Raw genomic sequence first — 113,079 nt, forward strand, 5'->3', positions numbered from 1 at the left:
CTAAAACTCAACCTCAGATGCCCCCAGTCTATCCTGAGCGTCCCCGCCGCCTCAGCAGCGCCCCAGCGCCTCAGCAGCGCCGGTGAAGGGGTATTTACGGATTAGGTCTGGGACCTGCAACCCCCATTTTGCAAAAACTTCAAATTTCTCGGCAGAAAGTTTCCTACCTTAATAAAAGCAACAGGTTAGCTTCATTTTACTGGCGGTTTTTCCGCCTATATCCCCACGGGTAGCTGACAACGAACAGCCAAGCGCCTGAATCGTACCCAATGCTTGGTATGCGTTCAGGGCAGGCTAACAGAAACGCCGCCCGAGTCTTCTCGGACGGCGCTGTTTCGTGAGTGTTGTAGGCCTTTACTTCAGATCAAAGCGATCCGCGTTCATCACCTTGCTCCAGGCCGACACAAAGTCACAGACGAATTTGCCCTCGGCATCTTCCTGACCATAGACCTCGGCCAATGCCCGCAGTTGCGAGTTGGAGCCGAAGACCAGATCGACACGGGTACCCGTCCACTTGACCTCACCGCTGGCGCGGTCGCGGCCTTCATAGACGCCTTTGCCCGAGGGCTTCCATTCCGTGCTCATGTCCAAGACGTTGGTGAAGAAGTCGTTGCTAAGGACACCGGCGCGATCGGTGAACACACCGTGCTTGCTGTCACCGAAATTCGCGCCCAAGACGCGCAGACCGCCCACAAGGGCCGTCATCTCCGGGGCTGATAGCGTCAGCAGCTGCGCCCGGTCGACTAACAGCTCTTCGGGCGAGACGGTATAGTCGGCCTTCTGGTAATTACGGAACCCATCTGCGATTGGCTCCATCACGGCAAAACTGTCGACATCGGTCTGCTCTTGCGACGCATCGGTCCGGCCCGGGGTGAACGGCACCTCAACATCCTGACCGCCTGCTTTGGCCGCCTGTTCGATACCAACAGCACCGGCCAGAACGATCACATCGGCCAAGGACACTTTCTTGCCACCAGATTGAGCCTCGTTAAACGCGGCCTGAACGCCTTCCAACGCGCCCAGCGCCTTGGACAGCTTCATAGGTTCGTTGACGTCCCAGTCTTTCTGTGGCGCAAGACGGATACGGGCACCATTGGCACCGCCCCGCTTGTCCGACCCACGGTAAGTCGAAGCCGAGGCCCAAGCGGTCGAAACCAATTCGGACACAGACAGACCAGTGGCCGCGATCTTGGCTTTCAGGTCGGCCACATCCGCGTCGTCGATCAGACCGTGATCGACAGTAGGGACGTTGTCCTGCCAGATCAGCTCCTCATCGGGGGCTTCTTCGCCAATATAGGCCGAACGCGGACCCATGTCGCGGTGAGTCAGCTTGAACCATGCACGTGCGAAAGCATCAGCGAACTCTTCCGGGTTCTCGTGGAAGCGTTTCGAGATCGGGCCATAGATTGGATCCATGCGCATCGCCATGTCGGCGGTGGTCATCATGGTTTTGACCTTCTTCGACGGATCATGCGCCTGCGGGGCCATATCTTCTTCTTTGACATTCACCGGCTCCCAAATCCACGCGCCCGAGGGGCTTTTGGTCAGGTTCCAGTCATAGCCGAACAACAGGTCGAAATAGCCATTGTCCCACTTTGTTGGGTTGGCCGTCCACGCGCCCTCGATCCCCGAGGTGGTGGTGTCGTCACCTTTGCCCGAGCCAAACTTGTTGATCCAGCCAAACCCCATCTCTTCAATCGGAGCGGCCTCTGGATCGGGACCAACCAGATCGGGATCACCCGCACCATGCGCCTTACCAAAGGTGTGGCCACCTGCGACCAGAGCGACGGTTTCCTCGTCATTCATCGCCATACGACCAAAGGTGTCGCGGATATCACGGCCCGAGGCCAGCGCGTCGGGCTGTCCGTCCGGACCTTCTGGGTTCACGTAGATCAGACCCATCTGCACGGCAGCCAGTGGGTTTTCCAGATCACGCTCGCCCGAGTAACGGCTATGTGGGTTTTCCGTCGGGGCCAGCCATTCGGTTTCCGAACCCCAATAGATGTCTTCCTCTGGGGCCCAGATGTCTTCGCGGCCACCTGCGAAACCAAAGGTCTTGCCGCCCATCGACTCGATGGCGCAGTTGCCCGCCAGAATCATCAGGTCGGCCCAGGAGATCTGGTTGCCGTATTTCCGCTTGATCGGCCACAGCAGGCGACGCGCTTTATCGAGGTTGCCGTTATCCGGCCAGCTGTTCAGCGGCGCAAAACGCTGGTTGCCGGTCGAGGCGCCGCCGCGGCCGTCTGCCGTCCGGTACGTACCAGCACTGTGCCACGCCATCCGAATGAAGAAACCACCATAGTGACCGTAGTCCGCTGGCCACCAGTCCTGCGAATCCGTCATCAGCGCATAGAGGTCTTTTTTCAGCGCTTTGTAATCCAACTTCTTGAACTCTTCTGCATAGTCGAAATCTGCGCCCATCGGGTTCGATGCCGGTGCATGTTGATGCAGGATCGAAAGCTTCAGCTGGTTGGGCCACCAGTCGCGGTTCGACCGCGTGCCAGCGCCATGCATCACAGGGCAACCGCCTGCTTTGGGGTTATCACTTCCGTCCATATCGATCTCCAATCCTGGCTCAGGTCTTGCGGCTCAGCGCGGTATTAACTGTAACGAACAAGATTACAGAAAGATGTAGCCCTGATGGATTTCAAGGGTCGCTCGCCGAAATTGGCGCAGTCCCTATTCATCAGGGCGACTCTGCGCCCTTGTGTCGGGGGAAATCTAGCAAATCAAATACATAGAGATAAGTTTTGTTTTCTCATAATAACCATAACCAAATCCTATGGTGCGCAGATCTTCCGACTCGTAACCTTGGGTCACACCCCCCACAGGCAGATTGTCTTCTTCCCTGTTCGCTTTCAGTCTGGCCCGAACACGCGGCACAAGGCCCCGAGCAGGACATAAGGACAGCAGGATGGAGTTTGACTATGTGATCGTCGGCGGAGGCTCGGCAGGATCGGTTCTGGCCGGTCGCCTGAGCGAGGACCCGAACATCAGCGTCTGCCTGCTTGAGGCCGGTGGCCCCGGCAAACATATCGGCATCCGCATGCCCGCCGCCGTGGTGTCGACCCTTCCCGGACGCCCCAGGATCAGCAATTGGGCGTTTGAGACGGTCCCGCAACCGGGCCTGAACGGGCGGAAAGGATATCAGCCGCGCGGCAAAGCCTTGGGAGGCTCCAGCGCGATCAATGCCATGCTCTATATACGCGGGCAGCGGCAGGACTATGACGGTTGGGCCGATCTGGGCTGCGACGGTTGGGATTGGGACAGCGTTCTGCCTTACTTCAAACGCTCGGAAAACAACGAGCAGGGCGCAGATGACTTGCACGGCGATAGCGGCCCCTTGCAGGTGTCGGATCAGAAAGAGCCGCGCCCGATCACCAATGCCTTCATTAATGCTGCCAGCCAGATGCAGCACCGGCGCGTCGAGGATTTCAATCGCGGCGATAACGAGGGGGTCGGCCTCTATCAGGTGACGCAATTCCATGACGCCGCCCGCAACGGGGAAAGATGTTCAGCCGCCGCAGCCTATCTGCATCCGGTCATGGATCGCCCGAACCTGACCGTCATCACTCATGCCCATGCCAAAGAGCTGACCTTCGACGGCAAACGCACGACCGGAGTGATCTACAAGCGAAGAGCAAAAGGCGCGGATATCTCGGTCACGGCCAGACGAGAGGTGCTGATCTGTGCGGGTGCGCTGCAATCACCACAGCTGTTGCAGCTGTCCGGTATCGGCGACAGAGAGGAGTTGCGCCAACACGGAATCGCAGTCCGTCATGACCTGCCCGGCGTTGGCAAGAACCTGCAAGATCATCTGGATTTCATCTTGTCCTACAAAACCAAGGATACCGACAATTTCGGCATCGGCCCAACGGCAGGCCTGCGCCTGATGGGGCATCTGTTGCGCTGGCGTAAAACCGGGTCTTCGATGGCCTCGACCCCGTTTGCCGAAGGGGCTGCGTTCCTGAAGACCTCCGCTGAGCTTGATCGTCCCGACATTCAGCTCCATTTCGCCATTGCGCTGGTCGATGATCACGCCCGCAAGCTGCACTATGGCCATGGCTATAGTTGCCACATCTGCCAGCTAAGGCCCGAAAGCCGGGGCACAGTTGGCCTGCACAGCGCCGATCCCTTCGCCGCACCCGCCATTGATCCCAAGTTTCTGTCCGATGACCGCGATCTTCAAACCATGATTAAAGGCGCGCGGATGATGCGAGACATCATGCAGGCCCCCGCCCTTGCCCCTTACCGTCATAAAGAGATGTTCGGGACGGAAAGTGCCGAAACCGACGCGGATTGGGAACGCCATATCCGCGCCCGCGCCGATACGATCTATCACCCGGTCGGCACCTGCAAGATGGGGCTGGATGAGATGGCTGTGGTCGACCCGGAACTAAAGGTTCACGGGATCGAAGGGTTGCGGGTCGTGGATGCCTCGGTCATGCCAACGCTGATCTCGGGCAACACCAATGCGCCCACAATCATGATTGCCGAGAAAGCGGCTGACATGATCAAGGCTGCCCCGTGACCTTCATCAGGGCCTCAAGCCCAACCCGGTAATTGGGATAGAGCAGTTTGACCCCAAGCTCATCCTTGATCCGGTTGTTTCGAACCCGCTTGTTCTCACTGTAAAAACTGCGCGCCATCGGCGTCATTTCGGCCTCTTCAAACGGCACGGCGGGCGGTAGCGGCAGGCCCTGCAACTCGGCCGCGTAGCCGATTACATCCTGTGGCGGCACCGGCTCATCATCGCAGACGTTATAGACAGCGCCGGGATTGGGGGCCGCCATCGAGGCCGCCAGAACCTGCGCGATATCCTCCACATGGATGCGCGAGAACACCTGGCCCGGTTTGATAATCCGCCGGGTCCCACCGCCCTTGAGCTTGGAGAACGGCCCGCGACCGGGGCCGTAGATGCCCGCCAGTCGGAAGATATGGATCGGCAGGCCGGGAATGGCCGACCATTGCTCCTCGGCCAGCAATCGCCAGCGCCCCCGTTTGGCTGTTGGCGCGGGCGGCGTGGTCTCATCCACCCAATTGCCCTGATGATCGCCATAGATCGCTGTGGTCGACAGATATCCAACCCATTTGAACTGCTCCGCGCGCGCGGCAATCTCGGCACCCAGCGCCGCCAGAACCGGATCGCCATCCTCCTTCGGTGCGGTCGAGATCAGCAAATGCGAGACTCCGTCCAGATCCGGTACGTCCCCGGGCCAGATCAACGGCTCGGCGCCCGAGGCGCGAATAGCGTCAGTCCCCTCGGCATCCCGCGTGGTGCCGACAACGCGCCAGCCCTCGGGCGTCAGGCGGCGCGACAGGGCCTGGGCAGAATAACCGTGGCCAAAGGAAAACAATGTGTTCGTCATGCCCTCTAGATGATCCGAGCAGACCGGGGATGCAAGCGCCACGTCGACACACTTGATTCGAATCTCGCGATGCGCCTTTCTTTTAGGCATGAGCGAGAAAACCCCAGACCTGCACGCGGCCTACGCGCTGACTTCGCCGGACGACAACAAGCGCCTCTATGCCGAATGGGCGGGCGATTATGATGACGGTTTTGCCGCGCGCGAGGATTATCAGCTGCATATCCACACCGCCCGCGCCTTTGTGCGGGCTGGGGGGCAAGGACCGGTGCTGGATGTTGGCGCTGGCACTGGCCTGTGTGGCGCAGTTTTGGCCAGTCTTGGGGTTGGCCCGATCGACGCCACGGATATCAGCGCCGAAATGCTGGATCAGGCCATGCGCAAGGACACATATCGCGACGCGATCGAGGCCGACCTGACCCAAGGTATCCCGGTACCGAGCCACAGCTATTCGGGTATCGTGTCATCTGGCACGTTCACCCATGGCCATCTGGGCCCAGAGGTCCTGCCCGCCATGCTGCGCGTCGCGCGCCCCGGTGCGCAATTTGCCGTTTCAATCAACGCCAAACACTATGAAAAACTGGGCTTTGCCGACGCCTTCAGGCAGCTAGAGCAGGGCCAGATCATCAACCTGTCCCTGCCCGAGGTCCGCATCTACGGAGATCTCGCCGCCGGTCCGAACAAGGACGACACGGCCTATGTCGCCCTGTTCGAGAGGACCTGATCAGGTCTTTGACCTCGAGTGCTAAGTATACATCTGCTTCTTGAAAGCCCGCGTGCGCGTCGTCGCCTCGGCCGAACCGTCGTGATAGGTGCCGAACCACTTGTCGAACGGGATTTCCGAGGTTCCGTAGTTACACTCGAAATAGCGATGATGCAGCTGATGGAAGAAATCGCCAGCACGTGCGGCGTCCGTTTCTTTCGCCCTCAGCTTTTCGAAACCGGAATGGGACAGAACCGGGCTGATCTGCTGGAAGTAGGTATGGAACAGAAGGTGTAGAGGGTGCGATGGGATGATCAGGTGAATGAAATAGGTCGTGAAGTAGAGGATGTTCTCATACCAATGGTTTGAGATTCCCGACCAGGGCCCGATATTGACATTGCGGTGGTGCACCGCGTGGACATGTTTGTAGAGCTTCGGGTGATGCTCCAATCGATGCACCCAATAGAAATGCAGGCCGGACCACATGGGGATCAGCAACATCCACAGGACAAACCAAACCGGCGCGCTGGACCATGTCACGGTCGGCACATAACCATTGGCCATCGCCCAAAAGATCACCCACTGATAAACGGTCGCCACTGTCATCGCACTGCCCAAGGTCCACCAAATATTGTCGAGGACCTGATTGCGAAAGGTGAAGTTGCCGTTGTCCCGGGTCAGATCACGGCGATCGAACTTTTTGTACATGCCCTGCCCTTTGCGCATGTAAAGCCACCAGTGCAAACCACCCGCGACCAGAATTTGAGGCACCATGTTCAGCAGCCAAATCCGGAACATCCATCCCGCCGAGAAACTCTTCATTGCGTCCAATCCGGGGAAGAACAGGACATAGGCGATCACGGCCAGTGTCATGCACAGGGTCAGCGAGGTGATCTGCAGCCACGCCCCGCCATACCATTTTACAACCGCCGCCGGGCGGAGCGGCCAAGTGAATAGAGGGTTCAAACCCACCGGTCCTTCGGGGTGATAGTTCCAACGAGCGGCTTCCGGGTCCTGAGCAGTGTCGGTCATAGCAGTCACTTCTGTCTGATGGGTCACGTTGCGTAGTCCGAGCCTTCGGCGTCGAGCAGGGCTTTGATCTCACGAAGATGCGCCTCGGCTTGATCGGGGTAGTCATCCAACTCTTGCGCAGTCTTCTCGGCGATCTCATCGGATAGCACGCGCAACGGCTGGCCCGTTTGCAGCGCACGGATGTAGGTTTCGGCGGCGCGCTCGAAATAATAGAGTCTATTAAAGGCATCTGCCGGGTCGCTGCCGATGATCAGAACACCATGGTTGCCCATGATCATGACCTTCTTTTTCGGGTCCGACAGCATTGAGGCGCAGCGTTCCCCCTCGCTCTCAAACGCCAGACCACCGAATTCCTCATCAATCACATAGCGGTTGTAGAAAGTGGCCGTGTTCTGGTCGATGGGGGGCATGTTGCTGTCCGCCAGCGATGCCAGCACGGTGGCAAAGATCGAATGCACATGCATGACGCACCGTGCATGCGGGCAATGGCGGTGAATCGAGCCGTGCAACCCCCAGGCGGTGGGGTCCGGCGCGCCGGGCTGACTCATGACATCAGGATCATTGGCATCCAACAGCAAAAGGTCCGAGGCCCGGATACGCCCGAAATACATCTGATTAGGGTTCATAAGGAACTGCGTGCCGTCCTCGTTCACCGCAAGGCTGAAATGGTTGGCGACGGCCTCGTGCAGGTTTAGACGCTCGGTCCAGCGGAACGTCGCGGCCATGTCCACACGCTCGGACCAATGGTCGATATTGGGGCGAAGATTGGCGACACTCATGGGAACGCTCCTTAGGGCAATTGGTTTGAACAAAGCCTGCCTTGGGTCCTTGAGTTTGACCAACGAAAAAAACGCAACTATCTCATTAGTAGAACTTATGGTGAGGTTATGCCGATGCAGAATTCCCTACCTCCTCTGGGCTGGCTGCGCACCTTCGAGGCCGCGGCACGCCATCTGTCATTCACCGGCGCTGCCCGCGATCTGAACATGACGCAAAGCGCGGTTAGCCAGCAGATCAAGTCGCTCGAGGGGCATCTGGGTCAGCCCTTGTTCCTGCGACGCCCCAAGGCGCTGGAACTGACCGAGGCCGGAATCACCTATCTGCCCGTCGTGCGAGAGGCATTTCGCACGCTGGTGCGTGGCACACAGGCCGTAACGGGCGCTCAGCAAAACGCGGTTCAGGTTCAGTGCAACATTACCTTTGCCGTGAACTGGCTGGCCCCACGCCTGCCGGCCTTTCGGGCTGAGCACCCGGATGTCCAACTAAACATCTTCACAGAGCTCTGGGAGCCACAGGAAATGGCCGAAGGCGCTGCGGTCGAGATTCGCTTTTCCCTGAGGCCCGCCGATACGGTCCGAACCGAGCTGCTGCGGCGTGAACACTACTATCCCGTCTGTGCGCCTGGTTTCAGTGTCGACCTGGAAACGCTGCAGGAAAAGCCTTTGTATGATTGCTCCAACCTGCTTTCAAATTGGGCCAGTTGGGCGGATGATCAGGTTCTAACATGGGGAAAACCGAACATCACTTACGCCACGACCTATCTGGTTTGTTTGTCAGCGGCGATGGCCGGGGGCGGCTTGTGCCTTGCGCATGATACGATCGCAGACCGGTTGATTGAGCAGGGCTTGCTGGTCGCCCCTTTTGAACATCGCGCGGAGATGCCAGAGGCGTACTATCTGCTGCTCTCCCCTCAGGCCGAGGAAACGCCTGGCGCTGTGGCCTTTGCCAGTTGGATACGTCGCGAGATTGGGTGAGTGGGCTTCTCCCGCCCATCGTCGCGGCCCCTTTCGGGGCAGCTTCTCTGGTTGGGCCGGGCAGCACTGGCGCGCTGCGGACGAGATTTGTAATGATTTCATGATACGGGATTACCGGGGTTGCACCTTACAACACATTCGGGAAAGTTGAGCCATGGAATACACACCCTTCCCAAGTTGGCCCGATGTCGCCCCCCGTCTAATCGCCGTTGCCGCAGGTCGCGAATCCGCAGATATGGTGATCCGCGGTGGTATCTGGGTCAATGTTCACAGCCGAGAGCTGCTGCCCAATCACTCCGTCGCCATCGCTGAGGGGCGGATTGCTTTTGTCGGTCTAGATGCTAGTCACTGCATCGGCCCCGACACACAGATCATCGACGCCAACGGGCGCTACATTCTGCCCGGCCTGTGCGACGCGCACATGCACATCGAATCGGGCATGCTGACACCGGCCGAATTCGCTCGGGCCGTGATCCCACATGGCACGACCTCGATGTTCACTGACCCGCATGAGATCGCAAATGTGCTGGGCCTCGACGGTGTGCGCATGATGCATGATGAGGCGATGATGCAGCCGGTGAGTATCTTCACTCAGATGCCCTCCTGCGCGCCATCGGCCCCAGGATTGGAGACCACCGGCTATGAAATCTCGCCCGAGGATGTGGCGCAGGCGATGAGCTGGCCGGGTATCATCGGGCTGGGTGAGATGATGAATTTCCCCGGTGTGATCAACGGCGATCCGAAGATGTTGGCTGAGATCGCAGCCACTCAACGGGCCGGGAAAACAGTCGGCGGACACTATGCTTCGCCTGATTTAGGGTCTAATTTTTCCGCTTATGTGGCTGGCGGCCCGGCGGATGATCACGAAGGCACTTGCGAGGCCGACGCCATTGCACGGGTACGGCAGGGGATGCGCTCGATGATGCGGCTGGGGTCTGCTTGGTACGATGTGGAGACCCAGATCACGGCTGTCACTGAGAAAGGTCTGGACCCGCGTAACTTCATTCTGTGTACCGACGATTGCCACTCGGGCACCTTGGTCAATGAGGGCCATATGAATCGGGTGGTGCGCCATGCCATCGCCTGTGGGTGCGAACCTTTGGTCGCTTTGCAAATGGCCACGATCAACACCGCCACGCATTTCGGGCTGGAGCGCGAGATCGGCTCGGTTACGCCGGGGCGACGCGCGGATATCATTCTCAGCTCGGACTTGACCGATTTGCCGATCGAGACGGTCATTGCGCGTGGGCAAGTGGTCGCTGAGAACGGTACCATCACTGTAGAATGCCCGCATCTGAACTGGCCGGAAAACGCGCGCAATACGGTACATCTGGGGCATGTGCTGACGGAAGGCGACTTTGAAATTCAGGCCACCGCAGGCGCGAACCGGGTTCAGGCCAATGTCATCGGTGTTGTCGAGAACCAGGCCCCGACCAAGGCGCTCAAGGCCGAATTGCCGATCATCGGTGGTCTGGTCGAGGGGGAGGGCGAGGTCTGTCAGATCGCGCTGGTCGAACGCCATCGCGCCACCGGAGGGGTCACGAACGCGTTCGTCTCAGGCTTTGGCTATCAGGGCAACATGGCGATGGCCTCAACCGTGGCCCATGACAGCCACCACATGATCGTCGTCGGCACCGACCGCGCGCAAATGGCGCTGGCCGCCAACCGTCTGGCCGAGGTCGGCGGTGGTATCACCCTGTTCCGGGACGGTCAGGAACTGGCGCTGGTGGAACTGCCCATCGCTGGCCTGATGTCCGACAGCCCTGCCGCTGAGGTCGCAGCAAAAGCCGAAAAGATGGTTGAGGCGATGGAGGCCTGCGGCTGTCAGTTGAACAACGCCTACATGCAACACTCTCTGCTGGCCCTCGTTGTGATCCCCGAATTGCGGATCTCGGATCTTGGATTGGTGGATGTCCGTACGTTTGAAAAAATAGACCTTCTGGAACCCCTGGCATGACAATAATAAAAACACCTGAAACACCTGCTGCGGAAGACTTCACCGACCCCAAGGCCGCCGTCGCGCGGCTTGAACTTCTCTACAATCAAGCCACCGATTTCCTGTGCGAGGGCTTTTCGGCGGCGATGCAAGATGGGGCCCCTTCGGCCCGTATTAGAGCCTATTACCCGGAAATTCGCATCAAGACCTCAAGCTACGCGCAGGTCGATAGCCGCCTGAGCTTTGGGCATGTCTCGGAACCTGGCATCCATGCAACCACCGTGACGCGGCCTGACCTGTTCCGCGCGTACCTGACGCAGCAGATCGCGTTGCTGATCAAGAATCACGACCAACCGGTGACCATAGGTGCATCAGACACGCCGATTCCGGTTCATTTTGCCGTCGCCAACAACCCAGATCTGGTAGTGCCTCATCAAGGCGCCGCAGGATTTACCCTGCGCGATGTGTTCGACGTACCCGATCTGACAACAACCAATGACGATATCGTCAATGGCGTACATGATCATACCGAGGTCGGGCCGCTCGCTTTGTTCACCGCCCAGCGCGTCGATTATTCTCTGGCGCGGCTGGCACACTATACCGCGACGGATGCGGGGCATTTCCAGAACCACGTTCTGTTCACCAACTACCAGTTCTACGTGTCCGAGTTCGAAAACTACGCGCGTGAAAAACTGGCCGATCCCGATAGCGGCTACACCAGCTTTGTTTCGACCGGGAATGTCGAGATAACCGACGCGAATGCGCCGCTTGAACAGCCGATGAAGCTGCCGCAGATGCCGACCTATCACCTAAAACGGGCGGATGGATCCGGCATCACTCTTGTCAATATCGGCGTCGGACCGTCGAACGCCAAAACCGCCACCGACCATATCGCGGTACTACGCCCGCATGCCTGGTTGATGGTCGGGCACTGCGCCGGTCTGCGGAATACGCAAGCCTTGGGCGACTTTGTACTGGCACACGCCTATCTGCGCGAAGACAAGGTTCTGGACGATGACCTGCCGGTCTGGGTCCCGATCCCACCGCTCGCCGAGATTCAAGTGGCGCTGGAACGCGCCGTGGCCCAGGTCACCGAACTTGAAGGGTATGAGCTGAAGCGGATCATGAGAACGGGCACTGTCGCATCGGTCGATAACCGCAATTGGGAGCTGCGCGATCAATCCGGCCCGGTGCAACGGCTCAGCCAATCCCGTGCGATTGCGCTGGATATGGAAAGCGCAACGATCGCTGCAAATGGCTACAGATTCAGGGTTCCCTACGGAACTTTGCTCTGCGTGTCCGACAAACCGCTGCATGGTGAATTGAAGCTTCCCGGCATGGCGTCTTCCTTTTATACAACTCAGGTCAGCCGTCATCTGGCGATCGGAATAAAGGCGATGGAGCATCTGCGCGGCATGCCGTTAGAACGCTTGCACAGCCGGAAATTGCGTTCATTTGACGAAACGGCCTTCCTCTGACGTAAAAAAGCAACGTTTTCCCCATATTTTTAGGGTTTTCCGCGCTACTATTCGTTGTGTTCGTCCACAATATCCCGTTACAGTTACGCGGTGAGGCCCTATAGATCGGGCACGTTAAGGAGACCAAGAAATGGCAAAGCCTATGACAAAGACTCAGCTGGTGGCTGCTCTCGCTGAGGAAATGGGAACCGACAAGAAATCCGCGAACGCGGCGCTGGAGGCTGTGACCGGCCTGATCACCCGCGAAGTTTCGGCAGGTGGCGCAGTAACCCTTCCCGGCGTCGGCAAAATCTACTGCCGCGAACGCCCCGAGCGTCAGGTTCGCAACCCGGCCACTGGTGAGACCTTCACCAAAGAAGCCGACAAGGTTGTGAAGATGACCATCGCAAAAGCTCTGAAAGACAGCGTGAACGGCTAAGCCGCGACGTCATGTTGACAGAATGTGGGGCTGCCGGAAGGCGGCCCCTTTTTCTTGCCGGGCGACCCGTTTAAGAAAAGCACACCGCCCACCCAAGGAGATGGAAATGGATCTGCGCGCCATCGCAATGGGGCTGACCTTTGCCCTGATCTGGTCGTCGGCTTTTACGTCGGCGCGGATCATCGTTGCGGATGCATCGCCTCTGTTTTCTCTGGCGTTACGCTTTTTGATTTCCGGCATCATCGGCGTTGCGATCGCGCGGGCCATGGGCCAATCCTGGCACCTCACACGGGAGCAGTGGCGCGCGACCATATTGTTCGGAGTATGCCAAAATGCCCTTTATTTGGGTCTGAATTTCTATGCGATGCAAACCGTCGAGGCCTCGGTCGCGGCGATTATCGCATCCACAATGCCGCTGCTTGTCGCACTGGCGGGCTGGGCATTTCTGGGTGAGCGTTTGCGCCCCTTGGGGATTGTCGGGCTACTGGCCGGATTTGTTGGCGTTGCCCTCATCATGGGCAACCGCATCGGCGCAGGTGTCGATCTGTTCGGAGTGGCCCTTTGTGGAATTGCAGCCCTCGCCCTGACCTTCGCGACTCTATCGGTGCGCGGGGCCACGTCGGGCGGCAATTTCATGATGGTGGTCGGTTTGCAGATGTTCGTGGGTGCCGCGATTCTGTTTGTCGCCGCCCCGATTTTCGAAACGATCCGCATTCATCTGACGGTACCGCTGGTTCTGGCGTTCAGCTACACAACACTGTTCCCCGGCCTTCTCGCGACGTTGATCTGGTTCATGCTGCTCAACCGGATCGGGGCGACTCGCGCGGCCACCTTCCACTTCCTCAACCCCGTGTTCGGCGTCGCCATCGCGGCCGTTCTGCTGGGTGAGAAGTTGGGGCCACTGGATGCGCTGGGTGTTGTGATCACGACGCTGGGCATTCTCGCGGTGCAACTGTCGCGTCAGCCTGGTCAGGGTAGCAGTGCCTCGACCTGACGGGTTAGTTTCGGCGATGTCGGCTTGACGCTTGAACCAAAAGTAGCCACGACCTCACCTTCAGAATCCAACAGGATTTTGTTGAAGTTCCACTGCGGCACAAAACCGGTTTGCTCCGCAACGGCCTTGTAGAACGCATGCGCCTTTGGCCCCTTGACCGGAGTGATATCGGCCATCGGCAGTGTCAGGCCGTAGTTCATCTCGCAGAAGGCTTTGACTTCGCTTGCTGTTTCCAATTCCTGATTGAAGGAATCTGATGGGACCGCAAGCACCACCAAACCGCGTTTGCCATAGGTTTCATGCATCTTCTGCAAATCCGCGTATTGACCGGTGAAGCCGCATTGCGATGCGGTATTGACCACCAGAACCGGCTGACCGCGCCACGCCTCAAGGGACAAGACACCCCCGTCGATCGACGCAAACTCGGCCATCAAGGGCGCGGCTTGAACGCCGCGACCGATCAACAAAAGAACGCTTAGCAGCAACACACGAAACATGGCAAAACCTCCTTAGTATTAAGAATACGGTAAAAACCCCCTTCTGGATCAACCGCACATGCGCGCGAGGGGTTTGAAATATGATTTTGATTTCCGAAATTTTATGCCCAAATACTACTCAACCATTCCAATTGAACGGAGGAGCCATGTCCCGCTACACCAAGGACCCTGCGGTCGTTGCCGCTCTGTCCCCCGAGGCGTTTCACGTCACCCAGCGCAGCGGCACCGAACGTCCCGGAACCGGCGCATATCTGGGCAATAAAGAGCCCGGCATCTACGTGGATATCGTATCGGGCGAGCCGCTGTTTGCCTCGACGCACAAATACGAATCCGGCTGCGGCTGGCCCAGTTTCACAAAGCCAATCATCCATGAGCATGTGGAAGAGTTTCGCGACACCACCCATGGTATGATCCGCACCGAGGTCCGCTCAAAACACGGTGACAGCCATCTGGGCCACGTCTTCCCGGACGGCCCGCGCGAACATGGTGGTCTGCGCTATTGCATTAACTCTGCCGCACTGCGGTTCATCCATCGCGACGAGATGGAGGACGAAGGTTACGGTGAATACCTGATCCATGTGGAGGACATCCAATGAGTATCGAACGCGCTGTTCTGGCCGGTGGCTGCTTTTGGGGCATGCAGGATTTGATCCGCAAACTGCCCGGCGTCTCCCGCACGCGTGTCGGATATACCGGCGGCGACGTGCCAAACGCCACTTATCGCAACCACGGAACCCATGCCGAAGGGATCGAGATTTTCTTTGATCCCTCTCATATCACCTATCGCGATCTGCTGGAGTTCTTCTTTCAGATCCACGACCCGACGACACCGAATCGTCAGGGCAATGATCTTGGAATGAGCTACCGTTCAGCGATCTATTATGTGGATGACGCGCAAAAGCAGGTGGCTCTGGACACAATCGCGGATGTGAACGCCAGTGGATTGTGGCCCGGCAAGGTCGTCACCGAACTTGAACCCGTGGGTGACTTCTGGGACGCCGAACCCGAACATCAGGATTATCTGGAACGCATTCCAAACGGCTATACCTGCCACTTCCCGCGCCCCGATTGGGTCCTGCCCAAACGCGACGCGGCTGAATGACGCTTGGTCCCTTTCGGGTTCCGAAGGGGGTTAACCCGTGGCGACACGCGGTCGACCGCTGGCCTCGACGGTCAACATCGCCTCGACAAACACCTCACGCTCTTCCACGCGGGCGGTTCGGATATCGCGGTCGACAACCACTCGGATATCTTCAGCACCCGCCTCGCGCACGGCCCCTTCCGTCTCATCTCGGAGGATCTTTTCCAGCAACGCCAAAGCCTCATCCGAGGCGTTGAAGTCCTTCGGGCCGTCCTCCAGATGAACACGGTACTGCCCTTCGGCAGGCGAGGTAATGGTTCCCGACCGCCGCAGAGTCAGCCGCCCGACCACCGCCCCGATGGCGTTGGCCACGCCTGCATGTTCGGGCAGAACGATTTTGCAACGCAGCCGCTCCCCAACCGCCGGATAGTAGCTTGGGGCCGAGGCACCCAATCCCACCACATCCACATTCAACGCCGCATCCAGCGCCAGCAACCCTCGGTGCTGCGCCAATCCACGTTGGGTCAGGACATGCCGGGCAAGCTCCTTCGGGGGTAGACCGAAATCGTCTGCCTCTTCAGCAAAAGCAGTCTCTAACAAGGTCAAACTGGTCTGTTCTGTCAGTTGGTCGATGATCATCAGCGCCAGGTGTTCCGGTGTCGCCGCCAGCATGTCACCCGACCCAACCCGTTTGCGCGCAACCAGTTCCAGCGCCTTGCGTGCGGCATCTGCGTCCCACGCCTCGACCCGGCCAAGAACATGGCTGGCATCAGATGGCGTGATCCCCGAAACCTGAACGATTCCGCGATCCACCAAACGGTTCAGCGCGCCATTCTCCATCCGCGTCCGCAATAGTCCGCTGAGGGGCAGGACCTGATCGCCCAGCCGGTCCAGTAACGCCTCTTCCCGCGCACCGATCCCATCGGCATGCACCCCCGGAACGCGGCGAGCAAACCGTGTGTCATGCTCGCCCACCGTGGTTGAGCGCAGCTGCTCGTTGAGTATCGCATGCACCACCTCCGGTGCCTCAGACGCGATCAGTGAAACCGGCAGCACCCGCCGTGGCCCAAGGAAAACGCCGCCCTTCAAGCCTTCGGTCATGACATGAACCTGACTGTCGCCGCCCAAACCATGAGTCCGCATCGCGACGGCCTCAACCATTGTGCGGAACCCACCAACCTGCGCGCCCGCCGGATCAATCGCGGGCTTCCCATCGCGGATCAGCGCCACATCCGTCGTCGTACCGCCGATATCAGAGACCAGAGCATTCTCTGCCCCCGTCAACCACCGCGCCCCGACGATCGAGGCGGCAGGACCACTCAGAATCGTTTCAATCGGCCGCTCCCGCGCCTGTTCCGCGCTCATCAAAGCCCCGTCCCCGCGCACGACCATCATCGGAGCGGTAATGTCCAAAGAAAGCAACTGATCCTGAGCGCGCCCGATCAGCCGATTAATCATCCCGATCAACCGCGCATTCAAAACGGCCGTGACGGCACGCTTTGGCCCGTTCAACTTGGCCGACAATTGGTGCGAGCAGGTGACCGGCGCTCCGGTCTTTTCGGCTATGATCCGCGCCGCTTCCAACTCGTGCGCCGGGTTGCGTGTCGCGAACTGGGCTGCCACGGCAAAGCCAGAAACCCCTTTGTGAGAGTCTAAAAACGCCTCCAAGACTTCAACATCCAGCTTTGCGACCTCACCGCCGGCATGGCTGTGCCCACCTGCAACAACAAGCGCCGGATCACCTTTCAAAGCATCCCTCAGACCATGCTTCTCAAGATCGCTTTCCTTGAACCCGATATAGATCAAGGCCACGCGACCGCCCTGCCCCTCGACCAGAGCATTGGTGGCCAGCGTCGTCGACAGAGACGCCATCGAGATCTGATCCGGCGTCACCTGCGCCTCGTCCAAAACGGCCGAGATCGCCTTACCCACCCCAATCGCCAGGTCCGCCCGAGTGGTCAGGGACTTGGCCGAGGCGATCACCTCACGCTCATCCCGGATCAACACCGCATCGGTATAGGTCCCGCCCGTATCTACCCCCAAAGCCAGCGCCATCGGGTCCTCCATCTGTTCGCTGCAGATGGGTGTAGCGGTTTGGACCGACACGTCCAGCCTATTTGCGGCATTTAACCTAGCTGTTCCACCGCCCAGCGCGCGGCATCGGCCACAGTCGGATCGGGATCATCCGCCAAGCCCTGCGCCACAGCCCGCAATTCGGCCCGACCCGAGTTGCCAATGGCATAGAGAACATTGCGTACGAACCGGTCTCGCCCGATCCGCTTGATCGGAGAGCCCGAGAATTTTGCCCGAAACGCGGCATCATCCAACACCGCCAGATGAGCCAGGGCCGGAGCCTTCAGATCCTCCCGCGCCGCATATCGAATGTCGCTGGCCGCCACTGCAAACTTGTTCCAAGGGCACGCAGCCAAACAATCATCGCAGCCGTAAATCCGATTGCCCATCTTGCCACGCAGTTCTTCCTCAACCGGGCCTTTGTGCTCAATCGTCAGGTAGGAGATACACCGGCGCGCATCCAGTTGATACGGGGCGGGAAAGGCATCTGTCGGACAACTGTCCAAACAGGCACGGCACGACCCACAATGGTCAACTTCCGCCATATCCGCCGGGAGGTCCAAAGTTGTAAAAACAGAGCCTATAAAGCACCAATTGCCCCATTCTCGGCTGACCAGATTGGTGTGTTTGCCCTGCCACCCCAACCCGGCTGCATGACCCAAAGCCTTTTCGGGAACCGGGGCGGTGTCCACAAAAACCTTAACCTCACCACCCGCTTCGGCAATCAACCAACGGGCCAATCGTTTCAGCCGCTTCTTGACCAGATCGTGGTAGTCCTTGTTCTGCGCATAGACAGAAATCGCACCGCGCTCCGGATGGGCCAAAACCTCGGTCGGATCATGCTCGGGCGTGTAGCTTTCGGCCAGCATGATCACCGAACGCGCCTCGGGCCAAAGGGCCGCCGGATCCCCACGCCAATGCGTGCGCTCCGCCATCCAGCCCATCTGCCCGTGATACCCGGCCCCCAAAAAGGCCTCCAACTGCGCTGGCACCTGCGGCACGTCCCAAGGGCGACACACCCGGCACGAGACAAACCCCTCGGCCAAAGCCTGCGCCACCAGTTTGTCCTTTAAACCCGATCCGCTCTTCATCTGGCTAAAAATATCCTCGGGGGGAATCGCGCCTCTGGCGCGATGGGGGGCAGACAGCCCCCCTTTGCCACCCTATCAGAAATCCAGATCGGCGTAATGGGGCGGAGGCCGAAATCCCGGCACCTGATCCGCCAGAATCGACCGGAACGCCGGCCGCGATTTGATCTTGGCGTACCAATCCTTCACCGCCGCGCTGCGATTCCAATCCACGTCCGAGATATAGTCCAGCGCCGACAAATGCGCCGCCGCCGCGAAATCCGCCAGCGTCATCTGATCCCCGGCCAACCAGCGACGATGATCCAGCAACCACGCCATGTAGTCCAAGTGATACTTGATCGCCCGCGCGCCTTCTTTGACGTTTTTGCTGTCCGGATAGCCCTGTCCGGTCATCTTCTTGTTGACCCGCTCATACAGAAGTTTCGAAGTCACCTCGTGATGAAACTTGTCATCGAACCAGCCCACCAATCGCCGCACCTCATACCGCGCTTCGGCGGTCTTGGGCATCAAGGGCGGTTCTGGGCGCGTGTCCTCGATATACTCACAAATCGCCGCACTCTCGGACATGATCTGCCCGTCCAACCGCAAAACCGGCACTTTGCCAGCCGGGTTTCGACGCAGGAAATCCGGATCTTGTTCCCAATACCGCTCTTCGACCAGCTCAACTTCGATCTTCTTTTCGGCCAGAGACAGCCGAACCTTACGACAGTAAGGAGAGAGGGGAACGTGAAACAAACGCGCCATGGACATCCAATCAAACCAATGAGTACCCCTCAGCTTTAGCCTCGGCAGGGCGTGGGATTCAATCCTCGAAACAATCCGCGCGACCATCTGCGCGGATGGTAGCCGCCCCTTGCAGGATGGCCGCCGCCCGCCTGCGGGTGAAAACCGACGGGTCCGTCACCGAGCGCTTGCGGGGCGAGGGCAGGATCGCCGCAAGCCGCGCCGCCTGCGTCGGGGTCAGTTGCGCCGCGCTGACACCAAAGTTCCGCTGCGCCGCAGCCTCAACCCCAAACAGGCCCGTCCCGGTTTCCGCGACGTTTAGATAGACCTCAAGAATGCGCTGTTTGCTCCAGAAAATCTCGACCACTGGCGTGATCGTAGTTTCCATCGCCTTTCGCACCCAACTGCGCCCCTGCCACAGAAAGACATTCTTCACCACCTGCTGCGTGATGGTCGAGGCCCCTCGGGTCCCGCCCCCCTCCAAAGCGTCACGAATGGCTTCGACGTCAAAACCCCAATGCAGGCAGAAATTCGCATCCTCAGCCGCCACGACTGAACGCGCCATGATCGGAGCGATCTCATCCATCGTGACCCACTCGCGCTCAACCTTTCCAAGGCGACGCCACTCAGACCAGATCGTATGCGTGATCGGAGGGTTCACGACCGAGTACAGAACCACCAAAGCCACCAGAAACGCCGCAACGCCCAGCGCGGAATAGATCATCCATCGCCGGATACGGGACCAGAGCGACCGTGTCTTTTGCCCCTTGCCTGCCTTACTTTTTCTGCCGCTTTTCTTGCGGGCTGCTTTCTTTGCCATGGTTTTGCTATACGCCGCCGCGCCGGTCTTGGGAACGGCGGAATTCCGGATCGGCGGATTGGACCGCGCGACTGTGTCCGCCGCGAAATACAAAAAAGACCCGCGCTCCACCTCAGAAGCGCGGGTCCTTATTGTTTATGTCTGCGCCCGACCTATTCGGCCGGAACCGCAGCCACTTCGTTTGTCAGAGGATGGCTGAGCTTGTTCAGCATCTCTTTCGGGCAGACCTGCAGGAAGTTCGCCTTTTCCACATCCCAATGCTGAAGGATGTCCGAGGCCTTCCGGCTGAAGGTTTCCGCCGCGTGACGCTCGATCAGGGATTTCAACTGATCTTCCCAATGGTCGACGGTCACCGGGCAGGTCACCAGCGTTTCCATGTTCATCAACGCCTGCGCCTTGCCCTCCGGATCATACAGATAGGCCATGCCGCCGGTCATACCTGCACCAAAGTTGGCCCCAATATCACCCAGGATCACCGCGACACCACCGGTCATGTATTCACACCCGTTCGAGCCACAGCCCTCAATCACCACTTTGGCGCCCGAGTTTCGCACCGCGAACCGCTCACCCGCGCGACCAGCGGCAAACAGCTGCCCATCGGTTGCGCCGTACAGAACAGTGTTGCCGATGATCGTGTTGTCATCTGCCTTCAGCGGGCTGACCTGCGGTGGGCGGACAACGATCATGCCACCTGACAGACCTTTGCCGACATAGTCGTTGGCGTCACCCGACACTTCCAGCTTCAGACCCGGTGCCGCAAAGGCCCCCAGCGACTGACCTGCCGAACCCTGCAGTTTCACATGCAGGTGGTCGTCCTGGAACGTGTTTCTCATACCGAAGTTCTGAACGATATGGCTGGAGACGCGTGTACCCACGGTCCGGTGCGTGTTCTGGATCGCGTAAGACAGCTGCATCTTTTCACCGTCTTTCAGGAACCGCGCAGCGTCGCGAACGATCTCGGCGTCCAAAGTATTTGGCACTGCGTTGCGGTCCTTGTCACGGTTGTAGACGATGTCATGCGCGCCATCGACAGTGATCAGCAGCGGGTTCAGGTCCAGATCGTCCAGATGGGCCGAGCCACGGCTGACCTGATCCAGCAGATCGGCCCGACCGATGATCTCATCAATCGAACGCGCACCGAGGCTGGCCAGCAGCTCGCGTACTTCCTGCGCGTAGAAGGTGATCAGGTTGACGACCTTATCCGCGTTGCCGGTGAACTTGGCGCGCAGGCTTTCGTCCTGCGTACACACTCCGACCGGGCAGGTGTTCGACTGGCACTGACGCACCATGATACAGCCCATCGCGATAAGTGCTGCGGTGCCAATGCCATATTCCTCGGCACCCATCATCGCTGCCATGACGATGTCACGACCGGTCCGCAGGCCACCATCGGTCCGCAGGGTCACGCGGTCGCGCAGGTTGTTCATCGCCAGAACCTGATGCGCCTCGGTCAGACCCATCTCCCACGGAAGACCGGCATATTTGATCGAGGTCGCAGGCGATGCACCGGTGCCGCCATTGTGGCCCGAAATCAGGATGATATCCGCTTTCGCCTTGGCCACACCGGCAGCAATCGTGCCCACGCCCGAGGACGCCACCAGCTTCACCGTTACCTTGCAACGCGGGTTGATCTGCTTGAGATCGTAGATCAACTGCGCCAGATCCTCGATCGAGTAGATGTCGTGGTGCGGCGGCGGCGAGATCAGCGTCACACCTTTGGTCGAGTGCCGCAGACGCGCGATCAGGTCGGTAACCTTCATGCCGGGCAGCTGACCACCCTCACCCGGTTTGGCGCCCTGGGCGACCTTGATCTCAAGCTCTTCACACTGGTTCAGATACTCGGCAGTCACGCCGAACCGGCCCGAAGCCACCTGTTTGATCTTGGCCGACGGGTTGTCGCCATTGGGTTCCGGCACAAAGTGTGCCGGGTCTTCACCACCTTCACCCGAGTCGGATTTCGCACCAATCCGGTTCATCGCCACGTTCAGCGTCTTGTGCGCCTCGGGCGACAGCGCGCCCAGCGACATGCCCGGCGTTACAAAGCGTTTGCGGATCGAGGTGATCGATTCGACCTCTTCGATCGGCACTGGTTTGCCCAGCGGTTTGAAATCCATCAGATCGCGAAGGTGGATCGGCGGGTTCGACTGCATCTTGGCCGAATACTGCTTCCACAGCTCGTAGGAGGCCTTGTTACACGCCATCTGCATCATGTGCATCGAGGTCGCTTCCCACGCGTGGGTCTCGCCCGACTGCCGGGCTTTGTAGAACCCACCGATGGGCAGCACGTCCAAGCCGTTGTCCCATGCCTTGGCATGGATTTCTTCGACCTTGGCCTGAATACCCGTGACACCGATGCCTGAAATCCGGCTGGTCATACCGGGGAAGTATTCGGCAACCATAGCACGGCTAAGGCCAACAGCCTCAAAGTTCAGACCGCCGCGATAGGACGAGATCACCGAGATGCCCATCTTGGCCATGATCTTCAGCAGACCCTGATCGATGGCCTCTCGATAGCGCGCGACGTTCTCGGTCAGCGTGCCTTCCAGCAGACCACGGTCAATCCGGTCGGCCAGCGAATCCTCAGCCAGATATGCGTTCACCACGGTCGCGCCGCAGCCGATCAGAACCGCAAAGTAGTGCGGATCAACACATTCAGCCGAACGCACGTTCAGCGAGCAGAAGGTCCGAAGTCCTTGCCGCGTCAGATGCGAATGCACCGCGCTGGTCGCCAAGATCATCGGCATGGCCACACGGCCCTGCCCCGAGTTCATGTCGGACAGCACCAGATGCCCCGCGCCCGAGCGCACAGCCTCCTCTGCTTCGGCTCTAACACGGGCCAAAGCGGCGCTCAGCGCGCCACGACCAGGCTCAAAGCTACAGTCGATTTCCGCAAGAGGAGAGCCGAAGGTCTCAACCAGTTTGTCCCACTGCGCGTTGCCAACAAAGGGGCTGCCCAGCACCACGATTTCGGTTTGGCTGCTGTCCTCGTCCAGCACGTTTTTCAGGTTACCGAACCGCGTTTTCAGCGACATCACGCGGTATTCCCGCAAGCTGTCGATGGGTGGGTTTGTCACCTGGCTGAAGTTCTGGCGGAAGAAATGGCTCAGCGGGCGGTACTGCTTGGATAGTACAGCCGAGGGCGTGTCATCCCCCATCGAAGCCAGTGACTCCTTACCGTCCTCGGCCATCGGCGCGAGAATCTGCTCCAGCTCTTCGATCGAGTAGCCAGCCGCGATCTGACGCTTGCGCAGCTCTTCTCCACGGAACTTGGCGGTCTCAGTCACGCCGGCCAGGGCGTCATCCAGATCGTTGATCTTGTTGACCCACTCACCAAATGGCAGGGCGCGGGCCAGTTTGTCCTTGATCTGTTTGTCCCGGTAAAGCTTGCCGCGCTTCATGTCCACTGCCAGCATCTGACCCGGACCCAGAGCGCCTTTTTCAGTCACCGAGGCCTCATCAATCGGGACCATCCCGGCCTCGGACCCGGCGATGACCAGACCATCGCCCGTCACCACATAGCGCATCGGGCGTAGGCCGTTCCGGTCCAGACCGGCGCAGACCCAGCGACCATCGGTCATGGCCAAGGCGGCGGGGCCGTCCCATGGCTCCATCACTGAGTTGCAGTAGGAATACATGTCGCGCCACGCCTGCGGCAGCTCAACTGCCTGCTTAGACCAGCTTTCCGGCACCAGCATGGTTTTCGCCATAGGCGCAGAGCGGCCCGCGCGCACCAGAACCTCAAAAACCGAGTCTAATGCGGCCGAGTCGGACGATCCGCCTGCGATAATTGGTTTGATATCCTCGGCATAGTCGCCAAAGGTCGAGGACGCCATGCGGATCTCATGACTCTTCATCCAGTTGATGTTGCCCTTCAGCGTGTTGATCTCACCATTGTGCGCCAGCATGCGGAAGGGTTGGGCCAGCCACCATTGTGGGAAGGTGTTGGTCGAATAGCGCTGATGATAGATCGCAAAGGCCGACTCAAAGCGTTCGTCCATCAGGTCTGGGTAGAAAACCGCGACCTGTTCAGCCAGCATCATGCCCTTGTAGATAATCGAGCGGCAGGACAGCGAAGCCAGATAGAGACCAGAAATCCCAGCAGCCGCAGCCGCTTTTTCGATGCGACGACGGATAACATACAACTCACGCTCGAACGTCTCTTCGTTCACGCCTTTCGAGTTGGAGATCAGGATTTGCTCGATTTCAGGACGGGTCGCGTTGGCCTTGTCGCCCAGACAGGTGACATCAACCGGCACGTGACGCCAGCCATAGATATAGTAGCCCATCCGCAAAACTTCGGTTTCCACGATGGTCCGGCAGCTTTCCTGCGCGCCAAAATCGGTGCGAGGCAGAAAGACCTGACCAACCGCGATCAGCTCATCCAGGTTGGGTTCGTGACCGGTGCGACGAATCTGATCGTAGAAGAATGGAACAGGAATTTGAACGTGGATACCCGCGCCGTCACCTGTCTTGCCATCCGCATCGACAGCGCCCCGGTGCCAGATCGCCTTCAGGGCATCGATCCCCGCATCAACAACCTTACGCGAAGGCTTACCATCGACGGACACCACAAGGCCCACACCGCATGAGGAATGCTCTTCCTCTTCGGAATAAAGACCGTTTTCCGCCATCCACTTGCGCTTGGTTTCCTCGGCGCGCACCCAATCGGCATCAAATTTGGTCATTCGCTGTCTCCTGCTTCCAAGGGGGCACGGATTGCCGGATCCCTGGTTTTGGTCTTTGGCTGGCGTTCTGGATCGAACGCGTATCCCTTTGGGAAAATGTTGAACTTCGACGATGGCAGTTATTCAGCTGCGACCACCGCCTTGGCATTGAACCGCTCAATGATGGCATCAGCGCAATCTCGGCCATCCCGGATCGCCCAGACGACCAGAGAGGCTCCGCGCACGATGTCACCAATGGCATAGACGCCGTCCATCTCGGTTTCACCGGTCTGGAAGGCCGCTTTGATGGTGCCCCAGCGCGTGACCGGCAGATCGGGCTGACCGAACAACGTGGGCAAGTCTTCGGGCTCAAAACCCAGCGCCTTGATCACCAGATCGGCGTCCTCGACATAGTCGGCACCTTCGATCACCTCAGGGGCCTGACGACCCGACGCATCCGGTTGTCCAAGGCGCATCTTCTGCACCATCACGCCGGTAACTTTGTCATCGCCGACGAAACCCTTTGGCGCGCTAAGCCATTCGAATACCACGCCTTCTTCCTCGGCGTTCTGCGTTTCTCGCTGCGAGCCGGGCATGTTGGCACGGTCACGGCGGTACAAGCATTTGACCGAGGTCGCGCCTTGACGGATCGAGGTGCGCACACAGTCCATCGCCGTGTCGCCACCGCCGATAACGACAACTTTCTTGCCGTCGGCGTTCAGTCGGCCATTGTCGAAATTTTCGACCGCGTCACCAAAGCTTTTGCGATTCGAGGCGGTTAAGAAGTCGATCGCCTTCTCGATACCCGTCAATCCGCTGCCCGGCATGGACAGATCACGCGACTTGTAAACGCCGGTTGCGATGATCACGGCGTCATGCTTGGCGCGAATTTCGTCAAATTTGGCGGCGTCCACGTCGCAGTTCAGAACGAACTCCACCCCGCCTTCGGCCAACAGGTCATTGCGGCGCTGGACGATGTCTTTCTCGAGCTTGAAGCCAGGGATACCGTACATCAACAAGCCGCCCGCACGGTCATAGCGGTCATAAACTGTGACTTGGATACCGGCACGGCGCAGCATGTCGGCTGCCGCCAGGCCACCCGGGCCTCCGCCGATGATGCCCACACTTTCGCCGCGTTCAGCGGTCGGAACGACGGGCTTCACCCAGCCTTTGTCCCAAGCGGTGTCGGTGATGTATCTTTCAATTGTCCCGATGGTGACCGTGCCGTGGCCCGACTGTTCAATCACGCAGTTGCCCTCGCACAAGCGATCCTGAGGACAGATACGGCCACAGATCTCGGGGAATGTGTTGGTGGCCTGACTGGTCGCGTAGGCCTCTTCCAGGCGACCTGTCGCTGTCAGGCGCAACCAGTCGGGGATGTTGTTGTGCAACGGGCAATGCGATTGGCAATAGGGCACACCACATTGGCTGCAGCGACTGGCTTGCTCTGCGGCCTTGGCCGATGCGAATTCCGCGTAGATTTCGTCAAAGTCTTCTTTGCGGTCGTCGGCGGCACGCTTTTCAGGCATGACACGGTCAATCTGCACAAATTTCAACATCGGTTGCTTTGCCACGGGTCCGACTCCATGAATTGGCTAGGAAGCATCTCTTTATGAGATCGCCCTGGATATGAAAAGTCATATATACTGACCTAATTAAGAAAAATCTCGGCTGGCGCGTAAAATATTTGCTTTTTTCTTCTATTTTTATGTCCGATACGGACCTATCTATCATCTTTCCTTTTCGACACCACCAGAATACCCATGAACTCAAAGCAATTTGATGGCAGTGCGGCAGGGTAAATGAGTCTCTTTCACTTGATTCTCGTGGCGATCATTCAGGGGCTTACTGAATTTCTGCCTGTCTCCTCGTCCGGCCATCTGATCTTGCTTCCCAACCTGACCGGGATGCAGGATCAGGGCCAAACCATCGACGTGGCAGTTCATGTGGGCACGCTGGGTGCGGTTGTTTTTTACTTCTGGTCCGACGTCAAACAAGCAATCCGCGGGCTGCCTGCCGCGCTATCTGGGCGCACCGACACGGCGCAGGCACGGTTGGCGCTGGGGTTGATCGTGGCAACGATTCCGACAGTCCTCGCTGGGCTGGTCCTTTACCTGACCGGCCTGACCGAGGCGCTGCGATCCATCGCCGTCATCGGCTGGACCATGCTGCTGTTTGGGCTGCTGCTCTATTGGATGGACCAGAAAGGCCCCCAGACCAAGATCGCCGCCGATTGGAGTCTGCGTGACGCGGCCATCATGGGACTTTGGCAGGCAATCGCCCTGATTCCGGGGACATCCCGGTCGGGCATCACCATCACCGGGGCACGGAATCTGGGCTATACACGGGAAGAAGGCGCACGCCTCGCCATGCTTATGTCGATCCCGACCATCATCGCCTCAGGCGTGTTGCTATCCCTTGACGTAGCCCACCAGGCCGACGCGCAGCTGGCCAAAGACGGAGCGATCGCCGCCCTCTTTGCCTTTGTGTCGGCCCTGTTAGCACTCAGCCTGATGATGCGCCTGCTGCGCAGTGTCAGCTTCACGCCCTATGTCATCTATCGCGTCATTCTTGGCGCGATCCTGCTGGTGATCGCCTATAGCTGATCAGGTCCGCAAATTCTTGGCCGAGTTCTGAATGTCGTCATACTGACCTGAGGGGCGGAATTTCCACAGGTATTCGGGCAGAACAGCATCCAACGTAGTGGGCACAATCCTCAGATCCGCAAAGCCCTTGGCGCTGTCACCGACTACATTGTCTTGTCGAAGGTTCTTCAGCTGATCCTGCGTCAGGATCGGATTCGAGAACAGCTGGAAGCTGACGAATTTCAGAATATCCAACACACCGGCCATGATCTTGGCGGCAAAGAACGGCACACCCAGAATCACCCGGCGCCGATGAATCACCTCCAGCATTTGCTGCATCAAAGCCCGGAAGGTTTTCACCTCAGGACCGCCCAGCTCATAAATGCCCGAGGCCGCTTTCCCCAAGACACCCTGCTCGGCCGCCTGCGCCACATCATCCACATAGACCGGTTGAAACCGCGTCTCGGCCCCGACCAGAGGCAAAAACGGCCCGAACCGCGTCATCGCGGCGAACCGGTTGAAGAACTGATCCTCGGTACCAAAAATGATCGAAGGGCGCAGGATTACTGCATCGGGCATATGAGCCAGAACTCCGGCCTCACCCGCAGCTTTGGTGCGGGAATAAGCGCTGGCCGACTCGGCATCTGCACCAATGGCCGAGATATGAACCATCCGCTCCACGCCATTCTCGGACGCAAGACGCGCGATGCGTTCGGCCCCTTCGGCCTGCACTGCATCAAACCCGTTCTTGCCCAGTTCGTTCAGAACACCCACGCAATTCACAACCGCTTCTGCACCCTGCATGGCCAACTGCACCGAAGCGTCATCCCGGATGTTGCAAAAAACCGGTTCAACCTGACCCACAACGCCATAGGGTTTCACGAACATGGCCTCGTTCGGGCGTCGCACGGCGACTCGGACGCGCCACCCTTTGGCCGCCATACGGCGCGCGATGTAGCGCCCGACAAACCCTGACCCTCCGTAGATCGTGACCAGTTTCGACATTCGATGGCTCCTGCTGCGTGGCTTTGACGTAGAAGTAGCGCCCGAACCCCTTTGAAACAAGGCATCAAATCGCCGCGTGTCCTGCGAAGAAACCCACTGTGAAAAGGGGCCGAGCGGCGTGGTTCAAAAAACTTTCAAAAATCTGTCCGAATCTGGTTGACCCTCCCCGCCGCTGGGCTTAAACGCCCCCTCACGACACCTGCCCAGGTGGCGGAATTGGTAGACGCGCTAGCTTCAGGTGCTAGTGTCCGTATGGACGTGGAGGTTCGAGTCCTCTCCTGGGCACCAAATCCCCCTAAATTGTATCGATTACTCGCATTTGCGGCGTGGAAATAGCCCGTGTGTTTGGGGAATTCAGTCTCAGATCCAACCACACGCACAGCATTTCATGCCTTGAGCGTTGACGTCAGGGCCTCGCAAAGCAGTGCTCTGCGCAGGCCCCGGCCTATGTCTCAGATTTACTTGGCTTTCTTTTCTAGGTTTTGCCAGAACTTCAGCTTTTCGTCGAAGGTCTTTTCCATTTGCTTCGGCTTCGCTTTCGGGACGGCCTGTTGCACCACATGCGTTGCCTCGTGACCGATCAATTTCTTGGCCGCCGATGCAGTCTTGGCAGCTTTCGACACCTGAACCAGAAGGTCTTTGTTGGCCTTTTCGTCCATACATTTTTTCTTCTTCGCAGTCGAAATGGCCTTCTGCGCAGCTTTGCCTTGCTTCATCGCCACTGCAATTGCCTTTTTCAACGGTGCCAGTGTTTTCTTCGCGACCGGAGACGCCTTTTCCGCCTGATCAATAATTTTGGACTGCTGCACAATCGCCGCCGCGAGCTTGTCCGCTTCTTTCTCAAATTTATCCAGGCCTTTTTCATCAATTTTCATTTGGTTTCTCCTCAATCTAAGACGCTTGGTCGATTCATCGAGAGAATGCGGCAAATGCTGCCGGAGAGTCAGTGAAACCCGTCACACTGGCGTTAAATACCCCAGAACTGCGCCCTTTTGAGAGGCGCCACAGACTTACACTTTCATCTTTTGCAAAGCTGCTGCGGGCTGGAAAAGATCAGGCCGTTTGGGTCAGGCCTGCTTCTCTGCGGTCTCATCGACCGTATCGGCGTTCAGCTCGATCACCTCAGCAGGGACATCCTCTTCGGTCTCGGGTTCTTCTTCGGCAGAGGCTTTGTCTTCCAGCGCGCCCACAATCAAAGGCAACATATGCACACCTGTGGCTGTGGCGATCTCGGGCGTCTGAGGTGTCTGCCAGCTGAGCGTATCGAAGCTGCCGCAATTCTGGCAGACCGGGCCCCATTCGGGCTGAATGTCGTGACAGTTCTCGCACACCCATTGCGGCCCACGCGGCGCCGTCAAGGCCTTGGCCAGCCAACCCTGAACAACCGCGTCCGAGGCACCTTCGCCGCGCTCGATGGCCGCCATCAACGTGTATCCACGGGCATCAGCCTGTTTCTCCACCACATCCCCCAGCGCGCGACGCGCTTCGGGGAAGTCCTCGGCGACGATGTTCAATTCGGCCAGAATCAGGCGGGTTTCCATGTTCTCAGGGTGGATACGGGTCAGCGCGGTGAACCGCTTGATACGGTCCTGAGCCGACTCCTCCGGTGCAATCTCGGCAAAGGCATGGGCGAGATCGGGGTGGGGCTGAACCTCCCACGCTTTCTTGAGGATCTTGGTCGCCGCGCGCGGTTTGCCTTTTTCGATATAGGCCCGCGCAGCCATGGCGGCGGCGGGCACCAGATCGGGTGACAGGCGGTTGGCCTCGATGGCTTGTTCTTGTTGCTCGACGCTTGCTCCGTCGTCCAGAATGCCCTGGGCCTCGGACAGGGCCAGAACCGCGTCGCGCCGTTTGAACACGTCGCGCGGCAGGTACCCGGCCTTCAGCTTCGACGTCAGAGTCGACCGCGCTCCGGCCCAATCCTGTGCCTTGGTTTGCAGGTTGAGCAAGACATCTTGCGTTTCCTCATGGCGCGGCTTTAGCGCGAGGGCCTTCTCGGCCAGTTTGCGCGCGGTTTCGTCATCGCCCTCGGCCAGCTTCTGTTTCATGATACCGCGCACACCGACAAAGCGCGTTGCGCTATTGGTCACCAGCTTTTTGTAGGTCTCCGAAGCCTTTTTGGTGTCGCCCGTCATCTCGGCCGCTTGCGCGACCAACAAGTTGGTCAGTTCCGGCTTGTTCAGCAGTTTCTCGGCCTTAGAGGCCTTGGCCATCGCCATGCGACCCTCGCCCGATGCTAACGCCATGAGACCGTCGGACAGTGCCTCATATCCGCGCCGTTCGCGGCTGCGGTCGAAATGGCGTGACAAGGCGGTTTCATCGCCATTGAGGAATTTCAGCGTCGCGATCAGCAGGCCCAGCAGTTTGAAGAACAACCAGACGCCAAAAACCAGCACGCCCAGCGCGATCACCGATTGCAGCGGCCCCAGCGTGTATTCCACTCCGGCGACCGTGATCTGAACCCCGCCGCTGGTTTGCATGAGGAAGTGACCACCCAAAGCCAGAAGGCCGATAATCGCAACAAAAACAAGGATCTTAAACAATGACCACAGCATGGCAGGTCCTTCAGTTCGAGTTCAGGTCGGAAGCAAGCATATCGGCAGCTTCAACCGCCGCGACCCGGGTCTGGGCTGCTTGTTCCCAATCGGCCATTGCGGTTTGTGCCGCCTCTGGCAGGGATTTCAATTCAGTCAGTGCGGAGGCGACGTCACCATCAGCCAAAGCCGCCTGAGCACGCGACAGCACGGCATCCGGGCCATCCCCATCCTGAGGGGTCACCGATCGCGCGCCGGTCTGGCGTTGCAAAAAGGCGATCACGCCCGTGCCTTTATCCGCATCACGCGCATCCGCCAAAGCGGTACGCGCCGCCGCCGGGAATGAGGCCCTCAAGGACGACAGCGTCTCAACCCCTTTGTCCGCAGGCGCTGAAAGCGCATCCGGCACCGTCACACCCCCCGCTTGCAATTCACTCACAAGGTCCGAATAAGGCTGACCGGCATCCAACTGTCCATGCAGGCGGGACAGGATAGCGAGGTTGGTCGCGGCGTGCGCTTCGGCCGTTGCTTTAGCCTCGAGCGCCTGCGCATCGGCGACCATTTTTTCGACCTCACCTCGTTGCGCCGCCAGTGAGTCCTGCAGCTTTTTCAGTTCAGCTTCAAAAGCAGCGGTCGCTTCGGTCGAGGTGTTTGCAGCGATGGGCGCCTTCTCAAGCTCGGTCAGCCGGTCGGCCAGGGGCGCGATCTGACCCGTCAGAGATTCGACGCTGGATTTCACGGCGGTCAGATCTGCATCAACCGGGTCCAGCTTTTGCGACAGCGCCTGAACCTGTTCCGTCAGGCCCGACACGTCCGGCGCATCCGAGAGCTTCTTGGTCAGCGCTTCGATCTGGTCTGATTGTTCCGAGAGCTTCGATTCAAGCGCCGCAATCACGTCCGAGTTATCCGACCCACCAGACGAGATCAGCCCCGTTTGGGCCGCCGCAAAACCAAGGCCCGCGGCAATCACACCACCTATCAGGGCCGGAACAAATCCACCGCGTTGTTCCTGGGTCGGTTCAGCGGGTTTCTCAACGGCCTGCATAGGTTCCGACGGCTCAACGGACGCTTCGGCTTCGGCTTCGGCTTCGGCTTCGGCTTCGGCTTCGGCTTCGGCTTCGGCTTCGGCTTCGGCTTCGGCTTCGGCTTCGGCTTCGGCTTCGGAAATCAGGTCCTCATTCGGCGCATCTTCGTCAACAGGCGACCCTTCAGTTTCACCGCTTACATCTTCGACCACATCGTCTGATTTCGGGGTTTCCACCGGTTCCTGATCGGATTTCTTTTTGCCCGCCACCGTCAAATTCCCCTTATCGATTCTAAAATCACCAGAACTACAGACTGTTCCAAGTTAATCTGCACCCGGCTCTCTCTCAACCCGCAACGCGTGTTTCACAAGCTTTTTAACGGCCTTACGCATCTTCTTGGGCGTCGGTTCCTTGGCGATCCTCAGACGTTCATACCCCAAGGATTTAAGGGGTTCCGCCGTTGCCTCGCTGATTGCGGCCAGCCATAGCGGGGCAGTGCCCGCCCAAATGTCGGCGAATTGTCGCGCGGTGCGGGGTGAGAAAATAGGCGCGATCACTGGCCTGTCGCCCTCGGATGCGGCCTTTGCCTCGGGGCTGAGCGGCAGCAGAATTTGCTGGTACACTGCCTGTTCGCGCGTGGTTACGCCCATCTCGGTCAGACGCTCGGCGATGTTGCCCCGGCTGTGTTCGCCGCGCAGATGCAACAGCGGGCTTGTTGGTCTGATCTGCAAAAGACCGGCCACAAGCTCTTCCGCCGTACCACCGACCATACGCGCATCCCAGCCCGCGCCTTCGGCGGTCGCAGTCGTGGTCGGACCCACGCAATAGGCAGGCAAATCCCGGCGCACACCCGCCGAGGCTGCCACATTCACCGCATTGGAGGACGTGAATATCAGCCCCTGCGTCTCAGCCGTACAGATCGGAACCGCCAGCGGTTTGATTTCCAGAATGGGGGAATGGATGACCTCAACACGCGATCTGACGCGGGTCGGAAGCTGCGCAACAAACCTCTCCGAGGCGGCGCGAGGGCGGGTCATCAACAAATACAACTATCGGCGCCTTCGGCCTTGGGATTGTTTGCGTCCGCGCAGGGTGGTACCCCGCTTGGCAATCATGATGCAACGGATCACGCCAATGGTGCAAACACTTACCGTCCTTGGATTGGAAAGCAGCTGTGACGACACAGCCGCCGCCGTCGTGCGCCAAACCGACGGCGAAGAGGCCGAAGTGCTGTCGTCGATTGTCCATGGCCAAACTGAGCTGCACAGCGCTTATGGGGGCGTCGTCCCCGAAATCGCCGCGCGCGCCCATGCCGAGAAACTGGATAGCTGTGTCGTTCAGGCGCTAGAGGATGCGGGTCTAACACTGGCCGATATGGACGCCATCGCCGTGACCGCCGGGCCCGGCCTGATCGGAGGGGTCATGTCCGGCGTCATGTGCGCCAAGGGGATCAGTGCGGCGACCGGCCTGCCTCTGATTGGGGTAAACCATCTGGCAGGCCACGCCCTGACCCCGCGCCTGACGGATGGAGTAGCCTTTCCGTACCTGATGCTGCTGGTCTCGGGCGGGCACTGCCAACACCTGATCGCCCACGGATCCGAGCAATTCACCCGTCTGGGCGGCACCATAGACGATGCCCCCGGCGAAGCCTTTGACAAAACCGCCCGTCTTCTGGGCCTGCCGCAACCCGGTGGACCCTCGGTCGAGGCCGAGGCGCGCCAGGGCGATCCCGAGCGGTTCCGCTTTCCCCGGCCCTTACTGGACCGGCCCGGATGTGACCTGTCTTTCTCAGGGCTGAAAACCGCGCTGATGCGGATGCGAGATCAGATCGTTGCTGAAAAAGGTGGCGTGACCCGTCAGGATCGCGCCGATCTATGCGCCGGGTTTCAGCAGGCAGTCGTGGACACTTTGGCCGAGAAAACAAGGCGCGCCATGGATCTGTATCTGGCCGAGACCCCATCGGACCCGGTCATTGCCGTCGCGGGTGGTGTGGCTGCAAATTCGGCCATTCGTTCTGCATTAGAGTCTGTTTGTGCCGAAAAAGGCGCACGTTTCACCGCCCCGCCGCTTGCACTTTGCACCGATAATGCGGCCATGATCGCCTATGCGGGGATGGAACGGTTTCGCACAGGTGCGCGCGACGGCTTGGATCTTGCAGCGCGACCCCGTTGGCCTTTGGACCAGACCAGCCCCGCCATGCTCGGCAGCGGCAAAAAAGGCGCAAAGGCATGAGCGTTTCGGTTCTGGGATCAGGGGCGTTCGGCACGGCTCTGGCGATCTCACTGGCCGGTAGCGGGCCAGTCACCCTGTGGTCGCGCAGCGCCGAGCAGGCGAAAGCCATGCAGGATAGTCGGATCAACAAGAACCGATTGCCCGATGTCGCCTTGCCCGATGCCATCACCGTCACCTCTGATATCAAAGAAGCGGCGGCAAACGATGTCCTTCTGGTGTCTGTGCCGATGCAACAGTTGCGCCATGCACTGCAGGAACACGCGGCGGTGCTGGCCGGGAAAACCCTGGTTGCGTGCTGCAAGGGGATTGAACTGTCCTCGGGCCTCGGTCCGATTTCCGTGATCCGCGAAACCATTCCGGATGCACGACCAGCGCTCCTGACTGGCCCCAGCTTTGCGGATGACATCGCGCGTGGCCTGCCGACAGCGCTGACCCTGGCCTGTGCAGATGCCGATCTGCTCGGAACACTGCAAGCCGAACTAACCACTGCCAATCTACGCCTCTACCGCACCACCGATGTGATCGGAGCGGAACTCGGCGGCGCATTGAAAAACGTTATAGCCATCGGATGTGGCGCTGCCATCGGGGCCGGTCTAGGCGACAGCGCACGCGCTGCACTGATGACCCGCGGATTTGCGGAAATGCAGCGCTTTGCCCTGATGCGCGGCGCGCAGCCAGAGACGCTGATGGGGCTCTCTGGACTGGGTGATCTGGTGTTGACCTGCTCGTCCGAACTGTCCCGAAACTATCGTTTTGGCCAGTGTTTGGGTCGAATCGAACCTTTTGACACCACAACAACTGTCGAAGGCGTCGCCACCGCCCGCGCCATGGCCGACATCGCCAAGGACGAAGGTCTGGACATGCCCATCAGCGTCACAGTGGCCGACCTGAGCCAAGGCGCTTACAGTGTGGCGCAAGCTATCGAAACCCTGCTCAACCGACCCCTCAAGGAGGAATAACATGCTCATCGCCCTCATCGCCCGTGACAAACCCGGCGCGCTGCAAACTCGGCTGGACAACCGCGCGGCCCATTTGGCCTATATCGAAGAAACCGGCGTTGTATCGCAGGCCGGCCCGCTATTGGACGGAGACGCGATGATCGGCTCACTGGTTATTCTCGAAGTCGAAGATCTGGCCGCTGCACAAAGCTGGGCCGACAATGACCCCTATGCCAAGGCCGGTCTTTTCCAATCCGTTGAACTGATCCCGTGGAAAAAGGTGATCGGCTGATGGCATACTGGCTGTTCAAATCCGAGCCATCGACCTGGAGCTGGGATCAGCAGGTTGCCAAAGGCGATGCCGGAGAAGAATGGGACGGCGTGCGCAACTATCAGGCGCGCAATTTCATGCGGCAAATGGCAATCGGTGATCGCGGGTTCTTTTACCACTCGCAAAAGGACAAGGCGATCGTTGGTATCGTCGAAGTCTGCGCCGAGGCCCATCCCGACAGCACCACCGATGACGAACGCTGGGAATGCGTGGACATCAAAGCGGTAAGGCCGTTTGAAATTCACGTCACGCTGGACCAGATCAAAGCGGATGAACGTCTGGGTGAGATGGTGCTGGTCAAAAACTCTCGTCTATCGGTGCAGCCGGTCACTGAAGCCGAATGGCAGGTGATCTGCGCCCTGGGCTCGACTGAGGCCGACTAAAACAGAGGGAAGGCCCTGCACGGTGCAGAACCTTCCCTACCCCACGTGCTCCCTACTCACCACACGCGTATTGGAATCTGTTGGTTCTGACCGTCCTGGCCACATAAGGACCATAACCTGTTTTCTCAGGCAGCTTCAAACACCAAGTCCTTAAAATATAAATCAAAACAAAAACGCCCGCCGATGGGGAGGCGGGCGTTTGGGTGGAAAACGTAACGTTTAGCCGTAAACCGATTCTTTGCCGAAATGCTTGGTCAGCATGTAGTAGACCACCGCGCGGTACTTGTTGCGCTCGGACATGCCATAGGTTTCCAGAACCGAGTTGATGGCCTCCATCAGCTCGGGCCCGTCGGCCAGACCCAGCTTTTTGATGAGGAAATTATTTTTGACGGTCTCCAGCTCAACGTCCTGGCTGGCTGCCACGGTCGACGCGTCGGCGTCATAGATCGCCGGACCGCACCCGATGGTGACCTTGGTCAGCAGGTCCATATCGGCATCCATGCCGCATTTGTTTTTCAGATCATCGGCGTATTTGGCGATCAGATCGTCGCGTTTTCCCATAAAACAGTCTCCCTATCAGCAGTCCTGGCTGCGGTTACTCAAATCCTAAAAACAGGTGTCGGAAGCCTAGCCATTCCTCCTATTCCCACAAAGGGAAAAATTCCGTGCTTTCCCCCTAAGCGGAGGAGCGCCTTTGCCGCGCGCCTTGAAAGGCTCGATCTGCAAGGTCCGAAAACGCGCGAACCTTGCGCCCCGGCGTGCTGCTGCCCGCGTGAACAAAGGCAATTGGTGCAGATGGGGATTTCAACGCACCTGGCAAAACCTCGACCAGCGTACCCTGCTGCAGCTCTCGCTGAACGGCCAGACGGGATTTGACCGCCAGCCCCAGCCCCTGCACTGCGGCTTCGGTCAACATGTCCGAGTTGGAAACGGCAATACGTCGCGTGACGGACAGTTGCCCCTCATGAGTGTCGAAACGCGTCTGCCAAGGCAAACACGCCCAGCGCATCTTGCGCAGGTCTTCGACGGATTTGGGCATCTCGTATCGTGCAATGAAACCCGGCGCGGCGCAGATGATCCGGTCGTTGTCGCAAAGCTTGCGCGCTTTCAGCGTGCTGTCCGGCAATTGCCCGACACGAATGGCGCAATCAACGCCCTCATCGACCAGAGAGACATAGCGATCGACCGCCAGAAACTCGATCGTCAAGTCCGGATGGTCCTCTTGGAAACTGTCCATCAACGGCATGATGAACCGGGACAGGATCCACGGTGACAGGGTTACACGCAGATGGCCGCGCAGCGCCCCCTTGCCGCTTCCGGCCTCCAACTCGGCCTCACGCAAATCTGACAGCACAGGCTCGATCCGATCCAGAAAGATCAGGCCTTCATTGGTCAGCTGAACCCGGCGGCTGTTGCGGTGAAAGAGCTTGAGGTTCAGCACCTCTTCTAACTTCCCGATCCGATGGCTGACCGTCGCTGCCGAAATGCCCAGCGCCTTTGCAGCCGATCCGACCCCTCCAGTTTTGGCGACAGAGATAAAGGTCAGAAGATCGTTCACATGGTACATTCGAAAATTCCTAACACTGGTTTCGAAATTGAGCCAGTTATCCGCGAAAATTTCAAATGGTATCTGATCGGGCACATCAGAGGAGGACCCGATGAAATCGCTCTATGCAGCTACATGCGCCTTGGCGCTGGCTTTGCCCGCCGCGGCAACCGAATTGGAAACGTATCTTGAGTTCGAGAAGGCCGTGCCTCCGGGCAATCTGGCGATTGGACCCGATGGGCGCATGTTCATGTCGGTGCATGAATTCTACGGGCCCGAGTTGCGCGTGGTCGAAGTGATGCCCGACGGATCAACCAAGCCCTACCCGACCGAGGACTGGGCCCGCGCCCCGCAAGACGATGCGGATGGATTGAACGGCGTTCTGGGCCTGCGGGCAGATCGCGATGGTATCCTGTGGATGCTGGACGGTCAGGGTGAAAACCAGACCGGGCGCATCGTAGGTTGGGACACCAAGATCGAGAAGCTACACGCGATCCACTATATCGGCGCCCCGGTCGCGCGGCCGACCTCGTTCCTGAACGACCTTGCCGTGGACCGTGATCATGGTGCGATTTACATCTCGGATACGGGTGACGGTCAGAACTCGGCCATCATCGTGGTTGATCTTGAGACGGGCCGCGCGCGGCGCGTTCTGGAGGGTTCGCAATACACGATCCCCGAGGATACCCCGATGGTGATCGACGGGCGTGAGATTACGCTGGGCGGCAATCCGGCCAAAATCGGCATCAACCCGATCACCGTCGATCCCACCAATACGTGGGTCTATTTCGCGCCGATGACAGCCAGCGCGATGTACCGCATCCCCACTGCGGCACTGCTGGATGAAAGCCTTTCGGATGCTGATCTTGAGGCGCAGGTAGAACGTTATGGCGACAAACCGATCTCGGACGGCTCGACCGTGGATACAGGCGGCAATGTCTATATCACCGCGATGACGGACAATGCACTGGGGGTGACCAAGCCTGATGGCAGCTATGAGGTTCTGTTCCAGTCGGATGATGAGTTGCCGTGGCCAGACGGGTTCTCGATCGGTGCGGATGGCTATGTCTATGCCACGATTAACGAGTTGCACCGCTCACCCGTTCTGAACAATGGCGAGGATGCCTCGAAGGGGATCTACAAGATTGTCCGGTTCAAATCGCTGGCGGATGCGGTCAGCGGACGCTGATCCTGGTCCGGCCCTGTTCTGCGGGGCCGGTAAACCTACCGGCAATGGCCCCAGCCAGGGCCTTGCAGGTGAAAATGATCCGCGTGCAAACGGTTGAAATTGGGGCCTAAAACCACGCGGAACCAGTTACAGGCGCCCTGCCCGATCTGCTGTAGAAAAGCACTCTCGGGTCCCGGCGTGGACCAATCCTGAAGCAGGCTGAGCGCCCGCCCATCCGCCAGTTCCACCCCGATGATATCAATCGAATCCGCCGTGGCGTGGCTGCTCCAACCGCTGTTTTCACCCTGCGCGGTCCGCATGCGGCGGCAATTATAGCTGCCGAGATGGCGCAAGCTGCGCACTTGAGTACCCAACAAGTCCTGCGCGGCGGGTTGGACGACGTGATGCTCCCACATCGCCAAACGCAGGGCCGTCGTACAGCGGGTTTCGACCCCGCCCACCCGCGCACTGACCAAGCGGGACAGCTCACCCCGACCGGCGATGCCGCAGTTCTGGTCGACGACCAGATCCTCCATCTCCGAGAACGCGACACCGGCATCGGACAGCGTGGCCCGGCACTGCGCCTCATCCGCCAATGCCCGGTTCAACTGATATTTGGTAACGGGCGTGACCGGCGCGGTCAGGGTCAGGTCCCGCAGAGGGTTCCAGTGGTCGGGCAGCGGTGACTTGGGATGCGACAGCAGTACATACCCGGCCGACCCAACAAGAAATAGAAATACGATGATCGAAAAGAAAGACGCCGCCAGATACAAGATCCGGCGGCGTCCTGAACGTTTGGTCATACCCGATCCGCGATCAGTAGCGGTAATGCTCGGGCTTGTAGGGGCCTTCCGGCGCAACGCCGATATAGGCCGCTTGTTCGTTGTCCATCTTGGTCAGTTTCACGCCGATACGATCCAGATGCAGGCGGGCCACTTTCTCATCCAGATGCTTGGGCAGGATGTAGACCTTGTTTTCGTACTGGTCACCCTTAGTGAACAGCTCGATTTGCGCCAGAACCTGGTTGGTGAAGGAGGCCGACATCACGAAGGACGGGTGACCGGTGGCGTTGCCGAGGTTCAGCAGACGGCCTTCGGACAGCAGAATGATACGGTTGCCCGAGGGCATCTCGATCATGTCCACCTGTTCCTTGATGTTGGTCCATTTGTGGTTCTTCAGGCTGGCCACCTGAATTTCGTTGTCGAAGTGACCGATGTTGCCGACGATGGCCATGTCCTTCATCGCACGCATATGCTCGATGCGGATCACGTCCTTGTTGCCGGTGGTGGTGATGAACACATCCGCCGTTGCAACTTCGTCTTCCAGCAGAGTGACTTCGTAGCCGTCCATCGCAGCCTGCAGCGCGCAGATCGGGTCGACCTCGGTCACTTTAACACGCGCGCCAGCGCCGGACAGCGAAGCGGCCGAGCCTTTGCCCACATCGCCATAGCCGCACACAACTGCAACCTTACCAGCCATCATGGTGTCGGTGGCGCGGCGGATACCGTCGACCAGCGATTCCTTGCAGCCGTATTTGTTGTCGAATTTCGACTTGGTGACCGAGTCGTTCACGTTGATCGCCGGGAACGGCAGGTGACCGTCTTTCACCAGTTGATACAGACGGTTCACACCGGTGGTGGTTTCCTCGGACACGCCCTGAATCTGGTCGCGCATCTTGGTGAACCAGCCCGGGCTAGCCGCCATACGCTTGGCGATCTGCTTCTTGATCACCTCTTCCTCTTCCGAGCCGGGCACAGGGATGATGTCCTCACCTGCTTCGGCACGGGCGCCCAACAGGATGTAGAGCGTCGCGTCGCCGCCATCGTCCAGGATCATGTTCGGGCCGTCTTCGAACAAGAAGGATTTGTCCAGATAATCCCAATGCTCTTCCAGCGTCTGGCCCTTGATGGCAAAGACAGGGACACCCGCCTCGGCAATCGCCGCTGCCGCGTGGTCCTGGGTCGAGAAGATGTTGCACGACGCCCAGCGCACATCCGCGCCCAGAGCAACCAGCGTCTCGATCAGAACGGCAGTCTGGATGGTCATGTGCAGCGACCCAACGATCCGCGCACCGCTTAGAGGCTTGCTTTCACCATATTCCGAACGCAGCGCCATCAGGCCCGGCATTTCAGTTTCGGCGATATCCAGTTCCTTGCGGCCGAACCCGGCCAGCGAAATGTCTTTGACGATATAGTCCCCGGCCATAAGGCGCTCCATTTTTGCGGTCAATCACAGTTCCGGCTGCCCCTAGCATCCCTTGGGGCAGGTGGCAATGTGGATGACCGAAAACGGGATTCTACGCCGCAAAAATCAACTGGGCGTGCCGTCAACCTTGACCTTCGGAATCGCTTCAAAAAAATCGGTGCCAACGGCGACAATACAACTTAAGCCGTTCGCATGGGTCACCAAAACGGTGTAGCTACCCGTTTCGCGTGAGGTCCAGACCTCCATGACCGACTGCGCGCCGCGTGTTTTCTGCAAACCCCCGAAAACCAGCTCTTCCGAGTAGCTTTTCTGCAGCTTGTCAACTACATGCTCGCGCTCTGCACAATTCTGGGCAAAGGCGGGCGGGGCCGTGGCGGCCATGCCAAAGGTCAGGGCGACTGCGAATATACGTTTGAACATAGCAAACTCCTTTCGTTTCACTTTGTGAGAGGAGCGCACCGGGAGAAGCCAGTGCCCCCCTCGGTTTAAATGTCGGGATCAGTTGGTGTGGTTTCAAAGCACGAATGCTCAAGAAAACGTTGGCAGCTGGTGATCCTGACAGGTACATCATAGCAGAAACAATTTGGTTTTATTGTGTCCCACTTCACAAGGCATGGCATAATGGCAACACAACCCCGCGCATGGCAGAGGATGCTGTCGGGCCGCAGGCTGGACCTGCTGGACCCGACCCCGGTGGATATCGAGATCGAGGATATCGCCCATGGCCTGGCCTTTGTGGCGCGTTGGAACGGGCAAACGGCGGGCGATTTCGCCTATTCCGTGGCCGAGCATTCCCTTCTGGTCGAAGAGCTTTTTGGCCGTATTGCACCCAAAGCGCCCGTGAAATGGCGGCTGGCAGCTTTGCTGCACGACGCGCCGGAATACGTGATCGGAGACATGATCTCACCCGTCAAATCCGCCGTAGGCCCGGACTATGGCGCGCTGGATGACCGTCTAGCAGCGGCGATTCATATTCGCTTTGGGCTTCCTGCCGAGGTGCCTAAATCGGTAAAACGGCAGATCAAAAAGGCCGACAAGATCAGCGCCTGGATGGAAGCCACCCAGATCGCGGGTTTTTCCGAGGCGGAGGCGACGAAGTTCTTTGGTCGTCCGGATCGGGCGGTGATGGAGGGGCTGGAGATCAGGCTAAGGCCGCCTGTGGACGTGCGAAAAGCCTATACTGAGCGGCACTGCGAATTACTCAATTTGTTTTGCTGATTGAAGGCTAAGTAGAAAGTTGGAGAATGCTGGCTTTAGTTCGACGCCTCTTAGTCTACGGGTCCTTCATAGCGTTGAATTTCTGTTGCTTAATCATTTCAGCTGTTCTGTTTGATGGCTGCACTAAGTGCTATGTGGACTCGAACGCAGAGCGATGGTCGATGGCAGTTACAGCGATCACCATTTGGGTTTGGCCGTATCTGTTCTTGACTATTTGGATCGGAGCCAAAGCTTACTCTGCGCGATGCAAGAACAGACCCCTGCCGCCGCTCTTGGCTGCCTTTTTCTTTGGGTTCGTGGTTTACTCGAGTACTTGGCTAGTTTGGGCCGGAATCGCTTTGCGCTGCGGCAAGGACTGCTTTCCGCCGCATAGGCTGGCATATGTATTTGAAACGGCAGGCCATTGGGGGTTCTTCATAGGTCTGGTGGGGTTGGTTGTCTGTTACTTAAAAGAAAAGGCAATGGAGTAACCAATATGTCGCATTCAAGTAAGCTCGCAGACTGACAGCAAGTCCAAGTTGCAAACACTAGCGCGAGTTGCGCTTCGCCAAAACCCGCCGCAGTGTTCGGCGGTGCATGTTCAGGCAGCGTCCAGTGATCAAAACTTCGGTTGCAGATGCGTCTACAATCTCACCCAATTGTCCTAGCGATGTAGCGGAGAACCGGCGAAATCTTGCCGCACGCTGACAAGCCTCTTTTCACAACACATAAGGTCACCCTAAAACTTGCGTGTCTTCAAAATGGGCAGTGAAGATTCTTGAATACGGGCAAACGCAAAACGGACACAACTTGGCCGCGCTTATCTGGCGGCGCGCGAACCGCAATTGCGGTGGGGCTTTTGAGTCTAGTATCTGCCTGCGCCCATGGTCCAACCGATGTGCAACTTGATCCAGAACGTCAGTCAATGGCGCTGCAAGAGGTGTCACAAAAGCAGGCTCGAGGGCAACGGGTATGGTGCGTGCCCTACGCACGAAGCCTCAGCGGTATCGAAATTCGCGGCAATGCCAAGGACTGGTGGGGTAAAGCGCGCAGTGCGTTTGAGCGAGGCAACGAACCGGCTGTCGGTTCGGTCATGTCGTTTCGGGCAACGCGCGGGATGCCTTTGGGCCATGTGGCTGTCGTGTCCGATGTTGTTAGCGACCGGGTCGTCATCGTGAACCACGCCAATTGGCACCGCAACAAAGTGTCATTGAAAATGGGCGTGAAAGATGTCTCCAAGAACAATGACTGGACAATGGTCCGGGTCGAGAGCGTTCCGGGGCAATATGGCAGTTTGTACCCGGTGAACGGGTTCATCTATCCGAAGTCTGGCGAGTAGCCCGAAAGACTACCCTCTCAACAGACTAGTGAAGGCTCTGATTTTTACCGCGGGCTTCGCTTCGCCAAAATTCGCTGCAACGTCCGACGGTGCATGTTCAGCCGCCGTGCGGTTTCCGAGACGTTGCGATCGCACAGCTCATAGACCCGCTGGATATGTTCCCAGCGCACGCGGTCCGCGCTCATCGGGTTTTCAGGTGGCGGCGGCAGTTCGTCGCCCTTGGCCAGCAGCGCGTTAGTGATGTCTGTGGCATCAGCGGGTTTGGACAGGTAGTCGGTCGCGCCGATTTTGACGGCGGCGACGGCTGTGGCGATGGCCCCGTAGCCGGTCAGCACCACGACCCGGCTGTCAGGGCGCTTTTCGCGCAGCACTTCGACGACGTCCAGACCGTTGCCATCCTCTAGCCGCAAATCCACAACTGCATAAGCCGGTGGACGCGCGGTGGAAATGGCGCGGCCAGCAGCGACAGAACCTGCAGTTTCAACTTCGAAACCGCGTTTTTCCATGGCTTTGGCAAGGCGTCTCAGGAACGGCTCGTCATCATCCACCAGAAGCAGAGATTTATCGGGGCCGATATCAAGCTGGGAACTGTCTGCCATCGTTGAGTCTTTCCGCTATTTCATGCCTTTGGCTTTATCTAGAAGTAATAGCAGCGCGGGGCCAAAGGTCAAACTGGCTTGTCAGGACCCGGCTTGATCCAAAAAGCAGCCGACCTTGTCAGCCATTTGCTGCGCTGTGTCTTCACGTTTGAAGAACTCAAGAAACCCATCTTCGGGTGTGACCAGATAGGTGAAGGTAGAATGATCGACCAGATAGTATTCGTCGCTTTTGTCATGGGCTTTGTAGTAGGTTTTGTAGGCCTGGCTGGCCGCCCTGACCTGCTCGGGTGAACCGGTCAGGGCGATCAGACGCTCATGCAGGTTGAAGGCGTAATCTCCGACCACTTCGGGCGTGTCGCGATCGGGATCGATCGAGATGAACAGTGGCGTCACGGATTGCCCGCGCTCGGCCAGAATGTCCACGGCCTCGGCGTTGCGGGACATGTCAAACGGGCAGACATCGGGGCAGAACGTATAGCCGAAATAGACTAGCGTCGGCTCGGTGATCACATCCTTGTCGGTGACCGTCTCGCCCTTACCATTGACCAGTTCGAACGGACCACCGATCGCCGCCGCTCCACCCGCGATCTGGCTGGAACGGCATTGCGCGTATTTGTCATCCGACCCGGACCCCATTGTCAAAAGCCACATGGCGCCAAGGCCGATAGCAAGAACGACAGCTGCGAGAATAGCATACAGGCGGGTCATGATCGTTTTCCGTGTGCAAGGGGTTGTTGATCGTATCAGCCGGGACACCTATCAAGATGATCAGCCGATGCAACAGGACATAAGTGACCAATGGCAGAATCCAACCAGAGTTTATGGGGCGGTCAGGAACGCAGCAGCTGGATCAGGCTGCGTACCCTTATCCTGCTGCGCTGGGTGGCCATCTTTGGCCAAATCACGGCTATCACGGTGGCTCAGCACAGCTATCATGTGCAGCTTGAGGTCACGCTCTGTTATCTGGCGATCGGCGTTTCGGTGATCGGCAACCTGACGGCCAGCTTCCTGTTCCCGCAGAACAAACGCCTGACCGAGTTTCAGAACTTCCTGATGGTGCTATTCGACCTGTTTCAACTGGCGATCCTGCTGTATCTGACCGGCGGATTGAACAATCCATTTGCCCTGCTGTTGCTGGGTCCGGTCACGATCTCGGCCAATGTCATGAGTACCCGCTCAACGCTCATCGTGGGGGCCGTGGCGATTGCGCTGGCTACCCTTCTGGCTGAGTTTCACCTGCCCCTGCGGACCGAGATTGGCCTGGTCCTGCAAATCCCCGACATTCTTCTGTTCGGCAACTGGGCCGCGATCATCATCGCCATTGTCTTTATCGGGGCCTACTCGCACCGGGTCAGCTCCGAGGCGCGCTCGATGTCCGAGGCGCTGGCGGCCACGCATATGGCGCTGGCGCGCGAACAGAAGCTGACCGATCTGGGAGGAGTTGTCGCCGCCGCCGCGCATGAGCTGGGGACCCCTCTGGCGACGATCAAACTGGCCAGTTCCGAGTTGATTGAGGAACTCGACGACCGCCCCGAACTGAAAGAAGACGCAGCCTTGATCCGTGAGCAGGCGGACAGATGCCGGGACATCCTGCGCGATATGGGACGCGCCGGCAAAGACGATCTTCATCTGCGCCAGGCTCCATTGTCCACGGTGGTCCACGAAGCGGCTGAGCCGCATATAGACAGGGGCAAAACCGTGCATTTTGCCGAAGGTCCGGTTCTGGATGGGGATGTGCAACAACCTTCGATCCTACGCAAACCCGAGATCATTCACGGTTTGCGCAACCTGATCCAGAACGCGGTGGATTTCTCGCGCGAGAATGTCTGGGTCGAGGCGGAGTGGACCTCGGACAAGATCACCGTCTGTATCATGGATGACGGGCGCGGCTACCCCTCGCATCTGATTGGGCGGATTGGTGACCCCTTGATGCGGCGCAGACGGGCCGAAACAGACCAGCGCGCGCGCCCCGAGTATGAGGGTATGGGTCTGGGCCTTTTCATCGCCAAAACCCTATTGGAACGCAGCGGGGCGGATCTGGAATTTGCCAACGGCTCGGACCCGTATCAGCACCTCTCCGACAAGCCTGACCGCCGGGGTGCTATCGTCAAGGTCGAATGGCCGCGCAATCGCATCGACGCGCAACAGGGCGATACCCCGGTACCATCCGGGCGCAACCAGCCTATCCAGGTCTGAGTTAAGACACCGTTAACCATTTTCGCCTTAGGTTGCGTCGGGGTTCCGTAGTCGTAAGGGGAGAAGATGGCAGACTGGATCATTCTGGCCGCGATCAGCTTGGTCTCGTGCTGTTTTGCGGTCATGTGGCTACTGCCGCGTCGTGCCCGGCGAGACAACAGCTATGGCATGTTCACTGCAAGCTCCCTGTTCGACGCCGTTTTTCTGTTCGATGGCGACCGCCTGATCAGCCACTCTGATATAGCGTTGGCCGGTTTCGAACATGTTGCAGATTGGAGCGATCTTCGACGCTTGTTGCAGCGCGACTTTCCGACCTTCCCGGAAACGCCTGACCTCGTGCGCGATCAGGGCAATCTGGTTGTCTCGGCCATCGACTGCACGGTTGAGCGTGAGGTTCTATGCGAATGGATTGACGGGATCGTTCGAATCCAACTGCACGAACCGACGAGAGAAAAGAAAACCAAGCTGCGGGATCCGAATGATCCGATCCGGCTGGCGATGGATCAGGCACCCTATCCGGTCTGGCTGCTGGATCAGAACGCAAGCGTGCGCTGGTGCAACGCGGCCTATGTCGCCCTTGTTCGCAAGGCGCGCGGGCTGGATGCTGACTTGACCCTATCGCTGTTCCCAGATATCGGGGCCGAGCCGCTACGCGGCGGGAAATCCCGCGTCTCGATCGACGTGGCCGGAAGCGACAGCAAATTGTGGTTCGACCTTACTCAGGTGGATCACACGGAAGGCCGCCTGTTCTATGCGGTTGATATCAATGCGATTGTGCAAGCCGAAACCGCCCAGCGCAAATTCGTGCAGACGATGACCAAGACCTTTGCGCAGCTGTCGATCGGCCTGGCTATTTTCGACCGCAACCGTCAACTGGCCCTGTTCAACCCGGCGCTGATCGACCTAACCACCCTGCCGCCGGATTTCCTCAGCTGCCGTCCCAATATTTCCAGCTTTTTTGACCGGCTGCGGGATCAGCACATGATGCCCGAGCCCAAAAACTACCGGTCATGGCGCAACCAGATGAACGATCTGCTCGAGGCGGCTGAAGACGGGAACTATCAGGAAACATGGTCCCTGCCCTCTGGCTCGGTCTATTCCGTCAGTGGCCGCCCGCATCCCGACGGGGCCGTGGCGTTTCTATTCGAAGACATCACCGCGGAGATCACCCTGACTCGGCGCTTTCGGTCCGAGATGGACCTGATGCAATCGATCCTCGACAAGCTGGCCGACGCAATCGCGGTCTTTTCCGAAGACGGCACATTGGCCCTGACCAACTATGCCTATCAGCGGCTCTGGGGAACCCAGGATGAGGCCGGATTTCACAGTGAGACAGTGACCGAAGTCACGCGCATCTGGCAGGATCATTGCGTCGCTACTCCGGTCCTGGGAGAGATCCGCGATTTCGTGGACATGCGCGATGACCGCACCGAATGGAGCGCCGAGATTCAGATGCGCAACGGCACCGCGCTGGACTGTACCGTTGTGCCCATGCAGAACGGTGCCACGATCGTGCGCTTTGAGACAGCAACCAAATCTCTGGCCGCCGAACCCATGGCCCAGATCAGCGCCTGAACCGGGTTGCAGCCGCTTGGGCGCAGGTCCATTGTGGCGCCATGACTTCGGCACCTGTTACCCTCACCCTGCAAAGCCCTCAGGACACCGCAGATTTTGCGGCGCGTCTTGGCGCGACCTTAAGACCTGCGGATGTATTGCTGCTGCAAGGTGAGATCGGCAGCGGCAAGACCCACTTTGCCCGTAGCCTCATCCAATCACTGATGAACCCGCCCGAGGATGTGCCCTCACCGACCTTCACACTGGTGCAGGCCTATGACACGCAGATCGGCGAGATTTGGCATTGTGACCTCTACCGGCTGACCTCGGTGGATGAGGTTGACGAGCTGGGCCTGACCGAAGCCTTCGACACAGCGCTATGTCTTGTGGAATGGCCTGACAAACTGGGGCCGCTGACCCCCGACACCGCATTGACGCTTGCCTTCCAAACCGACCCGATTGAGACCGAGATACGCCACATGACCCTGTCTTGGTCTGATCCGAAATGGCTTGGGAAACTGGAGAATACTCTATGACAGATCGCACTGTGCTGGCCGAGGCCCTGATTGCACAGACGCCATGGGCCAATGCCACGCGCGCACCTTTGGCCGGGGACGCCTCGAACCGCAGGTATGAGCGTCTGACTGATCCGGCGACCGGTCGCACGGCGGTTCTGATGGACGCCCCGCCGGATCGCGGAGAGGATGTCGAACCCTTCGTCCGGATCGCGAACCATCTGCGCGCGGTGGGCCTCAGCGCGCCCGAGATTTACGTCGAAGACAATCAGAATGGCTTCTTGGTGCTGGAGGATCTGGGCGATGATCTATTTTCACGCGTTCTGACCAAGGACCCGAGCCAGGAACGCCACCTCTATGAGGCAGCGACGGACGTTCTTCTGCACCTGCATGAGGCCCCGATCCTGCCCCTGCCCTCATACGATCCCACATTGATGACCGAGCTGGCCGCTCTGGCCTTTACCAAATACGCGCAGGCCATTCTGGGTGACCACGATGCAGATGCGCAAGAGAGGTTCGAGCTGCGCTTTGCCGATATCCTGCTGCAAGAGACTTCGGGCACCAAAGTCGTCGTGCAGCGGGACTACCACGCCGAAAACCTGATCTGGCTGCCAGAACGCGAGGGCGTGCAGCGCGTCGGCCTTCTGGACTTCCAACTGGCGATGCTGGGGCACCCGGCCTATGATCTGGTCTCGCTCTTGCAGGATGTGCGCCGAACCGTGCCGACCGGAATCGAAATGCAGATGGTCAATCGCTATATCGCGGCCTCTGGTATGGATGACCATGACTTCCGCACCGCCTACAGCGTTCTCGGCGCGCAACGAAACCTGCGTATTCTGGGTGTTTTTGCCCGGCTGGCCACGGATTATGGCAAGCCACATTACGTCGATCTGATCCCCGCCACATGGGCGCATCTGATGCGCGATCTGGAGCATCCCGCGCTGATCCCGGTTGCCAACATCCTGCGCGACGCCCTGCCCGAGCCAACTGCGGAAAACCTTGCAAGGCTGAAAGCATCATGAGTCAATCCCCCGATGCCGTGATGCTGTTTGCCGCCGGATTCGGCACCCGGATGGGCGCGTTGACCAAAGACCGGCCAAAACCTTTAATCGAGGTCGCCGGACGCCCGCTGATCGACCACGCGCTAGCATCGGTGGATGCCGTTCACCCGTCCCGTGTGGTTGCAAACCTCCACTATCACGCCGATCAGTTGCAGGCTCACCTAGCGCCCAAAGGCATCCTGCTCTCGCATGAAACACCCGAGATTCTGGAAACCGGCGGCGGTTTGCGGACGGCTTTGCCTCTGCTTGGCACAGGCCCGGTTTTCACCATGAACACCGATGCAATTTGGGCTGGACCCAACCCGCTAAGCCTGCTGCAAGAGGCATGGGACCCGGATCGGATGGATGCGCTTTTGATGTGCGTCCCGATTGGTCAAACCATCGGGCATGCGGGCGAAGGGGATTTTACCGCCGATGCCGAAGGGCGGATCACGCGCGGGCCGGGTCTGGTGTATGGCGGCGTACAGATTCTCAAAACTGACGGGCTGCAGCACATTCCGCAGAAGGCTTTCTCCTTGAACCTGTTGTGGAACCAGATGCACGACCGCAACCGCCTTTTCGCGCTGAAGTATCCCGGCCGTTGGTGTGACGTCGGACGCCCAGAAGGAATCGCTCTGGCTGAGGGGATGCTGGCGGATGTTTGACACCAGCGCTCATCCACGGGTGTTTGCCGTTCCGCCGGGCACGGATTTCCCCAACGCGCTGGTTGCCGGGCTGCGGCAGCGCGCCTCCGGCCCGCCCGAGGCGTTGGCCCGCGCGCAATTGGTGGTCAACACGCGCCGCATGGCCCGACGGGTACGAGACCTGTTTGATAAGGGGCCGCCATGCCTGTTGCCTCGGCTTTCTCTGGTCACCGATCTGGGCGAAAGCGTTGATCTGGCGCAGATTCCACCCGCCATACCCCCGCTGAGGCGGCGGTTGGAGATGACCCAGCTGATCTCAAAACTGCTGGACCAACAGCCTGATCTGGCCGCACGGGCCTCGCTGTTCGACCTGTCCGGCAGTCTCGCCGCCTTGATTGATGAGATGCAGGGCGAGGGCGTGTCCCCCGACGCGATCCGCCAACTGGATGTCAGCGATATGTCCGGCCATTGGGCCCGCGCGCAGGCGTTTATCGGCATCGCGGACCATTTTGTCGATGCGAGCGATCAGGCGATGGATGCACAGGCGCGGCAACGTCGGGTGGTCGAAAATCTGACCGACCGGTGGCAGGAGGCTCCGCCGCAACATCCCGTCATTTTGGCCGGTTCGACCGGTTCGCGCGGCACGACGCTGATGCTGATGCAGGCCGTCGCGCGCCTGCCACAAGGGGCTTTGATCCTGCCGGGCTATGATTTCGACCAGCCGCGTGCCGTTTGGGACCGCCTGGACGAGGCGCTGACCTCTGAGGATCACCCGCAATACCGGTTTCGCAAATTGATGCGAGAGCTTGGGTTGGAGCATGATCAGATCCTGCCCTGGACGGGTGAACAACCGCCCTCAACCGCGCGTAACCAGTTGATTTCGCTGGCTTTACGACCTGCCCCCATCACCGACGCGTGGATGTCCGAAGGTCCACGTCTGACCGAGTTGGACCAGGCCACACGCGACCTGACACTGGTCGAGGCGGACTCGCCCCGGTCCGAAGCCCTCGCCATCGCGCTTCGCCTACGGCAGGCGGCCGAAACGGGCCAGACCGCCGCTTTGATTACACCCGATCGGATGCTGACCCGGCAGGTCAGCGCGGCATTGGATCGCTGGAACATCCTACCCGACGATAGCGCCGGTCTGCCGCTGCAACTGTCCCCACCCGGCCGGTTTTTGCGCCATGTCGCGGGCCTGTTTGCTCGCCGTCTGGAGGGTGAGGCGCTGCTGACGCTGCTGAAACATCCTCTGTGCCATGACGGGGGTGAACGCGGGGCTCATCTGCTGCATACCCGCGATTTGGAACTGGACCTGCGCCGCCACGGCCCCCCGTTCCCGGACCAAGCCAGCCTGATCGCATCCGCGATCCGCACCGAAGCGCCCGAGAGTTGGGTGAACTGGGTCAGCGCACGTTTCTGCGATCAACAAATCACGGGGGAACTTCCCCTAACCGAATGGGTCGACCGATTGCTGTCTCTGTCCGAGGCGATTTCGGCGGGACATGCGGGCGATAAAGGCACTTTGTGGGACAAGAACGCGGGCCAAAAGGCCCTGTCAGTATTGACCAATCTGCGGGATGAGGCCCATCACGGCGGCCCCATGACCGCGCATGACTTCGCCGATCTGCTGGGCGCGCTTCTGGCCGGGGAAGAAGTCCGCGACCGCGACGCCCCGCACCCGCATATCATGATCTGGGGCACGCTTGAGGCCCGTGTACAGGGTGCAGATCTGCTGATCCTCGGCGGTTTGAACGAAGGCAGCTGGCCCGAAGCCCCAGCGCCGGACCCATGGCTGAACCGCCAGATGCGCGACAAGGCGGGGTTGTTGCTGCCCGAACGGCGGATCGGGCTTTCGGCGCATGACTTCCAACAGGCCATCGGTGCGCCCGAAGTCTGGCTGACTCGCGCCACCCGCTCAGACGATGCGGAAACTGTACCCTCGCGCTGGCTGAACCGTTTGACGAACCTGTTGCAGGGCCTGCCCGACCAAGGTGGTAAGACGGCGCTATCGGATATGCGCGTGCGGGGTCGAACCTATCTGAACTGGGCCAAAACGCTTGAGAAAGCCCCTCGGATTGACCCGGCGCATCGCCCCTCGCCCAAACCTCCGGTTGCCGCCCGACCGCGACGCCTGTCAGTGACCGAGATCAAGCGCCTGATCCGCGACCCATATGCGATTTACGCCAAACATGTGCTGCGTCTGAAACCGCTCGATCCGCTGGTGCAGGCCCCCGATGCATTGCTGCGCGGAATCGTTATCCATGAAATCCTTGAGCATTTCGTCAAGGACAGCGTGCTGGATACCGCTTTGCTGACCCGCGAAAACTTCTTGAAACGCGCCCATGACTTGCTTGAGGCTCATGTCGCCTGGCCGACTGCCCGCAAACTGTGGCTGGCACGGTTGGAACGGATCGCCGACGATTTTCTGAGTGCCGAGGTCAATCGCCGGGGCGACGGCGGCCCGGTGGCGTTTGAGGCCGCGATGAAGCTGGTGTTGGAGCCTCTGGATTTCACCATCGTCGGACGTGCCGACCGGATCGATTGCAACAGCCGAGGCGCGTTGCGGATTGTGGATTACAAAACCGGCGCGCCGCCTACAGAAAGCCAGCAGGCGAAGTTCGACAAACAGCTGCTGATCGAAGCCGCCATGGCCGAGCAGGGCGCCGTCGAAGGGATCGACCCCAACGACGTGGCCGAGGCGATCTTCATCGGTATGGGCGGCAGCTACAAAGAGGTCGCAGCACCGTTGACCAAAGAGCCCGCCGACAAGGTGCTGGCTGAGTTAAAAGAGCTGATTTCTGCCTACTTAGACCCTGATCAGGGTTTTTCATCGCGCCGCATGCTGCACAAGGACACCGATATCGGCGACTATGATCATCTGGCCCGGTTCGGCGAATGGGATCGCACGGCCGAAACGCTCCCTGAGGACCTGACATGAGCGCGCGGAACGACGCCACCGAGCGGCAAGTGCAGGCCGCGCGCCCCGATGCCTCGACCTGGTTGGCAGCGAATGCCGGGTCGGGCAAAACCCGCGTGTTAACCGACCGCGTGGCGCGTCTGCTGCTGAGCGGGGTGCAACCGCAGCACATCCTCTGCCTGACCTACACCAAGGCCGCCGCCAGCGAGATGCAGAACCGGCTGTTCAAACGGCTGGGGGAATGGGCGATGTTGGGGGACGCGCCGTTGCTGGCGCAGCTGACGGATCTGGGCGTCGAAGGAGCAATCGACTCGGACCGTCTCGCGCAGGCCCGCACCCTGTTTGCCCGTGCGATTGAGACCCCGGGCGGGTTGAAAATCCAGACCATCCACTCTTTCTGTGCCTCACTGCTGCGTCGCTTCCCGCTTGAGGCCGGTGTCAGCCCTCAATTTGCCGAAATGGAGGACCGCGCCGCCGCATTGCTGCGCGAAGAGATCATCGAGGATTTCGCCGAGGGCCCTCAGGCCGGTTTGATCGACGATATTGCGCGGTTCATCACTGATACCGGGTTCGAAAGGGTGACCGCAGCAGTGACTCAAAAGCGGAGCCTGTTCGCGCAGCCCTTGCAGCGCTCTGACCTGTTGCAGAGATTTGGACTGCCTGAGGGTTTTGACGACGACACCCTGTCGGCAGAGGTGTTTCTGGGCGGTGAGGTTGATCTGATCCAATCCATGTTGCCTGCACTGATCGAAAGCAGCGGCAACAACGCCAAGGCCGCCGCAAAACTCGCAGCGTTCACCGAGGCAAAACTGACCCATCTGCCAACGCTGGAAGGCGTCTTGCTTACGGGCAAAGGAGCGAAGGAGCCGTTTACCGCCAAGATCAACAGTTTCCCGACCAAAGCCCTGCGCGAAGGCGCTCTGGCGGACCGCATGCCACAGCTGGAATCGCTGATGTTGCGGGTTGAGGCCGCGCGCGAACAACGGCTGGCGCTGGTCGCTGCGCAAAAAACCACCGTTTTGCATCGCTTCGCTGCAGCCTTCCTGCCGGAATATGAACGCCGTAAGCAGCTGCGTGGGTGGCTGGACTTTGACGATCTGATCCTCCGCGCGCGGCAGGTGCTGAACGACCCGGCGGTGGCCGAATGGGTTTTGTACCGGTTGGACGGCGGCATCGACCACATTCTGGTGGACGAGGCGCAAGACACCAGTCCGGATCAATGGGACGTGGTCGAGAAGCTGGCACAGGAATTCACCAGCGGGGAAGGGGCCAGATCCGAGGTTGAACGCACGATCTTTGTGGTCGGCGACAAGAAACAGTCGATCTATTCCTTTCAGGGCGCCGACCCTCAGGCCTTTGACCGGATGCAGACCGAGTTTGGGCGAAAGCTGGAAGAATCAGGCTCTAAACTGTGGGATTCGACGCTTGAATATTCGTTCCGATCCTCCAGCGCGATCCTGTCATTGGTTGATCTTCTGTTCGAAAATCAGGCCGAGGCCGGGTTTCACAAAGAAAGCCAGCATCGCGCGTTCAAAGCTGACCTGCCGGGACGCGTTGACCTCTGGCCCGTGGTGGAAAAGGTCGAGGATGACGAGGATGGCGATTGGACTGATCCGGTGGATCGGCCCGGGTCGCGCCACCACACCGTCATTCTGGCCGAGCAGGTGGCGCAGTCGATCAAGCACATGATCGACACTGGGGCCACAATTCCCGAAGATGGCGAAACGCCCGGCACATTCGTGCGCCGCAAAGTTCAGCCGGGGGATTTCCTGATCCTGGTCCAGCGCCGCTCGGACCTGTTTGCTGAGATCATCCGCGCCTGCAAAGCCCTGCATCTGCCCATCGCCGGGGCCGACCGTTTGAAAGTCGGAGCCGAGCTGGCGGTCAAGGATCTCGCGGCATTGCTGAGCTTTCTGGCCACGCCCGAAGACAGCCTGTCGCTGGCGACGGTCCTGAAATCCCCGCTGTTCGGCTGGTCCGAGCAGGCGCTGTTCGATCTGGCCCATCGCCGGCAAGAGAAATTCCTGTGGGCCGCGCTGCGCAATCGCTCGGACGAGTTTCCCGAGACGCTTGCAATCCTTAACGATCTGCGTGGACAGATCGACTTTCTGAGGCCGTTTGACCTGATCGAGCGTATCCTGACCCGTCATGACGGGAGGCGAAAACTGCTAGGTCGGCTGGGGGCCGAGGCCGAGGATGGGATCAACGCGCTGCTCTCGCAGGCTTTGGCTTATGAGCGAACCGATATTCCTAGCCTGACCGGCTTTCTGGTCTGGATGCAGACCGACGATCTGGAGATCAAACGCCAGATGAGCGGCGTGGGCAACATGATCCGCGTGATGACCGTGCATGGCTCAAAAGGGTTGGAAGCGCCGATCGTGATCCTGCCGGATACCGGCAAACGGCAGGCCCCGCGCGATGCCGAGATCATGGTGGCTGATGGAACGCCCCTGTGGAAGGTTCCCGCCGATGTCTCGCCCAAGCTGATCTCCAGCGCCCGCGAGGAGGCCCGAAACCGCGAAGAAAATGAGCGCCTTCGATTGCTGTATGTGGCTCTAACACGGGCGGAAAAGTGGTTGATCGTGGCCGCTGCTGGGGATGTCGGGAAGGATGGAACCAGCTGGTATCGGATGGTCGAGGCCGCAATGGAGCGCGCGGGCGCGACACAGACAGAGGGGTCGCTGACACGGCGACTGGCCCATGGCGATTGGGAGGGATTGCCGCTGGTCGAACGCAGCGAACACGCCGAGCCAAGTCAGGACCTGCCCGCGTACTTCCAGCATCCCCCTGAGGATCCGCCCTCAGAACCAGAAACTCTCAGCCCCTCGGACCTTGGTGGGGTAAAGGCGCTGCCCGGTGATGCGGGACAGGATGAAGAGGCCGCAAAGCTGCGCGGCACCCGATTGCACCTGATGCTGGAACATCTTCCCAGCGCGTCTCGGGATGACTGGTCCATGCTGTGCGCTCGGGTTCTACCCGATATGCAGGATCAGGCGAGAGCCGAGTTGTTGTCTGAGGTCACCAAGGTTTTGACAGCGGATCACCTGAAAGCAGTCTTCGCGCCGGATGCGCTGGCCGAGGTCCCCGTTTCAGCGGAACTGAACGGGCGGCGGATGCATGGCATCATCGACCGGCTGATCATAACGGATACCGAAGTACATGTGATTGATTTCAAAACAAATGCCACGGTGCCCGACCAGCCAGAAGCCTGCCCCGAAGGCCTGTTGCGACAGATGGGGGCCTATGCGCAGGCGATAAGTCAGATTTACCCGGACAAGACCATTCGTACCGCCATCCTGTGGACGCGGACGGCCGCGTTGATGTGGCTGCCACACGATCTTGTGACGCAATCGCTGACCCGCGCCCAGATATCTTGACCTTACCCGACGCGGCACCTACGTTCCTTTCCCGAGCTTACCCCATTCAGGAGACAGAATATGTCGACCGTTGCCGTTACCGACGATACCTTTGATGCCGAAGTCAAGAACTCGACCGTTCCCGTGGTTGTGGACTTCTGGGCGGAATGGTGTGGTCCTTGCAAACAGATCGGCCCCGCACTGGAAGAACTGGCCGCTGAGTATGGCGACAAGGTGAAAATCGCCAAGGTGGACGTGGACAGCAACCCGAACGCAGCCGCTGCGATGGGCGTGCGCGGCATCCCCGCACTGTTCATCTTCAAGGACGGTCAGGTTGTCTCGAACCGCGCGGGCGCGGCACCCAAAGCCGCGCTGCAAAGCTGGATCGACGAATCCATCTGATCCGGATTGGTATGCGAATGACCAAAGGCGCCCCGAACCGGGCGCCTTTTTTATGATCCTTTTTTGACCATGGGGCTTTGATGGCAAAAACACGAGTACTTGTGGAATTTGGTATGGGCACGTCCCTGCGGCGTGAGGACTATACCGAGGCCGCCTTGCGCGCGATCAAGGATGCGCTGTGGCACAATTCGGTCAATATGGCTGAGCTGTTCGATTTTCCCAAAGAGGCGATGATCATTGATGCCGAGATCGGCGTGCAGCAACCCGATAAAGTGGACCGTGAGGCGTTGAAGGCCGTGTTCCCATACGGTCAGCCGAACATCACGGTCACCCGCGGTGGGCTAGACATCGAAAAACCGCACGCCGATAGCCACACAGTGATCGCAAACGCCGCCATCATCGTCTCTTTCGACATGGAGCCCGCGCTATGAGTGAAAAACGTATCATTCTTGAGATGGGCACCGGCAATGACCTCTATGGTCAGGATTACACCAAAGCCGCACGGCGGGCGGTGCAGGACGCGCTGCATCATTCCTCGATCACTCTGTTTTCGCGCTTAGGCGTGGACCACAAAGAGATGCGCGTCGTGGTGACAATTGGGGTGCAACAGCCCGAGGCCGTGGATTGCGATCTGGTCGCGCAGGATTTGCCACGGGGCAGGGCCGAGGTACGGGCTGTGTTGGGCGGGCTGGACGTCGAGGACAGTGATGCAGGCACCCGCCACGTCATCGCAACCGCAGCGGTTGAGGCCTATCTGCCTGATATGTCGGGCAAATACAGGCTGGTTTGAAAAGAAAAAGCCGCTCGGACGAGCGGCTCATCTTTACTACGGCTGATCTGAAACGGATCAGATGGTGATGATGTCTTTACGGGTCAGACCGATATCTTCCAGCTGAGCGTCGCTCAGTTGCGACAACGCTTTGCGTGTCTTGCGAGTTTCGTTCCACTCAACCGCTTTTTCGAAAGCCACAGTGAACGCGTCCACTACGTGCAGGATGGTAGCTGCTCCGAGCGGCGCAGTGTTTTGTGCAGTATTTGCCATTTGCGCAGTCCTTCAAACTGAAACAGCCGACCCAATGTCGGTTGTAAGCCTCATGTAGTGCAGGGGTCTGAGTCTCACAATTGCCAGTCTGGTAGACCCGATCTGCGTTTCTTGCATATCTTTTGGGCAGTTTGTGAACAGTTGCGTTGGCGCTGGCTCCGGCCCATATAGGGTCCCAGTGATGAACGGAGGCCCTGATGGCAGACAGCGATTTTCCCGGTTGGCATGGCACAACGATCATTGGCGTCAAGAAAGACGGCCAGGTGGTGATTGCCGGGGACGGACAGGTCAGCCTGGGTCAGACCGTGATCAAGGGCACCGCCCGCAAGGTCCGCCGCCTGTCACCCGGTGGATTCGAGGTTGTGGCAGGCTTTGCCGGATCGACGGCGGATGCGTTCACTCTGCTCGAGCGGCTGGAGGCCAAGCTTGAGGCCACCCCGGGCCAACTGGCCCGTGCCTCGGTCGAGCTGGCCAAGGATTGGCGCACCGACAAATACCTGCAAAAGCTCGAAGCGATGCTGATCGTCACCGATGGCAAGGACCTGCTGGTGATCACCGGGGCAGGGGACGTGTTGGAGCCGGAACACAACGTGGCCGCCATCGGATCGGGCGGAAACTTTGCCCTCGCCGCTGCGCGCGCGATGATGGACAGCGACAAGCCCGCTGAAACGGTTGCACGTGAAGCCATGGCGATTGCTGCCGACATCTGCGTCTATACCAACGGCAATCTGACGGTCGAGACGATCTAGGGCGTTCTGCGTTTCACCAAAACACTGTATCGAAATGCGCGCTCGACCGAGGGGAAAAGCAGCGTATTTCGACTCAAATCAAACGCAAAGCTGCCTCAAGCTAACAGCGCCTTGATCTCTTTCCCTTTCCAGCGGCGGTGCATTCCGATCAGGCCGAAGATCGCGGCGATGATCACGATGTAGTAGGGCACGCGGATGTCGATGCTCATCAGCCCGCCGCCGATCAGAGACATGACCCCTCCGGCCAGGCAGAAGACTGCGGTGGTCACGCCCATGACCCAACCCTGATCCGCCTCACTGACGCTGGATGAAAACAAACCCAAAAGGGTTGGGTATGAAACACCGAAAAAGAAGTAGAAGAAGAAAACCGGAATGTAACTCAACGCACCGCTGGGGCTGAAGGCGAACGCAAGCCCGCAGATCACCATCGTGATCAGTGAGACATAGATGATCTTGTGCTTGCTGAACCTCTCTTGCGCGGGTTTCACAAGGAAGGTGCTGGAAAAGGCCAGCGCAAAGCCGATGACGACCATGGCCATACTGCCTCCGATCACGCCATAACCGAAACGGCTGGTCAGGAAATTGTCGACGAACACATAAAAGGTGACGTTGGCGATCATGAAGAACGAGTAGACCGGCAGAATTTTCAGGACCATCGGGTGACCGCGCACAGCGATCAGGCTGTCGGTGATATCGCGCGGACGAAAGACAAAGGGCGCGCGTTCGCTGCGGGTGTCCTTGAAGAAGGCCAGCACGAGGAAAATGGCGATCAGCACCAGAACGAAGGCACCGTAGAAGGGTGTTCTCAGCGTGGCAAAGCTGCCCAGTAGGGCAGAGTCCGACAGGACGGCGCCGATGATCGGCCCTCCGACAAGGCCAAAGCTGACGCCGGTCACGATATACCCCATATTGCGGTCACGATCGGCAGCATCGGTGCTACCGTCAATCATCGCCGCTTGAGCGATGGGCTGATTGCCAGCCGTAAAACCAGTGATCGACCGGCCCAGGATCAGCAGCAACAGACTATCGAGGTAGAGCGAGGCGATCGTAATCGTGTAGCCTGCCAACGCTCCGCCCAGACAGACCAGAAGCGCGTTCTTGCGCCCAATGGAATCCGAGACTTTCGAGACGTAAACGACCCCCAGAAACCACGACAGGAAGAAACACCCAATCACCAGCCCATAGTAGAAATGGCGACGGCCGTCGGGTGTGCCTTCAGGCAGAAAACCGGATTTCGTCTCCATGATCAGAGAGTTGATGATCGGAAAGACAAGCCCCTGTCCGATCAGGTCCACAAACACCACAAACAGCAGGGTGATCTTGGCAATCTTGGTCATGAAAAACGCCCCCGGTTCCAATAACTTGGGGCGAGTGTAACAGACAGTTGTGCCGTTACCTAACGATGTGTCAGAGGCCGGAGAACCCGACCTCTGACGGCGCGATTACTTCAGCGATGCTACGCCCAGAGGTACTCCGGCGACCTCGCACCAGATGTATACTTCGTTGTATCCCGACACATCCATGGTCGGCGGGACTGCATAGGATTGCTTACCTGCAAGGTGCAGCAGCGCCCCGAGTTTGCTGTCAGGGGCGTAAGTGCCGTCTTTCCCAAATGCGACGCGCGGGTCGGGGCCGTTGTCCAGCGAAAAGTCCTCGCCCAGTTCAACGATGTAGCGGTCGCCATCCTTGACCAGTTTTACCGAACCGGTGGTGATGTGGTTCGAGCGGCCCTCGAACGTGCCTTTCTTTTTGGCTCCACCGGCCACAGCAGCAGTGGTGCCGGCCAGTGTTAGGGCAGCGCCGGTGGCAGCAGCTTTCACGAAAAGAGAACGACGAGTCATCATGATCAGGTATCTCCATAAGATAGATACGGGCCTGTTTGCCCGTCGCCATTTTTTATGCCGTACGCGGCCCTCGCATGGCGATTCACATCCTCACGAAATTCCGTGTGTGTTCTGTGAGTTGTCGTGATGTTGTCGTGATCGGCTTGTGTTTTCGCGACGTATGATTAGGTTCCGCTTCGAAACAGACGGATAAAACACATATGACCGACCTGACCCCGCGCGAGATTGTCTCGGAACTGGACCGCTTCATCATCGGGCAAAAAGACGCCAAGCGCGCAGTGGCCGTGGCCTTGCGCAACCGCTGGCGACGCAAGCAGTTGGCCGATGATATCCGGGATGAAGTCTACCCCAAGAACATCCTGATGATCGGGCCCACCGGCGTCGGAAAAACCGAGATCAGCCGCCGTCTGGCCAAACTGGCCCGTGCGCCCTTCATCAAAGTCGAGGCCACCAAGTTCACTGAAGTCGGCTATGTCGGCCGTGACGTGGAACAGATCGTGCGCGATCTGGCCGACGCAGCGATCATTCAGACCCGCGAATACATGCGTGAGGATGTGAAGGCTCGCGCCCATCAGGCCGCCGAGGATCGCGTGATCGAAGCCATTGCTGGCACCGATGCCCGCGAAGCGACCCGTGAAATGTTCCGCAAGAAGTTAAAATCGGGTGAGTTGGACGACACAGAGATCGAGCTGGAGCTGTCTGACACCTCAAACCCGATGCCAATGTTCGACCTACCCGGCCAGCCCGGCAGCCAGATGGGCATGATGAATCTGGGCGATATCTTCGGCAAGGCGTTTGGCGGCCGCACGGTGAAAAAGAAAGTGACCGTGGCCGAAAGCTATGACCTGTTGATCGGGGAAGAGGCCGACAAGCTGCTGGACGACGAAACCGTCAACCGCGTGGCGCTGGAGTCGGTCGAACAGAACGGCATCGTGTTTCTGGACGAGATCGACAAGGTTTGCGCCCGCTCAGACGCGCGCGGCGGCGATGTCAGCCGGGAAGGGGTCCAGCGCGACCTTCTGCCTCTGATCGAGGGCACCACTGTGTCCACCAAACATGGCCCGGTGAAAACCGACCACATCCTGTTTATTGCCTCGGGTGCGTTCCACATCGCGAAACCCTCGGACCTGCTGCCGGAACTCCAGGGCCGTTTGCCGATCCGAGTGGAGCTGCGCGCGCTGACAGAAGAGGATTTCGTCCGCATCCTGACCGAAACGGACAACGCGCTGACCCTCCAATACAGCGCCCTTATGGGCACCGAAGAGGTTACCGTCAGCTTCACCGATGACGGCATCGCGGCGTTGGCCAAGATCGCTGCGGATGTGAACCAGACCGTTGAAAACATCGGCGCCCGGCGGCTTTACACAGTGATGGAGCGTGTGTTTGAAGAACTCTCGTTCACCGCGCCCGATCAGGCCGGGACCGAGATCACGGTGAACGCGCAATTCGTGGATGACAATCTGGGTGAGTTGACGAAATCAACCGACCTCAGCCGTTACGTATTGTAACAAATCCAGCTGTATTTCGCCGCCGATTTGGCGGCGAATTTTCGTTCCGGCTGGACCTCGCACCAGAAACTGGTAACCGTGACTCAAACTCTGTTTCTTTGAGGGTTGAGCCGTGTTGCGTTTGAGTATTGCCTTTCTTGCTGTTGCTACACTGAGCGCTTGCGTCGACAGAACTGCGCAGGTGACAGTGCCGTCCGCGTTGAATGTGGGATCCGCAGAAACCGTCTACGCGGCCACAACCCGGGGGCGGAACCCCGACGGAACGTTTAACGCCGACCGGGGTGAGCGGGTTCAGTACCACAAAATGACGGTCTCAATCCCGCCAAACCACACGCCAGGCACGTTGGAGTTTTCTTACGCAAACCCCAATCCGGAAAAGCAGTTTGTTTTGGCCAACACCACGGACCTGTCCGGCCCGCGTGAGTTGGCAAACCAGCTGCGCGGAGAAGATGATGTGTCGATCTTCGTGCACGGGTATAACTCGACCCATACCGAGACCGCGTTTCGCGCGGCGCAGTTGGCGCATGATCTTGATATTCCCGGATCGGTCCTGATTTACTCCTGGCCCAGTCAGGCGCGCGGGGCAGGGTATGCCTATGATCTGGACAGCATGTTGTTTGCCCGCGACGGGTTAGAGAAGACAATCCGGGATCTGAAATCCATCGGCGTGAAACGGGTTGTGCTGGTCGCCCACTCTATGGGCGGTGCCCTGTCGATGGAGATGATGCGTCAGGCCGAGCTTCGGTCCCCCGGCTGGTCACGGCGCAACCTTGATGGCGTGTTCCTGATCTCGCCCGATCTGGATATTGACGTGTTTCGTTCGCAAATGGACAGCATCAAAACTCCGCCCGATCCCTTTGTCGTGATGGTATCGCAAAAGGACAAGATCCTGAATATCTCGGCCCGGATTCGCGGTACACCGGGGAGTGAACGGCTGGGTAATATCAGCACCATCGAGGCGCTGGCCGACTATCCGATCGAAGTGATTGACGCGACCGCTTTCAACAGCGATGCCGAGTCATCACATTTCGTTGCTGCAACCTCACCCGCCTTGCTGTCGCTGCTCAGTTCGGCCCGGCGTGTTGGAAACACCCTTGGAAATCGACGCCGGGGCATCGATTATTTGATCCCGAACAGTCAACGCAACCCCTCGGGTGCGACCGAGGTTGTTCTGTCTGAGACCGGGCAGGCGCAGGTCGCTACTCAGTAGGTGTCTAGGGCTTGCTGGAGGGTCTCAAACCTTCTCTGTCGGCGGGCCGAGCCTAGCGGACCCGTCTCAGATAGACATAGTAGGCACCATCCCCACCGTGACTGATATGCGCAGGTGTCACCTGCATCACCGCTTGCGCCAGAGGCGGGATCGAAAGCCAATGCGGCACCTGATTGCGCAACACACCGCGCGGGGTCGGGATCGGGCCTGGCTCATCACGGTCTTTTCCCTTGCCAGTGATCACCAGAACCAGACGTTTACCCTGCGCCTGCGCTGTAAGCACAAATCGCACAAGTGCCGGATGCGCGGTGTCTATCCGCATCCCGTGCAGGTCCAGCTTGCCCTCGGGTTTGAGCTTGCCACGCTTCATGCGGCCAAAGGCCTTGGTGTCCATCTGAACGGGGGCAGCGCGCAGCGCCTCGGTGATCGACGGTTTCAAACGGTTGGAAGAAGGCTTGGGAGGTTTGTTCTGCCCCAGCTCAAACGCTTCAATCCGGGGTTTTGGTAGTTTCTTGGGCGTGGGTTTGGGCAGAGTTGTCGGATGCACGGTCTGAGGGATCTCAGGGTGCAGCCGCTCAGCCTGTTTGGCGACCTTGCGCCACAGCTCGATCTCATCGCTGGTCAGTTTGCGCCGGGTCATCAGTAGTCATCCGTCGCCATGGCAAAGGCACGCTGAATCGGCAGCAGCACAACCATGCGACCGGGGTCCTTCAAGCGGCCGGCAGCTTGCCCGGCATCGTCACCCGTTCCAAAGAAGATATCGGCCCGCTGCGCACCCTTGATCGCCGCGCCGGTATCCTGCGCGATCATCAGGCGGCGCAAGGGCTTCTTGCCGTCTTTCTCAACCCAGACTGGAGCACCGAGCGGCGTATAGGCAGGATCGGCCGCGATGCTGCGCATGGTCGTGATTGAGCGGTTCATTGCACCCAAAGGCCCCAGTTCTGGCGCGACGCGGCTCACCTCGCGGAAGAACACGTATGAAGGGTTGTGAAACAAGAGCTCTGCCCCAGCTTCGGGGTTCTTGCGTACCCAGGCCTGGATCATCTGCGCGCTGACCGCATGGGCACCCAAAGCGCCGCGCCGGACCAGCTCAACCCCGATGGAACGGTAGGGCTGCCCGTTCGCGCCACCATATCCCACACGCAAGGCACCGCCGTCCGGCAGTCGCACCCGGCCAGAGCCCTGAATTTGCAGAAAGAACAGCTCAACCGGGTCATCGACCCAGGCGATCTCAAGCCCGCGGCCCTGCATCACGTCGCTGGTCAGGATCTCGCGCCGGCTGAGCCACGGCCCGTCCCGCGCCTCGGGCGGCATCTTGTAGATCGGATACTTGAAACGATCCGTCCGGGTTCTGGAGCCGTCAAGCTCTGGCTCAAAATACCCGGTAAAAAGACCGTCCTTACCATCTTCGACCAAAACGGGCCGGAAGAAGAGTTCAAAGAAAGACCGCGCGGCATCCCCCTCATAGGTCCGGGCGACACCGCAAAGCGCACGCCAATCCGGGTCGTTCAGATCGCCGCAAGTGTTCAGAAAAACGGAAAGGGCCGCGCCGTGGTCATCCTCGGCCCAGCCCTGCAAGTCGTCAAACGACAGAACGGATCGCGTCGCCTCGGCTCCGGCGGCGCTGGCAGTGGTCATCGCACCCACCAGAATAAGCGACCGGAGCGTGGCAATCATGCGTCCGTGGCAACAAGCAGCCAGTTTGGATCGTCCTTGCCCATCACGCGGGCAAAGGTCCAGCTGTCCTTTTGGCGTTTCACGGTATTCGGGTTGCCTTCGATGATGTCACCACCACGATCCCGCACAACCGAGGTCAGCTCACCAATGAACTTCATGGTGATTTCGGCCTCGTTGGTGTCTTTGTCAAAGGAGACATCGGTCAGGGTGGTTTCGCGCACGCCGATGAACTCAGCCTCGATCGTCAGGCCTTGATCTTCACGCGCGGATACGACTGAGACAAAGGTTTCGAACACGTCTTCGGCAAGGAAGGGCTGGATCTCGTCCAAATTGCCCTTCTCAAAACCCATCACGATCATCTCATAGGCACCACGGGCGCCCTGAACAAATTCACTGACCGAGAAGCTGGGCTCAACCCGCTTCATCGCAGCCAGGGTCTGTGCTTGCTCGCTGTCTTCGGGGACGTGGTCTGTGATGTCATGATCCGGACCGCCTTCGATCACCTCGAAATCACGACGGGACGCACCCGCATCGGGCTGATGCGGAACAGGGGGTTTTTCGAAACCTTCACGCGTTCCCAACACGCTTTTCAAACGCAGGATCAGGAAAACGGCAATTCCGGCCAGTACCAGCAGCTGGATCATGGGTTCGTTCATTTCATCCTCTTTTCAGAACCGAGACTTTGTGTACGCGGCCTCCTGCCACTATGTAGGTGACAGTTGGTGGCAAGTCCACAGTTCGGCCATAGGTAAAGGATAACGCAAATGTACCTGTTCTTGGCATTTTTATTGGTTCCGATCCTCGAGATCGCCCTGTTCATCCAGGTTGGCGGTCTGATCGGCCTGTGGCCAACCCTTGCCATCGTGGTTCTGACAGCGGTTCTGGGCACCACATTGGTGCGGACACAAGGTCGCATGGCGCTGGGGCAATTGCAGCAATCCTTCGCCACTCTGGACGACCCAACCGAGCCTTTGGTCCATGGCGCAATGATCCTTTTGTCCGGCGCGCTGTTGCTGACACCTGGCTTTTTCACCGATGCTGTCGGGTTTGCACTGTTAATCCCCAGCGTGCGGATCGCCGTTTTCCGCTATCTGAAGACCAAAGTGACCGTGACCCAGTTCCAGATGGGGCAGGGCGCGGGCTTTCAACAGCCGCGCGAACCGTTTGATCAGGACGACGTGATTGACGGCGAGTTTACCGAGGTGCGCCCGCGCAAGGACCCCTCGAAACCGTCAAAATGGGTGGAAGGTCCCCACCAGCATTGAGGTGCCGCGCGCAACTTGCTAAGCAGTGTCGAATTTCATTTTTGGAGTAGATCCATGGCCGAAGAAAACGCTGCAGAAAACACTGCGGCCCAAGCCGCCCCTCAGGTTCAGATGCGCGTTCTGGGACAGTTCATTCGCGATATGTCCTTTGAAAACGTCATGGCGCAAAAAGGCGTGTCCGGTGACGTACAGCCCGAGATTCAGGTTCAGGTGAACCTGGACGCGAAAAAGCGTCAGGTCGAGCATCAGTACGAAGTTTCAATCAAGCTGAAGCTGACCTCGAAAGCCAAAGGCATGGACGATGTCCTGTTCCTGTGCGAGCTGGACTATTGCGGGCTGTTCCACGTGGAAGGCGTGCCAGAAGATCAGCTGCACCCGTTCCTGATGATCGAATGCCCGCGCATGCTATTCCCGTTCCTGCGCCGCATCGTAAGCGACGTTACCCGCGATGGTGGCTATCCGCCGGTGAACCTGGACAACATTGATTTCGTTGCACTTTACCGCAACGAGCTAATGCGCCGTCAGGCCGCTCAGGCGGAACAGGCCGAGCAGACCGACGCCTAAATCCCTTGACCCGTGCCTGACCGGATCAGGCGCGGGTCCACAGGGCGCTTTCGCCCAGTTTCTCGACAAATGCCTCATGCGCTGCGCGCTCATCCTCGGTGATCCGGGATGGCAGAGGCGTTGTGCGCGGTGTCGGACGCCAGTCATCTGCCCCACCCGTGCCGGACGCGGCTGAGGCGGAAAGGCCGAAATCCGGTTGGCGTCCGCCGATCAGCTCCAGATAGACCTCGGCCAGAATCTCGGAGTCCAAAAGCGCGCCGTGCAGCACTCGGTTCGAGTTGTCGATATTGAACCGCCGGCACAGCGCATCCAACGATGCCGGAGAGCCCGGAAACCGTTTGCGCGCAATGGCGAGCGTATCGAGCGCCTGATCCATCGGGATCGGCGGCAGGCCCATCCATTTCAGCTCGGCGTTCAGGAACTTCATATCGAAGGAGGCGTTGTGGATCACCAGTTTCGCGTCGCCAATAAACTCGCGAAATCCCTGACCGACCTTGGCAAAGACCGGTTTGTCTTTCAGCGTCACCTCGCCTTTTTCGGGCGGGCGCGGGGTTTCCAGCAGGTCGGGACCAATACCATGTACGCCAAATGCCTCTTCCGGCATGCCGCGTTCGGGGTTGATATAGACATGATAGGTCTCGCCCGTGGCGACATGGTTCCACAACTCAACCGCGCCGATCTCGACAATCCGGTCACCGCTTTCAGGATCAAAGCCCGTGGTTTCGGTATCGAGTACAATCTCACGCATCAGCCATCCCCGCCCGTACCTGTCTGATCACATCCTGCACCTGCGCGCGGGCATGGTCCAGTGTGTCGGTGTCGATCACATAGTCCGAGCGCGCGCATTTCTCGTCATTCGGCATTTGCTTGGCGCGGATCTGTTCGAACTGAGCCTCGGACATCGTGCCGCGTTCCATCACGCGGCGTTTTTGTTCGTCAGGAGATATCCGAACGCAGGCGACCGCATCCATCGCGGCCTCACCGCCAGTTTCGAACAGAAGAGGGATGTCGAACACCAAAATATCGGCCGAGGCGCTTTCGCGAAATGCCGCGCGATCTGCAGCGACCAGAGGGTGAACGATCCCTTCGATCCGTTTCAACGCAGACCTGTCTTCTGAGATAATCCGTTTCAATGCCTCGCGGCTGACTGCGCCCTCTACGATAGCCGAGGGAAAACCCTCACCCATTGGCCCAACCGCCGCGCCACCTTTAGAATAGAGACGATGTACTGCCGCATCCGCATCCCAAAGCGCGCAGCCTTCATCGACGAACATCCGCGCCGTGGTGCTTTTGCCCATCCCGATCGAGCCTGTCAGGCCAAGCGCAAACCTCATGCCAGTACGGCCACGCGCAAATCATCATTGACCTCGGGGCGCACGCCGAACCAACGTTCAAAGCCCGGAACTGCCTGATGCAGTAACATGCCCAGCCCATCGACCACGGTGCATCCGGCCTCTTCCGCCGTTTCCAAAAGGTTGGTCTTGAGCGGCGCGTAGACAAGATCGGTCACCACGACGCCTGGCTGCAACCCATCCAATGGCACCCGCAGCTCGGGCTGGCCCTGCATGCCCAGCGAGGTCGTGTTGACCACAAGCTCGGCGTTTTCGATCACGTTGCCAGCCTGTACCCAATCCACAACGGTAATGCGCTGGCCGAATTCTTCTTTCAGATGATCGGCACGGGTGCGGGTGCGGTTGGTCAGCAGGATCTCGGGCACGCCTTCATCCGCGAGCGCCTGCAACACGGCGCGCGCCGCTCCGCCCGCGCCAAAGACGACGGCGGGGCCATCCTTGGCGTTCCAATCCGGTGCGCCGGCACGCAGGTTCTCCATGAACCCATACCCATCGGTGTTATCGGCGTGGATCGAGCCATCCTCGCGGAAAACCAGTGTATTCGCGGCCCCGATCACGGTCGCCCGGTCCGAGACGTGGTCTGCAATACGCAAGGCAGCCTCTTTATGCGGTACCGTCACGTTTGTTCCCACAAAACCGGCCTTGGGCAGGGTGCGCAGGACGGCCTCAAGATCAGCCGGGGCGACGTCCATGGGGACGTAGTGCCCCTCCAGCCCGTAGGTCTTCAGCCAATGCCCATGCAATTTGGGCGAGCGGGAATGGCCCACCGGGTGCCCGATCACTCCGGCCAGAGGAATCTTGTGGTCCGTCATTGATCAATCACCCCTTTGACAGCCAGATAGTTGAGCAGCTCTAACAGTGGCATACCCAAAACGTTAAAGTAGTCACCGTCAATGGTGGCGAACAGGCGCACGCCTTCTTCCTCAAGCTTATATGCACCAACCGCGTGGCGGATGCTGTCCCAATTACGGTCGACATAGTCACGCAGATATGCGTCCGAGCTCATCCGCATCCTTAGGCGCACCTGACCGACATGGCGCCAGATCGGCTCACCATCCTGATAAATCACCGCTGCGGACAGCAACATGTGCCGCTTGCCCCGCATCATCTTTAACTGAGCAAAGGCATCCTCAGGCGTCTGAGGCTTCGACAGCAGCTGCCCGTCGAAATCCAGAACCTGATCGCAACCCAGCACCATCGCTCCGGGCGTCTTGTCACTCACCTTGCGCGCTTTCATTTCGGCCAGCGCATCGGCAATATCACGCGGCGAGGCGCCCTCGGCCAATAAGGCACGCTTTATGTTATCCTCGTCCACGCGCGCGATCTGAACAGAGAAAGGCACGCCTGCATTTTCCAGCAACTGCGCGCGAATGGAGGATCCTGAGGCCAGGACGATGGGGACAGACATGTGGACAACCCCGTGGGCAAATCGTTGAGCGGTCTTGGACGCTTTGTATGGTTTTCAGATTGACACGCAAGCCCGGGAATTTCGCAAAAAACTTCCCTGAGTCGCTCAAACATCATCCAGCCGGGGTAAGGATAACTAGGAAACAGCGGATAACCGGGACATCTGGATTTATTCAAGGTGTTATCCCCAGATGCATCCTCGGAATTCAGAACTAACTATATGTTTTAGTTTGATTATTTTTGAAATTCACAGAATCACTCAAATCTCGTGCAAAACTGTCCACCTGGGGAAAACCAATGGGTAAAAAAGTAATCCACGGATTTTACCCACCCTACAAAACCATCTTCCTTTCTTCTTTCTTTTTTTTTTATTAGGGAGAGTTCCGAGAAGCACCTGGAGCCAAGATGACTGATCTTCTTTTCACGATTTACCCGTGGGTGAAGTCCCTTCATATCATGGCCGTGATTTCGTGGATGGCAGGATTGTTCTACCTTCCCCGTCTGTTCGTCTATCACGTAGAAAAAGCGCAAGCGGTTAATGGAGCTGAGACCATCTTCTTTGAAATGGAAGAGAAGCTGCTGCGCGTGATCATGCGCCCTGCGATGATCGTGGCATGGGTTTGTGGTCTGATCATGGTGTTCACACCGGGCATCGTCGGCTGGGATTTTGCATGGCCCTGGCTCAAGGGTGCAGCCGTGATTGGTATGACCTGGTTTCATCATTGGTTGTTGGCCCGCCGCAAGGAATTCGCTGAGGGGCGAAATAAGCTCACTGGGCGGCAGTATCGCATGATGAACGAGGTGCCGACCGTTCTGATGGTTATCATCGTTCTGGCGGTCATTCTGAAGTTCTGAGGACCATTCCAGCAAGGGCCTGTTTGACTCCGTAGATCGACGCAACTATGTAGGGGTCAACACGCCCGTCCGGGCGGCGTCTTTTCCGTACTGAAATTCCACTTCGAACCGCAGTCCGCGGTGAAGGTATGCATCATGTCCAATGACTCCCTGAATCTGGCCGATCTGAAAGCCAAAAGCCCCAAAGACCTTCTGGCGATGGCCGAAGAGCTGGAGATCGAAAACGCCTCGACCATGCGTAAGGGCGAAATGATGTTCCAGATCCTGCGCGAACGCGCGGATGAGGGCTGGACCGTCGGCGGTGATGGCGTTCTTGAGGTCCTGCAAGACGGCTTCGGCTTCCTGCGCTCGCCTGAGGCGAACTATCTGCCGGGTCCGGACGACATCTATGTCTCGCCTGACATGATCCGTCAGCACTCGCTGCGCACTGGTGACACCGTTGAAGGCGAAATCAAAGCGCCCGACGATAGCGAGCGGTATTTTGCGCTGACCAAGGTCACCAAGATCAACTTTGAAGATCCTGAGAAGGCGAAGCACAAAATCCTCTTCGACAACCTGACGCCGCTCTACCCGGATGAGCGTCTGAAAATGGAGATAGAGGACCCGACCATCAAGGACAAGTCGGCCCGTGTGATCGACCTGGTCTCACCCATCGGTAAAGGCCAGCGGTCGCTGATCGTGGCACCTCCGCGGACCGGTAAGACGGTGATCCTGCAGAATATCGCGCACTCGATCGAACAGAACCACCCGGAGTGCTACTTGATCGTCCTGCTGATCGACGAACGCCCGGAAGAGGTGACCGACATGCAGCGCTCGGTGAAGGGTGAGGTCGTGTCCTCGACCTTCGATGAACCTGCAACGCGCCACGTCGCCGTGTCCGAGATGGTGATCGAAAAAGCCAAGCGTTTGGTTGAACATAAACGAGATGTTGTTATTCTCCTCGACTCGATCACAAGACTTGGTAGAGCATTTAACACTGTGGTCCCATCCTCGGGTAAAGTTCTAACCGGTGGTGTGGACGCGAATGCTCTGCAACGGCCCAAGCGGTTCTTTGGTGCGGCGCGGAACATCGAAGAGGGTGGCTCGCTGACCATCATCGCCACCGCGCTGATCGATACCGGCAGCCGGATGGACGAAGTCATCTTCGAAGAATTCAAAGGCACGGGTAACTCGGAAATCGTTCTGGATCGGAAGATCGCAGACAAGCGCGTGTTCCCGGCCATCGACATCCTCAAGTCCGGTACTCGGAAAGAGGACCTGCTGGTGGACAAGGGCGATCTGGCCAAGACCTTCGTTCTGCGCCGTATCCTCAACCCGATGGGGACCACCGATGCAATCGAGTTCCTGTTGTCCAAGTTGAAACAGACGAAGACAAACGGCGAGTTCTTCGATTCGATGAACACCTGACACAGGTCTTAACTGACGCGAGGCCTTCGAATGGATACGATATTCGCCTTGGCCAGCGCGCAAGGCAAAGCAGGGGTGGCGGTCATCCGCCTCTCTGGTCCTGACGCGCATAGTGCCGCGGCTGGGATGACTGGCGGCGCGCTTCCGGCGCGTGGGATGTCTCTGCGGGTTTTGCGGGATGCTGACGGTGCTCGTCTGGATGATGGTCTGGTGCTGACCTTCAAGGCTCCGGCTAGCTTTACCGGTGAAGATGTAGCTGAGTTGCAGATTCACGGAAGTACGGCCTCGGTTAATGCTGTCATGCGCTGCTTGTCGGAAACGGACGGTCTGCGCCTTGCCGATCCGGGAGAGTTCACCCGCCGCGCGTTGGAAAACGGCAAGATGGATTTGGCCCAGGTCGAAGGCCTTGCCGATTTGATCGACGCTGAGACGGAAGCCCAACGGAAACAGGCGCAAACGATCCTCGCTGGTGAGTTGGGAAACCTTGCCGAGCGATGGAGGAGGGACCTGATCCGAGCTGCCTCTCTGTTGGAGGCCGTGATCGACTTTGCCGATGAAGAGGTTCCGACAGATGTCACCCCCGAGGTGCGCGAGCTGATCTCCGGCGTCATGGCGGATTTGAAGCGCGAAGCAGATGGCGTTCAGATCGCGGAACGCATCCGAACCGGCTTTGAAGTTGCAATCGTCGGCCTTCCCAACGCGGGCAAGTCTACCTTGCTGAATGCTTTGGCAGGGCGAGACGCTGCAATTACATCAGAATATGCGGGGACAACGCGGGACGTCATCGAAGTTCGAATGGATCTGGCAGGACTCCCAGTGACACTACTGGACACGGCAGGGCTGCGGGATACGGACGACCACGTTGAAAGCCTTGGTATCGCATTGGCTAAGAAACGCGCTGAAGCTGCCGATCTGCGTGTGTTCCTGTCTGACGAACCGTTGCATCTTGGTGTAGATATTCAGCCGGATGATATTCAGGTGGCACCGAAAGCGGATCTTCGTAGTCCCCAAGTCGGTGGTGTTTCCGGGAAAACGGGTCAGGGGATTGATCAGCTGATATCCAACATATCGCGTGTGCTGAGTAATCGTACCACTAGCCATGGTATAGCGACACGAGAACGCCATCGCATTGCATTGACTAAAGCACTGGACGCTCTGACTGCGGCAATGTCGGTTCTGGAATCAGGTCCAGACCTGTATGATATAGCAGCAGAAGAGATGCGCACTGCGATCCGCGCACTTGAATCTTTGGTGGGCAGAATAGGTGTCGAGGATCTGTTAGATGAAATATTCTCGAGCTTCTGTCTGGGAAAATAAGGAGTGTTTCACGTGAAACATTCAGACTTCGATGTAGTCGTCATTGGCGCGGGGCACGCGGGCACCGAGGCTGCACATGCTGCGGCCAGAATGGGCGTTTCGACAGCATTGGTCACGCTATCTGCAGCAGATATCGGTGTGATGTCGTGCAATCCTGCAATCGGAGGATTGGGTAAAGGCCACTTGGTTCGCGAGATAGATGCTTTGGACGGCGTCATGGGACGTGTTGCAGACCAAGCAGGGATCCAGTTCCGGCTACTAAACCGCCGAAAAGGGCCAGCGGTTCAAGGCCCAAGGACGCAAGCGGACAGGTCGCTTTACCGAGCAGCGATGCAAAAGGTAACGGATAGGCAAGGGAACCTGTCAGTTATTGTTGGCGAAGTCGTAGACTTTCTGATGAATCAGGATCGAGTAGCAGGCGTTAGGTTGGGCGACGGATCAGAAATCTCGGCAAAGTCGGTCATTCTTACTTCCGGCACGTTCCTTCGAGGCGTGATTCACATCGGAGACGTCTCACGACCCGGAGGTCGCATGGGAGATCGCCCTTCCGTGAGGCTGGCGGAACGTTTGGACGCATATGATCTTCCGACGGGACGTTTGAAAACGGGAACCCCACCGAGGCTAGATGGACGTACCATAGATTGGTCAGGGTTGGAACGTCAGGACGGTGACGACGAACCAACCTTGTTCTCGTTCCTGTCGACTTCAGTTGTTGCGCCGCAGATTTCGTGTGGGATTACCCATACGAACGCTCAGACACATGAAATAATTGAAAAGAACCTAAGCAAGTCAGCGATGTATGGTGGGCATATAGATGGCGTTGGCCCAAGATATTGCCCGTCGATCGAAGACAAGATTGTTCGGTTTGCAGAGAAAGACTCGCATCAGATCTTTCTTGAACCCGAAGGGGTGAATGATCACACGATTTACCCCAACGGTATTTCAACGTCTCTGCCGCAGGATGTGCAGCTACAATATGTTCGTTCGATAAAAGGTCTGGAGAATGCTGATATTCTTCAACCCGGTTACGCCATCGAGTACGACTATATAGACCCCCGTGTCCTATCAGCGACTTTGGCCTTGCCCGAGATTCCAGGCTTATATTTAGCGGGTCAGATCAACGGAACCACAGGATATGAGGAAGCTGCCGCTCAGGGTATGGTTGCTGGTCTCAATGCGGCTTTGGCTGTTCAAGGTAAAGACCCGGTCCATTTCACCCGCGCCGATAGCTATATCGGTGTCATGATAGATGATCTTACCACCCGAGGCGTTGCTGAACCGTATCGAATGTTCACCTCTCGCGCTGAATTCAGATTGTCGCTTCGAGCAGATAATGCTGATCAGCGTTTGACGCCTATCGGATTGCAGTTGAGTTGCGTTGGAAGCAGGCGTCGACAAGCTTTCACAGAAAAGATGGATCAATTGAGCGACGCGAAATCGCTTTTGAGCGAAAAAACCTATACGCCAAAAGAGGTTTTGGCCGCTGGCATCAACGTTAATCAGGACGGCAATAGGCGTGATGGCATGGCGATTCTGGCTTTTCCGGATGTGGCTTTTGAGGACCTGCTGCCCTTGTTACCCGAGCTGGATATGGTGACGCCAGATATCCGGCTTCAGGTCGCTAGGGATGCGCTTTACGCAAACTACATCGCACGGCAGCAGCGGGATGTCGAAGCGATGAAGAGGGATGAATCCTATCAGATTCCCAGGGATTTCGACTATTTTGCTTTAGATGGCCTTTCATCTGAAATGAAGCAAAAGCTGTCTCAGACAAAACCCGGAAATATTGCTCAGGCCAGTAGGGTAGAAGGCGTTACACCCGCGGCCTTGACCTTGCTTTTGGCAAAACTTCGGCGCGATCAAAAAGTTAAACAAGCATGAAGCCTGAATTTTCCAAGTTCGATGTTTCACGTGAAACATTCGACCGGCTGGATACGTATGTGGAGCTGCTGAAGCGTTGGAATCCCAAGATCAATCTAGTCTCAAGGAACAGTCTGGAGGATATCTGGGATCGACATATTCTGGATTCCGTCCAGGTATTCCGATGTGCAATGGCCGCAGATACCTGGGTTGATATCGGAACTGGAGGCGGATTTCCGGGGATGGTGTGTGCGATTATGGCACTGGAAGAGTCGCCAAACACCCGTTTCCAATTTGTTGAAAGTGATCAGAGAAAATCAGCATTCCTGAGGAACGTTGCTCGCGAATGCGGGGTGACGTGTCAGGTCATCTCAAAGCGAATCGAATCCGTTGAGCCACTTGAAGCGGATATTCTATCGGCCCGTGCTTTGGCAGATCTGCGCACATTATTGTCCTTTTGTGACAGGCATTTAAGCGATAACGGCACTGCTTTGTTGCCGAAAGGCGCGAACTGGAAAAAAGAACTGTCAGAGGCTCAGGAAGAATGGAAATTCGATGTTGAGCCGATTACAAGTTTAACAGAGCCCCAAGCCGTAATCCTTAAAATCAAAGGAGTATCTCGTGGTTGATCTTTCTCGTCCTTCAGGGCCCCGGATAATTGCGGTTGCCAATCAGAAGGGCGGAGTTGGGAAAACTACGACGGCGATAAATCTGGCTGCGGGTCTGGCCGAAGCCGGCTGTCGGGTTCTGGTTGTTGATCTCGATCCGCAGGGCAATGCGTCGACTGGATTGGGTGTCGAAGACCGGGATTGGACCACGTATGATCTTATTTTGGACGACGCACCGCTAGAGGCGGTCATACAAGAGACAGAAATAGGTGGTCTTTTCGTCATTCCGGCCACTGTCGATTTGAGTTCGGCGGATATCGAACTCATTTCAAACGAAAAACGCAGCTACTTGTTGCATGACGCGTTGCGACAAACCTCAATAGATGGGTTTGAGCTGGATTTTGTATTGATTGACTGCCCTCCGTCCTTGAACCTGCTGACGGTGAACGCGATGGTAGCCTCGCATTCGGTTCTTGTTCCATTGCAGAGTGAATTCTTTGCTCTGGAGGGTTTGTCTCAGCTGATGCTGACGATCCGAGAGGTCCGCCAAACTGCGAATCCAGATCTGAGAATCGAAGGGATTGTGTTGACTATGTATGACAACCGCAACAACTTGTCCCGTCAGGTCGAAAAAGACGCACGTGACAATTTGGGTGAGATGGTTTTTAAGACCAAGATACCCAGAAATGTGCGGGTCAGTGAGGCACCGTCTTACGCGTTGCCGGTTTTGCAATATGACTCGGGCTCGCTTGGGGCGATGGCATATCGACATCTGGCCCGCGAAGTCATGCACAAGAACAACAAAGTCGCCGCTTAAGCGACAATGAGGAGGGCGACATGAGCGCCAAAAAAGCGAAACCCAGGGGTCTTGGTCGTGGTCTTTCGGCCCTTATGGCGGATGTTACGCAGGAAACCGATGGACGCTCACCCGTCGAGCCGCGCCGCCCGGATATGACGGTACCCATCGAAAAGCTGAAAGCAAACCCGAACCAGCCGCGCCGGACTTTCCAGGCGGAGCAGTTGGATGAGTTGGCATCCTCGGTCAAGGAAAAGGGAATCATCCAACCATTGATCGTGCGCTCGATCGGTGCCGGAGAGTATGAAATCGTTGCCGGGGAACGCCGTTGGCGCGCCGCGCAAATGGCGCAACTGCATGATATTCCAGTTATTATTCGTGACTTTGATGATACTGAAGTTCTGGAAGTCGCGATTATCGAGAATATCCAACGGGCGGACCTCAATTCCGTCGAAGAAGCGGCTGGTTACAAGCAGCTCATGGATCGTTTCGGCCACACGCAGGAGAAACTGGCCGAGGCTTTGGGTAAAAGTCGCAGCCATATCGCTAACCTCTTGCGGCTTTTGTCTCTACCAATGGATGTGCAAGCCCTTGTGATAGAAGGGAAATTATCCGCTGGCCATGCAAGGGCTTTGATCACGGCCGAGAATCCATCGGAACTGGCCAAACAGGTCGTGAAAGAGGGGCTTTCGGTACGAGCCACAGAAGCCCTGGTGAAAAAGCAACAGCAGGATACAGGAGATCGTCCCGCACCGAGGTCTCGGGATCTGAATGCAGGCAAAGATGCAGATACCCGCGCATTGGAGAAAGACCTCTCAGCCATCTTGGCTATGAGGGTTGCAATCAACCACAAGGCGGGGACGGAAACGGGTCAGGTTGTGTTGACCTATGAAAACCTGGATCAGTTGGACGATCTTTGCGCTAAGCTCAGCCGTTAGGGCGGGTCCAGATAAAGATCATGACGCCGCTCAGAACCACGGCCTGAATAATCAGGACGTAGGACGGTAAAGACAGCAGAACCGAGATGCCAAATACGGCGGCGACCGACACGGTGGCCGCCTTTTTTGCGCTCGGGCGGATCGCGCCGGAGCTTTGCCAATCGATAATCATCGGACCAAACACCTGATGTGTTAGAAGCCAATTGTGTAGCCGGGACGATGAGCGGGCAAAGAAAAACGCGGCCAACAGCAGAAAGGGAACGGTTGGGAGAAGCGGCAAGACAACTCCGACCATGGCGAGCGCGACGCAGAGCAAACCAAGACCGGCCCAGAGGTACTGCATCGGTTACTCCAACAACTCGCGGATGACCGCGTTCAGAACGGCACGCCCGTCTTTGGTTGCCCTTAGGCGCGTGTCTGACAGCTCGATCATGCCAAGGTCAGACAGAGAGACGAGTTTGTCATTGGGAAGAGGGTGCCCGGAGAGAGCGCTAAACCTCTCCATATCTAGGCCTTTAGTGAGTCGGATACACATCATAAGGTATTCAGCTGCCTGTTCGACTGGAAGAACCTCAGTTCGATCACTTTCTCCGGATCCGTTGGAAACCGCCTTTAGCCAAGTATTTGGCGACAAATGGGTCTCCGTCGCGAATTTACGCCTGTTCAAAGTGACACGACCATGCGCGCCAGGTCCGATCCCAATATAGTCGCCGTAGCGCCAATAGATCTTGTTGTGCTGCGACTCGGCGCCGGGGCGGGCATGGTTGGAGACTTCATAGGCTGGTAGGCCGTGCGCCTCGCAGATCTCTTGCGTGGCCAGATACATATCGGCGGCGTGGTCATCCTCGGGCAAACCGCGCAATTTTCCGACCGCGTAGCGATCCCCAAAGGCGGTGCCTTCTTCGATGGTCAGTTGATAGAGCGACAGGTGATCAACGGCCATAGACAGGGCCTCGGTCAACTCGGCCTGCCAAGCTTCAAGGGTTTGATGTTGGCGCGCGTAGATCAAATCAAAGCTCACGCGGTCGAAACAGGTGCGGGCGATGTCGAAGGCGGCGCGTGCTTCGGCGACCGTATGGATGCGACCCAAGCGGCGGAGGTCTTCATCGTTCAGCGCCTGCACACCCATCGAAATCCGATTGACGCCAGCGTCACGATAGGCCGCAAAGCGCCCGGCCTCGACCGAACCGGGGTTGGCCTCGAGCGATATTTCCATGTCGTTGGCGGGCCGCCAGAGGTTGCGGGCTTCGTCAATGACGGCTGCAACGGTGTCGGGGTTCATCAGTGACGGAGTGCCACCGCCAAAGAAGATCGTGTTTAGAACCCTGTCGGGCGTTTCACTGGCTGATCGGCGTAGTTCGGCTAGATAAGCATCAAGCCATTGTTTTTGGTCAATATTTTTAGAAACATGGCTGTTGAAATCGCAATAGGGGCACTTGGCCTCGCAAAAGGGCCAATGCACATACAGGCCAAAGCCCCCGTTGCGCCAATCATCCGCCAAAGCAGCCCTTCACGAACATCTCTACCGCGCGACCGCGATGGCTGATCTTGTTCTTTTCCCAACGATCCATCTCGGCAAAGGTAATGTCGTGACCTTCGGGGACAAACATAGGGTCATACCCGAAGCCGTCCTTACCTCGGATTGGCCAGACGAGATGACCGGGTGCAATGCCTTCGAACACTTCGTCATGACCGTCGGGCCAGGCCAGAACCAATGTGCAGCGGAACTGCGCGGTGCGCGGGTGAGGGGCGTTCTTGGCCTCTAGTTCGTTATTGGCACGGGTCATGGCCATCATGAAATCGCGGCCATTGTCGGTTTCGGCCCAATCGGCCGTATAGACGCCCGGCGCACCGTCCAGCGCGTCGATGGTGATCCCGGAATCGTCCGACAGGGCAGGCAGGCCGGTGGCCTTGGCGGCAGCATGCGCTTTGATCCGGGCATTGCCGACAAAGGTATCTTCAGTCTCGTCCGGTTCGGGCAGGTTCATTTCTGCCGCGCCAACCACGGTCACGCCAAAGGGGTTGAGGAGATGCGCCATCTCCTCAAGCTTGCCTTTGTTGTGTGTGGCGACCAGTAGCCTGTCGCCGTCGAACTTGCGGGTCATGCTGTGGCGGCCTTTTGGGCGGCTGCCAGCTCACCCACACCTTTTTCGGCCAGATCCATCAGTTGATCCATCTGCGCGCGGCTGAAGACCGAGCCTTCGGCGCTCATCTGTACTTCGATTAGTTTGCCCGAGCCGGTCATGATGAAGTTGCCATCCACGCCCGCCTCGCTGTCTTCGGGGTAGTCGAGGTCCAGAACCGGCTGACCCGCGTAGATGCCGCAAGAAACGGCTGCAACAGGGTCTACTAAGGGATCTGAGATCACGTCACCCGCTTTCATCAACTTGTTCACGGCCAGACGCAGCGCCACCCAGCCACCGGTGATCGAGGCGCAGCGGGTGCCGCCATCCGCCTGGATGACATCGCAGTCGACGGTGATCTGACGCTCACCCAATGCAACCCGGTCGACACCGGCACGCAGGGCGCGGCCAATCAGGCGCTGGATTTCTACGGTACGACCGCCTTGTTTGCCCGAAGACGCCTCACGCCGCATCCGGGTGTTGGTTGCGCGGGGCAGCATGCCGTACTCGGCAGTCACCCAACCCAGGCCCGAACCCTTGATGAAGGGCGGCACGCGATCCTCGATCGTAGCGGTGCACAGCACATGGGTGTCGCCCATCTTGATCAGGCAAGACCCTTCGGCATGTTTGGTGAAGCCCGTCTCGATTGAAACGGCGCGCATTTCGTTTAGATCACGTCCTGAGGGTCGCATGGGAATTCCTTTGTTTGCTGGGTTGGGGATAACGTCCTGCGGCATTACGATGCAACCCCGATTGACCTTTCATTTACCTGCGATTTAATGGCAGTCCAGCAGGGGACCGAGAATGAGCGAAGCCAGCAGAATTCTGTCAGAGATGAACGACCGGTCGCGTGAGGTGTTTCGGCTGATCGTCGAAAGCTATCTGGAAAGCGGTGAGCCGGTGGGAAGCCGCACCCTGACACGGACCCTTTCCGAAAAAGTCAGTGCCGCAACCGTGCGCAATGTGATGCAGGATCTTGAGTTTCTGGGTCTGCTGGACAGCCCTCACGTGTCTGCAGGGCGAATTCCGACGCAGCAGGGGCTGCGGATGTTCGTGGACGGTTTGCTTGAAGTCGGCGATCTGGGCGCCGACGATCGGCAAAAACTGGACGAGACTTTAGGCTCTAACGCAGGCGATGTTGGCGGAATGCTGGATCGCGTGGGCTCGGCCTTGTCACACGTGACACATGGCGCGTCACTGGTTCTGACGCCAAAACACGAGGCCGAGATCAAGCATATCGAGTTTGTCTCATTGGCGCATGACCGAGCGCTGGTGGTTCTGGTTTTCTCGGATGGGCATGTCGAAAATCGGCTGTTCACACCGCCACCGGGTCAGACGCCCAGTTCGATGCGAGAGGCCGCAAATTTCCTGAATGCGCTGATCGAGGGGCGAACCCTGAGCGAAGTGCGCCGTCAGATGCTGTCGCAGATTGATGCGCGTCGGCAAGAGATCGACGTACTGGCCCGAGAGATGGTGGAAAGCGGGATTGCGGCCTGGGACGGGGATGGAAGCGACTCGGCCCGTCTGATCGTGCGTGGTCGGGCGAATCTTCTTGCAGATTCGGGTGAGGCTGAGGAGTTGGACCGCATTCGCACCTTGTTCGATGATCTGGAACGCAAGCGCGACATTGCCGAATTCCTTGAATTGACCGAGGAAGGCGAGGGTGTACGCATTTTTATTGGCTCCGAGAACAAACTTTTCTCACTTTCGGGTTCCTCTTTGGTGGTGTCTCCTTATATGAACGCTGATCGTAAGATAATTGGTGCGGTTGGGGTCATCGGGCCCACTCGTTTGAATTATGGACGGATCGTACCGATCGTGGATTATACGGCGCAACTGGTCGGCAAGCTGATATCCGACCGGAGCTAGAGGGTAAGAGATGGCAGAGCCCAAGAACGAAGAATTTCTGGACGACATCATGGCGGCCGAAGCGGAAGAATTGGCCGAAGAGTTCGCTGAGATCAGCGACGAGGCGCTGGAACTGGATGAGTTGCGCGCCGAGCGGGATGACTACAAAGACAAGTTCATGCGCGCGTTGGCTGACGCGGAAAACGCGCGCAAGCGTGGCGACAAGGCCCGCCGGGACGCGGAGCAATATGGTGGGTCGAAACTGGCCCGCGACATGCTGCCGGTTTATGACAACATGAAGCGCGCGCTTGAAGCAGCGACCGATGAGCAGAAAGAAGTGGCTGCTGGTTTGCTGGAAGGTGTTGAACTGACCATGCGAGCGTTGAAAGACGTATTCCAAAAGCACGGGATCGAAGTGATCACGCCTGAGGTTGGGGATCGGTTTGACCCGAACGTGCATGAAGCGATGTTTGAAGCGCCAGTACCGGGAACGCGCGCTGGGGACATCATTCAGGTGTCTGCAGAAGGGTTTATGTTGCACGACCGTTTGCTGCGCCCGGCGCAGGTTGGTGTGTCGTCGACACCTGCGAGCTGATTGGCCTCTGCGAGGCCAAGCCTCCGGCGGAGGTATTTTTGAACAGAATAAGGGGCGGTCAGGATTTGGCCGCCTCTTTCAGTTTGTAGATCAAGTCGAGTGCTTCGCGGGGGGTCAGCTCGTCTGGCAGGATGTCGTTCAGCATGTCTGCGACTGGTGAGGCTTTCGGCGCAGGCGGCGGCGGTGGTGGAGCGGCAGAGAAGAGCGGAAGGTCGTCGATCAGGGATTTTTGTTTACCGCCCTCACGCTCGGTTTTTTCCAGTTGATCCAATACGATGCGGGCACGCTCGACGACTGAGGCAGGCAGACCTGCCAGTTGGGCGACTTGCACGCCATAGGATCGGTCGGCGGCGCCTTTGTGGACCTCATGCAGGAAGATGACCTCACCTTCCCATTCCTTCACGGCGACGGTGGCATTGTCGACGCCTTTGAGCTTTCCAGCAAGCGCGGTGAGTTCGTGGTAATGCGTGGCAAACAAGGCACGGCATTGGTTGGCAGCGTGCAGGTGCTCCAGCGTGGCCCAGGCGATGGAGAGGCCGTCATAGGTGGCGGTTCCGCGGCCGATTTCATCCAGAATGACCAGTGCGCGGTCATCAGCCTGGTTCAGAATGGCGGCAGTTTCGACCATTTCGACCATGAAGGTCGAGCGGCCTCGGGCAAGATCGTCTGATGCTCCGACACGGCTGAAAAGCTGGCTGACAAGGCCAATATGGGCCTGTTCCGCAGGGACGTAGCTGCCCATTTGGGCCAGTAGGGCGATCAGAGCGTTCTGGCGGAGGAAGGTTGATTTACCGGCCATGTTGGGACCGGTCAGAAGCCAAATTGCGGCCCCGTCTTCGGCACTGAGATCGCAGTCATTTGCGACGAAGGCATCGCCGCTTTGCTGGCGCAGCGCGTGTTCCACCACCGGGTGGCGTCCGCCCTGAACCTCAAAGGCGCGCGAGGTGTCGACCTGCGGGCGGCACCAGTTCTCACCGCGTGCAAGATCGGAAAGTGCTGTGGTTAAATCAAGTTCGGCTAGTCCTCTGGCAGCTTGGTTGAGGCGGGCGGCGAGAGCCAGAATTTCGTCAGAAAGCCTTTTATAGAGCCGCTTTTCGATCTCAAGCGCCAAGTTTCCAGCATTCAAGATACGGGTTTCGATCTCGGACAGTTCGACGGTGGTAAACCGCACTTGGTTGGCGGTGGTTTGGCGATGGATATAGGTCTCAGAGAACGGCGGGTTCAGCATCTTCTCGGCATGCGTAGCCGTGGTTTCGATGAAATAGCCCAAGACGTTGTTGTGCTTGATCTTCAGCGAGGCGATGCCGGTGTGTTCCGCATATTTCTGTTGAAACCCGGCGATGACAGATCGACCTTCGTCGCGCAGAGTGCGCGCTTCGTCCAATTCGGGGTCAAAGCCGGGGGCAATGAAGCCACCGTCGCGGGCCAGCAGGAGTGGTTCGGCCACCAAAGCCTCATCCAGTAGGTTCATGAGGTCGTTGAAGCCAACAAGGTTTTGCAAGGCGGTTGTCAGCAGGACCGGCAGATCCTGCCCTTCGCAGATGCCGGCAATTGCGGTGGCTTGGGTCAGGCCGTTGCGGATGGCGGCCAGATCGCGAGGCCCGCCACGTTCAAGCGACAGGCGAGACAGGGCGCGGTCCAGATCGGGGGTTTTGCGCAGGGCCTCGCGCAGGTCTGAGGCGATCAGGCTGTCTTCGGCGGCAAAGCTGACGGCGTCGAGACGGGAATGGATCACATCCAGATTTCGAGACGGGCTTGAGAGGCGCTGTTCCAGCAATCGTGCCCCGCCGGGTGTGACGGTGCGGTCGACCACCGACAACAACGATCCGGCGCGACCGCCCGACAGAGACCGGGTTAGTTCCAGATTGCGGCGAGTGGCGGCATCGATCTGCACCACACGGTCTTCGGATTCCTTCAGGGGTGTTTGCAGGAGGGGCAGTTTGCCCTTCTGCGTGATCTCAAGATAGTCGATCAGGGCGCCCATGGCGGAAATCTCTGCCCGGCCAAAAGACCCGAACGCCTCCAGCGCGCCCACGTGAAACAGCCCGCAGATGCGTTTTTCCGCCGCGGTACTGTCGAAGCTGGCCCGTCCGACAGGCGTCAGCGAAATCCCAAGGTCGCGGACGGTTTCGTTCAGCGACTGTTCCATTCCGTCGGCAACGATCAGCTCGGATGGGGCGAGCCGGGCCAGCTCGGGGCTGAGCCGCACGGAGGTCAAAGGCATCACGTGAAACGCCCCGGTCGAGATATCGGCCCAGGCCAGTGCGGCCTCATCCCGGACCTCGGCATAAGTGGCCAGAAAGTTGTGGCGGCGGGCTTCCAGCAGGGCGTCTTCGGTCAGCGTGCCGGGCGTCACCAGACGTACGACATCGCGCTTTACCACCGACTTAGAGCCTCTTTTTTTCGCTTCCGCCGGGCTTTCCATCTGTTCGCAGACGGCCACACGGAACCCTTTGCGGATGAGGGTCAGCAAATAGCCCTCGGCCGCATGAACCGGGACGCCGCACATGGGGATATCGTTACCATTGTGTTTGCCGCGTTTGGTCAGGGCGATGTCCAGCGCCTCCGCGGCGTTGACGGCGTCCTCAAAAAACATCTCGTAGAAATCGCCCATACGGTAGAACAGCAGGGCGTCGGCATGGGCCTCTTTGATCTCGAGATACTGCGCCATCATCGGCGTGACTGTGGACAAAAGCGGCCCCCTTCTGGCGTGTTCCGGACGTGACCTTACAAATCCCCCATCTTCTGTAAAAGCCGAAAACTCATTCTCATTGAGGCCCGCGCGTGGCTGCGCTATGACGCATCAGCCCCGAAGTCATGGAAACGACATTTAAGATGCCCAAAGCGAAGATCACCAAAGAAGAGGCACTGGCCTTTCACCTCGACCCGTCCCCCGGCAAGTGGGAGGTGCAGGCCACCGTTCCCATGACCACGCAGCGCGATCTTTCGCTGGCCTACAGCCCCGGCGTCGCTGTTCCATGTGAAGCAATCGCCGAAGCGCCCGAGACTGCCTATGACTATACCAACAAGGGCAATCTGGTCGCTGTGATCTCGAACGGGACCGCCGTGCTGGGTCTTGGCAATCTGGGTGCGCTGGGGTCGAAACCAGTGATGGAGGGGAAATCTGTCCTGTTTAAACGGTTCGCCGATGTGAATTCGATCGATATCGAGTTGGATACTGAGGACCCGGATGAGTTCTGCCGCGCCGTGCGTCTGATGGGGCCGACCTTTGGTGGCATCAACCTCGAAGACATCAAGGCGCCAGAGTGTTTCATCATCGAACAGCGCCTGAAGGAAGAGATGGATATTCCCGTCTTCCATGATGACCAGCACGGCACGGCGGTGATCTGTGCAGCGGGTCTGCTGAACGCGCTGCATATTTCGGGCAAAAAAATTGAAGATGTTAAGATCGTTCTGAACGGTGCAGGTGCTGCGGGCATCGCCTGTATCGAGCTGCTCAAGTCGATGGGTGCGCGGCATGAGAACTGCATTGTCTGTGACACCAAAGGCGTGATCTATCAGGGCCGGACCGAGGGTATGAACCAGTGGAAGTCGGCCCATGCGATCTCAACCGATTTGCGGTCGCTTGAAGACGCCATGAAGGGTGCGGATGTATTCCTGGGCGTTTCGGTCAAGGGGGCTGTGACGCAGGATATGGTTGCGAGCATGGCCGATAATCCGGTGATTTTCGCAATGGCGAACCCGGATCCTGAGATCACGCCGGAAGAGGCGCATGAGGTCCGCGTTGACGCGATCGTTGCCACCGGGCGTAGCGACTATCCCAACCAGGTGAACAACGTTTTGGGATTCCCCTACCTGTTCCGAGGTGCGTTGGATATCCATGCGCGCGCCATCAATGACGAGATGAAGATCGCCTGTGCCCATGCTCTGGCCCGTCTGGCGCGTGAGGATGTGCCGGATGAGGTCGCCATGGCCTATGGCAAATCGCTGACCTTTGGCCGCGACTACATCATCCCGACGCCGTTTGACCCGCGCTTGATTCACCGCATCCCTCCGGCGGTCGCAAAGGCCGGGATGGATACCGGAGCGGCCCGCCGCCCGATCATCGACATGGAGGCTTATGAACTGAGCCTCAAGTCCCGTATGGATCCGACCGCCAGCATCCTGCGCGGCCTGAATGCCCGTGCGCGTCAGGCGCAAAGCCGCATGATCTTTGCCGAGGGCGACGATCCGCGCGTGTTGCGCGCTGCGGTGACCTATCAGCGCTCGGGCTTTGGCAAGGCGCTGGTTGTGGGCCGTCCAGATGATGTGAAAACCAAGCTGGAAGAGGCCGGTCTGGGCGATGCGGTGCGTGAACTTGAGGTGGTGAACGCCGCCAACACCTCGCATCTCGAGACCTATTCGAATTTCCTGTATAACCGTTTGCAACGCAAAGGTTTTGACCCCAAGGATATCCACCGTCTGGCGGCCCGGGACCGGCATGTGTTCTCATCCCTGATGCTCGCGCACGGGCATGGTGACGGCCTTGTGACAGGGGCGACGCGCAAATCGGCCCACGTGCTGGACCGGATCAACCATGTTTTTGACGCCGATGCCGCCCATGGCGCGGCGGGCGTGACGGCGTTGCTGCACAAGGGGCGCATTGTTCTGATCGGCGATACGCTCGTGCATGAATGGCCGGATGAGAACGATTTGGCCAATATCGCCGAACGTTCGGCGGACGTGGCTCGCCATATGGGGCTTGAACCGCGCGTGGCGTTTGTCAGCTTCTCGACCTTTGGCTATCCGGTCTCGGAACGGGCCGAAAAGATGCACCGCGCGCCTGCGGTTCTCGACCAGCGTGGCGTTGATTTCGAATACGAAGGCGAGATGACCGTCGATGTTGCTCTGAACGTGGATCAGCAGGCCGGATACCCGTTCCAGCGCCTAACCGGCCCGGCCAACATCCTGATCGTGCCCGCGCGGCACTCGGCCTCGATCTCGACCAAACTGATGCAGGAAATGGGCGGAGCCACAGTGATCGGCCCGATCCTATCTGGCGTCGACAAGCCGATTCAGATCTGCTCGACCGTGTCGACGGCCAATGATATCCTGAACATGGCCATTCTGGCCTCCTGCGATATTGGCAAGTCATGACGATCTGGAACCTAGGCTCGATCAACGCCGACATGGTTTACGGCCTGCCGCACCTGCCTGCGGCGGGTGAGACCTTGGCGGCAGACGGTCTTGAGCGTTTTCTGGGCGGCAAAGGGGCCAATATGTCCGTTGCCGGATCGCGCGCGGGATCCCGGGTCAGCCATATCGGTGCTGTCGGTCCGGATGGGCGCTGGGCCAAGGATCGACTGACGGAATATGGTGTCGACACGCGGTTCATCGCTGAGGTGGATGTGCCGACCGGTCACGCGATCATTGGGGTGGACGCCCAGGGCGAGAACCTGATCATCCTATACCCCGGTGCCAACCATGCGCTTGACAGCGCGCAGATTGGGCAGGCGCTGGCCTCGGCCAATACCGGGGATATTCTGGTTTTGCAGAATGAAACCAACGCTCAGGTCGAAGCGGCCCGTCTGGGGCATGAGCTTGGCCTGACCGTCTGCTACGCCGCCGCGCCGTTTCAGGCGCAATCGGTGCAAGAGGTTCTGCCCTATCTGGATTTCCTGATCCTCAACGAGGTCGAGGCCGAGCAATTGCGGCAGGAAACCGGGTTGGATGCAGCGGAACTGCCGGTGCGCCATGTGATCGTTACGCTTGGGTCGAAAGGCGCGCGATATCTGCAGCAAGGTTGTGACCCCGTGGATTTCGCGGCTCACAAGGTGCAGGCAGTGGATACGACAGGCGCAGGGGACACGTTCACCGGCTATGTTCTGGCTGGGATGGACCGTGGCATGCCGATGGAGCAGGCCATTCTACAAGCAAACCGCGCCGCGGCCCTGATGGTCACGCGGCACGGCACTGCAGATGTCATTCCGGATCTGAGGGAAGTCCGGGACGCGCAGTTGGATTAAGATCCGGTAAAGGGCGCGTCGCTTCCCCAAAGCTGCTTCACCCGAGCGTCCCGACCGCAGGCGTTGCGATAGGCTTTATAGGCGTTTTTCTGGCGCTTGGGGCCAAAGCGGGTGAAGACCAGCTTGTCGCCTTTGTAGTAGTCCTGATGGTATGCCTCGGCCGGATAAAACGCGCCCTCCTGCAGGATCGGGGTTACGACTGTTTGGCCAAGGGCTCGTTGCGCGTTGGTCTTCGCCTGTTGCGCAAGCGCTTTTTCCCCTGCGTTAGAGACGAAAATTGCGGTGCGGTAGCTCTCTCCGCGGTCGCAGAACTGACCGCCGGCATCTGTGGGATCGACCGAGCGGAAGAACATGTTCAGCAGCGTTTCACGTGAGACGCGCGCTGGATCAAACGTGATCTGAACAGCCTCGTAGTGGCCCGTGCCGCCTTTGGTCACCTGTTCATAGGTCGGGTTCGAGACAGAGCCGCCCGTGAACCCGGACACAGCGCCAATTACGCCGGGTACGGATTCGAAATCGGATTCAACACACCAGAAGCATCCACCGGCAACCGTCAGGGTCTCGGTCCCTGCAGCCGGGGCCGGAACCGCGCGCAAGGTGGCGGCCAATGCAATCAAGGTGAACAACAAGGCGGGTTTAAGGTAGTCGAGATATGCAGTCCGGGTCATGGTATGTCTCCTTCCGAGACTCAAGGTGACCGGTGTTCTAACAAGTTGCAATTGCCTGACATGGAATGTCACGCGCTGGTGACCTGAGTTTATTGACCGACCTGTTTACCCATGCGACCGGCAAGAAAACGCCCGGCTGTTAGGCCGGGCGTTGGCAGGATCACAGACCCCATTTCTTTTGGTTTTCCTCAAAGAAGCCCTGGGCTTTCTTCACCTCAATCCAGTTGTTCACGTAGTTGATCCAGACCTGATCATCCTGCGGCAGGATCATCGCGATGGGTGAAGGGGAACGTGGTCCGGCGTTCTTAACACGCTCGATCGGGAACTTCTCTTCCAAGGTGGAGCCTTCGATGTTCGATGTGATGAACACATCGGCCCGTCCGGCGATCACTTCTTGAAAACCACGTGCGGGGGCTTCGACCACTTTGATCTCGGCATTCGGGAACCACTCGCGGACGCGCTTCTCAAAGGTTGTGCCCAGCGTTGTTGCGACCGTCACACCCGGCTGGTTGATCGACTCATAGCCGTCGAATTTGTCGGCCTTGTCCTTGGTCGTGTATGGGAACAGCTCAACCGAGATATAGCTGTCCGAGAATCCGGCAACCTTCATCCGCGGCGGCGAGATCGAGGCCGAGCCGGTCAGGTGGTATTTCTTCGCCACAACGCCATTCACTAGAGTTTTCCAATCGGTCGGGACGTATTCGACCTCAACCCCCAAATCGGCGGCGAGTTCGTTCATGATGTCGATGTCATAGCCTTTGTAGCTGTTGGTGGCCGGATCCCGCAGGGACATCGGGTTCCAATCACCGGTCGTGCCGACCTTCAAAACACCGGAATCCAGGATTTCGTTCAGTGCCGATTGCGCCTGGGCTGCGCCTGACAAGACCAGACCAAGCGCAGCGGCTGCGGCTGCTCTCCAGATTGTGTTCATTTAATTCTCCTGTTGGTGGCAGCTGGGACTTGCTGCCATATATAGTTCGTTGTTTTAAGCGGGATAGGGGGCGCAGGCCCAATAAATCAATCCACCCGCGCAAACTAGGGACAGATCGACCAATGCCAGACCCCGCCATCGAGCTTGTCGATGTGAACAAGTGGTTCGATACGTTCCATGTCCTCAAGAATATCAACCTCACGGTCAATAGTGGTGAAAAGGTTGTGATCTGCGGGCCGTCCGGCTCGGGTAAGTCCACGGTCGTGCGCTGTATCAACCAATTGGAGAAACACCAGAAAGGCACCATCCGCATTGACGGCGTCGAGCTGAAGGGTGACGCCAGATCCGCAGCCACGATCCGGTCCGAGGTCGGCATGGTGTTTCAGCAGTTCAACCTGTTCCCGCATCTGAGCGTTCTAGACAACCTGACGCTTGGCCCCATCAAGGCGCGGGGCCTGAGCCGAGCGCAGGCCGAAGAGCGCGCGCGCCATTATCTTGAGCGTGTTCACATCCCAGATCAGGCCGATAAACGCCCGATCCAACTGTCCGGCGGCCAACAACAGCGCGTCGCCATCGCCCGATCCCTGTGCATGGAGCCGAAAGTTCTGTTGTTTGATGAGCCGACCTCGGCCCTTGATCCGGAAATGATCGCCGAGGTGCTGGACGTGATGGTTGAGCTGGCGAATGAAGGCATGACCATGGTCGTTGTCACTCATGAGATGGGGTTTGCCCGCAAGGTCGCTGACAAGATGATCTTCATGGATGAGGGCGAGATCGTGGAGCAGGGCAAGCCGGAGCATTTCTTCACCAATCCGACCTCGGAGCGGTGCCGCAAGTTCCTCAGCCAGATTTTGCAGCACTGAGTGGATATGATGAAAAAAGCACTTCTCCTCATACCGCTTCTGCTGCTGGCAGGCTGTTCCTCATCCCAGACATGGGGCTGGTATGTTATCGACCCGAGGACTGACTCCGGCTGGACCAACGTGAAATTCCTGATCTCAGGCATGGGCGCGACGATCCTGATCTCTCTGATCGCGGCGGCGCTGTCGATTGTGATCGGCCTGTTGGTTGCCTTGCCCGGACTGTCCGAGAAACGCGGCTGGCGGCTTCTGAACAGGGTCTATGTCGAGTTCATTCGCGCGATTCCACTGCTGCCCATGCTGTTCTGGGTGTTCTACGGACTGCCGATCGTGTTCCAGTCGATGGGCCTGAACATCCCGATTGACCCATTCTGGGGCGCGATCATCACCCTGGCTATTTCCGACAGTGCCTTCACGGCCGAGATCTACCGCGCCGGCATCCAATCCATCGCGCGCGGCCAGCGCGAGGCGGCCCAGACCATCGGGCTGAACTACGTGCAAACCATGCGCTACGTGATCCTGCCGCAAGCGATCCGGCGTATCCTGCCGCCCTTGGCCAACCAGTTCATCTACATCGTCAAGATGAGCGCCTTTGCCAGTGTGATTGGCATGCAGGAATTGACCCGCCGTGCGAATGAGCTGGTGGTGACAGAATACCGCCCGCTGGAAATCTACACCTTGCTGATATTTGAATACCTAATCCTGGTTCTGATCATCAGCGCAGGGGTACGCTGGCTGGAACGCCGCATGGGCGCGGACGAGCGCGGATAAGGAGGCACAGTATGGACTGGAAAGACTTCATGGCTGAGACCGAGGCCAATATCGGCACCCTCTCGAAAGAGGTCCCCGAAACGGTTCGCGGCTTCGGGATGATGGGCAAAGCGGCCAAAACCGACGGTGCCCTGAGCGAAAAAACCAAAGAGTTCATCGCGCTGGGCATTGCCATCGCCACGCGTTGCGACAGCTGCATCGGGTTTCACGTGAAATCGCTGGTGCGTCTTGGCGCCACCCGAGAGGAGTTGTGTGAGGCGCTCTCGATGGCGACCTATATGGGCGGGGGCCCGTCTTTTGCCTACAGCGCAAAGGCGCTGAAGGCGTTTGATGTATTCTCGGAAGGCGATTAACCCAGCAGCTGCCCCAGCTTCATCGCCACACCCATATTGCCCGAGATCTTGAGCTTGCCCAAAGCAACGCCAGTCATCGGATTCAGTTTTCCGGTCAACAGTTTGGTCAGGTTGTCCTGCGAGATACGGATGGTGCAATCCGTATCCTGATCCTGCGTGGTGGCCTGATTGTCGGCCAGCACGATCACGCCCGCATCGCCGCAATCGAACTTGAGCGAGCCGTCAAAGCTTTTGCCGTCCAGCCCTTTTTGAATTCCGTCGGCGATCTCTTGCAGCATGGTATGTCCTTTCAAACTTGACGTATGCGTAAAGCCATGGCCCCACATCCGGCAAGCATGACGCTGGGTCCGGTGGGCAAAAGAAAACCCCGGCAAAAGTGTGATTGCCGGGGTTTTGAATTCTAAGCTGTTGGCCAGGTTACTTAGACAGACGCTTGTCGCGCGCCGCCAGCAGTTTCAAACGCAGCGCGTTCAGCTGGATAAAGCCCGCCGCATCGGTCTGATCATAGGCACCAGCGTCTTCCTCGAAGGTCACATGCGCCTCGGAATACAGCGAGTGATCGGACCAGCGGCCAACGGTCGAGGCCAGACCTTTATACAGTTTCACGCGCACGGTGCCGGTGACATGCTCTTGGCTCTTGTCGATGGCGGCCTGCAGCATCTCGCGTTCGGGCGAGTACCAGAAACCGTTATAGATCAGCTCGGCATATTGCGGCATCAGCTGGTCTTTCAGGTGCATCGCGCCACGGTCCATGGTGATGGATTCGATCCCACGGTGTGCTTCCAGCAGGATGGTGCCGCCCGGAGTTTCATAGATGCCGCGCGACTTCATGCCTACGAACCGGCCTTCGACAAGGTCCAGACGACCGATGCCGTGCTTGCCGCCATATTCGTTCAGCTTGGTCAGGATGGTGGCCGGGCTCATCGCTTCGCCATTGATGCTGACCGCGTCGCCTTTTTCGAACCCGATCTCGATGAATTCGGGCTGATCGGGCGCGTCCTCGGGGTGGACGGTGCGCTGATAGACGTAGTCGGGTGCCATATCGGCGGGGTCTTCCAGAACCTTGCCCTCGGAGGAGGTGTGTAGCAGGTTGGCATCGACCGAGAAGGGGGCCTCACCACGTTTGTCCTTGGCGATCGGGATCTGATGCGCTTCGGCCCATTCGATCAGTCGAGTACGGCTGGTCAAATCCCACTCGCGCCACGGGGCGATGACCTTGATTTCGGGGTTCAGTGCGTAGGCGGCCAATTCAAAGCGAACCTGATCGTTGCCCTTGCCGGTCGCGCCATGTGCTACGGCATCAGCACCGGTTTCCTGAGCGATCTCTACCAGACGTTTCGAGATCAGGGGCCGCGCAATCGAAGTGCCCAGCAGGTACAGGCCTTCATACTGCGCATTTGCACGGAACATCGGGAAAACGAAGTCGCGCACGAACTCTTCGCGGATGTCCTCGATATAGATGTTTTCGGGTTTAATCCCCAGCATCTCAGCCTTTTGGCGGGCGGGCTCCAGTTCCTCACCCTGACCCAGATCGGCAGTGAAGGTGACGACCTCACAACCATACTCGGTCTGCAACCATTTCAGAATGATCGAGGTATCAAGGCCACCGGAATAGGCCAGAACAACTTTCTTGGGCGCGGACATCTGACTTCCCCTTATTCGCAAGACGATTGGCCCCTAACGGGTTTTGTGGGCGGGGGCAAGCTGTGTGGATTGACGCAGGCCGGGAATTGCGGTGAAACGGCCGGACAAAGAACAAGAGATGGTTGAGCAGGGGCATTTCCATATGTTGGCGTTCGAGATTTTCATGCATTCGATCAAGATGGTTTTGCGGAACCTGAAACAGGCGATTCAGATCACGCTGATCCCCGCACTGATCGGCGGTTTGGCCATCATCGCATTCAGCCTTCTTTTTGGTATTTCGTTCGAAGATATCTCGACCGAGCCAAACGGTCTGCCGGATGCAGCATCGCCAGGCGCGGTCACAGCGTTCCTGTTCTGCGTGCTGGCATCCCTGTTTGCGATCATGGTTTGGATTGTCGTGTCCTGGCATCGCTTTGTGCTGCTCGAAGAATACCCGGCCGGTTTTCTGCCCGCGTTCAGATCGGATCGAATGCTCGCTTACATTGGGCGGATGGTGATGCTGGCCTTGCTGGGTGTAGTCGTCCTGATCCCGGCAATGCTTGTCATCGGATTTTTGACGCAGGCCTCGGCTGCGATGGGCATTTTGGCGTGGCTTCTGGTTGTTGTGGGCCTATCCGTGGCCTTTTACCGGGTGTCCCCGGTCATGCCCGCCGCAGCAATAGGCGAACCGTTGAAACTGTCGGATGCGTGGCGGGCAACTGACGGAGCGAACGGCACCATAGTGGCGCTGGTTGTGTTGCTGGTGTTGTTCCAGATGGTGCTTCAGCTTCTTTTCGCGGCGCTTCTAATCATCCCGGTGATTGGCGCTTTGGTGGTGGTTTTCGCCAGCATGCTGATCGTGCCATTGATCAATGTCAGCATCCTGACAACGTTATATGGCGTCTTCATCGAAAAACGCGCGCTGTCGTAATTCGTACACACATGTATTCCTTGCCCTTTTGCTTAGGATAAGCCACTGAAACCGGCATGAGCGATTTCATGACCCGTGCCCGCGCTGCCGAACAGGCGATGCGCTCTGTGTTTCCAGCAACGCCTTTGCAGCGGAATGCCCATCTGTCTGACCGCTACGGTGCTGATATCTGGCTCAAGCGAGAGGACCTCAGCCCGGTACGCTCCTACAAGATCCGAGGCGCCTTCAATGCCATGCGCAAGCAGCAGGGGCAGGATCTGTTCGTTTGTGCCAGCGCCGGCAATCACGCTCAGGGCGTGGCCTTCATGTGCAAGCATCTGGGTGTGAAGGGGGTGGTCTTCATGCCGGTCACCACGCCTCAGCAGAAGATCCAGAAGACCCGTATTTTCGGCGGCGACAATATCGAGGTTCATCTCAGCGGAGACTATTTCGACGACACGCTTGCGGCGGCACAAGCTTGGTGCGCAAAGGAGGGCGGGCATTTCCTGTCGCCCTTCGATGATGAGGATGTGATCGAAGGTCAGGCTTCGCTTGCGGTCGAGATCGAGGAACAGCTAGGCCGTGTGCCCGACCATGTCATCTTACCGGTCGGCGGCGGCGGCATGTCTTCCGGCGTGGCAACCTGGTTCGGGGATCGGACCCACTGTTTGCTTGTCGAACCCAAAGGTGGGGCCTGTCTGCACGCGGCAATGGCTGCAGGGCATCCGGTTGCCTTGGATCACGTAGATAATTTCGTCGATGGCGCGGCGGTCGGCAAGATCGGTGCCAAGCCGTTTGAGCTGTTGAAAGACCGTCACTTATCGGATGTGCTGGTCCTGTCCGAGGATCGCATCTGCACCACAATGATCGAGATGCTTAATGTGGAAGGCATCGTGCTGGAACCCGCTGGCGCATTGGCAATTGAGGCGGTTGCTGATGTGCAAAGCTTTATCCGTGGCAAAACGGTTGTTTGTGTCACCTCTGGCGGCAATTTCGATTTTGAGCGTCTGCCCGAGGTCAAGGAGCGCGCGCAGCGCTATTCCGGGGTCAAGAAATACTTCATCTTGCGCCTGCCGCAGCGTCCTGGCGCGTTGAAAGAGTTCCTGAGCATCCTCGGCCCCGAAGACGATATCGCGCGGTTCGAATACATGAAGAAATCAGCGCGTAATTTCGGCTCGGTCCTGATCGGGATCGAAACCCACAAGCCCGAGAACTTCGCCCGCCTCTTTGCGCATCTGGATGAGGCCGGATTTACCTATACCGACATCACCGAGGATGAGACGCTGGCACAGTTTGTGATCTAGTGCAGATTGTCTTTAAGTTCGGTTTGAAACACCACTTTCGACGCATCAAACGCGGCTAGGACTTCCTTAAGATCGACTTTCGCCGCCTCTCCGGAAGCGGCCAGCCTTTCGCCATCCTGACAGAGCTTCGAGAACACCTCGAACCCAAGGCTCAGGGCGCTGCCTTTCAGGAAATGCAGGTTCTGTTCAAGATCCTGCCGCGCGGTGTCTGCATGCACGCGGGCGATGACCTCTTGCACCTCGTCCAGAAAGATCTCGACAACCTCATCGAATTCATCAGCGCCAACCTCGTCACGGAGCTGTCGAACTCGGGGCCAGTGGATCATGGGTCGCGTCCTGCATCGGAATTGAATAGATCCTTGGTAGCGCGGCCTGAGTAAATACCAGGTTAAGCGTCGGCCTCTATCGACCTTCACCCGATGTTAAGCCCCAAACGCGTAGGGTCACACCATCCCGATAAAAGGAAGCGTGTGGGGTTGCAGAGTGCCAGCGGCAAGTCTTGAGGAAACCAGATCCGATCTGGACTTCGGTGCAATCCGGAGGGTGCTGGTTGTGGATGACAGCCGCCTGCAACGGCGCATTCTGGTGGCCTCGCTCAAGAAATGGGGATTTGAGGTACTTGAGGCCGACAATGGCGAGGCGGCGATAGATATCTGCACCGAAGCCGCGCCGGACCTTGTTCTCAGCGATTGGGTCATGCCGGGGATGAGCGGGCTTGAGTTCTGCCGCGCCTTCCGCGCGCTCGAGGCGGAACATTACAGCTATTTTATCTTGCTCACTTCCAAAAGCGAAAAGCATGAGGTTGCGCGCGGTCTAGATGCAGGCGCAGATGATTTCCTGATCAAACCGCTTGAGGCGGATGAGCTGCGCGCGCGTATCTCGGCTGGGGCGCGGATTCTGGATATGCAGCGTGAGTTATCCCAGAAAAACCGACTGATCGAATCCGCCCTGCAAGAGCTGAAACTTGCGCATGAGGCCATCGACAAGGACCTGATCCAAGCCCGCAAGATACAGGAATCGCTGGTGCCCGACCTCACGCAAGAGTTCGGAAATTCGCGTGTCAGCCTGTTGTTGAAACCCTGCGGGCATATCGGGGGCGATCTGGTGGGGATGTTCTCACCCGGTCCGAACCGCCTTGGGTTCTACAGCATTGATGTATCTGGTCACGGCATCACCTCGGCGATGATGACGGCGCGGTTGGGCGGTTATCTGTCCAGCAAACATTTCGAACAGAACGTCGCAATGGAAAAGCGGTTTGGCAAATTCTACGCTTTGCTTCCCCCGGAGGAAGTCGCGGGGATGCTGAATTCCCGATTGCTGGCGGATGCCGGGATCGAAGAATATTTTACTATGGTCTATGCCATTGTAGATCTGCGCAACGGGCATATCAGGATGGTTCAGGCCGGGCATCCACATCCGTTGATGCTAAGGCGCGATGGCACGACCGAGTTTTTGGGCGAAGGTGGGCTACCCATCGGGTTGATCCCGGATGTGAAGTTTCAGCAGATTGAGACGAAGATGGAGCCGGGGGACCGTTTGTTACTGCATTCAGACGGGTTCACGGAATGCGCTTTGGCTGAAGGCGGAATGCTGGATGACGACGGCTTGCGGGACATGGCGCTCGACTGTGCGGCGGGTCGCGGTGGGCCTGAGTTTTTGGACGATCTGTTCTGGCGCCTGACACAGGTGATGTCACCTGAAAGCGGTATGGGCGACGATGTCTCGGCCGTGTTCTTCGAATATAATGGGGCCTAAAGCGTTTTGGATTTTACCTGAATCATCAAGTGAAACAAATGTCCCGAAAACGCTGAAAGCGTGGCAGGGTATTCGCGTCGCAGGCTAAACCCGAAACGATCTAAAGCCTGCGAAGATGCAGCATCGCGAAATGGCGATCGCCATCGTTGCCCAGCGTTTCAACCGCGTCGGCGGTATGCATCCAGAGCGCTTCGTGGAACGGTTCGCTCGGTGGCCCCAGTCGTCGTACCGGGCGCGCGTGATAGATCAGGCAGACCTTCTCGGCCCAGAGGTCATATTCCGGCATATAGGTAAATCGCCGGAACGCGCCGACACGACGGGGTGCCGCGATCAGCCAGCCCGTTTCCTCAAATACTTCGCGGTGCAGAGCGGTTGCGGGTGATTCACCCGGATCTATTCCGCCGCCGGGCAATTGCAGATCCGGCCCCGGTTCGGTCTGGCAGGTCAGAAGAAGGTGCCCTGAGCGGGGCAGCAACGCGTAGACTCCGACCCGCCGGGTGTACTTGCGCCCGGGTTCAGGGCTTTCGCCGAACCGTCTGATCATGTATGGCCCCTTACAACCCAATCTCTGCGACCTATATGGTGCCGGTATGCCAACCCTTGGCGTGTAAGGAAACCCCATGTCTCTTGGAACAAAAATCGCGTGGGACGATACCGTCCTGCCCTTTCAACTCGATGTATCGGACATGCGCGGGCGCGTGGCCCGTCTGGATGGCGTGTTGGACGGCATCCTGAAACAGCATGACTATCCGGAAAAGGTTGAGGCCCTGGTGGCCGAGATGGCCCTGCTGACCGCGTTGATCGGCCAGACTGTCTCGCTTCGCTGGAAGCTGTCGCTGCAGGTGCAGTCCAAGGGTCCGGTGCGCATGATTGCCACCGACTACTACGCACCACAGAAAGAGGGTGAGCCGGCCCGCATCCGCGCTTACGCCAGTTTCGACCGCGACCGTCTGACCGATGGTACGCCCTTCGAACAGGTGGGCGAGGGTTATTTCGCGATCATGATCGACCAGGGCGAAGGCACGCAGCCTTATCAGGGCATCACTCCGCTGGCCGGAGGCTCGATCAGTGCTTGTGCCGAAGCCTATTTTGCGCAGTCCGAGCAGTTGCCGACCCGGTTCTCGCTGAGCTTCGGCAAATCGACTGAACCGGGTGTGGGTGAGCATTGGCGCGCAGGCGGCATCATGTTGCAACATATGCCCAAAGCCTCGCCTTTTGCGGCGTCCAGCGAAGGCACCGGAGAGATCCTGACCGCCACTGATCTTGTCGATGGCGAAGAAGGTGAGAACTGGGGCCGTGTCAATATACTGCTGGACACGGTCGAGGATCTTGAACTGATCGGCCCCTCGATTGCGCCAACCGATCTGCTGGTGCGTCTGTTCCATGAGGAAAACCCACGGGTCTATGACGCGCAGCAGGTACAGTTCGGTTGCACTTGTTCAGAAGAGCGTGTGCGCCAGAGCCTGTCGATCTATTCGGCCAAGGACATCGAAAAGATGACCACCCCCGAAGGTCAGGTTACGGCCGATTGTCAATTCTGCGGTGCGCATTATGTGCTGGACCCTGCTACCGTGGGCTTTGACGCCGAAGACAGCAAAAGTGTGTGAGTTAGAGACGCAACTCCGGACGGCTTTGGCTCGTCCGGGCCATGGGTCCAGTGATTTTGACCTGAACCCAGACACCGTGCTGCCGCCGGGGCGAAAACTGCGCCCGGCGGGGGTGCTTGTGCCGATCACCGTCGCGGACGGGATGCCACGGCTGATCCTGACCAAACGCTCCTCGGCGTTGAAGCATCACCCTGGCCAGATCGCCTTTCCCGGCGGCAAGCAGGATGAAGGCGACGCGGATGTCACCGCCGCTGCCCTACGCGAGGCGCGGGAAGAGGTCGGTCTGCGCATTGACCTGCCTGAAGTCCTGGGCTTTCTGCCCACGCATGAAACCGTCACGTCCTTCTCGGTTACTCCGGTGGTGGCAATCATCCGGCAGGGCTTCGATCCGGTGCCTGAGCCGGGCGAAGTAGACGAAATTTTCTCGGTCCCCCTTGCACATGTGCTGAACCCTGCGAATTATGTGATCGAGTCGCGCCGTTGGCAGGGGACAAGACGGAAGTATTTCGCCGTGCCCTATGGCCCTTATTACATATGGGGCGCGACCGCCCGCATATTGCGCGGGCTTGCAGCACGGGTGAGTGAATGAAGCAAATCAGCGCGGCTTGGGTTTCGGACCCTGCGACACAAAAGGTATGCGCAGCCCTCACGGATGGCGGCGCGCAAGCGCTGTTTGTGGGGGGATGTGTGCGCAACGCGCTTTTGGGCGCGCCAGTATCGGACATTGATATCGCAACAGATGCGCATCCCAAAAGGGTGCTGGAGCTGGCGCAGAGCGCCGGGCTCAAGGCGATTCCCACGGGGATTGATCACGGCACGATCACTGTGGTCTGCAATCACATCCCGCATGAGATCACCACCTTTCGCCGCGATGTGGAAACCGATGGCCGCCGCGCGGTCGTGGCCTTCTCGGACAAGGTGGAAGAGGATGCAGCACGGCGCGATTTCACCATGAACGCGATCTATGCAAAGCCAAATGGCGCCGTGTTAGACCCGCTTTTGGGCCTACCGGACCTTCAAGCGCGCCGCGTTCGGTTCATCGGAACCGCAGAAAACCGCATCCGCGAAGACTACCTACGATCCCTGCGCTATTTCCGGTTTCATGCCTGGTACGGAGATGTCGAGGCAGGGTTCGATCCGGATGCCCTGGCAGCGATCGCTGAGAATCTGGAGGGTTTGTCCACCTTGTCGCGGGAACGTGTCGGGGCGGAGCTGTTGAAACTTTTGGGCGCGCCCGACCCGGCCCCTTCCGTTGCCGCAATGCGCAGCACGGGGGTGCTGGCGCAGCTTCTACCGGGCGCGGATGATCGCGCCCTTTCGCCTTTGGTCGCGATCGAGCAGGCCGCAGGTGCCGAACCGGACGCAGTGCGCCGGTTGGCAGCCATTGCTACGCCCGAGGACGCGGAGACGCTGCGCCTGAGCCGCAACCAACTGCAACGACTGACCCGGATGCGGGAGGAGGCGCAGGCCTCGACCAGTGTGGCCGAACTGGGCTACCGCTATGGCGACGAGGGGGGCTTGCACGAAACACTGTTGCGATGTGCGTTTCTGGAGCGCCCGTGGTCCGAGGATCTGCGCGCGGCGCTGCATTCAGGGGCCGCCGCGCAGTTCCCGATCAAGGCGACGGATCTAATTCCCAGCTTCTCTGGCCCTGCGCTGGGCAGGAAACTGGCCGATCTTGAGGCAAGCTGGATCGCGTCCGGCTTCACCCTGACGCGCGAGGATTTGCTGGCAGGGTAGCACGAAGTCTCAAAAGGGGATGACAAATCAGAACGTTTGTGCTTACGTGCGGCTGTCACATGGATGGAGGACTGCGAATGTATTACGGGATCTGGTTCGGCTAAAGCCGGGACGCTTACCCCGTATAGGGTGGTGTTCAGGCGCCATTCTTCTTCGCATGTCTAATTTTCTGCTCAATCGGAGCACTCCTCTATGTTTCGCTATTTCGAAAACCTCGTTGACCCTTTTGGCCCCTATAAAGAAGCCGACGCGCCACCAACCAAGCTGTGGCCGTTCATGCTGGACTACTCGCGCCCGTTCTATCGGGTGTTTGCCTGGGCGGCGCTGATATCGATCATCGTTGCCGGGGTTGAGATCGGGTTGATCGCCTATATGGGTCGCGTGGTCGATCTACTGGGTGGAACTCCGGCCGAAGTCTGGCATAACCACGGGACTGAGCTGTTGCTGATGGCTGCGTTTGTCCTACTGCTGCGTCCGTTGCTGCATTTGATCGACGTGCTGCTGCTCAACAACACGATCCTACCGAATTTTGGCACGCTGATCCGCTGGCGGGCGCATAAACATGTTTTGCGCCAGTCGGTTGGCTGGTTCGAGAATGACTTTGCCGGGCGGATTGCCAACCGGATCATGCAGACCCCTCCTGCTGCCGGCGAGGTGGTGTTCCAGGTCTTTGACGCGATCTCGTTCTCGTTGGCCTATCTGATTGGCGCTGCCATTCTGTTGTATGCTGCAGACCCACGATTGCTGATCCCGCTGCTGATCTGGTTTGCGCTTTATGCGCTGTTGGTGCGCTGGACGATCCAGCGCGTTGGCCCGGCATCCAAGGCGGCGTCCGATGCGCGTTCCACCGTGACGGGGCGTGTGGTGGACAGCTACACCAATATCCACTCGGTCAAGATGTTCGCCCATGGCCGGCAAGAGATGGACTATGCCCGCGAGGCCATCGAAGAGACGCGCCGCACGTTCCAGATCGAAATGCGGATCTTCACTATCATGGACGCGGTTCTGGTCACTCTGAACGGTCTGCTGATCGTGGGCGTCGTGGGATGGGCGATTTCTCTGTGGATGCAAGGCACAGCTTCGGTTGGTGTTGTTGCTGCGGCGACTGCCTTGACCCTGCGCCTGAACGCGATGACCGGGTGGATCATGTGGGCGCTGACCAGCTTCTTCCGCCAGCTTGGCATCGTCGCTGAGGGGATGGAGACCATCGCCCAACCCATCGACCTGCTGGATGCGCCTACGGCGAAGCCGCTGCAACTGAGCAAGGGTAAGATCGAAATCAACGATCTGTCGCACCATTATGGCCGCGAGGCCGGAGGATTGGACCACATCCATCTGACCATTCAACCGGGCGAGAAGATTGGCCTGATCGGGCGCTCCGGTGCCGGAAAATCGACCCTAGTAAAGCTTCTTTTGCGGTTTTATGACGTTGAGCGAGGAGCCATTCTGATCGACGATCAGAACATAGCGCAGGTCACGCAGGACAGTTTGCGCAGCCGTATCGGCATGGTCCAGCAAGACAGCGCCTTGCTGCATCGGTCGGTGCGCGACAATATCCTCTATGGCCGCCCGGACGCGACCGAGGACCAGATGATCGCCGCTGCCAAACAGGCCGAAGCGCATGGGTTCATCCTCGACCTGCAGGACCCTCAGGGCCGAACCGGGTATGATGCGCACGTGGGCGAGCGTGGCGTGAAGCTATCAGGGGGTCAGCGGCAGCGTGTGACGCTGGCGCGGGTCATTCTGAAGGACGCGCCGATTTTGCTGTTGGATGAGGCGACATCCGCCCTAGATTCCGAGGTTGAAGCATCCATTCAGGAAACCCTCTACGGTATGATGCAAGGAAAAACCGTTATTGCCATTGCCCACAGGCTCAGCACTATCGCTCAGATGGACCGTATTCTAGTTATGGATGCGGGCCGGATCGTGGAAGAGGGCGCGCATGCCGACCTTTTGGCGCAGGGTGGCCTTTACGCGCAGTTCTGGGCGCGGCAATCTGGCGGCTTCATGAATCCGGAGGCCGCTGAATGAGGGTTGCCGACCTCATCAACCCGTTCAAGAACTTCGAGACGCCCCCACCGCAAACGCTGGGGGCGTTCATTCGCTGGAGTCTGTCAGGCGCCTGGCCCATGCTGTTTGTCGCGGCGGCGTTCTCGGCGATCGCTGGTGCGATGGAGGCCGCCACCGCCTGGATTTTGGGCCGGGTGATCGACGTCGCCACCTCGGGCGGGCCCGAGCGTTTTCTGACGGCTGAGAATATCTGGATGATTGTCGGCGCGGCGGCCTTCTTTATGGTGATCCGTCCGATCCTGTTCGGTCTGTCCTCGGTGTCGAACAACTACATCGTCATGCCGAACATCCCGCCCTTGGTTCTAGCCAAGCTGAACCGTTGGACTTTGGGCCAGTCAGTCACGTATTTCGACGACGATTTTGCCGGTCGGATTGCCCAGAAACAGATGCAAACCTCGAATGCGATGGCCTCGGTCGTATCAGAAACGATCAGTGCGATTGTCTTTGCGTTAGCTTCCCTTGTGGGGTCTTTGCTTTTGTTAGGGTCTATTCATCCCTTGGTGATGCTGCCGTTTGCCGGTTGGCTGGTGGTCTACTTCATGCTAGTCCGCTGGTATCTTCCACGCATTCGCAAACGCTCGGCCGCACGGGCGGGCGCACGGGCAATGGTGTCGGGTCAGGTGGTGGATACGATCACCAATATCAAAACCGTCAAGCTGTTCGCCCACTCTGCGTTCGAAGATCAGACAGCGCGAAATGCGATGGTCGACCTGCGCGAGAGGTCTCTGGATTTCGGGAAACTCTCCGCCATGTTTCGGTTCATCCTCATGGTTCTGGCAGGTGTTCTGCCCGTGATGCTACTGGGTGCAACGCTTTGGCTTTGGCAACTGGGCATGGCAACGGCCGGAGACATCGTGGCGGCGGGTGCAGTTGCGATCCGCATTTCCCAGATGACGGGTTGGGTCAGCTTCACGCTTATGGGTCTCTACGCCAATGTTGGCGAGATCGAAAACGGCATGAAAACGCTGGCCAAGCGGGATCGGGTTGAGGATGCCGCAGCAGCCAAGGACTTGGTTGTGTCTCTGGGCCGCATCGCTTTTGAGGCGGTCAGCTTTGCCTATGGTCGGGATATTGGCGGGGTTTCTGATCTGAACCTGACGATCGCACCGGGCGAAAAGCTGGGCATCGTCGGGGCTTCAGGGGCGGGCAAATCAACCCTCGTTTCGCTGTTATTACGGCTCTATGACGGGGAAAAAGGCGCGATTTTGATTGACGGACAGGATGTGTCGCAAGTGACGCAAGACAGCCTGCGCCGTCAGATCGGGATGGTCACGCAGGAAACCGCCATGTTCAACCGTTCTGCGCGTGAGAACATTCTGTATGGCCGCCCTGATGCGTCCGAGGCCGAGATGATCGAGGCCGCCGAGAAAGCTGAAGCGCATGAGTTTATCCTGAGCCTCGAAGACGCGCAGGGCCGGAAAGGCTACGACGCGCACTTGGGTGAGCGAGGCGTGAAACTCAGCGGTGGACAACGGCAGCGGATCGCCCTGGCCCGTGCCATTCTGAAGGACGCGCCTATCCTTGTGCTGGACGAGGCGACCTCGGCGCTCGACTCCGAGGTCGAGGCCTCGATCCAGACTGCGCTGCATCGGGTGATGGAGGGTAAAACCGTGCTTGCCATCGCGCATCGCCTGTCGACCCTCAGCGAGATGGACCGGATCGTCGTGCTGGATCAGGGGCGGATCGTTGAAGCCGGCACGCATGAGGCGCTTTTGGACCAGGGCGGGCTGTATGCGCGGTTCTGGCATCGCCAGTCGGGTGGTTTCATTCAGGCCGAGGCCGCAGAATAAGGGTTTTGTTGCAGACAAAGCCCGGCTATCAGGCCCCCATGACGCAGCAATTCACCATCAACCGCCTTGGTCATCAGGGTGACGGCATCGCAGACGGCCCTGTCTATATTCCCCGAACTTTGCCGGGCGAAGTGGTCAGCGGAACCTTGGTCGGCCAGCTACTGGAAGACATGAGGGTGGAAACCCCGTCCGATCAACGGGTTAAAGCCCCTTGCCGCCACTACAAAGCGTGTGGAGGCTGCCAGTTGCAGCACGCCTCAGACGCCTTTGTGGCGGATTGGAAGGTGGAAATCGTGCGCGCAGCGCTGTCAGCACAGGGCCTCGAGGCCCCGATGCGGCCGATCCACACTTCACCCGAGCGGTCTCGTCGGCGGGCAACGATTGCCGTGCGGCGGACGAAGAAAGGCACGCTGGCCGGATTTCACGGCCGCGCGTCCGACACGATCACCGAAATCCCGGATTGCCATCTTCTGGATCCGGCTTTGATCGAAGCGATCCCGGTCGCCGAGGCGTTGGCGCTGCTGGGTGGCAGCCGCAAAGGTGTACTGGCGGTTACGCTGACCCTGTCCGAGGGTGGTCTGGATATCGCGGTGTCAGGCGGCAAGCCCTTGGACGGCCCGCTGGAGCTTGCCTTGGCACAAGCGACCGAGAAACACGGGCTGGCGCGCCTCAGCTGGGATGGTGAGGTGATCGCGATGCGGCAACCGCCAGTCCAGCGCTTTGGAATCGCCGGGGTCATCCCGCCACCGGGGGCCTTTCTGCAGGCCACAAAGGGCGGAGAACAGGCTCTAACACAGGCTGTTTTGGAAGCCACGCAAGGTGCAAGGCGGGTTGTGGACTTGTTTGCCGGGAGTGGAACCTTCTCTCTACCGCTCGCGCAGGAGGTCGAGGTTCACGCGGTCGAAGGTGAATCCGCTATGACGCAGGCACTTAATCAGGGATGGCGCAAGGCCACGGGGTTGAAACGCGTCACCTGTGAGGCCCGTGATCTGTTCCGGCGCCCACTAATGCCGGATGAGTTCAAGGGCTTTGATGCCGTGGTCCTTGACCCGCCGCGTGCGGGGGCCGAAGCGCAGGTCGCAGAACTTGCGCAGGCGCAGCCCCCGGTGATCGCCTATGTCTCGTGCAACCCCATTACCTTTGCGCGGGATGCAAAAACGCTGGTTGATGCAGGCTACGCCCTTGAATGGGTGCAGGTCGTTGACCAATTTCGGTGGTCGTCCCATACGGAACTGGCCGCGCGGTTTGTGCTGAACCCCGCACGTTAAGGAGACAGCAACCCATGGCGTTCAAACAGCGCTTGCAGAGCATCATCGAAGCCCCCCTCTTCGGGCAGTTCATCACGGCTGTGATCATCTTTAACGCGATCTTGCTGGGGATGGAGACCTCACCGACGCTGATGGACGCGGCTGGGTCGCTGATCGTCATTCTCGATAAACTATGCCTTGCGGTTTTTGTGGTCGAGATCGCGATGAAGCTGATCGTCTCAGGTCGCAACTTCTTCAAGAGTGGTTGGAATCTATTCGATTTCACGATCGTTGGCATCGCTCTGGTCCCAAGCGCGGGCGGTCTGTCAGTGCTGCGGGCCCTGCGAATCCTGCGGGTCTTGCGTGTGATCTCGGTTGCGCCGCGTCTGCGCCGGGTGGTCGAAGGTTTTATCTCGGCCCTTCCGGGCATGGCCAGCGTGTTCCTGCTGATGGCGATTCTGTTTTATATTGGCGCGGTGATCTCGACCAAGTTGTTCTCTTATTCCTTCCCGGCTTGGTTTGGGGATCTGGGCCTTTCAGCCTATACGCTGTTCCAGATCATGACGCTGGAAAGCTGGTCCATGGGCATCGTGCGTCCTGTGATGGAGGTCTACCCCTACGCCTGGCTGTTCTTTGTGCCCTTTATTATGGTCACCACCTTCGCGGTTGTGAACTTGCTGGTCGGTCTGATCGTGAATTCGATGCAGGATGCGCACCACGCCGAGGACGAAGTGAAGACCGATGCCTACCGAGATGAGGTGCTAGAGCGGCTGGAAGCCATAGAACGCCGACTAATTGAGCAATCAAACATCAAAAAGTGATTTCAGTTTTTTCAGTTTTTGGCATAATACCCAAAAAAAAGCAGCAGGCAGTGAATCATGGATCGTCGAGCATTTGGATTGGGTGCAATGGCAACGCTGAGCCTTTCGGCTTGTGCCTCAGCCGGACCCAGATTTCTGACATATGATGGACCCGAGGTGACCTCGCTGGTCGTCAACAAGAGCGCGCGCAAGATGTACCTTTTGCATCATGAGCATGTCTTGCGGGAATATGATGTTGATCTGGGCTTTGCGCCCAATGGCACCAAAACCAAGCGTGGTGATGGTCGGACCCCAGAGGGGAGCTACCTGATCGATCGGCGCAACCCGAGAAGCCGCTATCATCTGTCTTTGGGTATTTCCTATCCCAACTCACAGGATGTAGCTCAGGCCAAGGCGGCGGGCGTTGATCCGGGTGGTGATATCTTTATCCACGGTCAGCCCAGTCTGCGGTCGGAGCTTAAGCGCGCCAAGAAGACCCCGGACTGGACCGCCGGATGCATCGCCGTCAAGAATAACGAGATCGAAGAGATCTATGCGATGGTCAACAAAGGTACGCTGATCACTCTGCGTCCCTAGCGCCAGGGCCCAAACCCGAATTTCGCATAGTCGCGCTGGTAGGCTTTTGCTGCCAGCGCTTCGAGCTGTGCGTCGTAGATCTCTTCCAATCTGTAAGGCGTATCTGCGGCGCGGATTTCAGGCGTGGGTGGGTTTGCGTTCCCCAAGCTTGTGGCGAGATCGGGCAGAGCCGTCTGCAGGTCATCCTCTCGCAGGATCAGGTCGGGCAGGGCGATTGGCGTCATGGCCTCAATCACCTTTGACTGGCTGCACCACATCGCATCGACCCTGATCGGGGTCTGGCCGTTCAGATTGTGATGCAGGAAGGTCAGGAAAGCTGCAAACGCCGCATGGTGCTGGTCTTTCGAGTAATTCTTTTCACGCAGCTGTCCGGGAATCGGCAGTTTGAACCTATTGCGCAGCATGTGGCGGATATCGGCATAGTCCTCATGGTCTTTAGCTAGAACATAGTTACAAAACGCAGTATGCGCGCGGGCGATCGGATGTTGCAGAACGGTGAATTTGCGGAGCCCAGGATGGGCTTGCATCCAGCTTTCGACCGCGTCCGGGGTGTCGTGCAAAGCATCCTCGTCGCATCCATCCATCCGCGCCAGCCACTGGGTAACAACAGGCTCTAACCCACCAGGAACAGGTAAAAATAGCAGTGGTGTTGTTGGAGCCGCTATTTGTCTTTGCAGCTTTGGGGGGCGTCGAGGTTCCAGATCCGGCGTGCGGTGCAGGGCGAAACGGTCCATCCCTGACACTGCACGCGCCATCTCGTCCGGGTTGGTCACCTTGGTCACGGCGGCTGACGGGTTCTGCGGCTTGAGCGTATCGTCAAGCGCATCCAACCGCCCATCGACTCCCAGCCACTTGGCGAGACCGTTCAAAACCTCAAGATCGTCCAGGTCATCATAGTTGATGTAAAAGGCGGTCTGGCCCGATCTTTGCAGGTGGTTCAGCAGAGACGTCTGATAAGAGGCAAGGGTGTCGACGTAGTCCGAGAACTCAGCCGCGTCGAATGCGACCGTTTCCTCCAACCGGCGCTTAATGTTCTTCAACTGCCATTGCTTGGTTTTCCGAACGATCTTCAGCGACAGATAGCTGTCCAGCGGATTGCGGCTGAGGATAATTTTGGCGCAGAGCGGGTCGTTCAGGACCTCAGGCAAGACACGCGGGTCGTGTTCCTGAAAATACCGAAAGCCGTGCAACGCGTCCGGGGCCGTGCGGATGGCTGCTAGAAGTCTGTCCGGATCGTCGTCCCTTTCGTCCAGTGTTAGACCCAGAATCTGGTCTGATTTCACCCGCCCGATGAAATGCGGGTTGAAGGCCTCGCCATGGCAGGTGAGGCCGTCGATCCGGTTCAGGTTGGCCTCTAACAGGTTTGATCCGGTGCGCATCGCACCCAGGATCACGAACGATTCAAAGAGACCGGCCATCGGGGATCACTGCACCAGATAAGGTTTGCGGAAAGGCTTGGTGCGGGTTCCAAACACATCATCGACGGGGAAATCGCCCATCAGTTGCGGATGCATGCCCTGGTTCTTGAGGTTCTGGAGAAACTGCCCAAAGCCCGCCAGATCGACCATCAGCGGGGCCTCGGTCAGGTGGCGAGCCGTCTGTGGCGCGATCTCGTCCAGAATGGTTTGAAGAGGTTCCATTGGGGCCTCAATGAAATCTGCCAGTGTCCAGCTCCGTACACGCGCCTTTGTCCAAACCGAGCTCAGCACTTCAAGCTGTTTGCTCTCGATCTGTTGCAAGCGGGCGGCTTCGCACCGGATATCGGCGAAGTTCATGTTTGACCGGAACAGCGGGATCGCCCACGCCCCGGTAATCACCGAGATCTGCGCGTTCTTGTCCCGCGCCAGAAACCAGTTGATGTCCTGCGTGTCCCGCGGGCCGAACTGGAAACATTGGCGTTGGCCGCGCGTGTTCCAGATCAGGTTCGACAGGAAAGCCTTGGGGTTATAGTCGCGCAACGTGGCACTGTCGCTAAGCGCGCCATTGGTGATCGACTCACCCTCAGCGAATTCGGCGCGGTTCGGAGCAAAAAGGTGCCCGTGGACGCGAGTGTTGGTCGTAGTCTCCAGCCAGGTTTCGAACTCCTCAAACAGGTCCGAGAAGCCCTGAAAAACCGAATACCCCGCCGCCGTCAATCCGTTCTCGCTCCCGTGGCGGGGAAAGCGGCTTTGCATATAGAGGCCATCACGCCCATGGGTGCGCCGTTCGACCGCCTTTGAGAAGACTCGGTCGATCTTGCCCGGGTTAGGCTCGGCCGGTCGTATCGCGCTGGACTGGTCGGTCAGGAAAGAGTGATAAAGTCTCTCGGCCCGGGGCCAGATTTTACGGGCAACAAAGCAGTCCGACCGGCGTAGCAATTGCAGATGATCATCGTAAAAGATGTGGGGCCGCCCCTGGTAATCGAATTTCGACAGGGTCAGTGACCGGCTTTCGATATGCGTGGAATAGAGGCGCGCGAGGGTCTGAAAATAGCTTTCATCCGGTATCCAGACATGGCGGAAATAGCGGTCATAGACCTTACGCCTGGGGTCCTGCAAAATGGCCGAGAGGGTCTGCCGGGTCAGGCACCACCATTGGCTGCCCATATGCGGAGTCAAGCCATCGGGAATGCGGCGGCGCATGCCGGTCGCCCGTTGCAGTTTTACATAGGCGTCAAACAGTTTGCGCTGATTGCGCCAGGAAAACGGGAAGCGCAGGGTAAAGCGTTCATGGTCCAGCCCACCGATCGTCCAGCTGACATCAGCGGTTGTAGCGCTTTCGATAAAATCGACGCGGGGACGGTCGGAAAGGTAGTCGATCAGCTCTTGCACCGGGCGCAGAGGCAGACAGGCGCCGGACGACAGGAAGACATGCCGCACGTCTGGGAAGGCCTCCAGCATCTGCTCGGATGCGGATTGTGAGGCGGCCACGATACCCCAACGGCCCCAATCGCAAGTACGACGATCCGAGAAACCGATCAGAGGGTTGTCCGCACAGGAGGCGACAAAGCTTGAATACGTCTTTTCGGCGACCTTGCCGTCCACGTGGATCACAACCGGGCAGCCCGCGGCGGTCCAGTGGCGGGCGACCTGCTCGGCCCGGTCCAGAGCCGTGTGGACCAGCATGACGATGCCCAGCGAACTCATGCCCAGTTGCCTTTCGACATGAGGCCCAGAATCTCAAGCTGGCGCCAATTGATGTATTGTTCCGACCAATCGCAGCGGAAAACGGGCTGCTCCTCTAACTGTTTGGCGTAGGCCTTGTACTCACCGGAACCACGATAGTGCTGATTGCGCTGCATCTCTTCGCGCGCCTTGTCGCCAAGCGTGTTGATCAGCTTGGCATGCAGCAGCGCGCCACTGGTCTTTTCCCCACCCCATTCGTCATAAACTTGGTTCAAACCCCTCGGCAGCAGCGAATGGGTCGAGCTGATATAGACATAGCGCCGATCCCACTTCACTAAGGGTATCTTGTTCAGCGCCGGGGCCTTCGAGGGGGTGTCCTGAAAGAAAACACGGGCCCTTGGGCCACCCTGAATCCATAGGTTCTTATATTCGGGATTCTTGGAAATCATGTAGTTCCCGGCATCGAACCAACGCGCGATTTCAAACGGGTCCTGACCCTCATGGTAGGGTTCGTCGTCTACGGGACCTTCGGGATACATGTCGATCAGCATGGTGCCGAAACTGCGCACCGCACAGCTGTCCAGCCAATCCGTCAGCGCGCTGATCGGGCGTGTGTCGCAAAACGGATAGATAAAGAACTCATCCGGATCGACGGTCAGAACCCAATGCCCATGCGCGTATTTGCGCAGCAGATAGTTGGACCAGTCCAACCCGAATCCCGCCTTTTTATAGCTGGTTTTCGTCTGCCAGACCGAGACATCTGGCTGCGTACGCAGAAACGCGAGACTGCCGTCGTCGCTGTCATTATCGACAAACAGAAAATGGTTCACGCCCAGCTTGCGGTAGTATTCCAGAAAGAAGGGCAGGCGGATCTTCTCGTTACGAACAACGCTCATCAGCAACACATCGTCCGGGCGGATTGCGGCGGTATTGGTGCTGATGGGCTTTAGCTCACGCCGTCTTTTGACGCAGCGCACGAGACGGCGCTTGCGCCGCAACCTCATGCGATAAGACTCCAAAAGGCCCACGCGACTGCCCAACCCTTGTTATTGACGCGAGCGTCCCCGGATTGATTGCTGAGTGTCCAACATCCGGGTTCCGCCGACTATGCCATTTTTTCATCTTGAGGGGCAATGCATTTACAACAGGTTAGTAATCCTGGCCCTGCTGATCCGACCAGCCCCCTGCATTCATCAGCCCCAACTGCTGTAGTTTTAACCAGCCGGTGTAAGCCTCGGACCGCTCCGTCCACATATCCGGCTGCGCGATGATCCCATCATAGTATGTCTGGAATTGGTCGGGATCATGAAAATGCTGGCGGCGCTGTTTCTCGATTTGCGACTTTTTGGCGATCTCGGGCAAAAACTTCGTGTGCAAAAGCACGCCCGACGGCGCGGCTCCGTTCGGCCCATCATAAAGCGCATTCAGGTGACGTGGTAACGCGGAATGGGTCGAGTTTACATAGGCATAGCGCCGGGACCACTTGATCAGAGGGATCTTGTTCAAAGTTGGTGAGCGCTGGCGTGTATTGGCGAAAAACACCCGCTCACGCGCGCCGCCCTGGACCCATAGGTTGCCCATCGGGGTCTGCCGCTGCGCGCGGTAGGGGCCGGAGTCGAACCAGTTCAGGACCTCGGTCGGATCACTTTCCGGGTTATGGGTTTGCGACCCGAGCGGGCCTTTCGGGTAGAGATCCAGCATCAAGGCACCGAACCCGGCCCGGCCTTGCCCCTCCAGCCAGCGGGTGAGGTCTTGCAACGGCTGGGTGTCGTGATGCGCGTAGATCAACAGCTCATCCGCGTCGACTGTCAGGCACCAATGGCCGTGACCGTACCGGATTTGCAGCGAGGTCAGCCAATCCAGCCCAAAGCGCGCGGCGCGGTAGCTGGCCTGAGTGTGCCAGAGCGATACGTCTGGTTGCTGCGCGAGATACTCGGTCGATCCGTCGTCGCTGCCATTGTCCACGACCAGAAAATGGTCGACGCCCAAGGCGCGGTAGTGCCGGAAGAACCACGGCAGACGGTCCAATTCGTTGCGCAGGGTGGTGAAGGCCAGAATACCTCCGCTCTGGATATCCGAGGTTCTGTTCTGCAAACAGGTCAACTGGTGGCGGCTGCGCCAGGATCTCCACAGCAGCCTGCGCCGTTTCCACCGCAGCCGGTATTTCTGGGCCGGGCTGATGCGAGGAAATTGGGCGCTGACGGGGGTCAACGGCGGCTCATTTCTCGTAGGCACCGGTTTGATGCCAACGCCACGCGTCGGTGATCATCGTCTCTAACGTTGAGCATTTTGGCCTCCAGCCCAGCTCACCCTCGGCGCGGATCGAGCCTGACACCAGCTTGGTACAATCGCCTGCGCGGCGGGGTCCGACGCTATAGGGAACAGCGCGGTTGGTTACGGTTTTGGACTGCTCGATAACCTCAAGGACCGAGAACCCCGAGCCGGTGCCCAGATTGAACACTCGGCTGTCCTTGCCCTGTTGCAGCCAGTTCAGGCCCAGAACATGCGCGTCGACCAGATCGCAGACATGCACATAGTCGCGGATGCAGGTGCCGTCGGGCGTATCATAGTCGGTGCCGAACACGGTCAAGCCATCCCGTTTGCCATCTATCGCATCCAGCATCAGTGGGATCAGATGGGTCTCAGGGCGGTGGAACTCTCCCACCTCGCCTTCGGGATCGGCACCGGCCACATTGAAATAGCGGAAGATCACATGGCGCAGGCCATGAGCGGCTTCAAAGTCCCGCAGGATATCCTCGATCGCGCGCTTTGAGGCTCCATAGGCGTTGATCGGGTGCTGGGGCGTGTCCTCATCCAGTACAACATTGTCCTGATCGCCATAGGTCGCGCAGGTCGATGAAAATACGAAATCCAGACAGCCTGCGGCCACTGCAGCTTCGATCAGAGTCAGCGAGCCAGTCACATTGTTCGACCAATAGCGCGCGGGCTCTTTCATGGCCTCGCCAACCTGGCTGAGCGCGGCGAAATGCATCACGGCCATAGGCTGATATTTGGCAAAAACCTCATCCAGCCGCGCGCGGTCAAGCAGGTCGCCCTGTTCAAAGGGGCCAAACTTGACCGCATCCTGCCAGCCGGTGACTAGGTTGTCGTAGGTCACCGGTACAAAGCCCGCTTGCGCCAACGCCTTGCAAGCGTGAGAGCCGATGTAGCCTGCGCCACCCGTGACAAGGATCGTTTTCATATCAGGTCCATTGGTCATATTTGGGCGCTTCTACGCCAGATTCGCAGGTTTGGTCAGGGGGAAAAGGGATCACTCCAGCCCCATATCCGCCATCATCGCTTCGATCTTGGGCACGTCCTGAGGGTTGTTCAGCTCCCAGAACTGGCGACCTTTGGCTTCGACCTCGACGCATAGAACCTTGCGGCCGTTTTCCATGAAGCGCAGCTGTTCCAGACCTTCCAACTGCTCTAGCGGGCCAGTGGGCCAGCTGGGATAGGCGGCCAATGCATCCGGGCGGTAGGCGTAGACACCTACATGGTGAAACACCGGGGTTGGATCTGTGCCCGCATAGCTGTCGGATGTGAAGGGCACCACCTCTTTCGAGAAATACATTGCACTGTTATCGCTGGCAAAAACGGCCGTCGTGCCGCCGACACGCCCGTGTTTGCGATCATTGAGCAGGCTGTTCAGCGCATCCCCGTCGCAGCGTAGAACGGGT

General features: G+C 58.6%; 107 protein-coding genes, 1 tRNA gene and 1 pseudogene (1 of these 109 only partly in view). 58 read left to right on the forward strand and 51 right to left on the reverse strand.

What is annotated here, in order from left to right; translation table 11 throughout:
* Window positions 1–354: 354 nt before the first annotated feature.
* Window positions 355–2,556, reverse strand: a complete 2,202-nt coding sequence (katG, locus tag ACRZ95_RS17930) for a catalase/peroxidase HPI (RefSeq protein WP_170680489.1) — start codon at window positions 2,554–2,556, stop codon at window positions 355–357.
* Window positions 2,557–2,914: 358 nt separating this feature from the next.
* Between katG and ACRZ95_RS17935 the strand changes: the two genes are divergently transcribed.
* Window positions 2,915–4,531 (forward strand): choline dehydrogenase, encoded by a 1,617-nt coding sequence (locus ACRZ95_RS17935; protein ID WP_170680491.1) that lies wholly within the window; start codon window positions 2,915–2,917, stop codon window positions 4,529–4,531.
* Here ACRZ95_RS17935 and ACRZ95_RS17940 read toward each other — a convergent pair.
* Window positions 4,515–5,369 (reverse strand): SDR family oxidoreductase, encoded by an 855-nt coding sequence (locus ACRZ95_RS17940; protein WP_170680832.1) that lies wholly within the window; start codon window positions 5,367–5,369, stop codon window positions 4,515–4,517. The genes ACRZ95_RS17935 and ACRZ95_RS17940 overlap by 17 nt on opposite strands.
* Window positions 5,370–5,457: 88 nt before the next feature.
* Between ACRZ95_RS17940 and ACRZ95_RS17945 the strand changes: the two genes are divergently transcribed.
* A complete protein-coding gene (locus tag ACRZ95_RS17945; protein WP_170680495.1) occupies window positions 5,458–6,090 on the forward strand; it encodes a class I SAM-dependent methyltransferase in 633 nt (210 codons plus the stop codon).
* Window positions 6,091–6,111: 21 nt separating this feature from the next.
* Here the strand turns inward: ACRZ95_RS17945 and ACRZ95_RS17950 are convergent, their stop codons facing one another.
* Both ACRZ95_RS17950 and ACRZ95_RS17955 read right to left on the reverse strand, forming a co-directional pair.
* The gene (locus ACRZ95_RS17950) at window positions 6,112–7,101 is read right to left on the reverse strand and encodes a sterol desaturase family protein (RefSeq protein ID WP_170680497.1); all 990 of its coding nucleotides are present in this window, start codon (window positions 7,099–7,101) and stop codon (window positions 6,112–6,114) included.
* Between the two features lie 23 nt (window positions 7,102–7,124).
* Entirely contained in the window at window positions 7,125–7,880 is a 756-nt protein-coding gene (locus ACRZ95_RS17955; protein WP_170380147.1) for a class II aldolase and adducin N-terminal domain-containing protein, read from the reverse strand.
* Between the two features lie 114 nt (window positions 7,881–7,994).
* Here ACRZ95_RS17955 and ACRZ95_RS17960 point away from each other — a divergent pair, with 114 nt between their 5' ends.
* The 5 genes from ACRZ95_RS17960 to ACRZ95_RS17980 all read left to right on the forward strand — a co-directional run bounded on the left by ACRZ95_RS17960 (window position 7,995) and on the right by ACRZ95_RS17980 (window position 13,681).
* Entirely contained in the window at window positions 7,995–8,855 is an 861-nt protein-coding gene (locus ACRZ95_RS17960; RefSeq protein WP_170680499.1) for a LysR family transcriptional regulator, read from the forward strand.
* Window positions 8,856–9,009: 154 nt separating this feature from the next.
* On the forward strand, window positions 9,010–10,812 hold the full coding sequence (ade, locus tag ACRZ95_RS17965) for an adenine deaminase (protein ID WP_170680502.1): 1,803 nt from the start codon (window positions 9,010–9,012) through the stop codon (window positions 10,810–10,812).
* Window positions 10,809–12,269 (forward strand): AMP nucleosidase, encoded by a 1,461-nt coding sequence (locus tag ACRZ95_RS17970; RefSeq protein WP_170470586.1) that lies wholly within the window; start codon window positions 10,809–10,811, stop codon window positions 12,267–12,269. Before ade ends, ACRZ95_RS17970 begins: the two co-directional genes overlap by 4 nt.
* A 130-nt stretch (window positions 12,270–12,399) precedes the next feature.
* Window positions 12,400–12,687, forward strand: a complete 288-nt coding sequence (locus ACRZ95_RS17975; protein WP_050605937.1) for an HU family DNA-binding protein — start codon at window positions 12,400–12,402, stop codon at window positions 12,685–12,687.
* A 106-nt stretch (window positions 12,688–12,793) separates the two neighbouring features.
* Window positions 12,794–13,681: a DMT family transporter gene (locus tag ACRZ95_RS17980; protein ID WP_170643383.1), complete on the forward strand. Its 888-nt coding sequence runs from the start codon at window positions 12,794–12,796 to the stop codon at window positions 13,679–13,681.
* Here ACRZ95_RS17980 and ACRZ95_RS17985 read toward each other — a convergent pair.
* Window positions 13,657–14,178 (reverse strand): glutathione peroxidase, encoded by a 522-nt coding sequence (locus ACRZ95_RS17985; protein WP_170680505.1) that lies wholly within the window; start codon window positions 14,176–14,178, stop codon window positions 13,657–13,659. The genes ACRZ95_RS17980 and ACRZ95_RS17985 overlap by 25 nt on opposite strands.
* A gap of 146 nt (window positions 14,179–14,324) precedes the next feature.
* Here ACRZ95_RS17985 and msrB point away from each other — a divergent pair, with 146 nt between their 5' ends.
* Complete coding sequence (gene msrB / locus ACRZ95_RS17990) at window positions 14,325–14,774, forward strand: peptide-methionine (R)-S-oxide reductase MsrB (RefSeq protein ID WP_170380153.1); 450 nt, start codon at window positions 14,325–14,327, stop codon at window positions 14,772–14,774.
* Entirely contained in the window at window positions 14,771–15,280 is a 510-nt protein-coding gene (msrA, locus tag ACRZ95_RS17995) for a peptide-methionine (S)-S-oxide reductase MsrA (protein ID WP_170380154.1), read from the forward strand. The genes msrB and msrA (ACRZ95_RS17995) overlap by 4 nt, the downstream gene beginning before the upstream one ends.
* A 30-nt stretch (window positions 15,281–15,310) precedes the next feature.
* Here msrA (ACRZ95_RS17995) and ACRZ95_RS18000 read toward each other — a convergent pair whose 3' ends face one another.
* The 6 genes from ACRZ95_RS18000 to ACRZ95_RS18025 form a co-directional block, all read right to left on the reverse strand.
* Window positions 15,311–17,314: a hydantoinase/oxoprolinase family protein gene (locus tag ACRZ95_RS18000; protein ID WP_170680834.1), complete on the reverse strand. Its 2,004-nt coding sequence runs from the start codon at window positions 17,312–17,314 to the stop codon at window positions 15,311–15,313.
* A gap of 71 nt (window positions 17,315–17,385) precedes the next feature.
* Window positions 17,386–18,423, reverse strand: a complete 1,038-nt coding sequence (gene queG, locus ACRZ95_RS18005; RefSeq protein WP_170680509.1) for a tRNA epoxyqueuosine(34) reductase QueG — start codon at window positions 18,421–18,423, stop codon at window positions 17,386–17,388.
* Window positions 18,424–18,498: 75 nt separating this feature from the next.
* The gene (fzlA, locus tag ACRZ95_RS18010; protein WP_170380156.1) at window positions 18,499–19,164 is read right to left on the reverse strand and encodes an FtsZ-binding protein FzlA; all 666 of its coding nucleotides are present in this window, start codon (window positions 19,162–19,164) and stop codon (window positions 18,499–18,501) included.
* A gap of 58 nt (window positions 19,165–19,222) precedes the next feature.
* Window positions 19,223–19,963, reverse strand: a complete 741-nt coding sequence (mtgA, locus tag ACRZ95_RS18015) for a monofunctional biosynthetic peptidoglycan transglycosylase (RefSeq protein ID WP_170680511.1) — start codon at window positions 19,961–19,963, stop codon at window positions 19,223–19,225.
* Between the two features lie 152 nt (window positions 19,964–20,115).
* The gene (gltB, locus tag ACRZ95_RS18020; RefSeq protein WP_170680514.1) at window positions 20,116–24,648 is read right to left on the reverse strand and encodes a glutamate synthase large subunit; all 4,533 of its coding nucleotides are present in this window, start codon (window positions 24,646–24,648) and stop codon (window positions 20,116–20,118) included.
* A gap of 119 nt (window positions 24,649–24,767) precedes the next feature.
* Window positions 24,768–26,201: an NAD(P)-dependent oxidoreductase gene (locus ACRZ95_RS18025; protein WP_170680516.1), complete on the reverse strand. Its 1,434-nt coding sequence runs from the start codon at window positions 26,199–26,201 to the stop codon at window positions 24,768–24,770.
* 228 nt (window positions 26,202–26,429) lie between these two features.
* Here ACRZ95_RS18025 and ACRZ95_RS18030 point away from each other — a divergent pair, with 228 nt between their 5' ends.
* Window positions 26,430–27,233, forward strand: coding sequence for an undecaprenyl-diphosphate phosphatase (locus ACRZ95_RS18030; protein WP_170680519.1), 804 nt, complete (start codon window positions 26,430–26,432; stop codon window positions 27,231–27,233).
* Here the strand turns inward: ACRZ95_RS18030 and ACRZ95_RS18035 are convergent, their stop codons facing one another.
* Entirely contained in the window at window positions 27,234–28,217 is a 984-nt protein-coding gene (locus ACRZ95_RS18035) for a complex I NDUFA9 subunit family protein (RefSeq protein WP_170680522.1), read from the reverse strand. It lies immediately after the preceding gene.
* Window positions 28,218–28,418: 201 nt separating this feature from the next.
* Here ACRZ95_RS18035 and ACRZ95_RS18040 point away from each other — a divergent pair.
* A tRNA-Leu gene (locus tag ACRZ95_RS18040) sits at window positions 28,419–28,505 on the forward strand.
* 170 nt (window positions 28,506–28,675) lie between these two features.
* Here ACRZ95_RS18040 and ACRZ95_RS18045 read toward each other — a convergent pair.
* The 4 genes from ACRZ95_RS18045 to ACRZ95_RS18060 form a co-directional block, all read right to left on the reverse strand.
* Window positions 28,676–29,092, reverse strand: a complete 417-nt coding sequence (locus ACRZ95_RS18045; protein WP_170470608.1) for a hypothetical protein — start codon at window positions 29,090–29,092, stop codon at window positions 28,676–28,678.
* 192 nt (window positions 29,093–29,284) lie between these two features.
* Window positions 29,285–30,772, reverse strand: coding sequence for a heme biosynthesis HemY N-terminal domain-containing protein (locus ACRZ95_RS18050; protein ID WP_170680524.1), 1,488 nt, complete (start codon window positions 30,770–30,772; stop codon window positions 29,285–29,287).
* A gap of 10 nt (window positions 30,773–30,782) precedes the next feature.
* The gene (locus ACRZ95_RS18055; protein WP_480555336.1) at window positions 30,783–32,045 is read right to left on the reverse strand and encodes a COG4223 family protein; all 1,263 of its coding nucleotides are present in this window, start codon (window positions 32,043–32,045) and stop codon (window positions 30,783–30,785) included.
* Between the two features lie 54 nt (window positions 32,046–32,099).
* A complete protein-coding gene (locus ACRZ95_RS18060) occupies window positions 32,100–32,813 on the reverse strand; it encodes a uroporphyrinogen-III synthase (RefSeq protein WP_170680530.1) in 714 nt (237 codons plus the stop codon).
* 97 nt (window positions 32,814–32,910) lie between these two features.
* Between ACRZ95_RS18060 and tsaD the strand changes: the two genes are divergently transcribed.
* Genes tsaD through ACRZ95_RS18080 form a run of 4 tightly spaced genes read left to right on the forward strand, consistent with a single transcriptional unit; the run spans window position 32,911 to window position 35,660 of the window.
* Complete coding sequence (gene tsaD, locus ACRZ95_RS18065; RefSeq protein WP_170680533.1) at window positions 32,911–34,008, forward strand: tRNA (adenosine(37)-N6)-threonylcarbamoyltransferase complex transferase subunit TsaD; 1,098 nt, start codon at window positions 32,911–32,913, stop codon at window positions 34,006–34,008.
* Entirely contained in the window at window positions 34,005–34,967 is a 963-nt protein-coding gene (locus tag ACRZ95_RS18070) for an NAD(P)H-dependent glycerol-3-phosphate dehydrogenase (RefSeq protein ID WP_170680535.1), read from the forward strand. Before tsaD ends, ACRZ95_RS18070 begins: the two co-directional genes overlap by 4 nt.
* Before the next feature lies 1 nt (window position 34,968).
* Window positions 34,969–35,238 (forward strand): YciI family protein, encoded by a 270-nt coding sequence (locus ACRZ95_RS18075; RefSeq protein WP_170680538.1) that lies wholly within the window; start codon window positions 34,969–34,971, stop codon window positions 35,236–35,238.
* Complete coding sequence (locus ACRZ95_RS18080; RefSeq protein ID WP_170680541.1) at window positions 35,238–35,660, forward strand: EVE domain-containing protein; 423 nt, start codon at window positions 35,238–35,240, stop codon at window positions 35,658–35,660. The genes ACRZ95_RS18075 and ACRZ95_RS18080 overlap by 1 nt, the downstream gene beginning before the upstream one ends.
* 219 nt (window positions 35,661–35,879) lie before the next feature.
* Here ACRZ95_RS18080 and ACRZ95_RS18085 read toward each other — a convergent pair whose 3' ends face one another.
* Both ACRZ95_RS18085 and ACRZ95_RS18090 read right to left on the reverse strand, forming a co-directional pair.
* A complete protein-coding gene (locus ACRZ95_RS18085) occupies window positions 35,880–36,221 on the reverse strand; it encodes a DUF2853 family protein (RefSeq protein ID WP_170680543.1) in 342 nt (113 codons plus the stop codon).
* Between the two features lie 115 nt (window positions 36,222–36,336).
* Window positions 36,337–37,227 (reverse strand): LysR family transcriptional regulator, encoded by an 891-nt coding sequence (locus ACRZ95_RS18090; RefSeq protein ID WP_170680546.1) that lies wholly within the window; start codon window positions 37,225–37,227, stop codon window positions 36,337–36,339.
* Window positions 37,228–37,318: 91 nt separating this feature from the next.
* Here ACRZ95_RS18090 and ACRZ95_RS18095 point away from each other — a divergent pair, with 91 nt between their 5' ends.
* Window positions 37,319–38,395 carry an L-dopachrome tautomerase-related protein gene (locus ACRZ95_RS18095; RefSeq protein ID WP_170680548.1) on the forward strand — a complete coding sequence of 359 codons (1,077 nt, stop codon included), beginning with the start codon at window positions 37,319–37,321 and terminating at the stop codon, window positions 38,393–38,395.
* 35 nt (window positions 38,396–38,430) lie between these two features.
* Here the strand turns inward: ACRZ95_RS18095 and ACRZ95_RS18100 are convergent, their stop codons facing one another.
* From ACRZ95_RS18100 to ACRZ95_RS18110, 3 genes are all read right to left on the reverse strand, one after another.
* Window positions 38,431–39,177, reverse strand: coding sequence for an extensin family protein (locus ACRZ95_RS18100; RefSeq protein WP_170680552.1), 747 nt, complete (start codon window positions 39,175–39,177; stop codon window positions 38,431–38,433).
* Between the two features lie 13 nt (window positions 39,178–39,190).
* Window positions 39,191–40,579 carry an adenosylhomocysteinase gene (gene ahcY / locus ACRZ95_RS18105; RefSeq protein ID WP_170680836.1) on the reverse strand — a complete coding sequence of 463 codons (1,389 nt, stop codon included), beginning with the start codon at window positions 40,577–40,579 and terminating at the stop codon, window positions 39,191–39,193.
* Between the two features lie 105 nt (window positions 40,580–40,684).
* Window positions 40,685–40,999: a hypothetical protein gene (locus ACRZ95_RS18110; RefSeq protein WP_170380174.1), complete on the reverse strand. Its 315-nt coding sequence runs from the start codon at window positions 40,997–40,999 to the stop codon at window positions 40,685–40,687.
* A gap of 201 nt (window positions 41,000–41,200) precedes the next feature.
* On the opposite strand from ACRZ95_RS18110, the gene ACRZ95_RS18115 reads away from it, so the two are divergent.
* Window positions 41,201–41,797 carry an HD domain-containing protein gene (locus tag ACRZ95_RS18115; protein ID WP_170680555.1) on the forward strand — a complete coding sequence of 199 codons (597 nt, stop codon included), beginning with the start codon at window positions 41,201–41,203 and terminating at the stop codon, window positions 41,795–41,797.
* Window positions 41,798–42,324: 527 nt separating this feature from the next.
* Here ACRZ95_RS18115 and ACRZ95_RS18120 read toward each other — a convergent pair.
* Window positions 42,325–42,429, reverse strand: a pseudogene (locus tag ACRZ95_RS18120) (two-component system response regulator); the annotation flags it as partial.
* A gap of 326 nt (window positions 42,430–42,755) precedes the next feature.
* Here ACRZ95_RS18120 and ACRZ95_RS18125 point away from each other — a divergent pair.
* Window positions 42,756–43,115: a CHAP domain-containing protein gene (locus ACRZ95_RS18125; protein ID WP_480555340.1), complete on the forward strand. Its 360-nt coding sequence runs from the start codon at window positions 42,756–42,758 to the stop codon at window positions 43,113–43,115.
* 44 nt (window positions 43,116–43,159) lie between these two features.
* Here the strand turns inward: ACRZ95_RS18125 and ACRZ95_RS18130 are convergent, their stop codons facing one another.
* Window positions 43,160–43,714, reverse strand: a complete 555-nt coding sequence (locus ACRZ95_RS18130; RefSeq protein WP_050604676.1) for an ActR/PrrA/RegA family redox response regulator transcription factor — start codon at window positions 43,712–43,714, stop codon at window positions 43,160–43,162.
* A gap of 81 nt (window positions 43,715–43,795) precedes the next feature.
* Window positions 43,796–44,422 carry an SCO family protein gene (locus tag ACRZ95_RS18135; protein ID WP_170680560.1) on the reverse strand — a complete coding sequence of 209 codons (627 nt, stop codon included), beginning with the start codon at window positions 44,420–44,422 and terminating at the stop codon, window positions 43,796–43,798.
* 90 nt (window positions 44,423–44,512) lie between these two features.
* On the opposite strand from ACRZ95_RS18135, the gene regB reads away from it, so the two are divergent.
* The 10 genes from regB (at window position 44,513) to ACRZ95_RS18185 (ending at window position 57,128) form a co-directional block, all read left to right on the forward strand.
* A complete protein-coding gene (regB, locus tag ACRZ95_RS18140) occupies window positions 44,513–45,910 on the forward strand; it encodes a sensor histidine kinase RegB (protein ID WP_170680563.1) in 1,398 nt (465 codons plus the stop codon).
* A gap of 66 nt (window positions 45,911–45,976) precedes the next feature.
* Window positions 45,977–47,485, forward strand: coding sequence for a PAS-domain containing protein (locus ACRZ95_RS18145; RefSeq protein WP_170680566.1), 1,509 nt, complete (start codon window positions 45,977–45,979; stop codon window positions 47,483–47,485).
* A 41-nt stretch (window positions 47,486–47,526) separates the two neighbouring features.
* Window positions 47,527–48,000, forward strand: coding sequence for a tRNA (adenosine(37)-N6)-threonylcarbamoyltransferase complex ATPase subunit type 1 TsaE (gene tsaE, locus ACRZ95_RS18150; RefSeq protein WP_170680585.1), 474 nt, complete (start codon window positions 47,527–47,529; stop codon window positions 47,998–48,000).
* Entirely contained in the window at window positions 47,997–49,001 is a 1,005-nt protein-coding gene (locus ACRZ95_RS18155) for a phosphotransferase (RefSeq protein WP_170680587.1), read from the forward strand. The genes tsaE and ACRZ95_RS18155 overlap by 4 nt, the downstream gene beginning before the upstream one ends.
* On the forward strand, window positions 48,998–49,684 hold the full coding sequence (locus tag ACRZ95_RS18160) for a nucleotidyltransferase family protein (RefSeq protein WP_170680590.1): 687 nt from the start codon (window positions 48,998–49,000) through the stop codon (window positions 49,682–49,684). Before ACRZ95_RS18155 ends, ACRZ95_RS18160 begins: the two co-directional genes overlap by 4 nt.
* Window positions 49,677–52,601: a double-strand break repair protein AddB gene (gene addB, locus ACRZ95_RS18165; protein WP_480555343.1), complete on the forward strand. Its 2,925-nt coding sequence runs from the start codon at window positions 49,677–49,679 to the stop codon at window positions 52,599–52,601. The genes ACRZ95_RS18160 and addB overlap by 8 nt, the downstream gene beginning before the upstream one ends.
* Window positions 52,598–55,957: a double-strand break repair helicase AddA gene (gene addA, locus ACRZ95_RS18170; RefSeq protein WP_170680595.1), complete on the forward strand. Its 3,360-nt coding sequence runs from the start codon at window positions 52,598–52,600 to the stop codon at window positions 55,955–55,957. Before addB ends, addA begins: the two co-directional genes overlap by 4 nt.
* A 60-nt stretch (window positions 55,958–56,017) precedes the next feature.
* Window positions 56,018–56,338 carry a thioredoxin gene (gene trxA / locus ACRZ95_RS18175; RefSeq protein ID WP_050604667.1) on the forward strand — a complete coding sequence of 107 codons (321 nt, stop codon included), beginning with the start codon at window positions 56,018–56,020 and terminating at the stop codon, window positions 56,336–56,338.
* An 80-nt stretch (window positions 56,339–56,418) separates the two neighbouring features.
* Entirely contained in the window at window positions 56,419–56,769 is a 351-nt protein-coding gene (locus tag ACRZ95_RS18180; RefSeq protein ID WP_170680596.1) for a Lin0512 family protein, read from the forward strand.
* Window positions 56,766–57,128: a Lin0512 family protein gene (locus ACRZ95_RS18185; RefSeq protein ID WP_170680598.1), complete on the forward strand. Its 363-nt coding sequence runs from the start codon at window positions 56,766–56,768 to the stop codon at window positions 57,126–57,128. The genes ACRZ95_RS18180 and ACRZ95_RS18185 overlap by 4 nt, the downstream gene beginning before the upstream one ends.
* A 57-nt stretch (window positions 57,129–57,185) precedes the next feature.
* Here the strand turns inward: ACRZ95_RS18185 and ACRZ95_RS18190 are convergent, their stop codons facing one another.
* On the reverse strand, window positions 57,186–57,380 hold the full coding sequence (locus tag ACRZ95_RS18190) for a DUF1127 domain-containing protein (protein WP_170380185.1): 195 nt from the start codon (window positions 57,378–57,380) through the stop codon (window positions 57,186–57,188).
* Window positions 57,381–57,577: 197 nt separating this feature from the next.
* Between ACRZ95_RS18190 and hslV the strand changes: the two genes are divergently transcribed.
* Window positions 57,578–58,129, forward strand: coding sequence for an ATP-dependent protease subunit HslV (gene hslV, locus ACRZ95_RS18195; protein ID WP_170462831.1), 552 nt, complete (start codon window positions 57,578–57,580; stop codon window positions 58,127–58,129).
* Between the two features lie 95 nt (window positions 58,130–58,224).
* On the opposite strand, the gene ACRZ95_RS18200 is transcribed toward hslV, so the two are convergent.
* Both ACRZ95_RS18200 and ACRZ95_RS18205 read right to left on the reverse strand, forming a co-directional pair.
* Entirely contained in the window at window positions 58,225–59,466 is a 1,242-nt protein-coding gene (locus tag ACRZ95_RS18200; protein WP_170680600.1) for an MFS transporter, read from the reverse strand.
* Window positions 59,467–59,571: 105 nt separating this feature from the next.
* Window positions 59,572–59,970, reverse strand: coding sequence for a DM13 domain-containing protein (locus tag ACRZ95_RS18205; RefSeq protein WP_480555346.1), 399 nt, complete (start codon window positions 59,968–59,970; stop codon window positions 59,572–59,574).
* A 203-nt stretch (window positions 59,971–60,173) separates the two neighbouring features.
* On the opposite strand from ACRZ95_RS18205, the gene hslU reads away from it, so the two are divergent.
* Together hslU and ACRZ95_RS18215 are read left to right on the forward strand one after the other, a co-directional pair.
* Window positions 60,174–61,481 (forward strand): ATP-dependent protease ATPase subunit HslU, encoded by a 1,308-nt coding sequence (gene hslU / locus ACRZ95_RS18210; RefSeq protein ID WP_170680602.1) that lies wholly within the window; start codon window positions 60,174–60,176, stop codon window positions 61,479–61,481.
* Between the two features lie 181 nt (window positions 61,482–61,662).
* On the forward strand, window positions 61,663–62,691 hold the full coding sequence (locus ACRZ95_RS18215) for an alpha/beta hydrolase (RefSeq protein ID WP_480555348.1): 1,029 nt from the start codon (window positions 61,663–61,665) through the stop codon (window positions 62,689–62,691).
* Between the two features lie 52 nt (window positions 62,692–62,743).
* Here the strand turns inward: ACRZ95_RS18215 and ACRZ95_RS18220 are convergent, their stop codons facing one another.
* Genes ACRZ95_RS18220 through ACRZ95_RS18230 form a run of 3 tightly spaced genes read right to left on the reverse strand, consistent with a single transcriptional unit; the run spans window position 62,744 to window position 65,024 of the window.
* The gene (locus ACRZ95_RS18220) at window positions 62,744–63,331 is read right to left on the reverse strand and encodes a Smr/MutS family protein (protein ID WP_170680606.1); all 588 of its coding nucleotides are present in this window, start codon (window positions 63,329–63,331) and stop codon (window positions 62,744–62,746) included.
* Window positions 63,331–64,368, reverse strand: a complete 1,038-nt coding sequence (mltA, locus tag ACRZ95_RS18225; protein ID WP_170680607.1) for a murein transglycosylase A — start codon at window positions 64,366–64,368, stop codon at window positions 63,331–63,333. Before mltA ends, ACRZ95_RS18220 begins: the two co-directional genes overlap by 1 nt.
* The gene (locus ACRZ95_RS18230) at window positions 64,365–65,024 is read right to left on the reverse strand and encodes a Tim44/TimA family putative adaptor protein (RefSeq protein WP_170380193.1); all 660 of its coding nucleotides are present in this window, start codon (window positions 65,022–65,024) and stop codon (window positions 64,365–64,367) included. Before ACRZ95_RS18230 ends, mltA begins: the two co-directional genes overlap by 4 nt.
* 108 nt (window positions 65,025–65,132) lie before the next feature.
* Between ACRZ95_RS18230 and ACRZ95_RS18235 the strand changes: the two genes are divergently transcribed.
* Together ACRZ95_RS18235 and secB are read left to right on the forward strand one after the other, a co-directional pair.
* Window positions 65,133–65,633, forward strand: a complete 501-nt coding sequence (locus ACRZ95_RS18235; protein WP_170680610.1) for an FxsA family protein — start codon at window positions 65,133–65,135, stop codon at window positions 65,631–65,633.
* Window positions 65,634–65,687: 54 nt separating this feature from the next.
* Window positions 65,688–66,197, forward strand: a complete 510-nt coding sequence (gene secB, locus ACRZ95_RS18240; protein WP_170380195.1) for a protein-export chaperone SecB — start codon at window positions 65,688–65,690, stop codon at window positions 66,195–66,197.
* A gap of 25 nt (window positions 66,198–66,222) precedes the next feature.
* Here the strand turns inward: secB and dnaQ are convergent, their stop codons facing one another.
* The 4 genes from dnaQ to ACRZ95_RS18260 are packed head-to-tail and all read right to left on the reverse strand — an operon-like array spanning window position 66,223 to window position 68,957.
* Complete coding sequence (dnaQ, locus tag ACRZ95_RS18245; RefSeq protein ID WP_170680613.1) at window positions 66,223–66,945, reverse strand: DNA polymerase III subunit epsilon; 723 nt, start codon at window positions 66,943–66,945, stop codon at window positions 66,223–66,225.
* Entirely contained in the window at window positions 66,938–67,531 is a 594-nt protein-coding gene (gene coaE / locus ACRZ95_RS18250; protein WP_170680615.1) for a dephospho-CoA kinase, read from the reverse strand. The genes dnaQ and coaE overlap by 8 nt, the downstream gene beginning before the upstream one ends.
* Entirely contained in the window at window positions 67,528–68,361 is an 834-nt protein-coding gene (locus ACRZ95_RS18255) for a shikimate dehydrogenase (RefSeq protein ID WP_170680618.1), read from the reverse strand. The genes coaE and ACRZ95_RS18255 overlap by 4 nt, the downstream gene beginning before the upstream one ends.
* Entirely contained in the window at window positions 68,358–68,957 is a 600-nt protein-coding gene (locus ACRZ95_RS18260) for a nucleoside triphosphate pyrophosphatase (protein ID WP_170680621.1), read from the reverse strand. The genes ACRZ95_RS18255 and ACRZ95_RS18260 overlap by 4 nt, the downstream gene beginning before the upstream one ends.
* A 404-nt stretch (window positions 68,958–69,361) precedes the next feature.
* Here ACRZ95_RS18260 and ACRZ95_RS18265 point away from each other — a divergent pair, with 404 nt between their 5' ends.
* The 7 genes from ACRZ95_RS18265 (at window position 69,362) to ACRZ95_RS18295 (ending at window position 76,737) form a co-directional block, all read left to right on the forward strand.
* On the forward strand, window positions 69,362–69,811 hold the full coding sequence (locus ACRZ95_RS18265; RefSeq protein ID WP_170680625.1) for a CopD family protein: 450 nt from the start codon (window positions 69,362–69,364) through the stop codon (window positions 69,809–69,811).
* Window positions 69,812–69,946: 135 nt separating this feature from the next.
* Complete coding sequence (gene rho, locus ACRZ95_RS18270) at window positions 69,947–71,218, forward strand: transcription termination factor Rho (RefSeq protein WP_170680628.1); 1,272 nt, start codon at window positions 69,947–69,949, stop codon at window positions 71,216–71,218.
* A 30-nt stretch (window positions 71,219–71,248) separates the two neighbouring features.
* A complete protein-coding gene (gene mnmE, locus ACRZ95_RS18275; RefSeq protein WP_170680631.1) occupies window positions 71,249–72,535 on the forward strand; it encodes a tRNA uridine-5-carboxymethylaminomethyl(34) synthesis GTPase MnmE in 1,287 nt (428 codons plus the stop codon).
* A gap of 12 nt (window positions 72,536–72,547) precedes the next feature.
* Window positions 72,548–74,416 carry a tRNA uridine-5-carboxymethylaminomethyl(34) synthesis enzyme MnmG gene (mnmG, locus tag ACRZ95_RS18280; RefSeq protein WP_170680634.1) on the forward strand — a complete coding sequence of 623 codons (1,869 nt, stop codon included), beginning with the start codon at window positions 72,548–72,550 and terminating at the stop codon, window positions 74,414–74,416.
* The gene (gene rsmG, locus ACRZ95_RS18285; RefSeq protein ID WP_170680637.1) at window positions 74,413–75,024 is read left to right on the forward strand and encodes a 16S rRNA (guanine(527)-N(7))-methyltransferase RsmG; all 612 of its coding nucleotides are present in this window, start codon (window positions 74,413–74,415) and stop codon (window positions 75,022–75,024) included. The genes mnmG and rsmG overlap by 4 nt, the downstream gene beginning before the upstream one ends.
* Complete coding sequence (locus tag ACRZ95_RS18290; RefSeq protein ID WP_170380205.1) at window positions 75,017–75,820, forward strand: ParA family protein; 804 nt, start codon at window positions 75,017–75,019, stop codon at window positions 75,818–75,820. The genes rsmG and ACRZ95_RS18290 overlap by 8 nt, the downstream gene beginning before the upstream one ends.
* Window positions 75,821–75,840: 20 nt before the next feature.
* The gene (locus tag ACRZ95_RS18295) at window positions 75,841–76,737 is read left to right on the forward strand and encodes a ParB/RepB/Spo0J family partition protein (RefSeq protein WP_170680640.1); all 897 of its coding nucleotides are present in this window, start codon (window positions 75,841–75,843) and stop codon (window positions 76,735–76,737) included.
* Here the strand turns inward: ACRZ95_RS18295 and ACRZ95_RS18300 are convergent.
* From ACRZ95_RS18300 to rph, 4 genes are read right to left on the reverse strand one after another with little or no spacing between them, the layout of a single operon-like run.
* On the reverse strand, window positions 76,727–77,080 hold the full coding sequence (locus tag ACRZ95_RS18300; RefSeq protein ID WP_170660972.1) for a YbaN family protein: 354 nt from the start codon (window positions 77,078–77,080) through the stop codon (window positions 76,727–76,729). The genes ACRZ95_RS18295 and ACRZ95_RS18300 overlap by 11 nt on opposite strands.
* A 3-nt stretch (window positions 77,081–77,083) precedes the next feature.
* Entirely contained in the window at window positions 77,084–78,238 is a 1,155-nt protein-coding gene (gene hemW / locus ACRZ95_RS18305; RefSeq protein ID WP_170680643.1) for a radical SAM family heme chaperone HemW, read from the reverse strand.
* Complete coding sequence (gene rdgB, locus ACRZ95_RS18310) at window positions 78,228–78,842, reverse strand: RdgB/HAM1 family non-canonical purine NTP pyrophosphatase (RefSeq protein ID WP_170680647.1); 615 nt, start codon at window positions 78,840–78,842, stop codon at window positions 78,228–78,230. The genes hemW and rdgB overlap by 11 nt, the downstream gene beginning before the upstream one ends.
* The gene (rph, locus tag ACRZ95_RS18315) at window positions 78,839–79,552 is read right to left on the reverse strand and encodes a ribonuclease PH (RefSeq protein WP_170680649.1); all 714 of its coding nucleotides are present in this window, start codon (window positions 79,550–79,552) and stop codon (window positions 78,839–78,841) included. Before rph ends, rdgB begins: the two co-directional genes overlap by 4 nt.
* Window positions 79,553–79,664: 112 nt before the next feature.
* Between rph and hrcA the strand changes: the two genes are divergently transcribed.
* Window positions 79,665–80,729 (forward strand): heat-inducible transcriptional repressor HrcA, encoded by a 1,065-nt coding sequence (hrcA, locus tag ACRZ95_RS18320; protein ID WP_170470711.1) that lies wholly within the window; start codon window positions 79,665–79,667, stop codon window positions 80,727–80,729.
* A 10-nt stretch (window positions 80,730–80,739) separates the two neighbouring features.
* Complete coding sequence (locus tag ACRZ95_RS18325) at window positions 80,740–81,303, forward strand: nucleotide exchange factor GrpE (protein WP_170470713.1); 564 nt, start codon at window positions 80,740–80,742, stop codon at window positions 81,301–81,303.
* A gap of 58 nt (window positions 81,304–81,361) precedes the next feature.
* Here the strand turns inward: ACRZ95_RS18325 and mutS are convergent, their stop codons facing one another.
* Window positions 81,362–83,977 carry a DNA mismatch repair protein MutS gene (gene mutS, locus ACRZ95_RS18330; protein ID WP_170680837.1) on the reverse strand — a complete coding sequence of 872 codons (2,616 nt, stop codon included), beginning with the start codon at window positions 83,975–83,977 and terminating at the stop codon, window positions 81,362–81,364.
* Between the two features lie 161 nt (window positions 83,978–84,138).
* On the opposite strand from mutS, the gene ACRZ95_RS18335 reads away from it, so the two are divergent.
* Together ACRZ95_RS18335 and ACRZ95_RS18340 are read left to right on the forward strand one after the other, a co-directional pair.
* Entirely contained in the window at window positions 84,139–86,400 is a 2,262-nt protein-coding gene (locus tag ACRZ95_RS18335) for an NADP-dependent malic enzyme (protein ID WP_170680652.1), read from the forward strand.
* Window positions 86,397–87,269, forward strand: a complete 873-nt coding sequence (locus ACRZ95_RS18340; protein ID WP_170680655.1) for a ribokinase — start codon at window positions 86,397–86,399, stop codon at window positions 87,267–87,269. Before ACRZ95_RS18335 ends, ACRZ95_RS18340 begins: the two co-directional genes overlap by 4 nt.
* Here the strand turns inward: ACRZ95_RS18340 and msrA (ACRZ95_RS18345) are convergent.
* Together msrA (ACRZ95_RS18345) and ACRZ95_RS18350 are read right to left on the reverse strand one after the other, a co-directional pair.
* Complete coding sequence (gene msrA / locus ACRZ95_RS18345) at window positions 87,266–87,937, reverse strand: peptide-methionine (S)-S-oxide reductase MsrA (RefSeq protein ID WP_170680658.1); 672 nt, start codon at window positions 87,935–87,937, stop codon at window positions 87,266–87,268. The two genes, ACRZ95_RS18340 and msrA (ACRZ95_RS18345), sit on opposite strands and share 4 nt — an antisense overlap.
* 160 nt (window positions 87,938–88,097) lie before the next feature.
* Window positions 88,098–88,868, reverse strand: coding sequence for a transporter substrate-binding domain-containing protein (locus tag ACRZ95_RS18350; protein ID WP_170380216.1), 771 nt, complete (start codon window positions 88,866–88,868; stop codon window positions 88,098–88,100).
* Between the two features lie 122 nt (window positions 88,869–88,990).
* Between ACRZ95_RS18350 and ACRZ95_RS18355 the strand changes: the two genes are divergently transcribed.
* The 3 genes from ACRZ95_RS18355 to ACRZ95_RS18365 are packed head-to-tail and all read left to right on the forward strand — an operon-like array spanning window position 88,991 to window position 90,852.
* The gene (locus ACRZ95_RS18355; protein WP_170680661.1) at window positions 88,991–89,731 is read left to right on the forward strand and encodes an amino acid ABC transporter ATP-binding protein; all 741 of its coding nucleotides are present in this window, start codon (window positions 88,991–88,993) and stop codon (window positions 89,729–89,731) included.
* A gap of 9 nt (window positions 89,732–89,740) precedes the next feature.
* On the forward strand, window positions 89,741–90,499 hold the full coding sequence (locus tag ACRZ95_RS18360) for an amino acid ABC transporter permease (protein WP_170380218.1): 759 nt from the start codon (window positions 89,741–89,743) through the stop codon (window positions 90,497–90,499).
* A gap of 11 nt (window positions 90,500–90,510) precedes the next feature.
* Entirely contained in the window at window positions 90,511–90,852 is a 342-nt protein-coding gene (locus ACRZ95_RS18365; RefSeq protein ID WP_170462857.1) for a carboxymuconolactone decarboxylase family protein, read from the forward strand.
* Here ACRZ95_RS18365 and ACRZ95_RS18370 read toward each other — a convergent pair.
* Together ACRZ95_RS18370 and ACRZ95_RS18375 are read right to left on the reverse strand one after the other, a co-directional pair.
* On the reverse strand, window positions 90,849–91,130 hold the full coding sequence (locus ACRZ95_RS18370) for an SCP2 sterol-binding domain-containing protein (protein ID WP_170491779.1): 282 nt from the start codon (window positions 91,128–91,130) through the stop codon (window positions 90,849–90,851). The genes ACRZ95_RS18365 and ACRZ95_RS18370 overlap by 4 nt on opposite strands.
* Before the next feature lie 139 nt (window positions 91,131–91,269).
* Window positions 91,270–92,496 (reverse strand): argininosuccinate synthase, encoded by a 1,227-nt coding sequence (locus tag ACRZ95_RS18375; protein WP_170380221.1) that lies wholly within the window; start codon window positions 92,494–92,496, stop codon window positions 91,270–91,272.
* 91 nt (window positions 92,497–92,587) lie between these two features.
* On the opposite strand from ACRZ95_RS18375, the gene ACRZ95_RS18380 reads away from it, so the two are divergent.
* Both ACRZ95_RS18380 and ilvA read left to right on the forward strand, forming a co-directional pair.
* The gene (locus ACRZ95_RS18380; protein ID WP_480555358.1) at window positions 92,588–93,406 is read left to right on the forward strand and encodes a hypothetical protein; all 819 of its coding nucleotides are present in this window, start codon (window positions 92,588–92,590) and stop codon (window positions 93,404–93,406) included.
* 56 nt (window positions 93,407–93,462) lie between these two features.
* The gene (gene ilvA, locus ACRZ95_RS18385) at window positions 93,463–94,689 is read left to right on the forward strand and encodes a threonine ammonia-lyase IlvA (RefSeq protein ID WP_170680664.1); all 1,227 of its coding nucleotides are present in this window, start codon (window positions 93,463–93,465) and stop codon (window positions 94,687–94,689) included.
* Here the strand turns inward: ilvA and ACRZ95_RS18390 are convergent.
* Window positions 94,686–95,015: an Hpt domain-containing protein gene (locus ACRZ95_RS18390; RefSeq protein ID WP_170680673.1), complete on the reverse strand. Its 330-nt coding sequence runs from the start codon at window positions 95,013–95,015 to the stop codon at window positions 94,686–94,688. The genes ilvA and ACRZ95_RS18390 overlap by 4 nt on opposite strands.
* Before the next feature lie 157 nt (window positions 95,016–95,172).
* Between ACRZ95_RS18390 and ACRZ95_RS18395 the strand changes: the two genes are divergently transcribed.
* Entirely contained in the window at window positions 95,173–96,444 is a 1,272-nt protein-coding gene (locus tag ACRZ95_RS18395; protein WP_480555361.1) for a PP2C family protein-serine/threonine phosphatase, read from the forward strand.
* A 100-nt stretch (window positions 96,445–96,544) separates the two neighbouring features.
* On the opposite strand, the gene ACRZ95_RS18400 is transcribed toward ACRZ95_RS18395, so the two are convergent.
* Complete coding sequence (locus ACRZ95_RS18400) at window positions 96,545–96,988, reverse strand: NUDIX hydrolase (protein ID WP_170680681.1); 444 nt, start codon at window positions 96,986–96,988, stop codon at window positions 96,545–96,547.
* A 76-nt stretch (window positions 96,989–97,064) separates the two neighbouring features.
* Here ACRZ95_RS18400 and hslO point away from each other — a divergent pair, with 76 nt between their 5' ends.
* The 8 genes from hslO to ACRZ95_RS18440 all read left to right on the forward strand — a co-directional run bounded on the left by hslO (window position 97,065) and on the right by ACRZ95_RS18440 (window position 106,295).
* Window positions 97,065–98,051, forward strand: a complete 987-nt coding sequence (gene hslO / locus ACRZ95_RS18405; protein WP_170680684.1) for an Hsp33 family molecular chaperone HslO — start codon at window positions 97,065–97,067, stop codon at window positions 98,049–98,051.
* Window positions 98,044–98,640, forward strand: coding sequence for a CoA pyrophosphatase (locus ACRZ95_RS18410; RefSeq protein ID WP_480555363.1), 597 nt, complete (start codon window positions 98,044–98,046; stop codon window positions 98,638–98,640). Before hslO ends, ACRZ95_RS18410 begins: the two co-directional genes overlap by 8 nt.
* On the forward strand, window positions 98,637–99,791 hold the full coding sequence (locus ACRZ95_RS18415) for a CCA tRNA nucleotidyltransferase (protein WP_170680690.1): 1,155 nt from the start codon (window positions 98,637–98,639) through the stop codon (window positions 99,789–99,791). The genes ACRZ95_RS18410 and ACRZ95_RS18415 overlap by 4 nt, the downstream gene beginning before the upstream one ends.
* Before the next feature lie 192 nt (window positions 99,792–99,983).
* Window positions 99,984–101,822: an ABC transporter ATP-binding protein gene (locus ACRZ95_RS18420; protein WP_170680693.1), complete on the forward strand. Its 1,839-nt coding sequence runs from the start codon at window positions 99,984–99,986 to the stop codon at window positions 101,820–101,822.
* Window positions 101,819–103,651, forward strand: a complete 1,833-nt coding sequence (locus ACRZ95_RS18425; RefSeq protein ID WP_170680696.1) for an ABC transporter ATP-binding protein — start codon at window positions 101,819–101,821, stop codon at window positions 103,649–103,651. Before ACRZ95_RS18420 ends, ACRZ95_RS18425 begins: the two co-directional genes overlap by 4 nt.
* Window positions 103,652–103,689: 38 nt before the next feature.
* Window positions 103,690–104,919 carry a class I SAM-dependent RNA methyltransferase gene (locus ACRZ95_RS18430; RefSeq protein WP_170680700.1) on the forward strand — a complete coding sequence of 410 codons (1,230 nt, stop codon included), beginning with the start codon at window positions 103,690–103,692 and terminating at the stop codon, window positions 104,917–104,919.
* Between the two features lie 14 nt (window positions 104,920–104,933).
* Entirely contained in the window at window positions 104,934–105,719 is a 786-nt protein-coding gene (locus ACRZ95_RS18435) for an ion transporter (RefSeq protein ID WP_170380232.1), read from the forward strand.
* 57 nt (window positions 105,720–105,776) lie between these two features.
* Window positions 105,777–106,295: a L,D-transpeptidase family protein gene (locus tag ACRZ95_RS18440; protein WP_170380233.1), complete on the forward strand. Its 519-nt coding sequence runs from the start codon at window positions 105,777–105,779 to the stop codon at window positions 106,293–106,295.
* Here ACRZ95_RS18440 and ACRZ95_RS18445 read toward each other — a convergent pair.
* The 6 genes from ACRZ95_RS18445 to ACRZ95_RS18470 form a co-directional block, all read right to left on the reverse strand.
* Entirely contained in the window at window positions 106,292–107,713 is a 1,422-nt protein-coding gene (locus tag ACRZ95_RS18445) for a nodulation protein NodH (protein ID WP_170680703.1), read from the reverse strand. The genes ACRZ95_RS18440 and ACRZ95_RS18445 overlap by 4 nt on opposite strands.
* Window positions 107,714–107,719: 6 nt before the next feature.
* The gene (locus ACRZ95_RS18450) at window positions 107,720–109,420 is read right to left on the reverse strand and encodes a DUF5927 domain-containing protein (RefSeq protein ID WP_170680706.1); all 1,701 of its coding nucleotides are present in this window, start codon (window positions 109,418–109,420) and stop codon (window positions 107,720–107,722) included.
* On the reverse strand, window positions 109,417–110,403 hold the full coding sequence (locus ACRZ95_RS18455; RefSeq protein ID WP_170680709.1) for a glycosyltransferase family 2 protein: 987 nt from the start codon (window positions 110,401–110,403) through the stop codon (window positions 109,417–109,419). The genes ACRZ95_RS18450 and ACRZ95_RS18455 overlap by 4 nt, the downstream gene beginning before the upstream one ends.
* Before the next feature lie 145 nt (window positions 110,404–110,548).
* Complete coding sequence (locus tag ACRZ95_RS18460; protein ID WP_170680712.1) at window positions 110,549–111,610, reverse strand: glycosyltransferase family 2 protein; 1,062 nt, start codon at window positions 111,608–111,610, stop codon at window positions 110,549–110,551.
* A 7-nt stretch (window positions 111,611–111,617) separates the two neighbouring features.
* Window positions 111,618–112,601, reverse strand: coding sequence for a UDP-glucose 4-epimerase GalE (gene galE, locus ACRZ95_RS18465; RefSeq protein WP_170680841.1), 984 nt, complete (start codon window positions 112,599–112,601; stop codon window positions 111,618–111,620).
* A 69-nt stretch (window positions 112,602–112,670) separates the two neighbouring features.
* Window positions 112,671–113,079: the 3' portion of a 3-deoxy-manno-octulosonate cytidylyltransferase family protein gene (locus ACRZ95_RS18470; RefSeq protein ID WP_170680714.1), read on the reverse strand. 392 nt of this gene lie beyond the right edge of the window; only the last 409 of its 801 coding nucleotides appear in the window; the start codon falls outside the window, past its right edge; its stop codon occupies window positions 112,671–112,673.

It is taken from the genome of Ruegeria sp. AI3, from assembly GCF_056541245.1.

Bases quoted from the DNA above. Each gene is read 5' to 3' on its own strand.
- addB (WP_480555343.1), top strand. From the start codon at position 49,677: ATGTTTGACACCAGCGCTCATCCACGGGTGTTTGCCGTTCCGCCGGGC.
- msrB (WP_170380153.1), top strand. From the start codon at position 14,325: ATGTCCCGCTACACCAAGGACCCTGCGGTCGTTGCCGCTCTGTCCCCC.
- ACRZ95_RS18035 (WP_170680522.1), bottom strand. From the start codon at position 28,217: ATGTCGAAACTGGTCACGATCTACGGAGGGTCAGGGTTTGTCGGGCGC.
- rph (WP_170680649.1), bottom strand. From the start codon at position 79,552: ATGCGACCCTCAGGACGTGATCTAAACGAAATGCGCGCCGTTTCAATC.
- ACRZ95_RS18325 (WP_170470713.1), top strand. From the start codon at position 80,740: ATGGCAGAGCCCAAGAACGAAGAATTTCTGGACGACATCATGGCGGCC.
- ACRZ95_RS18130 (WP_050604676.1), bottom strand. From the start codon at position 43,714: ATGGCAGACAGTTCCCAGCTTGATATCGGCCCCGATAAATCTCTGCTT.
- ACRZ95_RS18400 (WP_170680681.1), bottom strand. From the start codon at position 96,988: ATGATCAGACGGTTCGGCGAAAGCCCTGAACCCGGGCGCAAGTACACC.
- fzlA (WP_170380156.1), bottom strand. From the start codon at position 19,164: ATGGCGCGTTTGTTTCACGTTCCCCTCTCTCCTTACTGTCGTAAGGTT.
- mtgA (WP_170680511.1), bottom strand. From the start codon at position 19,963: ATGGCAAAGAAAGCAGCCCGCAAGAAAAGCGGCAGAAAAAGTAAGGCA.
- ACRZ95_RS18300 (WP_170660972.1), bottom strand. From the start codon at position 77,080: ATGCAGTACCTCTGGGCCGGTCTTGGTTTGCTCTGCGTCGCGCTCGCC.
- ACRZ95_RS18095 (WP_170680548.1), top strand. From the start codon at position 37,319: ATGAAATCGCTCTATGCAGCTACATGCGCCTTGGCGCTGGCTTTGCCC.
- ACRZ95_RS18185 (WP_170680598.1), top strand. From the start codon at position 56,766: ATGAGTGAAAAACGTATCATTCTTGAGATGGGCACCGGCAATGACCTC.
- ACRZ95_RS18390 (WP_170680673.1), bottom strand. From the start codon at position 95,015: ATGATCCACTGGCCCCGAGTTCGACAGCTCCGTGACGAGGTTGGCGCT.
- coaE (WP_170680615.1), bottom strand. From the start codon at position 67,531: ATGAGGTTTGCGCTTGGCCTGACAGGCTCGATCGGGATGGGCAAAAGC.
- katG (WP_170680489.1), bottom strand. From the start codon at position 2,556: ATGGACGGAAGTGATAACCCCAAAGCAGGCGGTTGCCCTGTGATGCAT.
- regB (WP_170680563.1), top strand. From the start codon at position 44,513: ATGGCAGAATCCAACCAGAGTTTATGGGGCGGTCAGGAACGCAGCAGC.
- ACRZ95_RS18000 (WP_170680834.1), bottom strand. From the start codon at position 17,314: ATGGCGCTGGCTTTGGGGGTAGATACGGGCGGGACCTATACCGATGCG.
- ACRZ95_RS18230 (WP_170380193.1), bottom strand. From the start codon at position 65,024: ATGAACGAACCCATGATCCAGCTGCTGGTACTGGCCGGAATTGCCGTT.
- ilvA (WP_170680664.1), top strand. From the start codon at position 93,463: ATGAGCGATTTCATGACCCGTGCCCGCGCTGCCGAACAGGCGATGCGC.
- ACRZ95_RS18205 (WP_480555346.1), bottom strand. From the start codon at position 59,970: ATGACTCGTCGTTCTCTTTTCGTGAAAGCTGCTGCCACCGGCGCTGCC.
- ACRZ95_RS18340 (WP_170680655.1), top strand. From the start codon at position 86,397: ATGACGATCTGGAACCTAGGCTCGATCAACGCCGACATGGTTTACGGC.
- ACRZ95_RS18335 (WP_170680652.1), top strand. From the start codon at position 84,139: ATGCCCAAAGCGAAGATCACCAAAGAAGAGGCACTGGCCTTTCACCTC.
- ACRZ95_RS18090 (WP_170680546.1), bottom strand. From the start codon at position 37,227: ATGTACCATGTGAACGATCTTCTGACCTTTATCTCTGTCGCCAAAACT.
- ACRZ95_RS18350 (WP_170380216.1), bottom strand. From the start codon at position 88,868: ATGAACACAATCTGGAGAGCAGCCGCAGCCGCTGCGCTTGGTCTGGTC.
- ACRZ95_RS18100 (WP_170680552.1), bottom strand. From the start codon at position 39,177: ATGACCAAACGTTCAGGACGCCGCCGGATCTTGTATCTGGCGGCGTCT.
- ACRZ95_RS18265 (WP_170680625.1), top strand. From the start codon at position 69,362: ATGACTGATCTTCTTTTCACGATTTACCCGTGGGTGAAGTCCCTTCAT.
- ACRZ95_RS18110 (WP_170380174.1), bottom strand. From the start codon at position 40,999: ATGTTCAAACGTATATTCGCAGTCGCCCTGACCTTTGGCATGGCCGCC.
- ACRZ95_RS17935 (WP_170680491.1), top strand. From the start codon at position 2,915: ATGGAGTTTGACTATGTGATCGTCGGCGGAGGCTCGGCAGGATCGGTT.
- ACRZ95_RS18045 (WP_170470608.1), bottom strand. From the start codon at position 29,092: ATGAAAATTGATGAAAAAGGCCTGGATAAATTTGAGAAAGAAGCGGAC.
- ACRZ95_RS18075 (WP_170680538.1), top strand. From the start codon at position 34,969: ATGCTCATCGCCCTCATCGCCCGTGACAAACCCGGCGCGCTGCAAACT.
- rho (WP_170680628.1), top strand. From the start codon at position 69,947: ATGTCCAATGACTCCCTGAATCTGGCCGATCTGAAAGCCAAAAGCCCC.
- trxA (WP_050604667.1), top strand. From the start codon at position 56,018: ATGTCGACCGTTGCCGTTACCGACGATACCTTTGATGCCGAAGTCAAG.
- mltA (WP_170680607.1), bottom strand. From the start codon at position 64,368: ATGATTGCCACGCTCCGGTCGCTTATTCTGGTGGGTGCGATGACCACT.
- ACRZ95_RS18295 (WP_170680640.1), top strand. From the start codon at position 75,841: ATGAGCGCCAAAAAAGCGAAACCCAGGGGTCTTGGTCGTGGTCTTTCG.
- ACRZ95_RS18135 (WP_170680560.1), bottom strand. From the start codon at position 44,422: ATGACCCGCCTGTATGCTATTCTCGCAGCTGTCGTTCTTGCTATCGGC.
- ACRZ95_RS18450 (WP_170680706.1), bottom strand. From the start codon at position 109,420: ATGAGTTCGCTGGGCATCGTCATGCTGGTCCACACGGCTCTGGACCGG.
- hrcA (WP_170470711.1), top strand. From the start codon at position 79,665: ATGAGCGAAGCCAGCAGAATTCTGTCAGAGATGAACGACCGGTCGCGT.
- mutS (WP_170680837.1), bottom strand. From the start codon at position 83,977: ATGATGGCGCAGTATCTCGAGATCAAAGAGGCCCATGCCGACGCCCTG.
- rsmG (WP_170680637.1), top strand. From the start codon at position 74,413: ATGAAGCCTGAATTTTCCAAGTTCGATGTTTCACGTGAAACATTCGAC.
- tsaE (WP_170680585.1), top strand. From the start codon at position 47,527: ATGACTTCGGCACCTGTTACCCTCACCCTGCAAAGCCCTCAGGACACC.
- hslU (WP_170680602.1), top strand. From the start codon at position 60,174: ATGACCGACCTGACCCCGCGCGAGATTGTCTCGGAACTGGACCGCTTC.
- ACRZ95_RS18030 (WP_170680519.1), top strand. From the start codon at position 26,430: ATGAGTCTCTTTCACTTGATTCTCGTGGCGATCATTCAGGGGCTTACT.
- ACRZ95_RS17970 (WP_170470586.1), top strand. From the start codon at position 10,809: ATGACAATAATAAAAACACCTGAAACACCTGCTGCGGAAGACTTCACC.
- ACRZ95_RS18435 (WP_170380232.1), top strand. From the start codon at position 104,934: ATGGCGTTCAAACAGCGCTTGCAGAGCATCATCGAAGCCCCCCTCTTC.
- ACRZ95_RS18060 (WP_170680530.1), bottom strand. From the start codon at position 32,813: ATGACCCGCCCTCGCGCCGCCTCGGAGAGGTTTGTTGCGCAGCTTCCG.
- ACRZ95_RS18115 (WP_170680555.1), top strand. From the start codon at position 41,201: ATGGCAACACAACCCCGCGCATGGCAGAGGATGCTGTCGGGCCGCAGG.
- ACRZ95_RS18050 (WP_170680524.1), bottom strand. From the start codon at position 30,772: ATGCTGTGGTCATTGTTTAAGATCCTTGTTTTTGTTGCGATTATCGGC.
- queG (WP_170680509.1), bottom strand. From the start codon at position 18,423: ATGAAGAGCGGATCGGGTTTAAAGGACAAACTGGTGGCGCAGGCTTTG.
- ACRZ95_RS17955 (WP_170380147.1), bottom strand. From the start codon at position 7,880: ATGAGTGTCGCCAATCTTCGCCCCAATATCGACCATTGGTCCGAGCGT.
- ACRZ95_RS18375 (WP_170380221.1), bottom strand. From the start codon at position 92,496: ATGTCCGCGCCCAAGAAAGTTGTTCTGGCCTATTCCGGTGGCCTTGAT.
- ACRZ95_RS18070 (WP_170680535.1), top strand. From the start codon at position 34,005: ATGAGCGTTTCGGTTCTGGGATCAGGGGCGTTCGGCACGGCTCTGGCG.
- ade (WP_170680502.1), top strand. From the start codon at position 9,010: ATGGAATACACACCCTTCCCAAGTTGGCCCGATGTCGCCCCCCGTCTA.
- ACRZ95_RS18420 (WP_170680693.1), top strand. From the start codon at position 99,984: ATGTTTCGCTATTTCGAAAACCTCGTTGACCCTTTTGGCCCCTATAAA.
- ACRZ95_RS18445 (WP_170680703.1), bottom strand. From the start codon at position 107,713: ATGGCCGGTCTCTTTGAATCGTTCGTGATCCTGGGTGCGATGCGCACC.
- ahcY (WP_170680836.1), bottom strand. From the start codon at position 40,579: ATGGCCGGGGACTATATCGTCAAAGACATTTCGCTGGCCGGGTTCGGC.
- galE (WP_170680841.1), bottom strand. From the start codon at position 112,601: ATGAAAACGATCCTTGTCACGGGTGGCGCAGGCTACATCGGCTCTCAC.
- ACRZ95_RS18235 (WP_170680610.1), top strand. From the start codon at position 65,133: ATGTACCTGTTCTTGGCATTTTTATTGGTTCCGATCCTCGAGATCGCC.
- secB (WP_170380195.1), top strand. From the start codon at position 65,688: ATGGCCGAAGAAAACGCTGCAGAAAACACTGCGGCCCAAGCCGCCCCT.
- ACRZ95_RS18200 (WP_170680600.1), bottom strand. From the start codon at position 59,466: ATGACCAAGATTGCCAAGATCACCCTGCTGTTTGTGGTGTTTGTGGAC.
- ACRZ95_RS18360 (WP_170380218.1), top strand. From the start codon at position 89,741: ATGAAAAAAGCACTTCTCCTCATACCGCTTCTGCTGCTGGCAGGCTGT.
- ACRZ95_RS18430 (WP_170680700.1), top strand. From the start codon at position 103,690: ATGACGCAGCAATTCACCATCAACCGCCTTGGTCATCAGGGTGACGGC.
- hslV (WP_170462831.1), top strand. From the start codon at position 57,578: ATGGCAGACAGCGATTTTCCCGGTTGGCATGGCACAACGATCATTGGC.
- ACRZ95_RS18155 (WP_170680587.1), top strand. From the start codon at position 47,997: ATGACAGATCGCACTGTGCTGGCCGAGGCCCTGATTGCACAGACGCCA.
- ACRZ95_RS17940 (WP_170680832.1), bottom strand. From the start codon at position 5,369: ATGACGAACACATTGTTTTCCTTTGGCCACGGTTATTCTGCCCAGGCC.
- ACRZ95_RS18080 (WP_170680541.1), top strand. From the start codon at position 35,238: ATGGCATACTGGCTGTTCAAATCCGAGCCATCGACCTGGAGCTGGGAT.
- ACRZ95_RS17980 (WP_170643383.1), top strand. From the start codon at position 12,794: ATGGATCTGCGCGCCATCGCAATGGGGCTGACCTTTGCCCTGATCTGG.
- ACRZ95_RS18160 (WP_170680590.1), top strand. From the start codon at position 48,998: ATGAGTCAATCCCCCGATGCCGTGATGCTGTTTGCCGCCGGATTCGGC.
- ACRZ95_RS18180 (WP_170680596.1), top strand. From the start codon at position 56,419: ATGGCAAAAACACGAGTACTTGTGGAATTTGGTATGGGCACGTCCCTG.
- ACRZ95_RS18255 (WP_170680618.1), bottom strand. From the start codon at position 68,361: ATGACGGACCACAAGATTCCTCTGGCCGGAGTGATCGGGCACCCGGTG.
- msrA (WP_170680658.1), bottom strand. From the start codon at position 87,937: ATGACCCGGACTGCATATCTCGACTACCTTAAACCCGCCTTGTTGTTC.
- ACRZ95_RS18415 (WP_170680690.1), top strand. From the start codon at position 98,637: ATGAAGCAAATCAGCGCGGCTTGGGTTTCGGACCCTGCGACACAAAAG.
- hslO (WP_170680684.1), top strand. From the start codon at position 97,065: ATGTCTCTTGGAACAAAAATCGCGTGGGACGATACCGTCCTGCCCTTT.
- dnaQ (WP_170680613.1), bottom strand. From the start codon at position 66,945: ATGCGTGAGATTGTACTCGATACCGAAACCACGGGCTTTGATCCTGAA.
- ACRZ95_RS18355 (WP_170680661.1), top strand. From the start codon at position 88,991: ATGCCAGACCCCGCCATCGAGCTTGTCGATGTGAACAAGTGGTTCGAT.
- mnmE (WP_170680631.1), top strand. From the start codon at position 71,249: ATGGATACGATATTCGCCTTGGCCAGCGCGCAAGGCAAAGCAGGGGTG.
- ACRZ95_RS18190 (WP_170380185.1), bottom strand. From the start codon at position 57,380: ATGGCAAATACTGCACAAAACACTGCGCCGCTCGGAGCAGCTACCATC.
- ACRZ95_RS18425 (WP_170680696.1), top strand. From the start codon at position 101,819: ATGAGGGTTGCCGACCTCATCAACCCGTTCAAGAACTTCGAGACGCCC.
- ACRZ95_RS17985 (WP_170680505.1), bottom strand. From the start codon at position 14,178: ATGTTTCGTGTGTTGCTGCTAAGCGTTCTTTTGTTGATCGGTCGCGGC.
- ACRZ95_RS17945 (WP_170680495.1), top strand. From the start codon at position 5,458: ATGAGCGAGAAAACCCCAGACCTGCACGCGGCCTACGCGCTGACTTCG.
- ACRZ95_RS18455 (WP_170680709.1), bottom strand. From the start codon at position 110,403: ATGAGGTTGCGGCGCAAGCGCCGTCTCGTGCGCTGCGTCAAAAGACGG.
- msrA (WP_170380154.1), top strand. From the start codon at position 14,771: ATGAGTATCGAACGCGCTGTTCTGGCCGGTGGCTGCTTTTGGGGCATG.
- addA (WP_170680595.1), top strand. From the start codon at position 52,598: ATGAGCGCGCGGAACGACGCCACCGAGCGGCAAGTGCAGGCCGCGCGC.
- ACRZ95_RS17960 (WP_170680499.1), top strand. From the start codon at position 7,995: ATGCAGAATTCCCTACCTCCTCTGGGCTGGCTGCGCACCTTCGAGGCC.
- ACRZ95_RS18370 (WP_170491779.1), bottom strand. From the start codon at position 91,130: ATGCTGCAAGAGATCGCCGACGGAATTCAAAAAGGGCTGGACGGCAAA.
- ACRZ95_RS17950 (WP_170680497.1), bottom strand. From the start codon at position 7,101: ATGACCGACACTGCTCAGGACCCGGAAGCCGCTCGTTGGAACTATCAC.
- ACRZ95_RS18145 (WP_170680566.1), top strand. From the start codon at position 45,977: ATGGCAGACTGGATCATTCTGGCCGCGATCAGCTTGGTCTCGTGCTGT.
- ACRZ95_RS18220 (WP_170680606.1), bottom strand. From the start codon at position 63,331: ATGACCCGGCGCAAACTGACCAGCGATGAGATCGAGCTGTGGCGCAAG.
- rdgB (WP_170680647.1), bottom strand. From the start codon at position 78,842: ATGACCCGCAAGTTCGACGGCGACAGGCTACTGGTCGCCACACACAAC.
- ACRZ95_RS18440 (WP_170380233.1), top strand. From the start codon at position 105,777: ATGGATCGTCGAGCATTTGGATTGGGTGCAATGGCAACGCTGAGCCTT.
- ACRZ95_RS18260 (WP_170680621.1), bottom strand. From the start codon at position 68,957: ATGTCTGTCCCCATCGTCCTGGCCTCAGGATCCTCCATTCGCGCGCAG.
- ACRZ95_RS18085 (WP_170680543.1), bottom strand. From the start codon at position 36,221: ATGGGAAAACGCGACGATCTGATCGCCAAATACGCCGATGATCTGAAA.
- ACRZ95_RS17975 (WP_050605937.1), top strand. From the start codon at position 12,400: ATGGCAAAGCCTATGACAAAGACTCAGCTGGTGGCTGCTCTCGCTGAG.
- tsaD (WP_170680533.1), top strand. From the start codon at position 32,911: ATGGTGCAAACACTTACCGTCCTTGGATTGGAAAGCAGCTGTGACGAC.
- ACRZ95_RS18365 (WP_170462857.1), top strand. From the start codon at position 90,511: ATGGACTGGAAAGACTTCATGGCTGAGACCGAGGCCAATATCGGCACC.
- gltB (WP_170680514.1), bottom strand. From the start codon at position 24,648: ATGACCAAATTTGATGCCGATTGGGTGCGCGCCGAGGAAACCAAGCGC.